This is a genomic window from Stutzerimonas kunmingensis (assembly GCF_014764705.1).
GTDB lineage: Bacteria > Pseudomonadota > Gammaproteobacteria > Pseudomonadales > Pseudomonadaceae > Stutzerimonas.
In genome coordinates, this window is sequence record NZ_JACXXG010000002.1 from 1 (window position 1) to 110,170 (window position 110,170).

The 110,170-nt window shown below is 64.8% G+C and carries 113 protein-coding genes and 1 pseudogene (1 of these 114 cut by a window edge); 60 read left to right on the top strand and 54 right to left on the bottom strand.

The genetic code is table 11. The features are described 5' to 3' along the window. Positions 1–343: hypothetical protein (locus tag IEG05_RS23185; protein ID WP_224742646.1), on the top strand; the 343-nt coding region annotated here is incomplete at its 5' end. A 286-nt stretch (positions 344–629) separates the two neighbouring features. On the opposite strand, the gene IEG05_RS01755 is transcribed toward IEG05_RS23185, so the two are convergent. From IEG05_RS01755 to IEG05_RS01790, 8 genes are all read right to left on the bottom strand, one after another. Further along, positions 630–842 carry a cold-shock protein gene (locus tag IEG05_RS01755; protein WP_014821949.1) on the bottom strand — a complete coding sequence of 71 codons (213 nt, stop codon included), beginning with the start codon at positions 840–842 and terminating at the stop codon, positions 630–632. 685 nt (positions 843–1,527) lie between these two features. Next, entirely contained in the window at positions 1,528–3,477 is a 1,950-nt protein-coding gene (locus IEG05_RS01760; RefSeq protein WP_046618580.1) for a response regulator, read from the bottom strand. Further along, positions 3,467–4,339 carry a sensor histidine kinase gene (locus tag IEG05_RS01765; protein ID WP_014821947.1) on the bottom strand — a complete coding sequence of 291 codons (873 nt, stop codon included), beginning with the start codon at positions 4,337–4,339 and terminating at the stop codon, positions 3,467–3,469. Before IEG05_RS01765 ends, IEG05_RS01760 begins: the two co-directional genes overlap by 11 nt. Beyond that, positions 4,332–5,342 (bottom strand): ATP-binding protein, encoded by a 1,011-nt coding sequence (locus IEG05_RS01770; RefSeq protein WP_046618578.1) that lies wholly within the window; start codon positions 5,340–5,342, stop codon positions 4,332–4,334. Before IEG05_RS01770 ends, IEG05_RS01765 begins: the two co-directional genes overlap by 8 nt. Then, positions 5,339–5,743 (bottom strand): ATP-binding protein, encoded by a 405-nt coding sequence (locus IEG05_RS01775; RefSeq protein ID WP_003281109.1) that lies wholly within the window; start codon positions 5,741–5,743, stop codon positions 5,339–5,341. The genes IEG05_RS01770 and IEG05_RS01775 overlap by 4 nt, the downstream gene beginning before the upstream one ends. Next, positions 5,740–6,102, bottom strand: coding sequence for an STAS domain-containing protein (locus IEG05_RS01780; protein ID WP_014821944.1), 363 nt, complete (start codon positions 6,100–6,102; stop codon positions 5,740–5,742). Before IEG05_RS01780 ends, IEG05_RS01775 begins: the two co-directional genes overlap by 4 nt. After that, on the bottom strand, positions 6,102–6,950 hold the full coding sequence (locus tag IEG05_RS01785; protein ID WP_014821943.1) for an STAS domain-containing protein: 849 nt from the start codon (positions 6,948–6,950) through the stop codon (positions 6,102–6,104). Before IEG05_RS01785 ends, IEG05_RS01780 begins: the two co-directional genes overlap by 1 nt. Positions 6,951–7,146: 196 nt before the next feature. Beyond that, positions 7,147–8,046, bottom strand: a complete 900-nt coding sequence (locus tag IEG05_RS01790) for a LysR family transcriptional regulator (RefSeq protein ID WP_046618576.1) — start codon at positions 8,044–8,046, stop codon at positions 7,147–7,149. A gap of 102 nt (positions 8,047–8,148) precedes the next feature. Between IEG05_RS01790 and IEG05_RS01795 the strand changes: the two genes are divergently transcribed. The 4 genes from IEG05_RS01795 (at position 8,149) to IEG05_RS01810 (ending at position 13,016) form a co-directional block, all read left to right on the top strand. Further along, entirely contained in the window at positions 8,149–9,387 is a 1,239-nt protein-coding gene (locus IEG05_RS01795) for a 3-hydroxyacyl-CoA dehydrogenase (RefSeq protein ID WP_046618575.1), read from the top strand. Positions 9,388–9,389: 2 nt separating this feature from the next. Then, positions 9,390–11,180, top strand: coding sequence for an acyl-CoA dehydrogenase C-terminal domain-containing protein (locus tag IEG05_RS01800; protein WP_046618572.1), 1,791 nt, complete (start codon positions 9,390–9,392; stop codon positions 11,178–11,180). Between the two features lie 207 nt (positions 11,181–11,387). Beyond that, positions 11,388–12,551: an iron-containing alcohol dehydrogenase gene (locus IEG05_RS01805; RefSeq protein ID WP_046618570.1), complete on the top strand. Its 1,164-nt coding sequence runs from the start codon at positions 11,388–11,390 to the stop codon at positions 12,549–12,551. A gap of 33 nt (positions 12,552–12,584) precedes the next feature. Then, a complete protein-coding gene (locus IEG05_RS01810; protein ID WP_044316037.1) occupies positions 12,585–13,016 on the top strand; it encodes an acyl-CoA thioesterase in 432 nt (143 codons plus the stop codon). 112 nt (positions 13,017–13,128) lie between these two features. On the opposite strand, the gene IEG05_RS01815 is transcribed toward IEG05_RS01810, so the two are convergent. The 4 genes from IEG05_RS01815 to yrfG form a co-directional block, all read right to left on the bottom strand. Beyond that, positions 13,129–13,590: a glycine zipper domain-containing protein gene (locus IEG05_RS01815; protein ID WP_003303059.1), complete on the bottom strand. Its 462-nt coding sequence runs from the start codon at positions 13,588–13,590 to the stop codon at positions 13,129–13,131. A gap of 197 nt (positions 13,591–13,787) precedes the next feature. After that, on the bottom strand, positions 13,788–14,636 hold the full coding sequence (gene fdhD, locus IEG05_RS01820) for a formate dehydrogenase accessory sulfurtransferase FdhD (RefSeq protein ID WP_046618568.1): 849 nt from the start codon (positions 14,634–14,636) through the stop codon (positions 13,788–13,790). Between the two features lie 270 nt (positions 14,637–14,906). Continuing rightward, the gene (locus IEG05_RS01825) at positions 14,907–17,468 is read right to left on the bottom strand and encodes a PAS domain-containing hybrid sensor histidine kinase/response regulator (protein ID WP_046618566.1); all 2,562 of its coding nucleotides are present in this window, start codon (positions 17,466–17,468) and stop codon (positions 14,907–14,909) included. A 169-nt stretch (positions 17,469–17,637) separates the two neighbouring features. Continuing rightward, a complete protein-coding gene (gene yrfG, locus IEG05_RS01830) occupies positions 17,638–18,318 on the bottom strand; it encodes a GMP/IMP nucleotidase (RefSeq protein WP_046618565.1) in 681 nt (226 codons plus the stop codon). A 119-nt stretch (positions 18,319–18,437) separates the two neighbouring features. Here yrfG and nudE point away from each other — a divergent pair, with 119 nt between their 5' ends. Together nudE and cysQ are read left to right on the top strand one after the other, a co-directional pair. Beyond that, complete coding sequence (gene nudE, locus IEG05_RS01835) at positions 18,438–19,004, top strand: ADP compounds hydrolase NudE (protein WP_041015291.1); 567 nt, start codon at positions 18,438–18,440, stop codon at positions 19,002–19,004. Continuing rightward, positions 19,001–19,819: a 3'(2'),5'-bisphosphate nucleotidase CysQ gene (gene cysQ, locus IEG05_RS01840; RefSeq protein WP_046618563.1), complete on the top strand. Its 819-nt coding sequence runs from the start codon at positions 19,001–19,003 to the stop codon at positions 19,817–19,819. The genes nudE and cysQ overlap by 4 nt, the downstream gene beginning before the upstream one ends. 76 nt (positions 19,820–19,895) lie before the next feature. Here the strand turns inward: cysQ and IEG05_RS01845 are convergent, their stop codons facing one another. Beyond that, positions 19,896–20,348 carry a thioesterase domain-containing protein gene (locus IEG05_RS01845; RefSeq protein ID WP_003303048.1) on the bottom strand — a complete coding sequence of 151 codons (453 nt, stop codon included), beginning with the start codon at positions 20,346–20,348 and terminating at the stop codon, positions 19,896–19,898. Between the two features lie 182 nt (positions 20,349–20,530). Then, a complete protein-coding gene (locus IEG05_RS01850) occupies positions 20,531–20,938 on the bottom strand; it encodes a YkgJ family cysteine cluster protein (protein WP_218857984.1) in 408 nt (135 codons plus the stop codon). A 197-nt stretch (positions 20,939–21,135) separates the two neighbouring features. On the opposite strand from IEG05_RS01850, the gene IEG05_RS01855 reads away from it, so the two are divergent. The 5 genes from IEG05_RS01855 to IEG05_RS01875 all read left to right on the top strand — a co-directional run bounded on the left by IEG05_RS01855 (position 21,136) and on the right by IEG05_RS01875 (position 26,286). Next, on the top strand, positions 21,136–23,586 hold the full coding sequence (locus IEG05_RS01855) for a glycogen/starch/alpha-glucan phosphorylase (protein WP_014821931.1): 2,451 nt from the start codon (positions 21,136–21,138) through the stop codon (positions 23,584–23,586). 183 nt (positions 23,587–23,769) lie between these two features. Beyond that, the gene (locus IEG05_RS01860; protein ID WP_014821930.1) at positions 23,770–24,780 is read left to right on the top strand and encodes a class 1 fructose-bisphosphatase; all 1,011 of its coding nucleotides are present in this window, start codon (positions 23,770–23,772) and stop codon (positions 24,778–24,780) included. A gap of 3 nt (positions 24,781–24,783) precedes the next feature. Further along, complete coding sequence (locus tag IEG05_RS01865) at positions 24,784–25,386, top strand: DUF924 family protein (RefSeq protein WP_046618560.1); 603 nt, start codon at positions 24,784–24,786, stop codon at positions 25,384–25,386. Between the two features lie 81 nt (positions 25,387–25,467). Beyond that, positions 25,468–25,722 (top strand): outer membrane protein assembly factor BamE domain-containing protein, encoded by a 255-nt coding sequence (bamE, locus tag IEG05_RS01870; RefSeq protein ID WP_023447075.1) that lies wholly within the window; start codon positions 25,468–25,470, stop codon positions 25,720–25,722. A gap of 27 nt (positions 25,723–25,749) precedes the next feature. Next, positions 25,750–26,286, top strand: coding sequence for a lipocalin family protein (locus tag IEG05_RS01875; protein WP_046618558.1), 537 nt, complete (start codon positions 25,750–25,752; stop codon positions 26,284–26,286). A 13-nt stretch (positions 26,287–26,299) separates the two neighbouring features. Here the strand turns inward: IEG05_RS01875 and IEG05_RS01880 are convergent, their stop codons facing one another. Next, positions 26,300–26,725: a hypothetical protein gene (locus IEG05_RS01880; protein ID WP_041754610.1), complete on the bottom strand. Its 426-nt coding sequence runs from the start codon at positions 26,723–26,725 to the stop codon at positions 26,300–26,302. Between the two features lie 78 nt (positions 26,726–26,803). On the opposite strand from IEG05_RS01880, the gene pip reads away from it, so the two are divergent. Together pip and dtd are read left to right on the top strand one after the other, a co-directional pair. Beyond that, a complete protein-coding gene (gene pip / locus IEG05_RS01885; RefSeq protein ID WP_046618556.1) occupies positions 26,804–27,775 on the top strand; it encodes a prolyl aminopeptidase in 972 nt (323 codons plus the stop codon). A gap of 15 nt (positions 27,776–27,790) precedes the next feature. Further along, on the top strand, positions 27,791–28,228 hold the full coding sequence (dtd, locus tag IEG05_RS01890; protein WP_046618553.1) for a D-aminoacyl-tRNA deacylase: 438 nt from the start codon (positions 27,791–27,793) through the stop codon (positions 28,226–28,228). A gap of 10 nt (positions 28,229–28,238) precedes the next feature. Here the strand turns inward: dtd and IEG05_RS01895 are convergent, their stop codons facing one another. From IEG05_RS01895 to ubiE, 10 genes are all read right to left on the bottom strand, one after another. Then, on the bottom strand, positions 28,239–28,658 hold the full coding sequence (locus tag IEG05_RS01895; protein WP_014821923.1) for a UPF0158 family protein: 420 nt from the start codon (positions 28,656–28,658) through the stop codon (positions 28,239–28,241). A gap of 173 nt (positions 28,659–28,831) precedes the next feature. Next, the gene (locus tag IEG05_RS01900; RefSeq protein ID WP_191121563.1) at positions 28,832–29,539 is read right to left on the bottom strand and encodes a 16S rRNA (uracil(1498)-N(3))-methyltransferase; all 708 of its coding nucleotides are present in this window, start codon (positions 29,537–29,539) and stop codon (positions 28,832–28,834) included. Continuing rightward, positions 29,536–30,339 carry a twin-arginine translocase subunit TatC gene (gene tatC, locus IEG05_RS01905; RefSeq protein ID WP_191121564.1) on the bottom strand — a complete coding sequence of 268 codons (804 nt, stop codon included), beginning with the start codon at positions 30,337–30,339 and terminating at the stop codon, positions 29,536–29,538. Before tatC ends, IEG05_RS01900 begins: the two co-directional genes overlap by 4 nt. Then, entirely contained in the window at positions 30,336–30,758 is a 423-nt protein-coding gene (gene tatB, locus IEG05_RS01910) for a Sec-independent protein translocase protein TatB (protein ID WP_191121565.1), read from the bottom strand. The genes tatC and tatB overlap by 4 nt, the downstream gene beginning before the upstream one ends. Positions 30,759–30,829: 71 nt before the next feature. After that, positions 30,830–31,063: a twin-arginine translocase TatA/TatE family subunit gene (tatA, locus tag IEG05_RS01915; RefSeq protein WP_014821919.1), complete on the bottom strand. Its 234-nt coding sequence runs from the start codon at positions 31,061–31,063 to the stop codon at positions 30,830–30,832. 20 nt (positions 31,064–31,083) lie between these two features. Further along, positions 31,084–31,416 (bottom strand): phosphoribosyl-ATP diphosphatase, encoded by a 333-nt coding sequence (locus tag IEG05_RS01920; RefSeq protein WP_011911574.1) that lies wholly within the window; start codon positions 31,414–31,416, stop codon positions 31,084–31,086. Next, the gene (hisI, locus tag IEG05_RS01925) at positions 31,409–31,804 is read right to left on the bottom strand and encodes a phosphoribosyl-AMP cyclohydrolase (protein ID WP_023447081.1); all 396 of its coding nucleotides are present in this window, start codon (positions 31,802–31,804) and stop codon (positions 31,409–31,411) included. The genes IEG05_RS01920 and hisI overlap by 8 nt, the downstream gene beginning before the upstream one ends. 49 nt (positions 31,805–31,853) lie before the next feature. Further along, positions 31,854–33,464, bottom strand: a complete 1,611-nt coding sequence (gene ubiB / locus IEG05_RS01930) for a ubiquinone biosynthesis regulatory protein kinase UbiB (RefSeq protein ID WP_191121566.1) — start codon at positions 33,462–33,464, stop codon at positions 31,854–31,856. Then, positions 33,461–34,084 carry a ubiquinone biosynthesis accessory factor UbiJ gene (locus tag IEG05_RS01935; protein WP_003280971.1) on the bottom strand — a complete coding sequence of 208 codons (624 nt, stop codon included), beginning with the start codon at positions 34,082–34,084 and terminating at the stop codon, positions 33,461–33,463. Before IEG05_RS01935 ends, ubiB begins: the two co-directional genes overlap by 4 nt. Further along, positions 34,084–34,854, bottom strand: a complete 771-nt coding sequence (ubiE, locus tag IEG05_RS01940) for a bifunctional demethylmenaquinone methyltransferase/2-methoxy-6-polyprenyl-1,4-benzoquinol methylase UbiE (RefSeq protein ID WP_014821916.1) — start codon at positions 34,852–34,854, stop codon at positions 34,084–34,086. The genes IEG05_RS01935 and ubiE overlap by 1 nt, the downstream gene beginning before the upstream one ends. Before the next feature lie 232 nt (positions 34,855–35,086). Here ubiE and IEG05_RS01945 point away from each other — a divergent pair, with 232 nt between their 5' ends. Next, entirely contained in the window at positions 35,087–35,362 is a 276-nt protein-coding gene (locus tag IEG05_RS01945; protein WP_014821915.1) for a polyhydroxyalkanoic acid system family protein, read from the top strand. Between the two features lie 154 nt (positions 35,363–35,516). On the opposite strand, the gene IEG05_RS01950 is transcribed toward IEG05_RS01945, so the two are convergent. The 5 genes from IEG05_RS01950 to IEG05_RS01970 all read right to left on the bottom strand — a co-directional run bounded on the left by IEG05_RS01950 (position 35,517) and on the right by IEG05_RS01970 (position 40,975). After that, positions 35,517–35,891: a gamma-butyrobetaine hydroxylase family protein gene (locus IEG05_RS01950; protein ID WP_046618537.1), complete on the bottom strand. Its 375-nt coding sequence runs from the start codon at positions 35,889–35,891 to the stop codon at positions 35,517–35,519. 48 nt (positions 35,892–35,939) lie between these two features. Beyond that, positions 35,940–37,283: an ATP-dependent protease ATPase subunit HslU gene (hslU, locus tag IEG05_RS01955; RefSeq protein ID WP_191121567.1), complete on the bottom strand. Its 1,344-nt coding sequence runs from the start codon at positions 37,281–37,283 to the stop codon at positions 35,940–35,942. 89 nt (positions 37,284–37,372) lie between these two features. Further along, positions 37,373–37,909 carry an ATP-dependent protease subunit HslV gene (gene hslV, locus IEG05_RS01960; protein WP_046618533.1) on the bottom strand — a complete coding sequence of 179 codons (537 nt, stop codon included), beginning with the start codon at positions 37,907–37,909 and terminating at the stop codon, positions 37,373–37,375. Between the two features lie 120 nt (positions 37,910–38,029). Then, the gene (locus IEG05_RS01965) at positions 38,030–40,402 is read right to left on the bottom strand and encodes an FdhF/YdeP family oxidoreductase (protein ID WP_046618531.1); all 2,373 of its coding nucleotides are present in this window, start codon (positions 40,400–40,402) and stop codon (positions 38,030–38,032) included. A gap of 90 nt (positions 40,403–40,492) precedes the next feature. Continuing rightward, a complete protein-coding gene (locus IEG05_RS01970) occupies positions 40,493–40,975 on the bottom strand; it encodes a tRNA (cytidine(34)-2'-O)-methyltransferase (RefSeq protein WP_023447088.1) in 483 nt (160 codons plus the stop codon). Here IEG05_RS01970 and IEG05_RS01975 point away from each other — a divergent pair. Next, positions 40,974–41,423, top strand: coding sequence for a hypothetical protein (locus tag IEG05_RS01975; protein ID WP_041015280.1), 450 nt, complete (start codon positions 40,974–40,976; stop codon positions 41,421–41,423). The two genes, IEG05_RS01970 and IEG05_RS01975, sit on opposite strands and share 2 nt — an antisense overlap. 90 nt (positions 41,424–41,513) lie before the next feature. On the opposite strand, the gene ntrC is transcribed toward IEG05_RS01975, so the two are convergent. The 5 genes from ntrC to glnA all read right to left on the bottom strand — a co-directional run bounded on the left by ntrC (position 41,514) and on the right by glnA (position 46,944). After that, a complete protein-coding gene (gene ntrC / locus IEG05_RS01980; protein WP_014821908.1) occupies positions 41,514–42,950 on the bottom strand; it encodes a nitrogen regulation protein NR(I) in 1,437 nt (478 codons plus the stop codon). Continuing rightward, positions 42,947–44,029 (bottom strand): nitrogen regulation protein NR(II), encoded by a 1,083-nt coding sequence (gene glnL / locus IEG05_RS01985; protein WP_046618528.1) that lies wholly within the window; start codon positions 44,027–44,029, stop codon positions 42,947–42,949. Before glnL ends, ntrC begins: the two co-directional genes overlap by 4 nt. A gap of 169 nt (positions 44,030–44,198) precedes the next feature. After that, positions 44,199–44,828 (bottom strand): DUF4124 domain-containing protein, encoded by a 630-nt coding sequence (locus IEG05_RS01990; RefSeq protein ID WP_046618525.1) that lies wholly within the window; start codon positions 44,826–44,828, stop codon positions 44,199–44,201. Continuing rightward, positions 44,825–45,373 carry a DUF4124 domain-containing protein gene (locus IEG05_RS01995; RefSeq protein WP_046618523.1) on the bottom strand — a complete coding sequence of 183 codons (549 nt, stop codon included), beginning with the start codon at positions 45,371–45,373 and terminating at the stop codon, positions 44,825–44,827. The genes IEG05_RS01990 and IEG05_RS01995 overlap by 4 nt, the downstream gene beginning before the upstream one ends. A 164-nt stretch (positions 45,374–45,537) precedes the next feature. Next, positions 45,538–46,944, bottom strand: coding sequence for a glutamate--ammonia ligase (gene glnA / locus IEG05_RS02000; RefSeq protein ID WP_014821904.1), 1,407 nt, complete (start codon positions 46,942–46,944; stop codon positions 45,538–45,540). Positions 46,945–47,282: 338 nt separating this feature from the next. On the opposite strand from glnA, the gene thiI reads away from it, so the two are divergent. The 3 genes and pseudogenes from thiI (at position 47,283) to IEG05_RS02015 (ending at position 52,715) form a co-directional block, all read left to right on the top strand. Further along, positions 47,283–48,737 carry a tRNA uracil 4-sulfurtransferase ThiI gene (gene thiI / locus IEG05_RS02005; protein WP_046618520.1) on the top strand — a complete coding sequence of 485 codons (1,455 nt, stop codon included), beginning with the start codon at positions 47,283–47,285 and terminating at the stop codon, positions 48,735–48,737. 167 nt (positions 48,738–48,904) lie between these two features. After that, positions 48,905–50,725 carry a translational GTPase TypA gene (gene typA / locus IEG05_RS02010; protein ID WP_046618517.1) on the top strand — a complete coding sequence of 607 codons (1,821 nt, stop codon included), beginning with the start codon at positions 48,905–48,907 and terminating at the stop codon, positions 50,723–50,725. A gap of 353 nt (positions 50,726–51,078) precedes the next feature. Next, a pseudogene (locus IEG05_RS02015) lies at positions 51,079–52,715 on the top strand (methyl-accepting chemotaxis protein). Between the two features lie 72 nt (positions 52,716–52,787). Here the strand turns inward: IEG05_RS02015 and IEG05_RS02020 are convergent. Next, positions 52,788–54,101 carry a 2-hydroxycarboxylate transporter family protein gene (locus IEG05_RS02020; RefSeq protein WP_191121568.1) on the bottom strand — a complete coding sequence of 438 codons (1,314 nt, stop codon included), beginning with the start codon at positions 54,099–54,101 and terminating at the stop codon, positions 52,788–52,790. A gap of 249 nt (positions 54,102–54,350) precedes the next feature. On the opposite strand from IEG05_RS02020, the gene dcuS reads away from it, so the two are divergent. Then, on the top strand, positions 54,351–55,958 hold the full coding sequence (gene dcuS, locus IEG05_RS02025) for a DcuS/MalK family sensor histidine kinase (RefSeq protein ID WP_191121569.1): 1,608 nt from the start codon (positions 54,351–54,353) through the stop codon (positions 55,956–55,958). Then, on the top strand, positions 55,955–56,680 hold the full coding sequence (locus tag IEG05_RS02030) for a response regulator (protein WP_044315368.1): 726 nt from the start codon (positions 55,955–55,957) through the stop codon (positions 56,678–56,680). The genes dcuS and IEG05_RS02030 overlap by 4 nt, the downstream gene beginning before the upstream one ends. Here the strand turns inward: IEG05_RS02030 and IEG05_RS02035 are convergent. From IEG05_RS02035 to IEG05_RS02055, 5 genes are all read right to left on the bottom strand, one after another. After that, positions 56,677–57,732, bottom strand: a complete 1,056-nt coding sequence (locus IEG05_RS02035) for a serine hydrolase domain-containing protein (protein WP_224742648.1) — start codon at positions 57,730–57,732, stop codon at positions 56,677–56,679. The genes IEG05_RS02030 and IEG05_RS02035 overlap by 4 nt on opposite strands. 79 nt (positions 57,733–57,811) lie before the next feature. Then, entirely contained in the window at positions 57,812–58,258 is a 447-nt protein-coding gene (locus IEG05_RS02040) for a DUF2147 domain-containing protein (protein ID WP_125896633.1), read from the bottom strand. Positions 58,259–58,362: 104 nt separating this feature from the next. Further along, positions 58,363–59,313: an alpha/beta hydrolase gene (locus IEG05_RS02045; protein ID WP_191121570.1), complete on the bottom strand. Its 951-nt coding sequence runs from the start codon at positions 59,311–59,313 to the stop codon at positions 58,363–58,365. After that, a complete protein-coding gene (locus IEG05_RS02050; RefSeq protein WP_191121571.1) occupies positions 59,310–59,627 on the bottom strand; it encodes a DUF2218 domain-containing protein in 318 nt (105 codons plus the stop codon). Before IEG05_RS02050 ends, IEG05_RS02045 begins: the two co-directional genes overlap by 4 nt. A gap of 54 nt (positions 59,628–59,681) precedes the next feature. Beyond that, positions 59,682–61,820, bottom strand: coding sequence for a TonB-dependent siderophore receptor (locus IEG05_RS02055; protein WP_191121572.1), 2,139 nt, complete (start codon positions 61,818–61,820; stop codon positions 59,682–59,684). A gap of 172 nt (positions 61,821–61,992) precedes the next feature. Here IEG05_RS02055 and IEG05_RS02060 point away from each other — a divergent pair, with 172 nt between their 5' ends. From IEG05_RS02060 to IEG05_RS02090, 7 genes are all read left to right on the top strand, one after another. Beyond that, positions 61,993–62,961 (top strand): helix-turn-helix transcriptional regulator, encoded by a 969-nt coding sequence (locus tag IEG05_RS02060; RefSeq protein ID WP_191121573.1) that lies wholly within the window; start codon positions 61,993–61,995, stop codon positions 62,959–62,961. Positions 62,962–63,184: 223 nt separating this feature from the next. Further along, positions 63,185–63,949 carry a substrate-binding periplasmic protein gene (locus IEG05_RS02065; RefSeq protein ID WP_191121574.1) on the top strand — a complete coding sequence of 255 codons (765 nt, stop codon included), beginning with the start codon at positions 63,185–63,187 and terminating at the stop codon, positions 63,947–63,949. Then, positions 63,946–65,286 carry a GGDEF domain-containing protein gene (locus IEG05_RS02070; RefSeq protein WP_191121575.1) on the top strand — a complete coding sequence of 447 codons (1,341 nt, stop codon included), beginning with the start codon at positions 63,946–63,948 and terminating at the stop codon, positions 65,284–65,286. The genes IEG05_RS02065 and IEG05_RS02070 overlap by 4 nt, the downstream gene beginning before the upstream one ends. Positions 65,287–65,301: 15 nt before the next feature. Further along, complete coding sequence (locus tag IEG05_RS02075; protein ID WP_191121576.1) at positions 65,302–66,033, top strand: substrate-binding periplasmic protein; 732 nt, start codon at positions 65,302–65,304, stop codon at positions 66,031–66,033. A 241-nt stretch (positions 66,034–66,274) separates the two neighbouring features. After that, on the top strand, positions 66,275–67,171 hold the full coding sequence (locus IEG05_RS02080; protein WP_191121577.1) for an alpha/beta fold hydrolase: 897 nt from the start codon (positions 66,275–66,277) through the stop codon (positions 67,169–67,171). Between the two features lie 143 nt (positions 67,172–67,314). Next, entirely contained in the window at positions 67,315–67,677 is a 363-nt protein-coding gene (locus IEG05_RS02085) for a hypothetical protein (RefSeq protein WP_156245442.1), read from the top strand. A 61-nt stretch (positions 67,678–67,738) separates the two neighbouring features. After that, complete coding sequence (locus IEG05_RS02090) at positions 67,739–68,056, top strand: hypothetical protein (RefSeq protein ID WP_191121578.1); 318 nt, start codon at positions 67,739–67,741, stop codon at positions 68,054–68,056. Between the two features lie 168 nt (positions 68,057–68,224). On the opposite strand, the gene IEG05_RS02095 is transcribed toward IEG05_RS02090, so the two are convergent. Next, the gene (locus tag IEG05_RS02095) at positions 68,225–68,614 is read right to left on the bottom strand and encodes a DUF4168 domain-containing protein (RefSeq protein ID WP_191121579.1); all 390 of its coding nucleotides are present in this window, start codon (positions 68,612–68,614) and stop codon (positions 68,225–68,227) included. A gap of 149 nt (positions 68,615–68,763) precedes the next feature. On the opposite strand from IEG05_RS02095, the gene IEG05_RS02100 reads away from it, so the two are divergent. From IEG05_RS02100 to IEG05_RS02125, 6 genes are all read left to right on the top strand, one after another. Beyond that, positions 68,764–70,245, top strand: a complete 1,482-nt coding sequence (locus IEG05_RS02100) for an ATP-binding protein (RefSeq protein WP_191121580.1) — start codon at positions 68,764–68,766, stop codon at positions 70,243–70,245. Next, complete coding sequence (locus tag IEG05_RS02105) at positions 70,238–71,626, top strand: sigma-54-dependent transcriptional regulator (protein ID WP_191121581.1); 1,389 nt, start codon at positions 70,238–70,240, stop codon at positions 71,624–71,626. The genes IEG05_RS02100 and IEG05_RS02105 overlap by 8 nt, the downstream gene beginning before the upstream one ends. A 63-nt stretch (positions 71,627–71,689) precedes the next feature. Then, complete coding sequence (locus IEG05_RS02110; protein WP_125861078.1) at positions 71,690–72,148, top strand: YehS family protein; 459 nt, start codon at positions 71,690–71,692, stop codon at positions 72,146–72,148. A gap of 152 nt (positions 72,149–72,300) precedes the next feature. Next, positions 72,301–73,569 carry a PQQ-dependent sugar dehydrogenase gene (locus tag IEG05_RS02115; protein ID WP_102832978.1) on the top strand — a complete coding sequence of 423 codons (1,269 nt, stop codon included), beginning with the start codon at positions 72,301–72,303 and terminating at the stop codon, positions 73,567–73,569. Positions 73,570–73,624: 55 nt separating this feature from the next. Then, complete coding sequence (locus IEG05_RS02120) at positions 73,625–73,963, top strand: c-type cytochrome (protein WP_125896647.1); 339 nt, start codon at positions 73,625–73,627, stop codon at positions 73,961–73,963. Positions 73,964–74,030: 67 nt separating this feature from the next. Beyond that, positions 74,031–74,705: a DUF1028 domain-containing protein gene (locus IEG05_RS02125; RefSeq protein ID WP_041015262.1), complete on the top strand. Its 675-nt coding sequence runs from the start codon at positions 74,031–74,033 to the stop codon at positions 74,703–74,705. On the opposite strand, the gene IEG05_RS02130 is transcribed toward IEG05_RS02125, so the two are convergent. Next, complete coding sequence (locus tag IEG05_RS02130) at positions 74,702–77,098, bottom strand: putative bifunctional diguanylate cyclase/phosphodiesterase (protein ID WP_041015261.1); 2,397 nt, start codon at positions 77,096–77,098, stop codon at positions 74,702–74,704. The genes IEG05_RS02125 and IEG05_RS02130 overlap by 4 nt on opposite strands. After that, the gene (locus IEG05_RS02135) at positions 77,085–78,170 is read right to left on the bottom strand and encodes an ABC transporter substrate-binding protein (protein WP_041015260.1); all 1,086 of its coding nucleotides are present in this window, start codon (positions 78,168–78,170) and stop codon (positions 77,085–77,087) included. Before IEG05_RS02135 ends, IEG05_RS02130 begins: the two co-directional genes overlap by 14 nt. 261 nt (positions 78,171–78,431) lie before the next feature. Here IEG05_RS02135 and IEG05_RS23190 point away from each other — a divergent pair, with 261 nt between their 5' ends. The 10 genes from IEG05_RS23190 to IEG05_RS02180 all read left to right on the top strand — a co-directional run bounded on the left by IEG05_RS23190 (position 78,432) and on the right by IEG05_RS02180 (position 86,677). Further along, positions 78,432–79,100, top strand: a complete 669-nt coding sequence (locus IEG05_RS23190; RefSeq protein WP_224742649.1) for a phosphoribosyltransferase — start codon at positions 78,432–78,434, stop codon at positions 79,098–79,100. Further along, entirely contained in the window at positions 79,097–79,750 is a 654-nt protein-coding gene (locus tag IEG05_RS23195) for a dienelactone hydrolase family protein (protein WP_224742650.1), read from the top strand. Before IEG05_RS23190 ends, IEG05_RS23195 begins: the two co-directional genes overlap by 4 nt. A 159-nt stretch (positions 79,751–79,909) precedes the next feature. Further along, positions 79,910–80,401 (top strand): Na+/H+ antiporter subunit E, encoded by a 492-nt coding sequence (locus IEG05_RS02145; protein WP_191121582.1) that lies wholly within the window; start codon positions 79,910–79,912, stop codon positions 80,399–80,401. After that, positions 80,401–80,652 (top strand): monovalent cation/H+ antiporter complex subunit F, encoded by a 252-nt coding sequence (locus tag IEG05_RS02150; protein ID WP_044314691.1) that lies wholly within the window; start codon positions 80,401–80,403, stop codon positions 80,650–80,652. Before IEG05_RS02145 ends, IEG05_RS02150 begins: the two co-directional genes overlap by 1 nt. Continuing rightward, positions 80,645–80,938 carry a cation:proton antiporter gene (locus IEG05_RS02155; protein WP_014821872.1) on the top strand — a complete coding sequence of 98 codons (294 nt, stop codon included), beginning with the start codon at positions 80,645–80,647 and terminating at the stop codon, positions 80,936–80,938. Before IEG05_RS02150 ends, IEG05_RS02155 begins: the two co-directional genes overlap by 8 nt. Then, positions 80,931–81,839, top strand: a complete 909-nt coding sequence (locus tag IEG05_RS02160; protein ID WP_191121583.1) for a hydrogenase subunit MbhD domain-containing protein — start codon at positions 80,931–80,933, stop codon at positions 81,837–81,839. Before IEG05_RS02155 ends, IEG05_RS02160 begins: the two co-directional genes overlap by 8 nt. Beyond that, positions 81,836–82,117: an NADH-quinone oxidoreductase subunit K gene (locus tag IEG05_RS02165; protein WP_125896649.1), complete on the top strand. Its 282-nt coding sequence runs from the start codon at positions 81,836–81,838 to the stop codon at positions 82,115–82,117. Before IEG05_RS02160 ends, IEG05_RS02165 begins: the two co-directional genes overlap by 4 nt. Beyond that, entirely contained in the window at positions 82,114–83,538 is a 1,425-nt protein-coding gene (locus IEG05_RS02170) for a complex I subunit 5 family protein (RefSeq protein ID WP_125877144.1), read from the top strand. The genes IEG05_RS02165 and IEG05_RS02170 overlap by 4 nt, the downstream gene beginning before the upstream one ends. Continuing rightward, complete coding sequence (locus IEG05_RS02175) at positions 83,535–85,031, top strand: complex I subunit 5 family protein (protein ID WP_191121584.1); 1,497 nt, start codon at positions 83,535–83,537, stop codon at positions 85,029–85,031. The genes IEG05_RS02170 and IEG05_RS02175 overlap by 4 nt, the downstream gene beginning before the upstream one ends. Further along, positions 85,028–86,677, top strand: a complete 1,650-nt coding sequence (locus IEG05_RS02180) for a complex I subunit 5 family protein (protein WP_191121585.1) — start codon at positions 85,028–85,030, stop codon at positions 86,675–86,677. Before IEG05_RS02175 ends, IEG05_RS02180 begins: the two co-directional genes overlap by 4 nt. Positions 86,678–86,686: 9 nt before the next feature. Here IEG05_RS02180 and IEG05_RS02185 read toward each other — a convergent pair whose 3' ends face one another. The 5 genes from IEG05_RS02185 to IEG05_RS02205 form a co-directional block, all read right to left on the bottom strand. Beyond that, positions 86,687–87,130, bottom strand: a complete 444-nt coding sequence (locus tag IEG05_RS02185; RefSeq protein WP_044315835.1) for a ketosteroid isomerase-related protein — start codon at positions 87,128–87,130, stop codon at positions 86,687–86,689. Positions 87,131–87,281: 151 nt separating this feature from the next. Beyond that, entirely contained in the window at positions 87,282–87,677 is a 396-nt protein-coding gene (locus IEG05_RS02190; protein ID WP_041015250.1) for a hypothetical protein, read from the bottom strand. Positions 87,678–87,724: 47 nt separating this feature from the next. Further along, positions 87,725–88,606, bottom strand: a complete 882-nt coding sequence (locus tag IEG05_RS02195; protein ID WP_191121586.1) for a hypothetical protein — start codon at positions 88,604–88,606, stop codon at positions 87,725–87,727. Between the two features lie 15 nt (positions 88,607–88,621). Further along, on the bottom strand, positions 88,622–89,104 hold the full coding sequence (locus IEG05_RS02200) for a curli production assembly protein CsgB (protein ID WP_125896656.1): 483 nt from the start codon (positions 89,102–89,104) through the stop codon (positions 88,622–88,624). A 198-nt stretch (positions 89,105–89,302) separates the two neighbouring features. Further along, positions 89,303–89,887, bottom strand: coding sequence for a helix-turn-helix transcriptional regulator (locus IEG05_RS02205; RefSeq protein WP_041015247.1), 585 nt, complete (start codon positions 89,885–89,887; stop codon positions 89,303–89,305). Positions 89,888–90,149: 262 nt separating this feature from the next. Between IEG05_RS02205 and IEG05_RS02210 the strand changes: the two genes are divergently transcribed. From IEG05_RS02210 to IEG05_RS02225, 4 genes are all read left to right on the top strand, one after another. Further along, positions 90,150–91,865, top strand: coding sequence for an OPT family oligopeptide transporter (locus IEG05_RS02210; RefSeq protein ID WP_191121587.1), 1,716 nt, complete (start codon positions 90,150–90,152; stop codon positions 91,863–91,865). A 70-nt stretch (positions 91,866–91,935) separates the two neighbouring features. Then, a complete protein-coding gene (locus IEG05_RS02215) occupies positions 91,936–93,009 on the top strand; it encodes an AI-2E family transporter (protein ID WP_191121588.1) in 1,074 nt (357 codons plus the stop codon). A 116-nt stretch (positions 93,010–93,125) separates the two neighbouring features. Beyond that, entirely contained in the window at positions 93,126–93,452 is a 327-nt protein-coding gene (locus tag IEG05_RS02220; protein ID WP_014821858.1) for a hypothetical protein, read from the top strand. Positions 93,453–93,604: 152 nt separating this feature from the next. Further along, positions 93,605–93,898 carry a hypothetical protein gene (locus IEG05_RS02225; protein WP_191121589.1) on the top strand — a complete coding sequence of 98 codons (294 nt, stop codon included), beginning with the start codon at positions 93,605–93,607 and terminating at the stop codon, positions 93,896–93,898. Between the two features lie 82 nt (positions 93,899–93,980). Here IEG05_RS02225 and serA read toward each other — a convergent pair whose 3' ends face one another. Beyond that, complete coding sequence (serA, locus tag IEG05_RS02230) at positions 93,981–95,210, bottom strand: phosphoglycerate dehydrogenase (protein ID WP_191121590.1); 1,230 nt, start codon at positions 95,208–95,210, stop codon at positions 93,981–93,983. A 199-nt stretch (positions 95,211–95,409) separates the two neighbouring features. Between serA and IEG05_RS02235 the strand changes: the two genes are divergently transcribed. The 4 genes from IEG05_RS02235 to IEG05_RS02250 all read left to right on the top strand — a co-directional run bounded on the left by IEG05_RS02235 (position 95,410) and on the right by IEG05_RS02250 (position 99,469). Continuing rightward, the gene (locus IEG05_RS02235) at positions 95,410–96,804 is read left to right on the top strand and encodes an FAD-binding oxidoreductase (protein WP_046618466.1); all 1,395 of its coding nucleotides are present in this window, start codon (positions 95,410–95,412) and stop codon (positions 96,802–96,804) included. Positions 96,805–96,831: 27 nt separating this feature from the next. Next, positions 96,832–97,497, top strand: a complete 666-nt coding sequence (locus IEG05_RS02240) for a fumarylacetoacetate hydrolase family protein (RefSeq protein ID WP_011911636.1) — start codon at positions 96,832–96,834, stop codon at positions 97,495–97,497. Between the two features lie 95 nt (positions 97,498–97,592). Further along, positions 97,593–98,495: an SdiA-regulated domain-containing protein gene (locus IEG05_RS02245; protein ID WP_191121591.1), complete on the top strand. Its 903-nt coding sequence runs from the start codon at positions 97,593–97,595 to the stop codon at positions 98,493–98,495. A 77-nt stretch (positions 98,496–98,572) separates the two neighbouring features. Further along, positions 98,573–99,469 carry an SdiA-regulated domain-containing protein gene (locus IEG05_RS02250; RefSeq protein WP_046618458.1) on the top strand — a complete coding sequence of 299 codons (897 nt, stop codon included), beginning with the start codon at positions 98,573–98,575 and terminating at the stop codon, positions 99,467–99,469. Positions 99,470–99,502: 33 nt separating this feature from the next. On the opposite strand, the gene IEG05_RS02255 is transcribed toward IEG05_RS02250, so the two are convergent. Beyond that, positions 99,503–99,850, bottom strand: coding sequence for a YegP family protein (locus IEG05_RS02255; protein ID WP_046618457.1), 348 nt, complete (start codon positions 99,848–99,850; stop codon positions 99,503–99,505). Positions 99,851–99,949: 99 nt separating this feature from the next. After that, positions 99,950–100,621, bottom strand: a complete 672-nt coding sequence (rpiA, locus tag IEG05_RS02260) for a ribose-5-phosphate isomerase RpiA (protein WP_191121592.1) — start codon at positions 100,619–100,621, stop codon at positions 99,950–99,952. A 158-nt stretch (positions 100,622–100,779) separates the two neighbouring features. On the opposite strand from rpiA, the gene ilvA reads away from it, so the two are divergent. Further along, positions 100,780–102,294: a threonine ammonia-lyase, biosynthetic gene (gene ilvA / locus IEG05_RS02265; RefSeq protein ID WP_015278520.1), complete on the top strand. Its 1,515-nt coding sequence runs from the start codon at positions 100,780–100,782 to the stop codon at positions 102,292–102,294. Positions 102,295–102,314: 20 nt separating this feature from the next. After that, positions 102,315–102,743, top strand: coding sequence for a DUF2269 family protein (locus tag IEG05_RS02270; RefSeq protein WP_046618455.1), 429 nt, complete (start codon positions 102,315–102,317; stop codon positions 102,741–102,743). Between the two features lie 33 nt (positions 102,744–102,776). Here the strand turns inward: IEG05_RS02270 and IEG05_RS02275 are convergent, their stop codons facing one another. Next, the gene (locus IEG05_RS02275; protein ID WP_191121593.1) at positions 102,777–103,430 is read right to left on the bottom strand and encodes a histidinol-phosphatase; all 654 of its coding nucleotides are present in this window, start codon (positions 103,428–103,430) and stop codon (positions 102,777–102,779) included. Between the two features lie 183 nt (positions 103,431–103,613). On the opposite strand from IEG05_RS02275, the gene IEG05_RS02280 reads away from it, so the two are divergent. Together IEG05_RS02280 and ptsP are read left to right on the top strand one after the other, a co-directional pair. Beyond that, positions 103,614–104,093 (top strand): RNA pyrophosphohydrolase, encoded by a 480-nt coding sequence (locus tag IEG05_RS02280; protein WP_015278517.1) that lies wholly within the window; start codon positions 103,614–103,616, stop codon positions 104,091–104,093. A gap of 24 nt (positions 104,094–104,117) precedes the next feature. Beyond that, positions 104,118–106,388, top strand: coding sequence for a phosphoenolpyruvate--protein phosphotransferase (gene ptsP, locus IEG05_RS02285; RefSeq protein WP_191121594.1), 2,271 nt, complete (start codon positions 104,118–104,120; stop codon positions 106,386–106,388). A gap of 19 nt (positions 106,389–106,407) precedes the next feature. Here the strand turns inward: ptsP and IEG05_RS02290 are convergent, their stop codons facing one another. After that, positions 106,408–107,163 carry an NRDE family protein gene (locus IEG05_RS02290; protein ID WP_191121595.1) on the bottom strand — a complete coding sequence of 252 codons (756 nt, stop codon included), beginning with the start codon at positions 107,161–107,163 and terminating at the stop codon, positions 106,408–106,410. Between the two features lie 146 nt (positions 107,164–107,309). Between IEG05_RS02290 and IEG05_RS02295 the strand changes: the two genes are divergently transcribed. From IEG05_RS02295 to IEG05_RS02310, 4 genes are all read left to right on the top strand, one after another. After that, positions 107,310–108,092, top strand: a complete 783-nt coding sequence (locus tag IEG05_RS02295; protein WP_014821844.1) for a sulfite exporter TauE/SafE family protein — start codon at positions 107,310–107,312, stop codon at positions 108,090–108,092. Between the two features lie 10 nt (positions 108,093–108,102). Continuing rightward, positions 108,103–108,903: a prolipoprotein diacylglyceryl transferase gene (lgt, locus tag IEG05_RS02300; protein ID WP_042927847.1), complete on the top strand. Its 801-nt coding sequence runs from the start codon at positions 108,103–108,105 to the stop codon at positions 108,901–108,903. A gap of 105 nt (positions 108,904–109,008) precedes the next feature. Then, on the top strand, positions 109,009–109,803 hold the full coding sequence (locus IEG05_RS02305) for a thymidylate synthase (RefSeq protein ID WP_191121596.1): 795 nt from the start codon (positions 109,009–109,011) through the stop codon (positions 109,801–109,803). An 87-nt stretch (positions 109,804–109,890) separates the two neighbouring features. Further along, positions 109,891–110,170, top strand: partial view of a ParA family protein gene (locus IEG05_RS02310; RefSeq protein ID WP_046618450.1) — the 5' portion only. 494 nt of this gene lie beyond the right edge of the window; 280 of the gene's 774 nt are visible here — the first part of the coding sequence; it begins with the start codon at positions 109,891–109,893; its stop codon lies beyond the right edge, outside the window.

A 110,170-nucleotide genomic window follows, 5' to 3' on the forward strand; every position in this document is an offset into this window, starting at 1 on the left:
TATAACTGAACAGCTCGTTTTGTTTGAGGTCGAGTCCACGCATCGGCTTGGGCTGGCTTCGGCAGAAGAGGATGGCCGCCATTTTGCCAGAGCCACGCGGGCTCTGGCTTTTTTCAACGGCCTGCTAATACGTCTGCTGGACAGGTTTCGCGCGTTTTGGATCTCGTCGCAGCGATGCACCGTCGATACGGTGCCTCGCTTGCTCAGGATGGCTCTACGTCGGGCCTTTCAGGGCGACTGCGAGGCGTTCCTTGGGTCTGAAAGTTCCTTGGCCCCTGCAGCTATAGCAAAAGGCTTACAAGAGGCTGCGGCGTTCGACCCTTTTACCTACCAAGGCGTGTAATTAATCTACACCCACTCTGAAGCGCAGGACGCGCTCAGGATCAGGAAGATCGACCATCGCCAGGACGGCAATCGAAGGGAATTCGAAAAGGTCAGAAAAAACCCGCTTCGGCGGGTTTTTGCTTTTCTGACGTATTCATATGCCGCTGGCGCTGAACGTCGACCGCGCGTATTTGCGACATTCAGAATTCGCACCATTATTTCCCGATCATGGGAAAAGCCATTGCGTCAGATATTACGGACGAAAAAAAGCCCCGCCGAAGCGGGGCTTTTTTGTATCAGGCGTCTTAGGAGACTTGAACCTGATCAGCCTGCATCCCTTTCTGGCCTTTGGTAGCCATGAAAGAGACCGCTTGGCCTTCGCTCAGGCTTTTGAAGCCTGTGCTTTCGATTGAACGATAATGAACGAACAGATCTTCGCTGCCATCGGTCGGCGTAATAAAGCCGAAACCTTTTTCATCGTTGAACCATTTGACTGTGCCATTTTGACGAGTAGACATGAGTATCTCCCAAGGTGTTTTAAGGCTGCAGCACTGAAGCATTCGGTGCCGAGACTGAGAAGCGAGAAGCAAAACGAACCGAGGAGATGAAACAGAGAAACATCATGCCGGGTGTCGAAGTGTTAATTGCGAAGCAGTGGGGGCGAATATACGTAGATTTAAATATATGTACAGCTTTTATTTGCGATTTAAATAAATCGGCTCCTTTAAGTAAGCTCGCGAATTCAAATATTTAGGGTTTAACTAGTTGTTAATCATCAATATTGTATGAGCTATGGAGGCAAGAGAAATAATTCAACAAATGTTCCACGCTAATAATTCGTAGCGGGAGCATCGCTTGCCGACAAAGCAGCGGGGGTGCGTGGCCGCGCAAAGGCGCCTTCTGTCCCGCCAGGCTGGTAAGCGAGACAGTGAAACGACACGTTCGTTTTAGCGATAGCGAAAGGCTTACAAGAATTCCGGTTTTTGGCTCTTCATTGCCTGCGGCCTGATGATTAATCTAAGCCCACTCTGAAGCGCAGGACGTGCTTAGGATCAGGATGATCGACCACCGCCAGGAAGGCAGCCGGAAGGATTCGGATAGGTCAGAAAGAACCCGCTTCGGCGGGTTTTTTGTTGCCCGCGCCATGCGCATCAAGCGCAGATCGGTGATCTTTAAGCGGCGGTGGAGGGCCGGTCGGCAACGTCAGGCTTCGTCGAGCAGACCGCGGATCTTGATCAGCAGGTCTGCACCTTCGAACGGCTTGAGTACCAGCTCCATGCGCTCATCGACAAAGCCCTCGCGACTGGATGCGCTCTCCGCATAGCCGGTCATCAGCACCACCGGCAATGTCGGACGCTCGCGGCGTGCCCATTCGGCCAGCTGGCAACCGGAAAGACGGGGTAGCCCGACATCGCTCAGCAGCAGGTCAATCGACGGGTCGGCCTCGAGCAGAGACTGGGCGGTTTCCACGTCTCCCGCCTGGCTGCAGCGGTAGCCGGCTTCGATCAGCGTCTCGGCGATCAGCATGCGCACGCTGGGCATGTCTTCCACCACCAGCACGTGCTCGTGGCCGACCAGCCGCATCGAACTATCCGGCGCTGCGGCGGGCGTCGCTGCCTGTTCGCCGTTGGCGGCGGGCAGCAGGAGGGTGACTTCGGTTCCGGCGCCGAGCGTGCTGCGAATGCTCGCATCGCCACCCGACTGCAGGGCAAACCCGTAGATGCTCGACAGGCCCAGCCCTGTGCCGCGGCCCTGCGGCTTGGTGGTGAAGAAGGGGTCGAAGACCTTGTCCAGCACGCCGGGCTCGATACCCGTTCCGTCATCGCTCACGCACAGACCTATGTAGCGCCCTGGCGCGAGTTCCGCCTTCTGGCTGCCATCCGAGGGAAAGGTACTGATGCGGATATGCCCGCCTTCGGGCAACGCATCGCGGGCGTTGATCACCAGATTGAGCAGGGCGCTCTCGAACTGGCTGACGTCCACGCGCGCCACCGCGGGCTCGGCGGTGAAGTCGAAGGTCAGTGTGATGCGCTCGCCGATTGTGCGCCGCAGCAGGTCTTGCAGCGAGCGGATGCGTTCGTTGATATCCAGCGCCCGTGCATCCAGCGGCTGTTTGCGAGCGAATGCCAGCAGGCGATTGGTCAGCGACGCTGCACTGCGCGCCGAGCTGAGCGAGGCATCGGCAAAGCGCAGCACGCTGTCGGCGCGGCCTTCGATGATGCGCTGCTTCATCAGCTCGATGCCGGTGATGATGCCGGTGAGCAGGTTGTTGAAGTCGTGGGCGATACCGCCAGTGAGTTTGCCCAGGGCGTCCATCTTCTGCGCCTGCAGCAGCTGCTCTTCGGTGCGCGCTCGCTCGGCGACCTCGTGGGCGAGCTGACTGGTGGTAGTCGCGATTTCCTGGCGCTGTGCGCGTTCACGCAGACGCTGTTCGGTTACGTCCTCGACGAACACCAGGCCCAGGCCCTGTGCGCGGTACGGGGAAATCTGCCACTCGGTCTCGCGGGTCTCGCCGTTGACCTGCATTTGCAGCGGCGTATGCCAGCGCTCGCCGGCCTGAAGATGTGCGCTCAGCTCGGCGAGAATCGTCTCCTGCCCGGCGGCGACGCTTTGCGAAAGGGGCGAAGCCGGGCTGGCACCGCCAATCAGCAGTTCGAACGCGTGATTGCACTCGTGCAGCTGCAACTCGGCGTCGAGCACCGCGATGGGCGCGGCGACATGGAAGAAGATTTCCCGGAAGCGCGCCTCGCTGTCACGCAGTGCGCGCTCGGTATCGCGCACCCGCAGCAGGGTGCGCAGCGTCGCCAGCAGCACGTCGGGGTCGACCGGGTGGATCAGGTAGGCATCGCCGCCGGCATCGAGGCCGGTGATGATGTCGTTGGTCTCGATGGAGGCGGCGGACACGTGAATCAGCGGCAGCAGGGCGGTGTTCGCATCGGCGCGCAGCTGGCGGGCGATGTCGAAGCCGCTCATGTCCGGCAGGTTGACGTCGAGGATCAGCGCATCCGGCGCGGCGTTGGCCACCAGTTCCAGGCCTTCGCTGCCAGTGCCGGCTTCCAGCACCTGATAGCCATGGCGTTCCAGTACCCGGCGCATCGCATAGCGCGTCGGCGCGTTGTCGTCGACGATCAACAGACGGCTGTCACGCTCCATCGGAAGGCTCCGTATCAATCGCCAGAGGCAGAACTACATAGAACTCCGAGCCCTTGCCTGGTTCGCTTTCCACACCGACACGGCCGCCGAGCAGTTCGGCGAAACGCTTGCATAACGCCAGGCCGAGGCCGGTGCCGCGCAGGCGCTTCTGCAGCGGCGAGTCGACCTGGGCGAAATCTTCGAAAAGCCGGTCGTGCAGCTCGGGGGCAATGCCGATACCGGTGTCGCTGACGGCGAAGCGGACCTGCTGCGGGTTTTCCATCCGTGCCGACACGCGCACCACCCCCTGGGGCGTGAACTTCACCGCGTTGGAGATGAAGTTGCGCAGGATCTGCGCCAGCTTCTTGTCATCGGTATAGAGCCGCGGAATGCCTTCGGGCTCTTCGAAGATGAGGTCGATCGGCGAGCCCTCGACGATGGGGCGGAACATGCCGCGCAACGCCGAGAACAGGTCGAGCATGTCGAACCACGCCGGGGAAATGCTGACGCGGCCGGCTTCGATCTTGGCCAGGTCGAGCAGATCATCGACCATCTCGCTCAGCTCGCTGGCGGCCGAGCTGACGAAACGCACCTGCGTGTGCTGTTCCGGGCTCAACGGGCCGTCCAGTTCGTCGCTGAGCAGGCGGGTGATGCTGAGGATCGAGCCCAGCGGCGTACGGAACTCGTGGCTCATGTACGACAGGAAGCGGCTCTTCAGGTCCGAGGCCTGGCGCAGCTGCTCGGCCTGGGTGTCCAGCTCGGCATACAGCGCCAGTACACCCTGATTGGTTTCTTCCAGTTCGGCGCGCAGCGATTCATTCGCCCGGCGCAGCTGTTCGAGCTGGCCGGCGTCGCCGGTCTCGGGGGACGTCGGATCAGCCACGGGGAGCCTCCAGATTGAGTGCCAGCACGGTCACGTCGTCGCGACCGCGGCAGAAGTCGCGATGCAACAGTGCGGCGATGATGGCCGGGTGACGGTGAACGAGACCGGGGTAGTCGCGCAGATTCCAGCGTGTTTGCAGGCCATCACTGTAGAGCACCAGCAGCCGCGCCTCACCCAGCGGATAGTCGAAGACATGCGCCTTGCGAAAGCGCACGCCGACGATGCCAGGATGCGAGGCCAGGCCACGCGAGCCCTCGCTAGCGATCAAGCTGGCGCCGATATTGCCGATGCCGGCGAAATCCAGCGTCTGACGCTGGCCGTCGAAGTGCGCGATGGCTGCGGCGCCGCCACGAGTGCCGTTCATCGCCTGGTGCATATTGCTGAACAGGGCGAAGGGGGAATCCAGCGGGGATTCTGCAAACGCCACCGCACCTGCCAGTGCGGCCTGTTGGGCAAGCTCACCATGGCCGATGCCATCGATGACCAGGGCACTGCAGCGCTGCCCATCGAAGGCCAGCTGCCAGGCGTCGCCACAGGCTGTTTCGCCTGGATAGGGATGCTGACTGACGCCGTAGCGCCACGGCGGCGGCTGCACGCCGCGAGGAAACAGCTGCGCCAGCACCACCGAGCCGCGGGCATCGGAATAGGCGTCGAACACCTGGGCCTGACGCGCCAGCGCGCCGAGCCCGATGCCCTGGGTGCCGCGGGTGGAAAAGCCGTCGGTCAGGCATTGATCGAGGTCGAAGCCCGGACCGCGGTCGACCGCGATGATTTCGACGCCGCGCCCCTCTCGTCCAGGAATTAGGCGCAGGTGCAGTTCGCCGCGCCCGGCGTGCTTGAGCAGGTTACTGCCCAGCTCGGTGGCGAGCAGGGCGACGCGCCCGGCATCGGTGGTGTCGAAGTCGTGCTGTTCGGCCAGCCGCTGGGCGACCCGGCGGGCGTGGCCGATCTGGCTGTTGTCTTCGATCAGCTGGACTTGGGTGACGCTTCCCTGAACGTTCATGTCCACCGCGTGATGGTGATTCGGGTGCCCGCGCCGACCGTGCTGTCGAGTTCGAACTCGTCAACCAGCCGCTTGGCGCCGGTCAGCCCCAGGCCGAGGCCGCTACCGGACGTCCAGCCGTCGGTCATGGCCAGCTTGATGTCGGCGATGCCCGGGCCTTCGTCGCGGAAGGTCAGGCGCACGCCGACCCGCGTGCCATCCTCGATCAGCTGCCAATCCATGTCGCCACCGCCGCCGTAGACCACGGTGTTGCGCGCCAGCTCGCTGACCGCCGTGACCAGCTTGGTCTGGTCGATCAGGCGCATGGCGCATTCCTGGGTCAGCTTGCGCACGGTCTGCCGCGCCAGCACGACATCCTGTTCGAGGCGCACCGGCTGGCTGCCGCTGCTGCGCACGATCATTGCGCGGCCACGCGGGCGCGCAGCAGCTGCATGCCGCGCTCGACGTTCAATGCGGTGCTGACACCAGGGAGGTCGAGACCGAGTTCGACCAGGGTGATGGCCACGGCCGGCTGCATGCCGACCACTACGGTCTCGGCATCCATGATCCGCGACAGGCCGGAGATGGTGCCGATCATGCGGCCGATGAAGGAGTCGACCATGTCCAGTGCGGAGATATCGATCAGCACGGCCTTTGCCGACGTCGCGCTGATGCGTTCGGCCAGGTCGTCCTGCAGGGTCATCGCCAGTTGGTCGTGCATGTCGACCTGGATGGTGACGAGCAGAAACTCGCCCATCCGCAGAATGGGTATGCGATCCATTAGACGGCCTTCGTCACGGTGAGGCCGGAACGGCGCAGGGCCAGGGCCAGGGCGTCGGCCAGGCTGGCCTTGGTGACGATGCCTTGCAGGTCCAGGCCCAGGTGCACGATGGTCTGCGCGATCTGTGGACGCACGCCGCTGATGATGCAGTCGGCACCCATCAGGCGAATCGCGGTGACCGTCTTCAGCAGATGTTGGGCGACCAGGGTGTCGACCGTCGGCACACCGGTGATATCGATGATGGCGATTTCCGAACCGGTATCGACGATGCGCTGCAGCAGCGACTCCATCACCACCTGGGTGCGCTGCGAGTCGAGGGTGCCGATCATCGGCAGGGCGAGCACGCCGTCCCACAGCTTGACCACCGGGGTCGACAGCTCCAGCAACTCTTCCTGCTGACGCTTGATCACTTCTTCGCGGGACTTCTGGAAGGTGCGCACGGTGTACAGCCCGAGGCTGTCGATCAGCTCGGATACCGCCCACAGCTGCTCGGCGAATACTGCCGGTTCGTTGGCGTATTCGCTCTGCAGCAGGGTCATCAGCGGACGCTTGATGGCGAAGATGAAGCCCGCGGTCTGTTGCGAATCCATGCCAAGCAGGGCGCGGCTGCGCGAGAGTTTTTCCAGGTACAGGCGCATGCTGTCCCAGGCCGGACCGTTGATATCGGCCGAGCCGTCTGCCGTTCCGCTGATCAGCTGACGGATGAAGTCGACGGTCTGCTGGGCCAGTTCTTCGGGCTTGACGTTGTGATAGCCGCCCAGATTCTGCAGGTCGGACTTCCAGCTGCTGAGCAGTTCGGCCTGATTGCGAGTAATGGTGTCGGTGGTACGTTGCAGCAGGGCCGCCATAGGTCTAGCTCCGGATTTGATTTGATCGTCCATGTTCACCATGGCGCATTAGCAAGAGTAGATATCCACCTTGCTGCGATGTTCCGCGCAGCCGGCCGCAGTCGCCTGCTTTCGGGAAATTCCCGACGGAAAAGCTGGGAGATACTAGCAAATGGATATTAGCCAGGCGTGAGATTCGTTGCGCTCGATTCGCGCCTCAGCCAGGCGCCACGGCGTCGATCTGTTCGATCAGCCATTGCAGCGCCGAGTCGTTCTGTCGCTGTGCGACGCTGACGATATCCAGCGCGAAGGTGCCGAGATCGAACGGCAGATCGAAGGTTTGCAGGGGTAGCAGCGTGGCGAAATAGCGTGCCAACTGGGTCGGCAGTACGGCAGCGAGGTCGCTGCTGGCGACGATATGCGCGGCCTGCAGGTAGTTCGGCGTGGTGTAGACAACCTTGCGTTCAAGCCCTTGGGCTTCCAGCCACTGGTCGACCATGCCGCGGGTCTGGCCACCATGCACCCACAGGTGGCGCAGGCGCAGAAAGGCATCCAGATCCAGCCCCGCCATCAGCAGCGGGTGGTCGCGCCGCACCGCCACCTGCAGCGTCTCGCTGGCCCAGCGACGTACGTGAAAGCGTGACGGCACCTCGAGAAAGCGCCCGAGCACCAGGTCGACCTCGCCGTTGTCCAGCGCTTCGACCGGCAGCGTCGGCGTCAGGTGCTGGATCGCCAGCTGGATGCCGGGTGCGTGCTCGGCCAGCCGCCGCATCAGCGCGGGCATGCAGATCAGCTCGACATAGTCGGTCACGGCGATGCGGAAACGCTGGTGGCTGCGCGCCGGATCGAAGGCTTCGCCGGCAATCAGGCTGTGCTCGATCTGCTGCAGCGCATGGCGGATCGGTGCTTCCAGTGCCAGCGCCCTTGGTGTCGGCTGCATGGCTCGGCCGGCACGCACCAGCAACGGGTCGTCGAGTAGTTCGCGCAAGCGGGCCAGGGCATTGCTGACCGCCGGCTGGCTGAGCGACAGCCGCTCCGCCGCCCGCGAGACGTTGCGCTCGCGCAGCAGGGCGTCCAGCACACGGAGCAGGTTGAGGTCGAAGTTGTAGATATTCATTTGGTGAATCCGAAACATCACAAGACTAAATTTCAAAAATAGTAGCGTCTTCGTCTATGGTTGGTCTCCAGTTTTTCCAGCCTTGCAACGAGGACAGCTGCAATGAGCCAAGACCGCTTCGATATCCAGACCGCCGCCGTGATCGGGGCGGGCACCATGGGCCGCGGGATCGTCATGAGCCTGGCCAACGCCGGCGTGCAGGTGCGCTGGCTGGACAACAACCCCGAGATGCTGGAACAGGCGCTGGGCGTGGTGGCCGACACCTACGCGCACAACGTGCGCCAGGGGCGGATCGACGAGACTCAAGCGGCTGCGCGCTGGGCCTGCATCAGCAAGGCCGCGGATTACCAGGCGCTGGCCGATGTGGATCTGGTGATCGAGGCGGTCTACGAAAACCTCGAACTCAAGCAGCAGATCTTCCGCGAGCTGGACGGTATCGTGAAGCCGGCCGGCATCCTCGCCAGCAACACCTCGGCGCTGGATATCGACGCCATCGCTGCAGTCACCAATCGCCCCGAACAGGTCGTAGGCCTGCACTTCTTCAGCCCGGCGCACATCATGAAGCTGCTGGAAATCGTCCGCGGCGCGAAGACCTCCAAAGCCGTGCTCGACGCCTCCACCGCGCTCGGCAAACGCATGGGCAAGGTCAGTGTGGTCGCCGGCAACTGCCCGGGCTTCATCGGCAACCGCATGCTCGCCACCTATGTGCGCGAGGCGCGGATGATGCTGCTCGAAGGCGCCTATCCGCATCAGGTGGACGCCGCGCTGCAGGGCTTCGGTTTTGCCATGGGCCCGTTCCGCATGTATGACGTGGTCGGTATCGACCTGGAGTGGCGCGCCCGTGAACTGTCCGGCAAGGGCCAGGATGAGCCTGAGGTGCAGGTCGACAATCGTCTGTGCGAGCTGGGCCGCTTCGGCCAGAAATCGCGCATGGGCTACTACCGCTACGCCGAGGGCAGCCGCCAGGCCGAGCACGATCCTGAAGTGGACGCGCTGGTGCAGCGTGAGTCCGAGCGGCTCGGTTATGAGCGTCGCGAGATTGGCAGTGAGGAAATCCTCGAGCGCTGCCTGCTGGCGCTGGTCAATGAGGGCGCGAAGATTCTGCAGGAAGGCATGGCCGAGTCCAGTACCGACATCGACACCGTCTATCTCAATGGCTACGGCTTCCCGGCTGAAGTCGGCGGGCCGATGACCTGGGCCGATCGTCAGGGCCTGCCGGCCATTCGTGATCGCCTGAATGCTCTGGCCGAGCAGCACGGCGAGCACTGGAAGTCTGCCGAGCTGATCGACAGCCTGGCCACCCTTGGCGGCCGCTTCGCCGACCACAAGAAGGAGGCTTGAGCATGGAATACAAGGCCCCCCTGCGTGACATGCGCTTCGTGCTGCACGAGCTGTTCGACGCCACCGGCCATTGCGAGCTGCTCGGCAACGGTCTGGACCGCGAGCTGATCGACGGCGTGCTGGAAGAAGCGGCGCGCTACACCGGCGGCGAGATCGCGCCGCTCAATCGCAACAGCGACGAAGAGGGCGTGACCCTGGAAAACGGTGAGGTCCGCACGCCGCAGGGTTTCGTCGAGGCCTACAAACAGTACGTCGACAACGGCTGGGCGAGCATGACCGGGCCCACCGAATATGGTGGCCAGGGCTTCCCGCAGCTGGTCGCCAGCAACTTTCACGAGATGCTGATGGGCGCGTCGCTGTCCTTCCGCATCTACTCGGGCCTCACCGAGGGCGCGGTGCTGGCGCTGTACAAGCACGGCAGCGACGAGCTGAAAAATGCCTATCTGGAAAAGCTGGTCAGCGGCAGTTGGAGCGGCACCATGTGCCTCACCGAGCCGCAGGCGGGCACCGATCTCGCGCTGCTGCGCACCAAGGCCGAACCCCAGGCGGACGGCAGCTACAAGGTCAGCGGCAGCAAGATATTCATTTCCGGCGGCGAGCACGACATGAGCGAGAACATCGTGCATCTGGTGCTGGCGCGCCTGCCGGATGCACCGGCCGGTGTTAAAGGCATCAGCCTGCTGCTGGTGCCCAAGTTCATCGCAAATGCCGATGGCACGCCGGGCGTTCGCAACGCGCTGTCCTGCGGTGCCGTCGAGCACAAGATGGGCATCAAGGGCGCGGCCACCTGCGTGATGAACTTCGATGGCGCCACCGGCTGGGTCGTCGGCGAGCCCAACCAGGGCCTGGCGTGCATGTTCACCATGATGAATGACGCGCGCTTCCAGGTCGGGCTGCAGGGCCTCGGAATCGCCGAGCAGGCGTATCAGGGTTCGCTGGCCTATGCGCGTGAGCGTCTGCAATCGCGCGGACTGGCTGGCGCGCAGCATCCGGACAAAGTGGCTGACCCGATCATCGTGCATCCGGACGTGCGGCGCATGCTGCTCACCCAGAAGACGCTGGTCGAAGGCAGCCGCATGCTGGCGGCCTACTGCGCCCGCCAGCTGGACCTCGAACACGGCCATCCAGAGTCGAGTTACCGCAAGGCGGCGAGCAAGCGCGCGGCGCTGCTGATCCCCATCGTCAAGGCGTTCTTCACCGATATGGGCCAGGAAGTCGCCAGCCTCGGCGTGCAGGTCTACGGTGGCCACGGCTATATCCGCGAGTGGGGCATGGAGCAGTTGATGCGCGACAGCCGCATTACCCAGCTCTACGAGGGCACCAATGGCATCCAGGCGCTGGACTACATCCGCCGCAAGCTGCTCGGCGATGGCGGTGCAGAGCTGTCGGCGTTGCAGGCGGAGTTCAGTGAGGTCTGTGATCGGCAGATCGACCGGCCGGCACTGCACGACATGGCCAGCAAGGTGCAGGCACGTATCGGCGAATGGCGCGAGCTGAGTGCCGAGATCATTGCGGTGACCGGGCGCGATCCGCAGGAGATCGGCGCGGTTTCGGTGGATTTCCTCCAGTACTCCGCCTATGTCTTATTGTCCGGGCTGTGGCTGCAGGCCGCGGCGAGCGCACAGGATGCGCTGGAGCAGGGGACCGGTGAAGAGGCTTTCTATCAGGCCAAACTGGCCAGTGCGGATTTCTATCTGCGTCGTGTACTGCCGCGTGCTAGTGCGCATCGGGAAGCGATTCAGGGTGGGGCCGAATGTTTGATGGCGCTGCCGGAGACGGATTTTGCGTTTTGAGTGAGGTTGGAAGGGCGAGTGCGACAGCCCCTCACCCCAACCCTCTCCCCAAAGGGGAGAGGGGGTCGACCGAGTGAGGGCCGGGCCCCGCGGTTGGGCAACAACACAGAACTACCCCCTCTCCCTCCGGGAGAGGGCTGGGGTGAGGGCGCTTTTTTCACGTTGACTGCCTTTGCCAAAGCCGAATAAAAACAATCAGGAGGCAGCATGCATCCGTTCAGCTTTGCCACAACCGCGCAATTGATCTGTGAGCCCGGCTCTTCTCGCCGTTTGGCTAGCCTCTGCAAGGAGCGCGGGGCGCGTTCCGTATTGGTCGTCACCGATCCGGGTATTACCCGTTTCGGCTTGCTCAATGAGGTCTTGCCTGGCTTCGAAAGCGAGGGTCTGCCGGTTGCCGTCTACGACCAGGTAATCGCCGACCCGCCTGAACACATCGTCATGACGGCGGTGGAGCAGGCCCGGGCAGTGGGAGCCGATCTCATCATCGGCTTTGGGGGCGGCAGCTCCATGGACGTCGCCAAGCTGGTGGCGTTGCTAGCGCATCCGGCCAGTGCGCAATCGCTGCAGGACATCTACGGCGTCGGCAATGCCAAGGGCCAGCGCCTGCCGCTGATTCAGGTGCCGACCACCGCCGGCACCGGCTCGGAAGTCACGCAGATTTCCATCATCACCACTGGCGAAACCACCAAGATGGGTGTGGTATCGCCACTGCTGCTGCCAGACCTGGCGCTGCTCGATGCCGACCTCACCCTCGGCCTGCCTCCAGCGGTGACCGCGGCCACCGGTATCGACGCCATGGTGCACGCCATCGAGGCCTACACCAGCGCACTCAAGAAAAACCCCATGTCCGACCTGCTGGCCCGCGAGGCGCTGCGCCTCTTGGCGGCCAACCTCGACGAGGCGGTGCACAACGGCAGCAACCGCGAGGCGCGCCAGGCCATGCTGCTCGGCGCCTGCCTGGCCGGGCAGGCGTTCGCCAATGCGCCAGTAGCGGCGGTGCATGCCTTGGCCTATCCGCTGGGTGGCCATTTCCATATCCCGCACGGGCTGTCGAACGCGCTGGTGTTGCCGCAGGTGCTGCGCTTCAACGTCAGCGCGGCGACCACGCATTACGGCGAGCTGGCGCCGATCATCCTCGGCGACCGGCTGCGCACGGACGACCCATCGACCTACGCCGAACAACTGATCGAGGAATTCGAGCAGATGAGCGCGCGCGTTGGCCTGCCGACGCGGCTGCGCGATGCCGGCGTGCCGGAGGAGATGCTGCCGCAGCTGGCCAAGGAGGCCATGCTGCAGCAGCGCCTGCTGGTCAACAACCCGCGCGAAGTCACCGAAGCCGATGCGCTGGCGATCTATCAGGCGGCGTATTGAGCGCCTTTTTACCACTGCACGCGGAAACCACCCATGCCTGAGCAACCCAAGCACCTGCGCCACGATTACCGGCATTTTCAGCCGATCACCACGCGCTGGCACGACAACGATATCTATGGCCACGTGAACAACGTCGTCTATTACGGTTTCTTCGACACCGCGGTGAACAACTATCTGATCCAGCAGGGCGGGCTGGATATCCAGGGCGGTGAGATCGTCGGTTTCGTGGTCAGCTCCGCCTGCGACTACTTTGCGTCGATCGCTTATCCGGACGTCATCGAGGTCGGGCTGCGGGTGGCCAGGCTGGGCAACTCGTCGGTGCAATACGAGCTGGCAATCTTCCGCGAGGGTGAGCAGGAGGCGTGCGCCGCGGGTCGCTTCGTGCATGTCTTCGTTGAACGCGCAAGCAACCGTCCCACCGCCATTCCCGGGCGCTTGCGCGCCGCGCTGGAAGCCTTGAGTTAACCCGCTCGGCGCATACAGCAGAAGCCATAAAAACGAGATCGCCCGGAACGGCTGAGCCGGTCCGGGCGATGCGGTGGTGCTGCGAGACGGCAATGCCTGCCGTCTGCGGCCCTCAGTGATGCTTGTGTTTGTGCTTGTAATGACCTTTGGCTTTGCCTGGATGGCCGTAGTAGCGGCGATCATCCCGGTAGCGACGGTCACGCCGGTAGTCATCATCATCGTCGCCGTAGGCATTGCCGATCGCGCCGCCAGCGCCGCCGCCCACGGCTGCGCCGATCAGCCCACCCGTGCTGCCACCGACCTGCTGGCCGATGACATTACCGCCAGCGGCGCCGAGGCCACCACCAATGGCCGCTTCGGTACGGCTGCGTTTGTCCGCACCGACCATGCCACCAGCCGCGCCGCCAACGCCGGCACCGATGGTGGCGCCGGTCGAGCCCCCCAGATGCTCTCCCACCACTGAACCCAGTGCACCGCCAAGCGCGCCGCCGACGGCGGCTTCGGTGTTGCTGCCGGCGAAGGCTGCCGCGCTGAGCAGACTGGTGGATAACAGGAAAATCGAGGCGTACTTCATGGAGTGATCCCGTATGTGGATTGCGCCGCGATCCTCACGCGCCGCTGCGCTTGCGGCAAGAGCGTTCCGATGAAATGCGTGATCCGGTTGGCGTTTGCTAACTATTTGATTTCGCTAAGGAACAAGAGGATGTTTCGAATGGTCTCAAGTCGCTTGTGGGGCCTGAGCGCAGCGCCTTTACCCCCTCGGAATCAGCATCAGCCTTGCGCGCGCACCGCTGCGGCAGGGCTGTAGATCCGCGGCGGGCTGTGCTGTGGCAGGTGGATGAGGTTGAGGTTATGCCGCTGCGCCCACTGGGCGGCCAGGCCGGTGGGTGAAGACAGGCTTACCAGCGCTGGAATCCCGGCCCGCTGAACTTTCTGCACCAGCTCCAGGCTGCAGCGGCTGGTGACGATCGCCAGGCCGCCGGCCGCTGCACAGCCGGAGCGGGCCATGGCGCCGATCAGCTTGTCCAGCGCGTTATGCCGTCCGATATCCTCGCGGCCCAGGCGGATCTCGCCGTTGGCGTCCATGAGCAATGCGGCGTGCACCGCCCCGCAGTCGCGCCCCAGCGGTTGAAACGCTTCGATTCGTTGACGCAGGTCCTGCAACCAGTGCGAGGGCGGCAGTGGTGCTGCCGGCATGATCGGCAGGCGCGGCAGTGCCTGCTCCAGCGCTTCGACCCCGCAGAGCCCGCAGCTGCTGTTGCCGGGTAGCTGGCGGCGTTGCAGCTTGAGGCGCCAGAATGCGCGGCTGGCGATGTCCAATTCGGCGCGCCGCGCACTGCCGCTGCCGTGCAGGCGAATGTCGTAGATATCATCCAGCGACTCGACGAAGCCATTGGCCAGGCTGAAGCCAACCACGAAATCTTCCAGATCGGCCGGCGAGATCATCATCACCGCCTGGCTCAGCCCGTTGTAGGCGATCGCCAGCGCGCACTCCTCGGCAAGATCGACTGCGCATTGCGCGACATCGTCGATCGGCTGGTAGCAGTAACGCTGGCTGGCACCGGCAGGTGGTTGCGCGGCAGCGGCGACGCCGGCATTCAGGCGAGACGGGGCGTTCATCGGCGATTCGGTCCAGTTAGTCGCCTGTTTGGCAGGTTCGGTTGGTCAATTTCGGCGTCCATGGCCCCGATACTGGGTTGCTGCTCCTCGCCATAACCCCCTATGACTCGTCGCAGCGCTTTGTCTCGGCCATTTACATCCGAACCTGCCTCAACCCACTCACCGCACAGGTCACGAGGTCTGATGAGACCGGCGTTCTGCATCGCTGCAACTGCAGTGCATGCTCGCGGCCGGCGGATAGAGTTATGACCCCAGCCGGCCGCGGACGATTCACCGCTGGTCGCTATCCGCCAGCATGTCGCGTACGCGCTTGGCCAGCGCATCGAGGTTGAACGGCTTGCTGATCATGTCCATGCCCGGTTCGAGGAAGTCCGCGCTGGCGGCCTGCTTGGCATAGCCGGTCATGAACAGCACCGGCAGATCGGGACGATGCTGGCGCGCGACATCCGCCAGTTGCCGGCCGTTCATGCCGGGCAGTCCGACGTCGGTGACCAGCATGTCGATGGTGGGCGTGCTCTCAAGCAGGCGGATCGCCGCATTGCCCTCGGCGGCTTCCAGCGTCTGATAGCCGAGCATCTGTAGCACGTCGATGACTAGCAGGCGCACCGCCGGATCATCCTCGACCACCAGGACGGTTTCGCCTTGCTGGGCCTGAAGCGGGCCGTCGTCTTCGCCGGCTGGCGCGACGCTGACGCCTTGGTCCTCGAATACGGGAAGGTACAGGCTGACCTGGGTGCCTTCGCCCGGTTCGCTGGCGATCTGGATATGGCCGCCGGCCTGCCGGGTGAAGCCGTAGACCATGGAAAGGCCGAGCCCGGTGCCCTGGCCGATGGGTTTGGTGGTGAAGAACGGTTCGAAGACGCTGGCCAGCACCTTGGGGCTCATGCCGCAGCCGCTGTCTGTCAGGCAGAGGATGACGTAGCGCCCGGCGGCCAGATCGCCCACATCGCCCTGCCTGTACAGTTCGACATTGCGAGTTTCCAGCAGCAGGGTGCCGCCGTCAGCCATGGCGTCGCGGGCGTTGATGACCAGGTTGAGCAGCGCGCTTTCCAGCTGGTTTTCGTCGCTGGAAACCGGCCACAGACCTTGCTGCAACTGATTGCGGATCTGGATATGGCGGCCCAGCGTGCGGCTGAGCAGGTCGTGCATCGATTCGATCAGCTGATTGAGTTCGACGCGCTTGAGGTTCAGTGGCTGACGCCGGGCGAAGGCGAGCAGGCGGTGGGTCAATGCCGCGGCGCGATTGGCCGAGGTGACCGCGGCATCGATGAAGCGCTGGGTTTCGCCGTGGCGGCCGGACTGGATGTAGCGCTGGATCAGGTCCAGGCCGCCGATGATGCCGGTCAGCATGTTGTTGAAGTCGTGGGCGATGCCGCCGGTCAGCTGGCCGACTGCTTCCATCTTCTGCGCCTGACGCAGCGCTTCCTGTGCCTGCTCGCGGCTGGCCATTTCCTTGAGCAGGCGTTCGTAGACTTCCGCCAGGGCCTGAGTGCGCTCCTGAATACGGCTTTCCAGTGTCTCGTTGAGTTCGCGCAGCGCCTGTTCGGCGCGCCAGCGCTCGGTGACATCCAGCGCCATGACGAAGAAGCCGAGCACGTTGCCCTGGCCGTCACGGCGCGGCAGGTAGTGCACCAGCATGCGTCGGGGCTGGCCGTCACGGTGCGGGCTATGGGCCTCGAAGGTCACGTCGCGGCCGGCGAGGGCATCACGGATGCTTGTCTGGCGCTCGGCATAGCCACGTTCACCGAGCACTTCGCGGGCAGTCTTGCCCAGCAGCCATTCGGTCGAGTGGCCGAACCAGTCGGAGTAGTAGCGGTTGTTGAAGCGAAAACGTTCCTCGGCGTCGACGTAGCCGATGAGCACCGGCAGTGCGTCGGTGACCATCTTCAACTCGGCTTCGCTCTGGCGCAGGGCATCTTCGCTGGCCTGCTGTCCGGTGATGTTCATCACTGCGCCGGGGAAGCGCTGTGGCCAGCCCTGCTCGTCGCAATGGCAGCGCCCGCGCGCCAGCGCCCAACGGGTGACGCCGTCGTCGCTGCGCAGCCTGTAGCGCTCGTCGAGCGTACCGCGCTCGACGATGCAGCGCTCCAGCGCGGCGCGCAGGCGTGGCACGTCGTCGGGATGGACATGATCGAAAAAGGCTTCGCTGCTCAGGCCGTTCGGCCCGGACTGGGCCACCGGCAGGATGCGGGAAAGCTCAGCTCCCGCCGGAATCTCGCTGGCCTGGATGGCCCAGTCCCAGATGCCGATCAGATCGCTGGCCTCGAGCGCCAGTTGCAGGCGCTGTTCGCTGGCGCGGTGCACCTCGGCGCTGAGTTTGTAGTGCAGGGCGGTCTGCGACAGGCGGGTTTCGGTGCGCACGCGTTCGCTGGTCTCGCTGAGGCACAGCAGCAGACCGCCGATGCCGTGCGAGGCGTTGCGAATGGGGCTCAGGGCGAGGTCGAACCAGGCTTCCACCGGAGCGCCATCGCGTTCGATGACCAGTTGCTGATTGCGCAGTACCCGTGGCTCACCGCGGCGGGCGGTGTCGCAGGCCGGCTCCAGCAGGGCCCAGGTCGCGCCCCAGCGGTGGCAAGCGGGCTGGCCGAGTTCGGCCGGGTGGCGATCGCCGATCAGTGCGGCGTGGGCGTCGTTGTACAACTGCAGCGCCTGGTCGCCCCAAAGGATGCACATCGGCAGGGGCGCTTCGAGAATGGTGTCCAGCAGCAGCCGTAGCGAAGCCGGCCAGGCGTCAGGAGTTCCGAGCGCAGTCGCACCCCAGTCATGCCGGCGGATTCGCTCACTCATCTCGCTGTGACTATGGGGCCAGAATTCGGCGCCTACTGCTGCCATGTTGCTTCCTATCGATCATCCGTGGGCGAACTACGAGCGGCAGGGCATGTGCTTCGCACCGCTGCGCTGTTTCGATGCGTGCCGGCCCGGGCTCGTCCTGAGCCGGTTCCCGCCGACGGCAACTGTTGCGTAGTGTAAAGCTTCCGGCTGCCGAAGGCAGCGCCAGCCGTCACGCTGGACCGCCGTGCAGGCTGCGGATCAGGTCGAGGTAATCGTCAACCGCGGCGAATTCCTCGGTGTCCTTCGGTGCGCTGCGACTGTCCGGCTCGCGCACCGCCAGCAGATGCGCGATGCCGAAGCGCTGCGCACTACGCAGGATCGGCAGGCTATCGTCGATGAACAGTGCACGTGCGGGCTCGAACTCCAGATCCTGGCGCAGTGCGTGCCAGAACTGCGGCTCCTCCTTCGGATAGCCGTAGTCGTGGGAGCTGATCAGGCGGTCGAACCAGGGCGCCAGTTCGATCTTCTCCAGCTTCAGCGACAACGAGTCGCGGTGCGCATTGGTGATCAGCACCACGCGCTTGCCGGTCTGGCGCAACGCGGCGAGAAATTCGTCGGCATTTGGTCGAAGGGCGATCAGCTCGGCGATCTCGCGTTTCATGTCGCGGATCGGCAGGTTGAGTTCGCGGGTCCAGTAGTCCAGGCAATACCAGGTGAGTTTGCCGACGTGCTCGTTGAACAGTGGTGCCAGTTCCAGCTCGGCCATGGCGCGGCTGATGCCGTGCAGCTCGGCGTAGCGTTGCGGCAGCAGTTCGAGCCAGAAATGATTGTCGAAATGGAGATCCAGCAGCGTGCCGTCCATGTCGAGCAGGACGGTATCGATGTCGGACCAGGGCAGGTTGGCGGTCATGTGCGGGCTCGCGTCAGCGGTGTATGGACGGGACGGCGTCGGTCAGCTGGTCGCAAAGCACTCACGGCCAGCGCAAAAAGCCGGGTTATGATAGCCGCTCGCGTTTCCAGGAGTTTCCCATGCGCCAGAAACCCACCGTGCTAGCCCGTGAGATCGTCGCCAGCAGCCGACTGTTCCGTGTCGAGGAGCTGCAGCTGCGTTTTTCCAATGGTGTCGAGCGCACCTATGAACGCCTGGTCGGCAAGGGCAGCGGTTACGGCGCGGTGATGATCGTGGCGCTGGCCGATGCGGAGAACGCACTGCTGGTCGAGGAATATTGCGGCGGCACCGACACCTATGAGCTGTCGCTGCCCAAGGGCCTGATCGAGCCGGGTGAAGACGTACTCGAAGCGGCCAACCGCGAACTCAAGGAGGAGGCTGGCTTCGGCGCGCGCCGCCTGGAGCTGCTCACCGAGCTGTCGTTGTCGCCCGGTTACATGAGCCAGAAGATTCAGGTGGTGCTGGCGCGCGATCTGTATCCGGAGCAGCTGCCCGGCGACGAGCCGGAGCCGATGCGGCTCGACAAGGTCAACCTGCACGAACTGTCCAGTCTGGTGCAGCATCCGCAGTTCAGCGAGGGGCGCGCATTGGCCGCGTTGTACCTGGCCAAGGATCTGTTGACCCAGCGCGGAGAGTTCGGCCAATGAGTCATCCCTATCTGTCGTCGGTCATCGATCTGGTGCGTCAGGCGGGCGAGGCGATCCTGCCGCACTGGCGCAGCGAGCTGGATGTCCAGAACAAGACCGACGAATCGCCGGTGACCGTCGCCGATATGGCTGCGCATCAGGTGTTGCTGGACGGCCTGCTGGCGCTGGATAGCGCCATCCCGGTGCTGTCCGAGGAGGATTGCGAGGTGCCGCTGAGCGAGCGCGCCGGCTGGACGCGCTGGTGGCTGGTTGACCCGCTGGATGGCACCAAGGAATTCATCGCCGGCAGCGAGGAGTTCACGGTCAACGTCGCGCTGATCGAGGCGGGCAAGGTGCGCTTCGGCGTGGTCGGCCTTCCGGCATCCGGACGCTGTTACTACGGCGGCGAGGATTTCGGCGCCTGGCGCAGCGAAGTGTCCGGCGCGACTCAGCCGCTGCGCGTGCGCCAGGAGCCGGAGGAAGCGTTTACCGTGGTCGCCAGCCGGCGCCACAGCAGTCCGGCGCAGGAGCAGCTGTTGAGTCGTCTGGGCGAACGTTTCGGTGAGCTGGCGCTGGCGAATGTCGGCAGTTCGCTGAAATTCTGCCTGCTGGCCGAAGGTGCTGCGGATTGCTACCCGCGCCTGGCGCCGACCTCGCAGTGGGATACCGCTGCCGCGCAGGGGGTGCTGGAAGGTGCCGGTGGCGAGGTGCTGGATGTCAGTGGTGCGGCGCTGCGCTATGACGCGCGGGAAAGCTATCTGAACCCATCTTTCCTGGCCCTGCCCAGAGGCGTCGACTGGCGCGACTGGCTGATCGAACTGGCCAATCGCGAGTAACCCGGCGCGCCTGCCTGGAGCGGGCATTGCGCCGATTGAGCAAGCCGTCGCAGATGCGTGCAATGTAATCCTTCGCTTATTTGTGCAGCACGAACTGCCCGGTGAAGCGCACCGCGTCACGGCCGTCGGCCGCCAGGATGCGGCTTTTCAGCTCCAGCCGCGAACGGCCACGGCGACGATAGATCGATTCGAAGCGCTCCCAGGCCTCGGGGCTCGGCGCTGAACAGATGGCGATTGCATCGTCCACCACCGGCAGCGGGTACTCGATCTGCCCTTCGTGGATGACGATGTGCCCATCCTCGATGCCCGCCTCGCGCAGCCGCAGATGCAGCCAGCCCCAGCCTGCCAGCACCGAAGCGCAATACAGACTGCCGCCGAACATACTGCTCTTGTGGTTGATGTTCGGCTGCAGCGGTACCTGCAGGCGCAACTCGTGGTTTTCCCACTGCTCGACGCGCAGCCCGAGCGAGCGGGTCAGCGGAATGTCGTGATGGAGGATGGCTTCCAGGTAGCGGCTATCGCGGCTCATGCCGGGGAGGTTCCTAAACGTTACGAAGATACAGACAGACGCCAAGCATGACTCCTGAGTCACGCTTTGGCCAGTCCGTTCAGGCTATCCGTGGCGACGAATCCGGGCACGCCGCGCTGCTGTCTGCGGTGTTCCGCATCGGTGCTGGCGGGTGCAGCGGCGATGTTCGATGGTGCGCCGCGTCAGCCGGCGGTTTTGCTTCGGTAGGCGCAATAACCTGGGCGCGGGCCGATACGCGGGTGGTTGCGGCAGGTGTCCGGGCGCTTGGCATAGACCGTGCAGAGCCGGGTCTTGCGGTCCAGATAGAGACAGTCGCCATTGGCCAGGCGGGTCAGCGTGAAGATCTCGTGCTTGTGATTGAAGTGCTCGACGATGCCCGCCTTGCTCAGGCGCTTGGCGATGTTCTTCGCCGGCTCGTCGCGCTCGAAGGCATCGACCAGCTCCAGCCGGATCAGGTCGTCGATGCGTACCTCCACCGGCAGGGTGCAGCAGGTCGCATGGCAGTCGCGGCACAGGCCGGCGCTGTAGCGTACCCAGGTTTCCAGGCGTTCCGGGTCGGCGGAGGCGATCAATCTTGTCTTCACGGGCAGTCTTCGGTGCGTTCGGGCGCGCGGATCATAACGAGTCGCGCGGCGATTACCAGCGTCTTCCGACGGCGGCGACCGGACGGGCGGTAGCGCAGATGTAAAGGAAACCTGCAACGCTTTTTCTGGAATGTCGAATGGAGGTGAACGGGCATGGCTGCCGCGAGTCCCTCTTGTGTGTCTTCGCTAACCGAGGTCTGTCCATGACGCAGGAAACAGCCATTGCCACCGCTGAAGAAATTGCCGCTTTCCGTGAGCGAGTGTTGCGCAAGCTCACCTACTCGGTTGGCAAGGATCCGGAGAACGCCTCCGATTACGACTGGTTCCATGCGGTAGCCTTGGCTACTCGCGACAGCACCATCGACCGCTGGATGGATTGCACGCGCGAGGCTTACACCAGCGGGCAGAAGCGGGTTTATTACCTCTCTCTGGAGTTTCTCATCGGCCGCCTGCTGGTCGACAGCCTGAGCAACCTCGGCCTGTTCGACGTGGCGCGTGAAGCGCTCGCCGGGCTCGACGTGGATATCGAACGCATCCGCCTGCTGGAGCCTGACGCGGCGCTCGGCAATGGCGGCCTCGGCCGGCTCGCGGCCTGCTTCATGGAGAGCATGGCGACCCTCGGCGTGGTCTCCCATGGTTACGGCATCCGTTATGACCACGGCCTGTTCCGCCAGGCCATCGTCGATGGCTGGCAACACGAGCAGACCGAGACCTGGCTGGATTTCGGCAACCCCTGGGAGTTCGAGCGCTCCGAGGTGAAGTATCTGATCGGCTTCGGCGGCAGCGTCACGGCGGCCACCAACGAGAAAGGCGAGGTCCAGCACTTCTGGCACTGGGCCGAAGGGGTACGGGCGATCGCCTATGACACCCCCATCGTCGGTTGGCGCGGCGCCGGGGTGAACACGCTGCGCCTCTGGCGTGCGCGACCCGAGGCGGATTTCCATCTGGCGCGCTTCAACGCCGGTGACCATATCGGTGCAGCGGCCGAAGAGGCCCGCGCCGAAAGCATTTCACGGGTGCTCTATCCGGCCGATAGCACCGAGGCCGGGCAGGAGTTGCGCCTGCGCCAAGAGTATTTCTTCGTCGCCGCCTCGCTGCAGGACCTGCTGCGTCGCCACATCAAGCAGCGCGGTTCGCTGGACAGCCTGCCCGACTACACCGCCATCCAGCTCAACGACACCCACCCGGCGATTGCCGTGGCCGAGCTGATGCGCCTGCTGGTCGACGTGCACAGCTACGAGTGGCAGCACGCCTGGCGGCTGACGACGGCCACGCTGTCCTACACCAACCACACGCTGCTGCCCGAAGCGCTGGAAACCTGGCCGGTGGGCCTGATGGAGCGCCTGCTGCCGCGGCACATGCAGATCATCTACCTGATCAACGCCTACCATCTCGACCAGCTGCGCGAGCGCGGCGTCCACGATGCCGAGCTGCTGCGCTCGGTATCGCTGATCGAGGAAGATCACGGTCGCCGGGTGCGCATGGGCAATCTGGCCTTCCTCGGTTCGCACAGCACCAATGGCGTATCCGGGCTGCACACCCAGCTGATGCGCAAGACCGTGTTCACCGATCTGCACAGCCTTTACCCGCAGCGGATCAACAGCAAGACCAACGGTATTACCTTCCGCCGCTGGCTCTACCAGGCCAATCCGCAGCTGACCCAGTTGCTGGTGGAGCATGTCGGCGAGGAGGTGCTCGATGAGCCGGAAACCCGCCTGCGCGAGCTCGAACCCTTTGCCGAACAGGCCGCGTTCCGCCAGCGCTTCGCCGAACAGCGGCTGGCCAACAAGCGTCATCTGGCTAATGTGATCCAGGAGCGGCTGGGCATCAGCGTCGACCCGACCGCGCTATTCGACGTGCACGTCAAACGCATCCACGAGTACAAGCGCCAGTTGCTCAACCTGCTGCACACCGTCGCGTTGTACCAGGCGATTCGCTCCGATCCGGGCGGCAACTGGGTGCCGCGGGTGAAGATCTTCGCCGGCAAGGCGGCGGCGAGCTATCACCAGGCCAAGCTGATCATCAAGCTGACCAACGACATCGCCAATACCATCAATGCCGACCCCACCGTGCGCGGCCTGCTCAAGGTGGTGTTCCTGCCCAACTACAACGTCAGTCTGGCCGAGGACATCATCCCGGCGGCGGACCTGTCGGAGCAGATTTCCACCGCCGGCCTGGAGGCTTCGGGTACCAGCAACATGAAGTTCGCCCTCAACGGGGCGCTGACCATCGGCACCCTGGACGGCGCCAATGTGGAGATGAGCGAGCAGATCGGCCTTGAACACATGTTCATCTTCGGCCTTACCGCGCAGCAGGTGAATGTGCGCAAGCAGGCCAACGAGTACAACGCCGAAGCCATCATCGGCGCTTCGCCGCGGCTCAGCGAAGTGCTCTCGGCGATTCGTGGCGGTGCCTTCTCGCCGGGTGATCCGGGCCGCTACACCGGGCTGGTGGATGGCATCAGCTGGCACGACACCTTCATGGTCTGCGCCGATTTCGAGGCTTACTGGCAGGCGCAGCTGGATGTCGAGGAGTGCTGGCGTGATCCGGCACGCTGGTGGCGTTCCTCTGTGCTGAACACCGCCCGCACCGGCTGGTTCTCGTCGGACCGCACCATTCGCGAGTACGCCCGGGAGATCTGGAAAGTGCTGTGATGGCCGGCGCGCCGGAGGGTCATCCGCTGGCGCGCAGCCACAAATGGCGAGGGTTGCCGACCGTGCTGGCAATCTGGTCGCCGCTTCGCTGAACTCTGTAGGGGGCGGACCTGTCTGAGGGAAGTTAGTTTTCCTACGGCCTGCTAAACTGCGCGGGTTTATCCTTCCTCCGGAGTCATTTCCATGTCACGCGTAACCCTCAGTCGCTACCTCATCGAGCAGACTCGCAGTAACAACACGCCTGCTGATCTGCGCTTTCTCATCGAGGTCGTGGCACGAGCGTGCAAGGAAATCAGCCACGCGGTATCCAAGGGCGCCCTCGGTGGCGTACTGGGTAGCGCCGACAGCGAGAACATCCAGGGCGAAGTGCAGAAGAAGCTCGACGTGCTCTCCAACGAAATCCTGCTGGAGGCAAACGAGTGGGGCGGCCACCTGGCCGGCATGGCGTCCGAGGAAATGGACAACGCCTACCAGATTCCCGGCAAGTACCCGAAGGGTGCCTATCTGCTGGTCTTCGACCCGCTGGACGGCTCGAGCAATATCGACGTCAACGTCTCGGTCGGCACTATCTTCTCCGTGCTGCGCTGCCCGGATGCCTGTTTCAGTCAGAACGACGCACTCGGCGAGGAAGCCTTCCTGCAGCCGGGGACCAAGCAGGTTGCCGCCGGCTACGCCATCTACGGCCCGCAGACCATGTTGATTCTGACTCTCGGCCACGGCGTGATGGGCTTCACCCTGGATCGTGAGCTGGGCAGCTTCGTGCTTACCCACGAGAACCTCAGCGTTCCGCAGAGCACCGCCGAATTCGCCATCAACATGTCCAACCAGCGCCACTGGGAAGAGCCGGTGCAGCGCTATGTCGGCGAGCTGCTGGCCGGCAAGGACGGCCCGCTGGGCAAGAACTACAACATGCGCTGGATCGCCTCGATGGTGGCCGACGTGCATCGCATCCTCACCCGCGGCGGCCTGTTCATGTACCCGCGTGACAACCGCGACCCTTCCATGGCCGGCAAGCTGCGCCTGATGTACGAGGCCAACCCGATGGCGATGATCGTCGAGCAGGCCGGTGGCGCCGCCACCAACGGTACGCAGCGCATCCTGGAAATTCAGCCGGAGTCCCTGCACCAGCGCGTGCCGGTGTTCCTCGGTTCGAAGGAAGAAGTCGAGCGCGTCACCGGCTACCACCAGGGCTGACCGATGCAGGCGCCCTGGCAGGACTTGCTCCACTGGTGGTTCGGCCAGGGCACCAGCGCCAGCGAGATCGCGGCTGAAAAGCAACGACTCTGGTTTGGCTACCGCGCAGAACAGGACGACGAGGCGCGCCAGCGCTTCGGCGCACTGGTCGAACAGGCTCTGAACGGCGAGCTGCAGGACTGGGCCGAATTGCCCGAGGGCTGGCTCGCGCTGGTGCTGCTGCTCGATCAGCTGCCGCGCATGATCCATCGCAACACGCCGAAGGCTTTCGCCGGCGACGAGCGCGCCCAGCACCTGGTTCGCGATGGCCTGGCCCACGGCGGCGACATGCTGTTGGCGCCGATCCAGCGCGTGTTCATCTACCTGGTGCTGGAGCACGCGGAGAACCTAGCAACCCAGGATCTGGCCGTCGCGCAGTTCACGGCCTTGCGCGACATTGCCGACGAGTCGGAACAGCCGCTGTTCGTCGACTTTCTCGACTATGCCGAGCGCCACCGCGAGGTGGTCTCCCGCTTCGGCCGCTTCCCGCATCGCAATGCAACTCTCGGCCGCGAGGCCAGCGACGCCGAGCGACTATTTCTGGAGCAGCCGGGCTCGTCCTTCTGAGCGCGGATGCCATTTCCGGCCAAGGCTCCGCGGCACCGCTTCCGCGGGGCATTGAACCTTAGAACAAGCAAGGAGCTCGATATGCCATTGCGTACCCCATTGCTGATTGCCTGCGTCGTCCTGCTGGCTGGCTGCAGTCCGATCACCCAGGAAAACTTCGCCAAGCTCAAGCCCGGCATGGAACGGGTGGAAGTCGAGCAGTTGCTCGGCAAACCCTCCGAATGCGCCGGTGCGCTGGGGATGTCGAGCTGCACCTGGGGCGAGAAGAATCGCTTCATCAGCGTCCAGTTCGCGGGCGACAAGGTGATGATGTTTTCCGGCAAGGGGCTGAAATAACTGCTGATGTAACTCAGGAGAGATCCCATGCGTGCGAGTGTCGTTGCCCTGCTGTGCCTGATGCTGTTGAGCGGCTGCGCAGGAGGCGGGCGCGAACAGCCCCCTGAAACGGTCGGCGAGGTCGACCTTCAACGCTATCAGGGGACTTGGTACGAGCTGGCGCGCTTGCCGATGTTCTTTCAGCGCAATTGCATACGCTCCGAAGCGAAGTACCAGTTGCAGGCCGATGGCAGCGTGGCGGTGACCAACCGTTGCGAAACAGAAGACGGCGACTGGCAGGAGGCCAAAGGCGAAGCGGTGCCGCAGGAAGCCGGTATTACCGATCGGCTGTGGGTGCGCTTCGACAACTGGTTCAGCCGGCTCTTTCCCGGTCTGACCAAGGGCCACTACTGGGTGCTCTATCTGGACGAGGGCTACAGCACTGCGCTGGTCGGCAGCCCGGATCGCAAGTATCTCTGGCTGCTTGCGCGGGACACCGAGATCGACCAGGCGACCCGCGATCGCCTGCTCTCCGAGGCCGAGCGGCGCGGTTACGACACCAGCGAACTGATCTGGCGCCAGTAATCGTTTGGCCTGCTCAGTCCCATTCCAGACGCGCCAGCTGCCATTCGCCTCGGTCCTGGCGCCACTCGAGTCTGACCTGATAATGCCCCGCCTGCTGCGGCAGGAGTGATTCGGCGCCGGCGAGCGTCACCTGTGCCTCGGTATGGCCGCGATCGGGATAGGTCGGATCGACCCAGCTGCGCTGGCTGAGGGCGATTACCCGGACATTGCGATGGCGCAGGAACATCAGCGTTGCCGTGCGCCGCGCCCATTCCTGATCGTACTGCCGCTGCGCCTGGAAATCTGCGTGCAGCAGTTCCATCAGGTCGCCGACCTGCTTGTTCTCCAGGGTCGTCTGCAACTGCTCGGCGGCCTGCTGCAGCGCCGCTTCCGGGTCGTCCCGGCCGCAGCCGGCCAGAGTCATTAATAGCGCCAGTGCCGCTATTTTCCATGCTGACATGCTCAACTCCGTGAACCTCGTTATGATGCCGCTAACGTCATGGGGGCCAGCCGGCCCGCCGCAGATCAGGAGTGTGCCATGCAGACCTTGTATCCGGAGATCAAACCCTACGCCCGACACGAGCTGGCGGTGGAAGAACCGCATGTGCTCTATGTCGACGAGAGTGGGTCGCCGGATGGTCTGCCCGTATTGTTCGTCCATGGTGGTCCCGGCGGCGGCTGCGATGCCCTCAGCCGCCGCTTCTTCGATCCGACCCTGTACCGCATCATCACCTTCGATCAGCGTGGCTGCGGACGTTCGACGCCCCATGCCAGCCTGGAGAACAACACCACCGCACATCTGATCGCCGACATGCAGCGCATCCGCGAGCATCTGGGCATCGACAAGTGGGTGCTGTTTGGTGGTTCCTGGGGCTCGACGCTCTCCCTGGCCTACGCGCAGAGCTATCCCGAGCATGTGCATGCGTTGATCCTGCGAGGCATCTTCCTCTGCCGTCCGCAGGACCTCGCCTGGTTCTATCAGGAAGGCGCCAGTCGGCTATTCCCGGACTACTGGCAGGACTTCCTCTCGCCGATTCCGCTGGAGGAACGCGACGACCTGATGCAAGCGTTCTACCGCCGTCTCACCGGCAACGACCAGATCGCTCAGATGCACGCCGCCAAGGCGTGGTCCTGCTGGGAAGGTCGCACCGCCACGCTGCGGCCGAATCACAACGTGGTCGAGCGGTTTGCCGATGCGCACCGGGCGCTGTCGATGGCGCGGATCGAATGCCACTACTTCGTCAATCAGGCCTTTCTCGAGCCGGATCAGCTCTTGCGCGACATGCCGAATATCGCCCACCTGCCGGGCATTATCGTGCACGGCCGTTACGATGCCATCTGCCCGCTGGACAATGCCTGGGCGCTGCATCAGGCGTGGCCGAACAGCGAGTTGCAGATCATTCGCGACGCCGGGCATTCGGCGGCGGAGCTAGGTATTACCGATGCGCTGATACGGGCGACCGGTGAGATCGCCCACCGCTTGCTCGATCTGCCTCCGACAGACGCCTGACGGAGCCGCCCAGCGATGAAAGCATTGATCCAGCGTGTCCGTCAGGCACGGGTCGAGGTCGCAGGCGACGTGGTCGGTGCCATCGATCAGGGCTTGCTGGTGCTGGTGGGCGTCGAGCGCGAGGACGATCATGCCCGTGCCGACAAGCTGTTGCACAAGCTGCTCAACTACCGCGTCTTCAGCGACGAGCAGGGCAAGATGAATCGCTCGCTGAAGGATATCGATGGTGGCCTGTTGCTGGTATCGCAGTTCACCCTGGCGGCCGATACTCGCAGCGGGCTGCGGCCGAGTTTCTCCAGCGCCGCGCCACCAGTGCACGGCGAAGCGCTCTACGACTACCTGCTGGCCCAGGCGCGCCAGCAGCATCCACAGGTGGCCTGCGGGCGTTTCGGCGCCGAGATGCAGGTGCATCTGGTCAACGACGGTCCGGTGACCTTTCTCCTCGAAAGCTGACGCGCGTGAATCAGTGCCGGACCGGTTCCAGGTCGTTCTCGCGCAGCCAGGTGATCGCGTACTCGCGCAGCTGCACGGTCTGGTAGTCCAGCCAGGCCTCTCTCACCGCAGGGAAATCCTCCAGCTTGAAGTCGAAGGTGCGCAGCGGCTTGCGGCCGTTCAGCGCACTGCTCAGCACCGCGTGGGCGATCGGGTCGTGTTGGGTGAAGAGGAAGGCCTCACGCATCGCCATGGATTGCGCGAGCTCCAGCGGTTCGATGTGCAGATAGCGATCCTGCTGTACGTCGTATTTCTCCATGACGCCGGGGGCTGGCTCGCTGGGAAAAACGGCGCGGATGGCACCGCTTTCCAGGTCCAGGTAGTACTCGGCGCTGTCGCGTCCATCCAGAGCGTACTCCAGACGGTGCATGTCGATGGTCAATGGTCGCATGGCAAGAACGGCTCTTTTAGGGATTCGTTGGAGTGTCGAGGCCGCAGCGCAGACGCACTGAAGCGTGAGCAGTCCTAATCTGTGACTCCCTTGCACCGGGTGGGTGCGTTACGTTCATCGGGGCGCATCGGTCAGGTGGCGAACGGTGACGGTGGTGAGTCAGCCGTTCAGGCTTAGAACAGTCTGGCCAGCAGCGCGCTGACCGCCGTTTCCACGCGCAGAATGCGCTCGCCCAACTGAACCGGCCGCAGGCCGGCGGCAGCCAGTTTGTCTACCTCGTAGGGGATCCAGCCGCCTTCCGGGCCGATCGCCAGGGTGACAGGCTGCGTTACGGCACGGGGGCAATGGGGAAAATCGCCGGGATGGCCGACCAGCCCCAGGGTGTCTGCGGCAAGCTGAGGCAGGCGATCCTCGACGAAGGGCTTGAAGCGCTTCTCGATAATGACCTTCGGCAGGACGGTGTCACGCGCCTGTTCCAGGCCGAGGATCAGCTGCTCGCGGATGGCGGCGGGCTCGAGGAATGGCGTTTGCCAGAAGCTTTTCTCGACGCGATAGCTGTTGAGCAATACCAGCCGCGGCACGCCCATGGCGGCCACGGTCTGCAGCACGCGGCGCAGCATCTTAGGTCGTGGCAGCGCCAGTAGCAGGGTCACCGGCAGCTTCGCCGGCGGTGGTTGGTCGAAGCTGACCTGCAGCTCTGCCTCGTGAGCATCCAGGCGCAGGAGCTGTCCGCTGCCCATGTTGCCGCCCACGCGGCCAACTCTGAGCTGCTCGCCCGCCTCGGCGCGATGGACCTGCTGCAGATGAGTCAGGCGCCGGTCACGCAGCAGCACGCGGTTATCGGCGACGAAATCGGCCGCGTCGAGCAGCAGCAGGTTCACGGGCGCGGCGCGGGCGGCTGGTCGCCGGGTTCTGCCGCGTCCTGCTCGGCATCGCCACGGAAATCTTCGTCGCGCTTGTTGATCATGCTGCCGCAGATCACCCCGGCTTCAAACAGCAGCCACATGGGAACGGCCAGCAGCGTCTGCGAGAACACATCCGGTGGCGTCAGCACCATGCCGACGGCGAAGCAGCCAACGATCACATAGGGACGGCTCTTGCGTAGGGTGGCGACATCGACGATGCCCACCCAGATCAGCAGGAAGGTCGCTACCGGAATCTCGAATGCCACGCCGAAGGCGAAGAACAGCGTGAGCACGAAGTCCAGGTACTGGCCGATGTCCGTCATCATCGCCACGCCTTCCGGCGTCACGCTGGCGAAGAAGCCGAACATGATCGGGAACACGACGAAGTAGGCGAAGGCCATGCCGGCGTAAAACAGGAAGATGCTCGACACCAGCAGCGGCACGGCGATGCGTTTTTCGTGCTTGTACAGGCCGGGGGCGATGAAGCCCCAGATCTGGTGCAGGATGATCGGCATCGACAGGAACAGCGCGACCATCAGGGTCAGCTTGAACGGCGTCAGGAAGGGTGAGGCGACGCCGGTGGCGATCATGGTCGCGCCTTCCGGCAGATAGGCGCGCAGCGGTGCGGCGACCAGCGAGTAGATCTGCTGGGAGAAGTAGAACAGCCCGCCGAACAGCAGGCCGATGGCCACGACGCAGCGCAGCAGGCGCTTGCGCAGTTCGGTCAGATGAGCGATCAGGGGCATTTCCTGATCATCGATGGAAGACTGGCTCATGGTTCTGGCGATCTGTCGGGGCGAGGGGTAGGTGCGGGTTCAGCAACAGGTGCAGCTGGCGGCACTTCCGGGCTGGGGCTGGGCGTAACGGCGGCGCCGGTACTGTCCGCAGTTTCGCTCGCCGTGTTTTCGGTCGGCGATGGCGTGGCGGTGCCCGAGCTGGTGGTCGAAGTCGGCGGCATGATGCTTTGCTTCATTTCCCGCTCCAGGTCGAGGATGCGCTCGTTATGCAGCTGCCGACGGATCTCGTCGGCACCGATCTCGCGCTCCACCTCGGCCTTGATGTTGCTGAAGCTGCGTTTCAGCCGGCCAACCCACAGTCCCGTGGTGCGAACCGCACCGGGCAGGCGTTCCGGCCCGAGCACCATCAATGCCACCAGGCCGACCAGTAGCAGTTCGGTGAAACCGATATCGAACATCAGGACGTGCTCACATCAATAGGGAGAGCGGCCGGGCAGCGAGGGTCGCCGCTCGGCCGCATGGAACGTTATCACTGGTCTTTCTTGGTCGGTTCTTCGACCTTGCGCGCCTGCGCGTCAATGGTCTGGTTCTGCTTGTCTTCGACGCCGGGCTTTTCCTCGTCGGTGCCCATGGATTTGCGGAAGCCCTTGATCGCATCACCGAGGTCGGAGCCCAGGCCCTTGAGGCGCTTGGTGCCGAACAACATGATGACGATGAGCAGAATGATCAGGAGTTGCCAGATGCTGATGCCGCCAAAACCCATGGTGATATCTCCGATGTGAATCAGGTTTGCGGACGCGCGGCTTTTTCCGCGTGTCCGGAGAGACCGAAGCGTCGATCCAGTTCATCCAGCACGGCCTGCGGGTGCTGGCCGAGCGCGGCGAGCATGACCAGGCTGTGGAACCAGAGGTCAGCGGTTTCGTAGATCAGGTCGCTGGAGTCGCCACTGACGGCGGCGTCCTTGGCGGCGAGAATGGTTTCCACCGATTCCTCACCGACCTTCTCAAGAATCTTGTTCAGGCCCTTGTGGTACAGGCTGGCAACGTAGGAGCTGTCCGGCGCCGCGCCTTTGCGGGCTTCCAGCACCTCGGCCAGACGGGTCAGGGTGTCACTCATGCTTGTGCTCCGCATAGATGGCGTGCGGGTCCTTGAGGACCGGCTCGACGACCTTCCAGGCGCCGTTTTCGAAAACGCGGTAGAAGCAGCTTTCCCGACCGGTGTGACAGGCGATGCCGCCGATCTGCTCGACCATCAGGATAATCACGTCGGCGTCACAGTCCAGGCGCAGCTCGTGCAGCTGCTGCACATGTCCGGACTCCTCGCCCTTGCGCCACAGCCGGTTGCGCGAACGCGACCAGTAGATGGCGCGGTTTTCCTGCGCAGTCAACGCCAGGGCTTCGCGATTCATCCAGGCCATCATCAGCACGCGGCCGGTCTTGTGGTCCTGGGCGATCGCCGGCACCAGACCGTCGGCGTTCCAGTTGATTTCGTCCAGCCAGTTCATCGGATTCTCCGCTCAATGGGCCAAGTGTGCCAGCCTGCACCAGGGATGGCTATCGGCGCACCACGATGAAGATGCCGGCTACCAGCATCACCCACGCCGGCCAGGCGGTTACGGCGGTCAGGCTGTCGGCGCTGGCCGCCAGGGTCGCGCCGCTGCCGAGCAGTACGGCGCCGATCAGACGCAGCGGCCAGCCGTGGTGACGCTCGCGCCAGGGCGGCGGTGGGTTGTTCGCGTGCGGGTGCGCCATGCGCTCGAGCAGCTCGCGGGTCATGTTGGCCAGGTGCGGCAGTTGTTCAATCTGCGCGTGCACGTTCTTGATCAGCTGCTTGGGGCTCATGCGCTCGCGCATCCAGCGCTCGAGGTACGGCTGGCCGGTGCTCCAGAGGTCGAGATCCGGGTACAGCTCACGGCCGAGACCTTCGATGTTGAGCAGGGTCTTCTGCAGCAATACCAGCTGTGGCTGCACTTCCATGTTGAAGCGCCGCGCCACCTGGAACAGGCGCACCAGCAACTGGCCGAAGGAGATGTCCTTCAGCGGCTTCTCGAAGATCGGCTCGCAGACGGTGCGGATCGCGGCCTCGAATTCGTTGACCTTGGTTTCCGCCGGCACCCAGCCCGAATCGATGTGCAGCTGCGCGACCTTGCGGTAGTCGCGCTTGAAGAAGGCCATCAGGTTGCGCGCCAGATAATCCTGGTCCTCCGGCGTCAGGCTGCCGACGATGCCGAAGTCCACCGCGATGTACTGCGGGCTCCAGGGCTGGTGGGTGCTGACGAAGATGTTGCCGGGGTGCATGTCGGCGTGGAAGAAGCTGTCGCGGAACACCTGGGTGAAGAAAATCTCCACCCCGCGCTCGGCCAGCTGGCGCATGTCGGTGTTCTGTCGTGCCAGCCCAGCCATGTCGGTCACCGGTACGCCGTAGATGCGTTCCATCACCAGCACCTGCGGGCGGCAGTAGTCCCAGTACACCTGCGGCACGTAAAGCAGCGCCGAGCCCTCGAAGTTGCGCTTGAGTTGGCTGGCGTTGGCCGCTTCGCGCAGCAGGTCGAGCTCGTCGTAGATGGTCTTGGCGTAGTCGTCGACCACTTCCACCAGGTGCAGGCGGCGCGCGTCGATGGAAATGCGCTCGGCACTGTTGGCCAGCATGAACAGCCAGGCGAGATCCTGGCTGATGATCGGCCGGAGATTCGGACGCACCACCTTGACCACCACTTCCTCGCCGGAACGCAGCTTTGCCGCGTGCACCTGTGCCACCGAGGCGGAAGCCAGTGGCTTGCTGTCGAAACGGGCGAAGATTTCCCCTACCGGAGCGCCCAGCTGGCGCTCGATGAGTGCCGTGGCGACGGCTGAATCGAAGGGCGGCACGCGGTCCTGCAGCCTCGCCAGCTCTTCGGCGATATCTGGAGGCAGCAGGTCGCGGCGGGTGGAGAGAATCTGCCCGAACTTGATGAAGATCGGCCCCAGGCCCTCCAGTGCCAGACGCAGGCGTGCGCCGCGCGACAGCTCGCTGTGGCGTCGTGGAATCCAGCGCCAGGGCAGCAGGTAGCTGGTAGCGCGCAACCACCACGGCATCGGCAGGTCGAGGATGATGTCATCGAGGCGGTAGCGGATCACCACCAGCAGGATGCGAAACAGGCGGCGTGCGGCGGCGAACAGCTTCATTCGGGGCGATCTGGATTCAGGTTGAGGGCGAGGCGCTCGATGCGGGCTTCGAGTCGGTCGAGGGCAAGTTTCATGTCATCCAGCTCGTCGAAACGCGCCTGTGCTTCGGCCTGGCCGACCAGCATCCGCGATTCCTCGCTGAGGTAGTCGGCAAGGTCCTGACGCAGCGAGTCGGCGCTGTCGCGCACCCAGTCCACTGGGCTGCGCAGGCTGGAGCCGAGCAGCTGTGCGCCGACCGGGCCGAGCCAGCGGGAAATTTCGTATTCCCAGTCCAGCTCCAGATCCTGCAGCACCTCAGCGAGGTTCATCAGCAGCCCACTGTCGCCGTCGATCTCGACCTCGGGGCCATGCAGCACGGCGGTCTTGTTGCGGCTGACGGCCAGGCGCAAGAGGCTGCTCGCAGGCGCGCGCAGGCGGCAATCGGCATCCGCGCCCCAGTTGCTGGCTAGGCGCAGGCCTTCGTCGTCGGCAAGGATGAACAGCCGCCAGGCCGGCGCCGTGCAGTCGATTTCGATGATCCGGCCGCTCAGGCGTGCCAGTCGCGGCAATGCCGTGGGGTCCAGGCGCAGGACACGATTGATGCCACGCTCGGCACCGGCCAGCAGGGCAGCGCGCAACATCAGGGTTTGATGCCGCGGTGCAGGGCGACGATGCCGCCGGTCATGTTGTGATAGCTGACGCGCTCGAAACCGGCGGTCTCCATCATGCCTTTGAGCGTTTCCTGATCCGGGTGCATGCGGATCGACTCGGCCAGGTAGCGATAGCTCTCGGCGTCGTTGGTGATCAGCTTGCCCATCATCGGCAGCAGGCTGAACGAGTAGGCGTCGTAGGCCTTGGAAAAAAGCTGGTTGGTCGGCTTGGAGAATTCCAGTACCAGTAGGCGGCCGCCCGGCTTGAGCACGCGCAGCATCGACGCGATTGCGTCTTCCTTGTGCGTCACGTTGCGCAGGCCGAAGGCGATGGTGACCACGTCGAAGTGATTGTCCGGGAAGGGCAGCTTCTCGGCATCGGCCTGAACGAACCTGACGTTGCCGGCCACGCCCTTGTCCAGCAGCTTGTCGCGGCCGACCTTGAGCATCGAAGCATTGATGTCGGCCAGTACCACCTCGCCGGTGGGGCCGACGATGCGCGAGAACTGGCGGGTCAGGTCACCGGTGCCGCCGGCGATGTCCAGGATGCGATTGCCGTGGCGGGCGCCGGACAGCTCGATGGTGAAGCGCTTCCACAGGCGATGCACGCCACCGGACATCAGGTCGTTCATCAGGTCGTACTTGGCGGCCACGGAGTGGAACACCTCGGCCACCTTCTGCGCCTTCTGGCTTTCCGGCACGTTCTTGTAGCCGAAATGGGTGGTCGGTTCTGCGTCATGCGCTTTGCGAGGGTCGGTCATGTCACTTTCGCCGGAAAGAATGTGCCCGGCATTCTAAACCTAAATAGGCGGCTGATAAGCGTCGAGCTGGCGGTCGCGGGCAAAAGGGCTAGCGGCGACATGTCGCAGGATGGCGCTGGCGTCAGGCCTGGGGGACAGGGGGTTCACTGGCATTAGCAGGCGGGGCGGCCAGGCGATCGACGGCGCCGCTTTGTTATAGTGCGCGCCTTTTCGGGCGCAGCCAGGAGTCCTCATGGCCCAGATCATCGTCGAACGTACCCACAATCTTGGCCGCGAGGCCGCACGCGAGAAGGCCGATGAACTGGCCGCACGCCTGGCTCGCGAGTTCGGTGTGAGCTGTCAGTGGCAGGGCGATGTGCTGGCGGTCAAGCGCAGCGGCGCGGATGGGCGTATCGAAGTCTACGAGGACAGCGTGAAGGTCCTGCTCAACCTCGGCCTGCTGCTCTCGGCCATGGGCAGCAGCATTCAGGGTCAGATCGAGCGGGCGCTGGACAAGGCGCTGGCCTAAGCTGGCGGTCAGCCTGGCGGGCGCCTCGATAAGGTGCCGGGCGTAGGGTGGATGTCGCTTTTTACATCCGCCGCGACTCCAATCGGTGGGCCGCCACCCGGTGGATCGTCACCCGGTGGATCGGTGAAGCGTGATCCACCCTACGGCTTCGCCCTCACAACATCAGCTTGACGACCGATTCATTTGGGTCGCGTGACTTGCCGGCGGCCGCCAGTGCCGCGAGATATTCCTCCCACAACGTCTGCTGATTCAGCGCGAGGCGCTCCAGGTAATCCCAGGTGAACAGGCCGCTGTCATGGCCGTCGCTGAAGGTCAGCTTCAGCGCGTACTGGCCGGCCGGTTCGATCTGCTCCAGGCCTACGTTCAGCTTGCCGGTCTGCAGCACCGGATTACCGTGGCCCTGCACCTCGGCCGAGGGTGAATGCACGCGCAGGAATTCGGCGGACAGCACATGGCGCTCGTCGCTGCCATATTCCAGCTCCAGGGTTTTCGACGCCTTGTGCAGCTTGATTGCGGTGGGGATGCGCATGCAACGCTCCGGAAGAACCGGCCGTGGCGATTGCCACGGCCGCGACGGTTAGAGGATGTAGCGCGACAGGTCTTCGTCCTGCGCCAGCTCGCCGAGATGCTCGTTGACGTAGGCAGCGTCGATGCGGATCGCCTCGCCGTCCTGCTTGGCGGCGATATCGGCAGCGCTGAAGGAAACCTCCTCCAGCAGGCGCTCGAGCAGCGTGTGCAGGCGACGCGCACCGATGTTCTCGGTCTTTTCGTTGACCTGCCAGGCGATCTCGGCGATGCGTTTGATGCCATCTTCGAGGAATTCGACGTGCAGGCCTTCGGTCTTCAGCAGCTCGCGGTACTGCTCGGTGAGCGCCGCGTGCGGCTCGGTGAGGATGCGCTCGAAGTCTTCCGGTGACAGCGCCTTGAGCTCGACACGGATCGGCAGGCGACCCTGCAGTTCCGGCACCAGGTCGCTGGGCTTGGACAGGTGGAAGGCGCCGGAGGCGATGAAGAGGATATGGTCGGTCTTGACCATGCCGAGCTTGGTGTTGACCGTGCTGCCTTCGATCAGCGGTAGCAGATCGCGCTGTACGCCTTCGCGGGAGACGTCGGCGCCGCTGGTGTTGCCACGCTTGGCGACCTTGTCGATCTCGTCGATAAAGACGATACCGTTCTGTTCCACCGCTTCCAGGGCACGGGCCTTGAGGTCTTCCTCGTTGACCAGACGCGCGGCTTCTTCGTCGCGGATCAGCTTGAAGGCTTCCTTGATCTTCAGCTTGCGGCTCTTCTTCTTGCCCTTGCCCATATTGGCGAAGAGGTTCTGCAGCTGGTTGGTCATCTCCTCCATGCCGGGCGGGGCCATGATTTCCACCCCGGCCGGGCTCTCGGCTACTTCGATTTCGATTTCCTTGTCGTCCAGCTGGCCTTCGCGCAGGCGTTTGCGGAACAGCTGGCGGGTGTTGGAATCGCTCGCCTGCATGGGCTCTTCGGAGAAGCCCACCGGACGTGCTGGCGGCAGCAGGGCGTCGAGAATACGTTCCTCGGCGGCGTCCTCGGCGCGGTGGCGCATCTTGTGCACCTCCTGTTCACGCAGCATTTTCAGCGCCGCGTCCGCCAGGTCGCGGATGATCGACTCGACGTCGCGGCCGACATAGCCGACCTCGGTGAACTTGGTCGCTTCCACTTTCAGGAATGGCGCATTGGCCAGCTTGGCCAGGCGGCGGGCGATCTCGGTCTTGCCGACGCCGGTCGGGCCGATCATCAGGATGTTCTTCGGGGTGACTTCCTGGCGCAGCTCGGCCGGCAGCTGCATGCGCCGCCAGCGATTGCGCAGGGCGATGGCGACGGCACGCTTGGCGTCGTCCTGGCCGATGATATGGCGGTTGAGTTCGTGGACGATCTCGCGGGGCGTCATGGACATTATTTCGTTACTCCGGAAGGCTGGACGGGGTACAACAGGCGGCTTGAAAAACCTAGGCGAGGCAACGCAGCTAGGTTTTCATCGACCTGTCAGATCGCGCTGTCCAGCTCCTCTATGGTCAGGTTCTGATTGGTGAATACGCAGATGCTGCCGGCGATGTTCAGCGCCGTCTCGGCGATTTCCTGGGCCGACATGTCGGGGCCGGCCTTGAGCAGCAGTGCCTTGGCCGCGGCCTGGGCGAAACCGCCGCCAGAGCCCATGGCGATCAGGTCGTCCTCGGGCTGCACCACGTCGCCATTGCCGGTGATGATCAGCGAGGCGTCCTTGTTGGCCACCGCGAGCATGGCCTCTAGGCGGCTCAGGGAGCGGTCGGTACGCCAGTCCTTGGCCAGCTCGACGGCGGCGCGGACCAGGTGACCCTGATGTTTCTCCAGCTGCCCTTCGAAGCGTTCAAAGAGGGTGAAGGCGTCGGCGGTGGCGCCGGCGAAGCCCGCCAGAACCTGGCCGTGATAGAGGCGGCGGACCTTCTTGGCGTTGCCTTTCATGACGGTGTTGCCCAGGGAAACCTGGCCGTCGCCGCCCATTACGACTTTGCCGTTGCGGCGTACTGAAACGATGGTGGTCAAAGGAAAGTCTCCACACTGCGGGGCGATGAATGCCCGAATGCGGTTGATATGGGGGACTGCTGCCGGCTTTTCAACGGCTGTCGGCGAGGTTCATCGACAGCCGTGGTTCTGCACGAGGCGCTAGGCAGGCCCGGGTTGTTCGCTGCGCTGCGGGCGACTGGGCTGGCGCGGCACGTCGCCGGCAACCGACGCGGCAATCAGCTTGCGCAGGCGCACCGGAATCGACTTGGCCGCCGGCACCTTGCTGCGTTCGGCATGGTGCCAGACCGGCAGCAGGGCATTGCATTCCGGGTAATAACCGGCGCAGCAGCCTTCGGGGATATCGTACGGCGTGACCCGCAACGGGCTGACCGCGCGGTGCACGCCATCGTCGACCACGGTGATCGCCTCGATGCGGTCGCCTTCGGCCAGGCCGAGGCGGACGATGTCGTTGCGGTTCATCAGGATCACCGCGCGGGTGCCATGGATGCCGCGGAAGCGGTCGTCGTAGCCGTAGACGGTGGTGTTGAACTGGTCGTTGCTGCGCAGCGTCATCATCTGCAGCACGTCGTGCTGCTCGTGGCCGTCTTCCTCGGTGTCGGGGTCGGCAACCAGCGATGGCGGGTTGATGAAATTGGCTTTGCCGGACTCGGTATCCCAGCGTCGTTCGCTGGCGCCAAGCGGGCGATGGAAGCCGCCGGGCTCCATCATGCGCACGTTGAAGTCGTGGAAGATCTTCGGGTAGCTCTCGGCAATGGCGTCGCGTATCAGGCTGTAGTCCGCCACCCAGGCGTCCCAGTCCAGCATCGGGTTGGGTGTCAGTGTGGCCTTGGCCAGCCGCGCGATGATTGCCGGCTCCGACAGCAACAGTTCGCCGGCCGGCTCGGCGGCCCCGCGCCAGGCGCGGATACAACCGGTGCTGTCCTCGGTGGTGTGACGCTGCTCGCCGGTGGCCTGACGGTCGATCTCGGTGCGCCCCAGGCAGGGCAGGATGTAGGACACCTCGCCGGTGATCAGGTGGTTGCGATTGAGCTTGGTCGACACCTGCACCGACAGCCGCAGCCTACGCCAGGCCGGCTCCATCTGCAGGGTGTCGGGAATGGCGCGGACGAAGTTGCCACCCAGGCCGATGAAGCCACGGACGCTGCCATCGAGAATGCCCTCGCAAGCCTCCACGGTGTTCACGCCGTCATCGCTTGGCGGCTCGAAGCCGAACTGCCGGCGCAGATTGTCCGCCGGCACCTTTGCCGCCTTTTCGGTGATGCCGACGGTGCGCTGGCCCTGCACGTTGGAATGACCGCGCACCGGCAGGATGCCTGCGCCTTCCTTGCCGATGTTGCCGCGCAACAGCAGCAGGTTGACCAGCATCTGGATGGTCTGCACGCCGTAGCGGTGCTGGGTCAGGCCCATGCCATAAGGGGCGATCACCCGTTCGCAGCGCGCATAGACGGTCGCTGCCGCTTCCAGCGCGGCGCGGCTGAGCCCCGAACGGCGTTCCAGCTGCGCCCAGCTGTAGCTGCGGATGCGCTGTTCGAAATCCTCGAAGCCATGGGTGTGCTGCTCGATGAAGTCCACGTCGAGCATGCGCTTGCGACCCTCGGCGACGGCCTGGTCGTCCATTTCGAACAGCGCCTTGCACATCCCGGCGATGGCCGCCATGTCGCCGCCGATGGCGAGCTGGTGATACTGGGTGCTGATCACCGTGCTGTCTGGGGTGAGCATCTCGCGCGGCGACTGTGGGTTGACGAAGCGCTCCAGTCCGCGCTCGCGCAACGGGTTGAAGGTGACGATCTGCGCACCGCGTTCACGGGCTTCCTGTAGCTGATGCAGCATCCGCGGGCTGGAGGTGCCGGTGTTGTGGCCGAAGAAGAACAACCCGTCGGTGTGTTCGAAATCGTTCAGGGTGACGGTCGCCACCGGCACGCCGATGCTTTCCGGCAGCGCCACCGAGGTGCTCTCGTGGCACATGTTGGAGCTGTCCGGCAGGTTGTTGGTGCCGTACAGCCGCGCCAGCAGGCCATACATGTAGGCCGTCTCCAGCGCCGCGCGACCGGACATGTAGAACACCACCTGATCGGGGTCGGCCATGGCCTTGAGTTCGGCACCGATCTCGGCGAAGGCCTCATCCCAGCTGACCGGCCGGTAATGATCGCTGGCGGCGTCGTAGCGCAGCGGATGGGTCAGCCGGCCCTGCTGCTCGAGATCGTAGTCGCTCCAGTTGAGCAGCTCGCTAACGCTGTGCCTGGCAAAGAATTCCGGGCCGCAGCGCAGCGACGTGGTTTCCCACGCAGTCGCCTTGGCGCCGTTCTCGCAGAAGGACAGTGGCCGTGACGGATGCGGCTTGGCCCACGCGCAACTGACACAGGCGAAACCGTCGATAGGTTTGTTCTGCTTGAGCAGCAGACCGATACCGGCCGGCGAAACGCGCTCACGCAGCAGGATGTTGGCGACGGAGTAGGCTGATCCCCAGCCGCCCGCGGGCGCGTGGTAGGGCCTGAACTTGGTCTGGGACACGTCGTTTCTCCTGCTGCCAAGGGAGCTTGTCTGTTTACGACGGGGACCACGGCGGATCGTTCAGGACCCTTTGTCACAAGGTTGTACCGCTCACTCCATGGCGAAGCCGTGCTGGCGCCAGGCCTCGTACACCGCGACGGCCACGGTGTTGGACAGGTTCAGGCTGCGGCTGTCGGGGCGCATCGGCAGGCGCAGGCGTTGCTCGTTGGGCAGCGCGTCGCGGATCTCCGGCGGCAGGCCGCGGCTCTCCGGGCCGAACAGCAGCGCATCGCCGCGCCGATAGCTGACTTCGTGAAAGGGCTGCGAACCCTTTGTGGTGAATGCGAACAGCCGCGGGCCGTCCGCGTTTGCGGCGTCGATGCCGATCCGCGCGAGGCAGCTCGGCAGGTCGGCGTGGCGCTCCAGCGTGGCGTACTCGTGGTAGTCGAGGCCGGCGCGGCGCAGGCGCTTGTCGTCCAGCTCGTAACCCAGCGGCTCGATCAGGTGCAGGTGGCAACCGGTATTGGCGCAGAGCCTGATAATGTTGCCGGTATTGGGTGGAATTTCCGGTTGGAACAGGATCACGTGAAACATGCGCAGCACCGAGGTTGAAGACCGGCGGCATTCTACCGGGGCGCAGGACCCGATGCGCCGCATACGCCGGACCTTTTTCGGTTCGCTGGTGCTGATCGGGCTGCTGGTGGGGCTGATGATCGGCCGGCTCACCGCGCCGGGGCCGGTGCAACTGGAACTGGTGGAGGTGCAGCCGCAAGGCCTTTCGTTGCAGTTCGACCGCGAGCCCGAGGTATATGACGAGCACCTCGAAGGGGCGTTCGCCCTGCTGTTCCAGGCCGAGGGCGAGCCGCAATCCGGACAGCTGCAGATCGACGGCATGCCAGTGGCCTGGCGCGTGCAGCAGACCGGGAAGGGCCTGTTGCTGCATCTGGTGGCCGCGCGGCGGCTGCAGGGGCAATGGCACGGCGAACGCCACGATGGTGGCTGGCGTATCGCCGTGCAGGTGGCGGCCGACAAGCAGCCATGATCCAGGTGACGCCCTTGGCAGGGCGCTAAAAACGATGAACCCCGCCAGGTGCGGGGTTCATCGTTACGCTCGATGCAGTGTCAGCCGCGCTCAGCTGTCGTCGCCGTCATCGTCATCGCTGCCATCGACGCGCATGCCCAACTCCTTGATCTTGCGCGTCAGGGTGTTGCGTCCCCAGCCGAGCAGCAGCGCGGCGTCGCGACGGCGACCAGCGGTGTGCTTGAGCGCGGTCTCGATCATGATGCGTTCGAAGGCTGGCACCGCCTCGTCGAGCAGGTTGCTCTGGCCGCGCGCCAGGGCCTGATCGGACCAGTTGCGCAGCGCCTGTTCCCAGTTGTGCGCCGGCTGCGCCTCGGCCTGCTGGTTGAGCAGCTCCGGCGGCAGGTCGTCGACATGCACTTCACGGCCGGATGCCATCACTGTGATCCAGCGGCAGGTGTTCTCCAGCTGGCGCACGTTGCCCGGCCAGGGCAGGTGCTGCAGGTATTCCTTGGTTTCCGGCTTGAGCACCTTGGTTTCCACCGAGAGCTCCTGCGCGGCGCTGGCGAGGAAGTGCTCGGCGAGTGCCGGGATGTCCTCGCGGCGATCGGACAGCCTGGGAATATGAATGCGGATGACGTTCAGGCGGTGGAACAGGTCCTCGCGGAACTTGCCCGCCTGCACCAGGGTTTCCAGGTCCTGGTGGGTTGCGGCGATGATGCGCACGTCGACCCGCACCGGCGTGTGGCCGCCGACCCGGTAGAATTCGCCATCGGCCAGCACGCGCAGCAGACGGGTCTGCGTATCGGCCGGCATGTCGCCGATCTCGTCGAGGAACAGCGTGCCACCGTCGGCCTGCTCGAAGCGGCCGCGGCGCTGATTGGCCGCACCGGTGAAGGCGCCTTTCTCGTGGCCGAACAGCTCCGACTCCATCAGGTCCTTGGGGATAGCCGCCATGTTCAGCGCGATGAATGGCGACGCCGAACGCGGGCTGTGGCGGTGCAGGGCATGGGCCACCAGCTCCTTGCCGGTGCCGGACTCGCCGTTGATCAGTACGGTGATGTTGGAATGGCTGAGCCGGCCGATGGCGCGGAACACCTCCTGCATCGCCGGCGCCTCGCCGATGATCTCCGGGGTGTGGTGGCGGTTGGCCGGTTCCTGCTGGTTCTGCTGCTCCTGGGCGTGCTGATTGGCGCGCTTGACCAGCGAGACGGCGTCGTCGACGTCGAACGGTTTGGGCAGGTATTCGAAGGCGCCGCCCTGGTAGGAGGCCACCGCGCTGTCCAGATCCGAATGCGCGGTCATGATGATCACCGGCAGGCGAGGGTACTGCTCGCGGATCTGCGAGAGCATGTCCAGACCGCTGAGGCCGGGCATGCGGATGTCGGAGATGATCACATCCGGCTGCTGGCGGGCGAGGCGGGCCAGCACACCGTCGGCGCTGTCGAAGCTCTGCGTGGCCATGCCTTCCTGTTGCAGGGCCTTTTCCAGGACCCAGCGGATGGAGCGGTCGTCGTCGACGATCCAGACGTTTTCGCTTCGGCTCATGCTGATGTGGCTCCTTGTTCCAGCGGTAGGAAGATCGAGAACACGGTGTGGCCAGGATGGCTCTCGCATTCGATCAGACCCTGGTGCTGACTGATGATGTTCTGGGTGATGGCAAGGCCCAGGCCGGTTCCGTCCGGGCGGCCGCTGACCATCGGGTAGAAGAGCGTGTTCTGCAGTTCGGCGGGAATCCCCGGGCCGTTGTCGATGATCTCGATGCGTGTCACCAGGCGATGACGAATATGGCCGATGGTGAACTGCCGCAGTGTGCGTGTGCGCAGGGTGAGACGGCCGAGGCCCAGCTCGTTCTGCCCGGCCAGTGCCTGCATGGCGTTGCGCATGATATTGAGCACGGCCTGGATCATCTGTTCGCGGTCCATCAGGACTTCGGGAATGCTTGGGTCGTAATCGCGCACCAAAATGATGCTTCCCTGGCATTCCGCCTCGATCAGGCTGGCGACATGTTCGAGCACTTCGTGAATGTTGGTCATCGACAGTGACGGCAGCTTGTTAGAGCCGAGCATGCGGTCGACCAGATTACGCAGGCGGTCGGCCTCCTCGATGATGACTTCGGTGTAGTCCTTCAGGTGTTCTTCGGGTAGCTCGCGGGCCAGCAGTTGTGCCGCACCGCGAATGCCGCCCAGCGGATTCTTGATCTCGTGGGCCAGGCCGCGCACCAGCATTTTGGTGGTTTCCTGCTTGGACAGCTGGGCCTCTTCCTTGGTGATGCGCAGCAGGCGGTCGCGCGGCAGCACTTCCAGCAACAGCATGGTTTCCTGCCGGGTCAGTACCGGGGTCACCGCGTAGTCCACGGTCAGTGTCTGGCCGGTGGCGGAGGTCAGGGTGGCTTCGCGCTTGGTGAACGGATGGGCTTCTTCAACCGCCTGGCGCAGGGCCGCCAGGGCTTCCGGCGACTCGGTGAACAGCTCGCTGATGAACTGTCCGTGGCTGCGTTGGCCGCTGACGGCCAGCAGCATTTCGGCAGCCGGGTTCATGTACTCCAGGCGCAGGCGCGAGTTGAGCAACAGCGTCGCGGTAGTCAGATTGTCGATCAGCAGGCGTTGCAGGGCTTCGTTGATCATGGCTGGTCTGCGTCCGGAAGTTCAGGCAGGAAATGCAAGAACCAAACCAAACGCGCCATTGCGGCGCGGATCGGCGTGATGCTGCAGCCCTACGGGCTGTCCGGTGACCCAAATTGGTGACGAGCGATCCGCTCACCTGATGGGCGCACCAAACAGGTGCACCCCATGATCATAGAAAGGGCACGAAGGGAATGTCGCGTTTTTCTACCGGCTTGTCCTTTAGCGGGCATTCCGGGCGAACGCCGTAATCGGCCTTCTGGCAAGGATTGACCATGCGCCGCTGGGCCAGCGAGGTGCGGATCAGGTGAAAGGGCTGGTTCGCGGTGCGTTGCAGGATGCGCTCCTGTTCATCCACGACAGCCACCGCCAGCTGATGGGTGCCACGATCGACGTTACTCAAGGCGAAGGAAGTCTGTTCGCCGGGTGCGCCGAACGGCTGGTCATCGAGCAGTACCTGATAGGCGTGGCCGGGGTGTAGCGTCGGTTCGGCCTGCACTGTGACGCTGACATTGCCGGCGTTGTTGCGGATCGCTTCGTCCGCCGTCGGGCTGAGGATGTGCAACTGATAGATGATGCTCGCGGCTTTCGGTGCTGCCGGCTCCGTAGGGCGTGCGGCCGGCATCGGCGGCGCAGGCATGCTGTTGGACGGCTTGAGGTGTACTTCTTCGGCCGCCTCGCCGGCCGGACGATCGGTGAAGACCCGATTGCCCTCGGCGTCGACATAGGAGTAGACACCGGCGAGGCAGGGCAGAGCGGCCGCCAGCAGTGCGATGGCCAGGGTCTGCCGCAGGATGATCAAGGAGCAGGCCTCGGAGGCTTTGGACGCAATGCCGGGCTGGAGGTATTCACCCGTTGCACGGTGAACAGCTCCGGCTGGCTGCGCTGGATGACCTTCTCGCCGCTCAGCACCTCGACGTGCAGGCGATGCTCGCCACGCTCGACATTGTTCAGTTGCAGGGAGGCGGCGGCGCTGGCGGCCGCCTGAGGAATGCCGTCCAGCACGAAGCGCAAGCTGTGGCCGGGTCGTAGCGGCGGCTCCAGCAGCGCGCTGACGACGAAGGTGCCGTTGTTGGCGCGCAGGGCTTCTTCATCGGGAATCCCGCTCAGCATCAGTGTCTGGTAAGGGGCCGACTGCGTCTGCTGGCTGTCCGGCAGTGGTGGCGGCGGTTCGGGCGTGCGGATATTTACCGTATTGGCTGGCGGCAGGTCGACGGTATCGGCCTGGACACCCTCCGGTGGCTGATTGGTGAACACCGTATTGCCTTGTGCATCGGTGTACTTGTAGATCTCGGCGAAGGCCGGAAGGCTGAGAATGAACAGCAGGCTGAACAGTGCGCTACGCATGGGAGGCTCCGCGGAGTTGGACTGCCGAAGCCTTGCACTGCGCCGAGTTGCAGGCAAGTGCGATCGGTGGGATTTGCGAGGCGTGACAAGCTGCACGAACCACCGCCGGACTGCAGAAACGAAGAAGGCCACCCGAGGGTGGCCTTCCTGTCACGCGAGCTGGATCAGACGCTGTAGTACAGGTCGTATTCCAGCGGGTGCACGAAGGTGCGCACCTTGATCTCTTCCTCGGACTTCAGCTCGATGTAGGCATCGATGAACTCGTCGGAGAACACGCCGCCCTTGGTCAGGAACGCGCGGCCCTTGTCCAGCTCTTCCAGGGCTTCCTTCAGGCTGCCGCACACCTGCGGGATCAGCTTGCCTTCTTCCGGCGGCAGGTCGTACAGGTTCTTGTCGGCTGCATCGCCAGGGTGGATCTTGTTCTGGATGCCGTCCAGGCCAGCCATCAGCAGTGCAGCGAAGCACAGGTACGGGTTGGCAGCCGGGTCCGGGAAGCGCGCTTCGATACGACGGGCTTTCGGGCTGGAAACGTACGGAATACGGATCGAGGCGGAACGGTTGCGGGCCGAGTAGGCCAGCATGACCGGTGCTTCGAAGCCCGGGACCAGACGCTTGTAGGAGTTGGTCGACGGGTTGGTGAAACCGTTCAGCGCCTTGCCGTGCTTGATGATGCCGCCGATGAAGTACAGGGCGGTCTCGGACAGGCCGGCATAGCCTTCGCCAGCGAAGGTGTTCTTGCCATCCTTGGAGATGGACATGTGTACGTGCATACCCGAACCGTTGTCGCCATACAGCGGCTTCGGCATGAAGGTCGCGGTCTTGCCATAGGCGTCGGCGACGTTGTGTACGCAGTACTTCAGGGTCTGAACTTCATCAGCCTTGGCAACCAGGGTGTTGAACTTCACGCCGATCTCGTTCTGACCGGCAGTCGCCACTTCGTGGTGGTGAACCTCAACGACCAGGCCCATTTCTTCCATGGCGTTGCACATAGCGGTACGGATTTCGTGGTCGTGATCGCACGGCGGAACCGGGAAGTAGCCGCCCTTGACGGCCGGGCGGTGGCCCTTGTTGCCGCCTTCGACATCCTGGTCGGTCATCCAGGAGCCCTGCTCGGAGTAGATCTTGAACATCGAGCCGGAGATGTCCGACTTGAACTTGACCTGGTCGAAGATGAAGAACTCCGGCTCCGGGCCGACGAATACGGTGTCACCGATGCCGGTGCCTTTCAGGAACTCTTCGGCGCGCTTGGCGATGGAGCGCGGATCGCGGTCGTAGCCCTGCATGGTGCTCGGCTCGACGATGTCGCAGACCAGGATCAGGGTCGGCTCTTCGGTGAACGGATCCAGCACGGCGGTTTCGTCGACCGGCATCAGGATCATGTCGGAGGCTTCGATGCCTTTCCAGCCATGGATGGAGGAGCCGTCGAACATCTTGCCGTGCTCGAAGAAGTCTTCATCCTGGGCATCACGAGCCGGAACGGTGACGTGGTGCTGCTTGCCTTTGGTATCGGTGAAGCGCAGATCAATCCACTTCACATCGTAATCTTTGATCAGTTGAAGCGACTTCGACATGGTGTTCTCCAAGTGGTGGAAGCGTGACAGTGAGCTTCCGAATCAGGGTGAAGCCGGGCGGCGATGTTCCGCCAAGGCGACCTGCCTCACAAGGGAGCAAATTGCATGCCAGTGCTCTTTCTTGGGACTGCAGGCCGCTTGCAGCGCTGCTGCAGCGTTTGCGCGTCTCAAAGCGTAGCTGCTGCACTGGATTGATGCGCGGCATTGGTGCGGCTTGCCGGTAATGTGCATTCTTTTGGTGCGTTCTGCTGCGTTTGAAGAAAGCGGTTAAATGTTGAGCAGTTTCCGCTATACTCCGCGCCCCTCTTTTCCTGCCACATCGGCGCCGCGCTGTTTCCATGAAGCTGATCGTCAAGGTTTTCCCCGAAATCACCATCAAGAGCCCGCCGGTGCGCAAGGGCTTCATTCGCCAATTGGCGAAGAACATCCGCACCGTGCTGCGCGAGCTCGATCCCGACCTGCGGGTCGAGGGCGTGTGGGACAACATCGAGGTGGAAACCGTGCGCAGCGAGCCGAAGCTGCTGCGCGAGATGATCGAGCGCCTGCGCTGCACGCCCGGCATCGCCCATTGCCTGGAAGTGCACGAGTACCCGCTGGGCGATCTCGACGACATCGTCGCCAGATGCAAGGCGCACTACGCCGAGCGCCTGCCGGGCAAGATCTTCGCCGTGCGCTGCAAGCGTGCCGGCAAGCATCCGTTCAGCTCCATGGACGTCGAGCGCCACGTTGGCAGCCAGCTGCGCCAGCAGTGCGGCGCCGCCGGTATTTCGCTGAAAACACCGGAAGTCGAAGTGCGCATGGAGATCCGCGACCAGCGCCTGTTCGTCGTGCACGAGCAGCATGACGGCATCGGCGGCTACCCGCTGGGTGCGCTGGAGCAGACCCTGGTATTGATGTCCGGTGGCTTCGATTCCACCGTGGCCGCCTATCAGATGATGCGCCGCGGGCTGATGACGCATTTCTGCTTCTTCAATCTCGGCGGGCGTGCCCACGAGCTGGGCGTGATGGAAGTCGCTCATTATCTGTGGAAGAAGTACGGCAGCTCGCACCGCGTGCTGTTCATCAGCGTGCCGTTCGAGGAAGTGGTCGGTGAAATCCTGCAGAAGGTCGACAACAGCCAGATGGGCGTCGTCCTCAAGCGCATGATGCTGCGCGTCTCGACGCAGATCGCCGAGCGCCTGCACATCGACGCGCTGGTCACCGGCGAGGCGATCTCGCAGGTCTCCAGCCAGACCCTGCCGAATCTCTCGGTAATCGACTCGGCCACCGACATGCTGGTGCTGCGTCCGCTGGTCGCCAGCCACAAGCAGGACATCATCGACACCGCGTTCGAGATCGGCACCGCCGAGTTCGCCAAGAACATGCCCGAGTACTGCGGCGTGATCTCGAAGAACCCGACCACCAAGGCCAAGCGCTATCGTATAGAGCACGAAGAAAAGCAGTTCGACATGGCTATCCTGGAACGTGCGCTGGCGAATGCCCGCCAGGTCGCCATCGACCGCGTGATCGACGAGCTGGGCCAGGATTTGCAGGTGGAAGAAGTCGTCGAGCCGAGCGCCGGCCAGGTGATCATCGACATTCGTCACCCCGATGCCGCCGAGGACGAACCGCTCGAGCTGGCGGGCATCGAAGTACAAACGCTGCCGTTCTACGCGCTGAACAACCGCTTCAAGGAGCTGGATGAAAACCGCCAGTACCTGCTGTATTGCGACAAAGGTGTCATGAGCCGCCTGCATGCTCACCATCTGCTGAGCGAGGGGCATGTCAATGTACGCGTCTATCGTCCGGCCTGACTCATCGGTGAAACAGCCGGGGCTGCTTGGCGGCAGCATCCGCCACCGCCCTCCCGACCGGCACTGATCGCAAGGCCAGGCCGTACAACCCTCGGACAGACTGTCTTCGTCCGGACTACTTCCAGCTTCCAGCCTCAGCTCGAAGCTATCTACAGAGAAAAGAATCAGTGATCGAGAATCTACGCAACATCGCCATCATCGCCCACGTCGACCATGGCAAGACCACCCTCGTCGACAAGCTGCTGCGTCTGTCCGGTACCCTGGACCGCAAGGAGCTGGAAAACGAGCGCGTGATGGACTCCAACGACCAGGAAAAGGAACGCGGCATCACCATCCTGGCGAAGAACACCGCGCTGAAGTGGAACGGCTACAACATCAACATCGTCGACACCCCCGGCCACGCCGACTTCGGCGGTGAAGTCGAGCGCGTGATGAGCATGGTTGACTCCGTACTGCTGGTGGTCGACGCCCAGGACGGCCCCATGCCGCAGACCCGCTTCGTGACCCAGAAGGCGTTCAAGGCCGGCCTGCGTCCGATCGTCGTGGTGAACAAGATCGACCGTCCGGGCGCGCGTCCTGACTGGGTTATCGACCAGATCTTCGACCTGTTCGACAACCTCGGCGCCACCGACGAGCAGCTGGACTTCCCGATCGTCTACGCCAGTGCCCTGAACGGCATTGCCGGCATGGACCACGAGAAGATGGACGACAACATGGATGCCCTGTTCCAGGCCATCATCGACCACGTTCCGTCGCCGAAAGTAGACCTCGACGGTCCTTTCCAGATGCAGATCTCGCAGCTGGACTACAACAGCTTCCTCGGCGTGATCGGCATCGGCCGCATCGCTCGCGGCACCATCAAGGCCAACAGCCCGGTTACCGCCATCGGTGCCGACGGCAAGAAGCGCAACGGCCGCATCCTCAAAATCATGGGCCACTCCGGTTTGCAGCGCGTCGAAGTCCAGGAAGCCGAAGCTGGCGACATCGTCTGCGTATCCGGCATGGACGAGCTGTACATCTCCGACACCCTGTGCGACCAGAACGCCGTCGAGGCCCTGCCGCCGCTGACCGTCGACCAGCCGACCGTGAGCATGACCTTCCAGGTCAACGACTCGCCGTTCGCCGGCAAGGAAGGCAAGTTCGTCACCAGCCGCAACATCAAGGACCGTCTGGAGAAGGAACTGCTGCACAACGTCGCCCTGCGCGTCGAGCCGGGCGACAGCCCTGAGAAGTTCAAGGTTTCCGGCCGTGGCGAGCTGCACCTGTCGGTGCTGATCGAAACCATGCGTCGTGAAGGCTTCGAGTTGGCCGTTGGCCGTCCGGAAGTGGTGATCATCGAGAACGAGGCCGGCGACAAGCAGGAGCCGTACGAGAACGTCACCATCGACATCGAAGAGCAGCATCAGGGTCCGGTAATGGAGCAGATGGGTCTGCGCAAGGGCGACCTGAGCAACATGGTTCCGGATGGCAAGGGCCGTGTCCGCCTGGAATACACCATCCCGGCGCGTGGCCTGATCGGCTTCCGTAACAACTTCCTGACCCTGACTTCGGGCTCGGGCATCCTGACCTCGACCTTCAGCCACTACGGCGCGATCAAGGCCGGCGAAGTAACCAACCGCCAGAACGGCGTGCTGGTCTCGATGGCCACCGGTACCGCGCTGACCTACTCGCTGGAAACCCTGCAGGCGCGCGGCAAGCTGTTCCTGGCGCCGGGCGACGAGATCTACGAAGGCCAGCTGTGCGGCATCAACAGCCGTGACAACGACCTGGTGCTCAACCCCACCAAGGGCAAGAAGCTCGACAACATGCGTGCTTCCGGCAAGGACGAAGTCATCGCCCTGGTTCCGCCGATCAAGTTCACCCTCGAGCAGGCGCTGGAATTCATCGCCGACGACGAGCTGGTGGAAGTGACGCCGAAGTCGATCCGCCTGCGCAAGAAGTACCTCAACGAGAACGACCGCAAGCGCTTCGAGCGCAGCAAGGTCTGACACCGTTGCGAGACAACAGAAAGGCGCCTTCGGGCGCCTTTTTGCTGTCTGGCGATTGCCGGGACCGGTGCTCCGGTGTGGTGATCGGGACAGTTGTCACACTGGCCGGTGGGCGATTTCAGAAAAATTGTACAAGACCTCTGCAAGCAGCGTATTTGAGCCTGCGATATTTCACTGCGAACACTGGAGCGCTCTTATTCCGCCGCTTTCGGCCGGCAGTTCGTCGATAAAACTTGTACAAGTAATGTCGCGGCGACATTATGTTGTACAAGTTTTGCCCCGCTCTGAGTATCGCTCGGAGCATCAACGACTGACTGAATGGCTGCCTCGCAGTCTGGCTAGAGGAGTGTTCGATGAACAAGCAGATGTCGGTATCCATGCGCCTGGGCCTGGGGTTTCTGGTGATCCTGGCGCTGATGGTGGCGGTCGCCGTGGTCAGTGCGCTCAAAGTCGACGTCATCGACCGCAGCATGAGCCAGATCAGCTCGCAGGCCGGCCTGAAGCAACGCTATGCGATCAACTTCCGCGGCAGCGTGCACGATCGTGCGATTGCCGTGCGGGACGCCGTCAGTGCGGCCGATCCGGCGTTCGCCCGTGAGCAGGTGGCGGAGATCGAGCGGCTAGCGCAGCTGTACACCGATTCGGCGCAGCCGATGAAGGCGATGCTTGCGCAGCCCTCCGCCGATGCCGTGGAAAAGCAGCTGATGCTGCAGATCGAAACCATCGAGACGAAGACAACGCGCTGACCCAGCAGGTGGTCGAACTGCGCTTCAGCGAGGGCTCGGGGCGCGCCTACGAATTCCTCCTGGAAAACGTCGCCGGGGCCTATAGCGAATGGCTGCGGCTGATCAACGCGTTCATCGATCACCAGGAATCGAGCATCAATCAGGACGTGACCGTGGTCCGCGAGACCGCCAGCGGCTTCCTTGCGCTTATCGTCACGGTGACCGGTGTGGCGGTCCTGCTGGGTGTGGCCATCGCCGTGGTGATCATTCGCAAGCTGCGTTCGACCCTCGGTGCCGAGCCCGACGAGGTGGCGCGCGTGATCGGCAACCTGGCCAATGGCGATCTGGGTCAGCTGATCGTCACGCCATACCCAGACAGCGTCATGGGTGCGACGGCGAAGATGGCCAGCCGGCTGACCTCGATCATCGCCGAGGTGCGCGCGGCCGCCGATGGCGTCGGCGTCGCCTCGGGTGAATTGCGTACCTCATCGGCGAACAGCAATCAGCAGATCCAGCACCAGTCGGCCGAGGCTGAGCAGGTCGCCACGGCGATCAACCAGATGGCCACGACGGTGAACGAGGTCGCGAGCTTCGCCGCCCGTGCCGCGGCTGCGGCGAAGAGCGCCGACGAGCAGGTCGAGACCGGTACGCGGATCGTCGGCGAGACGGCCATCTCCATCCATAACCTGGCCAAGGTGCTGGAGAGCGCGACCGAAACCGTCAATCAGGTCTCGGCGCAAAGCGGCGACATCGAGAAGATCCTGCAGGTCATCACCGCCATCGCCGAGCAGACCAACCTGCTCGCGCTCAACGCCGCAATCGAGGCGGCCCGTGCCGGCGAGCATGGCCGTGGTTTCGCGGTGGTGGCCGACGAGGTGCGCTCGCTGGCCAACCGCACGCAGCTGTCGTCCAGCGAGATCAGCGAGATGATCGCCTCGCTGCAGGCTGGCGCTGGCAGGGCGGTGGAGGTAATGCAGTCGAGCAAGCTGCTGGCGCAGCAGACCGTCGAACAGACGCTGCAGGCGGAAAATGCGCTGACCAAGATTCGTCAGGAAGTGGGCTCGATCAACGAGATGAACGCGCAGATCGCGACGGCTTCCGAGGAGCAGAGCGCGGTGGCGGAAGAGGTCAACCAGAGCGTCACGCGCATCCACGACTCGACTGTCGCCAGTTCCGCTGCATCGAATCAGGTGGCGTCCTCCAGCCAGGACCTGACCATGCTGGCCGAGGAGCTGAATCGGCGGGTCAACTACTTCCGCGGTTGACGCAGCCCGTTCGCCGAACAAAAAAGCCCCGACCGCAAGGCCGGGGCTTTTTCATTCCAGGATCACCGTCGCTCAGGTAAAGAACAGTGGCACCACCACGCTGGAGATCAGCAGGATCAGCGCGCCGCCCAGGCGCGAGGATATCTGTGCGAAGGGCATCAGCGACATGCGACGCGCGGCGGACAATACCGCGACATCACCGGTGCCGCCCATGTTGGCCATGCACAGCCCGGCGGTGATCGCCGATTCAATCGGGTAGAAGCCCATCAATTTGCCCACCAAGCCCGCGCCGAAGGCGGCACCGGCGACCACGGCGAAAACGATCAGCACATAGGTCAGCGAGATGGCGTCGATCACCTGGCCGAGGTCGGTGAAGGCCACGCCGATGCCGAACAGCAGGGCGAAGGTCCAGTTGCGCGCGACGAAGCGGAACCACTGGGAGGCGGCGTCGTTGATCGATTCGGGCACCAGGTTGCTCACCTTGAGCAGCGCCACCAGCACGATCATCAGGGCGTAGGGATGCAGCGGCACGAACTCGCCGAGAATCTGCCCGGCGACGAAGAAGCTCAGCGCCGCGACCAGACCGACGCCCAGCGCCGGCAGGGTAATAGGCCCTTCCTTCTCGTTGCCGTCCACGCCGGGCATCATCTGGCCGTTGCCGGTCAGCGATGGATAGCGGTTGCCGAGGCCATTGAGCAGCCCGGCGATGATGATCGCGAAGACGTTGCCCAGCGCCAGGGCGGGCACCAGGATCGAGATGTAGTAGCTGGCCGGCTGGCCGAGCAGCTGCTCGTAGATCTGGCTCATCGGTACCGCGCCGGCGCCCATGCCGCCGCCCATGATGGGCATGGCGATGACCACCACCGCATCCTGCGGCGAGAAACCCAGCAGCGCGCCCACGGCCATGGCGAACAGCGCGGCGAACAACACCGAGCAGAGCAGCGGCAACGCGTAGCGCGAGCCGACCTTGACCAGCACCTTGGCGTCCATGCCGAGGATGCTGCCGGTGATCAGCGCGGCGATATAGAAGTCTAGAAAGCCGCCGCCCTTCATGAAGCTGGCGACGTCATCGGCCACGGCTGCCGGCAGCCAGCCGGAATAGACCATCGCCGCGGCGCCGAACAGCGCCAGGATCGCGCCGCCGCCGAGGTAGGTCTTGATGATCGGTAGTCGGTCACCGGCGAAGCCAAGCAGCTCGCCGAGCAGCATCATCACCAGCAGCGCGCCGATCATGCCGCTGGGCAGCGTGTCGGTAGCGATGGCGGCGGCCATGACGAGCAACGCGATGGCGAACAGAGGCAACGGCAGGTTGAAGATGCGTTGGGACAGCAGGGGAATGTTCGGGCTGCCTTCAGGCACGGCAGCGCTCAGCGTGGTCCGATTCATTGTTGTACTCCTTCGAACGTGGCGGCCAGGCGGCGCACGTACGGGTGATGTTTGCGAATGCGCGGTCGGACAACCACGCCGGGGCTACCTTAAGCAGAGATTCTTCGCGGCCAATGTTTGGCGAAGTTAAAAAACCATTACGAAACTAAAAAAAGTGGAGCCGAGCTTGACCCTGGAGCACAGGGCTGGCTCGATCCGGCCCTCTAGCGCGGCGCGTCGAGCGTCCGCTCATGCACTGGAGTGATGGCTGTGCGCTTGCGCCTGAATACGCTGATCTCGCTGCTGGTCGCCGTCATGGTGGTGCTGGCGCTGGCGCTCGCCCTCTGGCTGTTCAACGTGCAGCTGCAGGACACCCTCGAAGAGGGGCAGGCTTCGCGGGTGACCAACCTGGCGCAGAGCGTCGCCGCACGCACCGATGTGCAGCGAGCGCTGGCCAACCCGGATGCCGAATTCAGTCCCGATAATCCGCTGCAACGGGACATCGATGGCCTGCGCCAGCGCCTGGGCGTGGACTTCATCGTGGTGATGAACCCGCGTGCCCAGCGCCTGACGCACCCGGAGCCTGCCCGCATCGGCCAGGCCTTTCGCGGTGACGACGAAGGCCCGGCGCTGACCGGCGAGACCTATGCCTCGCGTGCCGATGGCAGTCTGGGGCGCAGTATTCGCGGTTTCGCTCCGGTGCTGAACGACGAGGGAGCGGTGCTCGGTGCCGTCTCGGTGGGGGTCACCCTGGCTTCGCTCGGCGAGCTGCTCAAGGCTCATCAGCGCGGCGTGGTGCTCGGTGTACTGGCGTTGATGCTGGTCACCGCCCTCGGTGCGCACCTGCTGGCACGCTATATCAAGCGCGTGCTGCTGGGGCTGGAACCCTATGAGATCACCTGGCTGGTGGAGGAGCGTCAGGCGATGCTGGCCTCGGTGCGCGAAGGCGTTCTGGCGGTCGACGACCAGGCGCGCATCACCCTGGTCAACCCCGCCGCCGAGCGCCTGCTGGCCAGCACCGGCCTCGGCAAACCACCGCTGGGCCGGCCGATCGCCGAATACCTGCCCAACAGTGGCCTGCCCGAGGTGCTGGCCAGCGCAACCGAGCAGCGGGATCGTGAGTTCAGCCTCAACGGTCGGGCGATCCTCGCCAATCGTGCGCCGATCCGTCATCAGGGCCGGGTGATCGGCGCCATCGCGACCTTCCGCGACAAGAGCGAAGTCAACGCCCTGGCCGAGCAGCTGACCGGTGTCAGCCGCTATGCCGAAGCGCTGCGGGCGGCGACCCACGAATTCAAGAACAAGCTGCACGTGCTGCTCGGGCTGGCACAGATGGGTGATCTGGATGCCCTGCGCGCCTATCTGCGCGACCTCGCCGATCACCAGCTGGCGCCGGCGACATCACTGGTCGAGGGGATCGGTGAACCGGTGCTGGCGGGCTTTCTGCTCGGCAAGCAGAGCGAGGCCCGCGAGCGCGGCATCCTCTTTCAGACGGATGTCGAACACCCGGTGCCGGCCGCCGTGCCCGAGCAGATCCATGGCCTGGTGACCATCCTCGGCAACCTGCTGGAGAACGCCTTCGAAGCGGTGGCCGACGAGGACGAGCGACGGGTCAACCTGACGCTGGACTACGACGAAGCGCTGCTCTCGCTGCACGTGCAGGACAGCGGTGGCGGAATCGAAGCCGCAGTGCGCGAGCAGATCTTCCAGCGCGGCGTATCCACCAAGGGCGAGCGGCGTGGCATCGGCCTGGCCGCGGTGCAGGAACAGGTCGAGGCCTGGGGCGGCAGCCTGGCGGTGTATTCCGAGGCCGGTCGTGGCAGCCTGTTCGAGGTTGAATTGCCCTATCGGAGCGCCGCGGGAGACGTCGAATCATGAAAGCAGTCATGCGCGTGCTGATCGTCGAGGACGACCCGATGGTCATGCGCCTGAACGTCGATTACCTGGCCCGGCTCGAGGGCGTCGAGCTGGTCGGCCAGTGCGAGAGCGTGCCGGCCGCGCTCGAGTTGCTGGAGCGCGAGGCGGTGGACCTGCTGCTGCTCGACGTCTACCTGCGCAATCGCTCCGGGCTGGAGGTGCTGCGCCATCTGCGCGCGCAGGACCGCAACACCGATGCCGTGCTGATCACCGCCGCTTCGGAGATCGAGACCGTGCGCGCGGCGCAACGCCTCGGCGCGCGGGATTACCTGGTCAAACCGTTCAGTTTCGAGCGCTTCCGCGATGCGGTCGAGGCCTGCCGCCGTGCCCGCGATGCGCTGTCCCGCCTGCCGGATCAGCTCGGCCAGGGCGATATCGACCGGCTGTTCAGCCAGGCGCCCGCCACCGACCTGCGCCGCCCCGGCGACCTGCCCAAGGGGCTGACACCGGCATCGCTGGCGCAGGTGGCGCAGGCGATCCTGGCGCTGGACGAGGACGGTTTCACCAGCGAAACGCTGCTGTCTGCCACCGGCATGTCACGGGTATCGGTACGCAAGTACCTCAAGCATCTGAGCGATGCACAGCTGCTGGAAGAATCCTTTCACTACGGGCAGATCGGCCGGCCCTCGTTTCGCTATCGCTGCCTGGACCGCGCTGCGTTGCAGCGGCTGGTGCAGGGCTAGGGTTCTGCTGCAGAGGACGGCTCATGCAGCGCGCCGATGATCCCGCCGAGCAGTCGGTGCAGCGCGTCGCGATGCCCCATGGCGCCGCTGGAGGGCTGCTGGGTGTTGGAGGTCATCACCACCGTCATCTCGAGGCCCGGCACCACGTAGACCATCTGTCCGCCATAACCCCAGCCATAGCGGACCGTTTCTCCGCCCAGCTCGGTGATGAACCAGCCATAGCCGTAGCCGTGCCCGGTGTAGCGCGAGCGGGTGCGCGGTGTCCAGGACGCTTCTATCCAGTCCTGCGACAGCAATCGCTCGCCGGATGCGCTGAGCCCGCCGCGGCGGTAGAGCTCGCCGAAGGCCAGCAGCGAGCGTGGCGTCATCGCCATCTCGTTGCCGCCCAGGTAGATGCCCTGCGGGTCGCGCGTCCAGGCGCTGATGGTGAAGCCGTCGAGTGGCGCCAGCCACTGTCGCGCCAGCTGCAATGTGGATTTGCCGGTGCGCCGCGTAAGGATTGCCGAGAGCAGATGGCTGGAGCCCGTCGAATAGATCATCGCCGTGCCGGGGTCGGCCTCGAACGGTCGTGCCAGTGCCGCACGAACCCAGTTGCGACTCGCCACCCAGGCGCCGTAATTGCGCCCGGAGGTCGATCCGAGCCCGGCCTGCATGCTCAGCAGGTTGCCAACCGTCACCTGCTGCAGACGTGGATCGGGCTTGCCGGGCAGGTCGGCTGGCAGCAGCTCCGCAATGGGCTGCTCGACGCTCTCGATGACGCCCTTGTCGATGGCGATGCCGACCAGTGCGGAAATCACCGCTTTGGACGCGGATTTGATGTTGCTCGGCGTGGTCGTGCGATGGCCGTGGTAACCGCGCTCGGCAAGGATCTCGCCACGCTGGGCGATGATCAGGGTTTGCAGCTGCTCCAGGCGCTCGGCCTGCGCGAGTACGGCGGTCAGCCGGGTATCGGCGACTGCCAGCGGGCAGAGAAGGAACAGCATCGCCAGGCAGAGTGCGCGGCGAGGGCGGGGACTCGATGGGTGCAGGAGGCGCAGGGCAAGTGAGTGCATGCAGGGTTCGACCCTGGCCTGGCGCCACCGTGCAATCCGGGAGCCGGGCGGCGGTCCGGCTCTCGGATGCCGAGCGAGGTTACTGGCGAATCCAGGTCTGCGTACGGCCCAGCGCCTCGATGCCGATGTAGCCGCGGACCTCCAGCTTGTCGCCGCCTTCGACCAGCCTGGCCTTGGCGCGGTAGGTCTTGCCCTTGGCCGGGTCAAGGATGGTACCGTCGCTCCAGGCCTGCTCGCCGTCCGGCTTGAGGTCCCAGAGAATGGTCATGCCGGTGATGGGCTGATCCTTGCGCTCGCCGTCGCATTCGCTGCAAACCGGGTTCGGTCCGTGATCCGATTTCAGGATTTCGGCGACCTTGCCGCTCAGCGTGCCGTCAGCGGCCTGCTGGATTTCGACGATGGACTTGGGCTTGCCGGTTTCGTCGTCGATGGTCTGCCAGCGGCCGGCAGGCGATTCGGCGGCAAAAGCCAGTGAAGAGAGCGAGAGTGGCAGGGCCAGCAGCAGGGCATTGAAAAGAGGACGCATGGTGTCTCCAGTGATGGAAAAGGCAGCGCCGACTCTAGCACCGGGCATTTGCCTGCACTTGCCCTGGCCGGCTGACCGGTCGGTTCTCGTCGCTTTCGTCATCCTCAGTCGTCCTGATCGCGGGATGGCTGGCGCCCGATCGCGGCCGCCAACGCCAGTGCCACGACCGAGCTGTGTGCGGCGTTGGTGCCGTGGTTGGCTCCCGGAAACAGCTGGAATTCGCTGTGCAGGCCGCGCCCGGACAGCCGCTGCAGGCGGTCGATCAGGTCCCGGGCATTGCCGACCATGCGCCGCTCGGCCATATGGCGCTGGCGCGGGTCGTCCATGGCGGCACCCGCCGCGGGCTGTTCGGCACCGCCAGCCGTGACCAGCAGGCGCGCGGCGACAGGCTGGTCCGCGAGCTGCCGTTCGAACGCTTCGAGCGTGCGTTCGACATAGCCCTGGTACCACCAGATCGACGGGCTGGCGGCCACATAGCCCTGAAATGCCTGCGGCTTGGTGAACAGTGTGTAGAGGGTGAACAGGCCGCCGTAGGAATGACCGAACAGGGTCTGCCGTCGGGCGTCGACCGGGTAGCGCTGGGCGATCTGCGGTTTGAGTTCGTCCTCGATAAAGGCCAGAAAGTCATCGGCACCGCCCGATGGCGGCGGTTCGCGGCCCGGCAGGCGCTGGCGATCGTCAGCTTTGGGCGTGTAATCCTCGGCGCGCGCTTTGAAGTCGTACAGGGCCTCGCCGGGGTAGCCGATGCCAACCACCAGTACCGAATCGCGAAGATTAGGGTCAGGCCGATCCTCCAGCGCCTGGGCCTGGATCGCCAGCCCCGGAAACAGGGCATTGCCATCCAGCACATAGAGCACCGGATAGCCACCCGGCGGTGGCGCGTGTCGCGGCTCCGAGACGAAGATGCGGTAGTCCTTGCCAGTGCGTTGCGAATGCAGGTCACGCTGGCTGCTGTGCGGTAGCTGAATTGGCTGCCAGCCGGCTGCTTCCCCGGCGTGTGCCTGTACGGCGGCAAGCCCCAGACTGGCGAGCACGGCGAGCAGGGCGCCTTTCATGGCTCGACCTGCCTGTGGCCTGGCGGTAGCGGTCCGTCCAGCCAGTTCACCTTCAGTGCTTCCTCACCCGAGAAGCGATGGAGGTGGTCGTCGATGACGAAGCGCAGGCGCTTTTCCGCCTCGCCGGCCGCGGCCTGGCAGTCGATCAGCAGTCGCTCGTCATCGGCGAGCATCCGGCACTGGCCGAAGGCGAATTCGACCTGCGCCTGACGTTCGTCCAGCTGGACTTCGGCCTTGTGCGCGAAGTGTTTGCACAGCCGCATCATGTTGCGTGACGCGCGGGGTGTCGCCACCTGGGCGTGAAACTGGGGCATGGTGATCTCCGGAAGTCAGCCGCCGACGCCTACGGGCGCAAGCGGCCAGGTGGATCAGAACTCGTAACGGGCGCCCACCGTGAAGCTGCGCGACGGGCCGTAGAAGTTGAAGGTGCCGACGCTGCCAACCCGCGAAACGTATTTGCGGTCGAGCAGGTTGTTCACGTCGAAGGTGCCGGTCAGCTTGTCGGTGATCGGGTAGGACAGCTTGGCATCCACCACTGCATATCCCGGTGCGCTGAGGCGCGGGCTGCCGGCGCGTTCGATGTAGTAGTCGCTCATCGCGGTCACACCACCACCGATCCCCAGGCCGCGCAGGGCACCGCCGGGCAGGGTGTACTTGGTCCACAGCGAGGCCTGGTGCTGGGGCATCAGCGCAAAGAGCGCGTTGTCGTCACCGGCCAGGTTCTCGGTCTTCATGTAGGTGTAGCCGGCCAGCACTTCCCAGTCGGGGGTCAGGTAGCCGCTGACTTCCAATTCGCCACCGCGGATGCGGGTCTTGCCGGTGGCCTCGTAGACGCCGCTGATCGGCGCGCCGCTGTCATCAATGGCGCCGGCCGCGCGGTTCTCGTCGGTGAGCTGGAAGGCGGTGATGCGCGCGTTCAGGTCGCCGCCGAAATAGCTGCCCTTGATGCCGACCTCGTACTGTTCGCCTTCGCGCGGGTCGATGATGCGGCCGTCGGCACCGGCCTCGCTCTGCGGCTTGAATACCTGCGAGTAGCTGGCGTAGAGGGAGTGCTGGTCATCCAGATCGAACACCAGGCCGCCGTAGGGCGTGACATAGCCGGACTCGCGCACATCCTGCGTGGCGCTGCTGTTCTCGCCTTCGAAGCTGCTGACCCGCGCGCCACCGATCAGCGCCAGGCGCTGGATCGGGCGGAAGGTCAGCTTGGCGTAGAGGCCGGCTTCGCGCTCGTCGGTTTCGGTCGGTGTGCCGAAGGTGACGTTCGGCTTGCTGGTGTCGCCCGGCTGGTAGCTGGCGACGTCGATGGCGCCGAGATTGCCGCGGGCGTCCGCGTACTCGGTCTCGTAGCGTTTGAAATCGCTGCCGATGACGAACTCGCTGACCTGCCCGAGCAGCTCGAACGGCTGGCTGTAGTTGGCATCGACGGCGAGGGTGTCCTGCTCCAGATCGCGGGCGGTGTAGGCCAGGCTGGTCGCGCCGCTGTTGACGTTGCGCGCGGTGAAGGCATAGAGGTAATCGGTCGCGCGCCTGGAGCCGCGCACCGCCACGCGACCGTAGCCGCCATTGTCGAAGCGATGGGTCAGCTCGGCGACGACGTCGGTGCCGCGACTGTCGAAATCACCCCAGTCGGCGCCCAGGTAGGTCGAGCGGCTGAAGTCTTCCAGGCTGCCGTCGATGGCGGCCGGATAGCCGTTGTGCGGGAGGATGTCCTTGGTCTGGTGAATCAGCCCGAAAGACATGACGGTGGCGTCGGACAGGTCGATGTCCAGTGCGCCATAGAAGCTCTCGCTGGTGTTGGCGTTGTAGTCGACCTCGCCGTTAGTGTCGGCGCGGGAGATCACCGTACGGCCGCGCACGCGCCCCTGCTCGTCGAGCGGGCCGGACAGGTCGGCTTCCAGGTAATGGGTGTCCCAGCTGCCGTAGCGCCCGGTCAGGCTGCCCTGGAATTCGCGGGTCGGGCGCTTGCGCACCATGTTGACGATGCCGCCCATCTCGCTGGTGCTGTTGAACAGCCCGGACGGCCCGCGCATGACCTCGACCCGATCGAACGGCGACAGCGACGGCAGCGTGCCGTTGATGCTGGCCATCGGCGCGGGCAGGCCATCGATGTTGAATTCGTCGTACTCGTAGCCGCGCGCATAGATCGACGAGCGCCCGCTGTCGTTGCTCAGGGTGCGCAGGCCGGTGGAGTACTTGGCCAGGTCATCCAGGTTCACGAACTGGCGGTCGCGGATGTAATCGCTGGTGTACACGCTGATCGACTGCGGGATGTCGCGCAGTTCGGCCGGCGTCTTGGTGCCGACGGTGGCGGCCGGCACGGTGTAGCCGCCGCTTTGCTCCGAAGACGGCATGTCGTACAGGCGGTTGCCTTCTACGGTGATGCTCTCCAGCTGCACCGGTTCGGCCTGGGCGGCGACGCTCTGCGCCAGGGCGCTCAACGGAAATGGGGCGAGCAGGCCGGCGAGCAGCAATGGCCTGAGGCTTGAGGTGCGGAGAATTCTGTCCATGGGCGGCTCCTGTCGCAGCGGCGGCGACGTGTTGGCAAACGTTCGCGCTACTTAATGATAATGATTTGCATCAAAAGATGTCGGCGCGTAGTCTGCCACCCAGCCGCTTCGCGAACCTTTGCGGGGCCGAACATTTGCTTTGCAATCCCGTCAGTTCGAGGCGCAGCGCCGCATGAATCAAGCCGATCACATCATTCGTGGCGATGAGTTGCCGGCCATGAGCAGGCCGGGGCTGCGCCTGCCCAACGAGGATGACGACCGCCTGCTCTACGGCCGGGTGAAGTGGGCGCAGCTGCGGGATGGCCTGTCGCTGCACTGGTCCGATTGCGAAGAGCTGCAGGATTTCGTCACCGAAAATGTGGTTGGTCCGCGGGTATCGTTCGTGCTCTTTCTGCAGGGCCAGAGCCGGGTCAGCTATGGCGATCTGTCGCTGACGCTCGGTCAGTCGGCGTCGCAGCGAGCTCCCGAGGGCGTGGCGGTTTCGATGAACGAGCCCGTGCTGTTCCGCCGCCAGGCGCGCCGCGGCAGTCATATCCGCAAGCTGGTGGTGAGCCTGACGCCGGACTGGTTCGAAGGGCGCGGGGAGGGCGTCGACTCGAGCGATGGCGCGATCCGCCGCTTCATGGATAGCCACCTGGCGCCGCGCATCTGGAAACCTTCGGCGCGGCTGCTGACCCTGGCCGAGCAGATGCTCAACCCGCCCGGCTATGACCCGCTGCTTCAGGGCCTGTACCTGGAAAGCCGCGCACTGGACATCGCCTGCGAGGCACTGATCAGCCTGGGTGATGGCTCGGCGTCGGCGGAACAGGGCCTGCGCCCGCAGGAGTACCGCCGCCTGCAACGCCTCCTCGCGCTCCTCGACAGCGGTGAGGCCGACGACTGGACGCTGGAGCGCATCGCCCGGGAGGTGGGCGTCAATGCCACCACGCTGCAGCGGCAGTTTCGCCTGTTCAAGGGCATGACCGTGTTCGAGTACCAGCGTGCCCGCCGGCTGCAACTGGCGCGGGATGCGTTGGAGCGTGAAGGTGCCAGCGTCAATGAGGCCGCCTGGCGCGCCGGCTACAACAGTCCGGCCAACTTCGCCACGGCGTTCAAACGCCAGTTCGGCATCAGCCCGCGGCAGGTGCGGGCGAGGGTTTGAACTGGCTGGGGCTGAGTCGGGCAGGATTCGTTGCCGCGTCCCTTGCCTGATCGGCTCCGGCCATTCGTCGGTTTGCCGCACCGTTAGCCTGTCGCTGCGGATCAGTGGTTGAAGTTTCCCGGCCGAGCGCCGAAAAAGAAGCATCGCTCGACGAGCAACTGCTGCTCTTCGACGTCACGCTTCGATTCGTTGCCCGGTGCCATGCGCCGTGGGGGACTGCCTCATGAAAACGTCGCTGGCTCGCCTTTGCAGGCTGTTGCCCGCCCTGGTGCTGTGCTGGGCGCCCGGTGCGATGGCGGGGCACGTCATAACCGCGGTCACCGAAGAGCTGCCGCCCTACAACATGACCGTCGATGGCGAGCTGACCGGCATGGGCACCGAGGTGGTGAAGGCGGTACTGGAGGAGGCCGGCGAGGACGTGCGCATCCGTTCCATGCCCTGGGCCCGTGCCTATGACATCGCCTTGAACAACGAGAACGTGCTGATCTATTCCATCGCCCGCACGCCGCAGCGCGAGCCCTTGTTCAAGTGGGTCGGGGTGATCGCGCCGACCCGCTGGTTCCTGTTCTCGCTGCCCGGCACCGAGTTCGACCTGAAAACCCTGGACGATGCCCGGCAATACCAGATCGCCACGGTCAAGGCGGATGTCGGCGAGCAGTATCTGATCGACAAGGGCTTCGCCGTCGGCCGCAACCTGCAGTCGAGCAACAAGTACGAGCACAACTACCAGAAGCTCAAGGCGGGGCGGGTGGATCTGTGGATATCCAACGAACTCAATGCCCATTACCTGGTGCGCCAGGCCAGTGGCGATCCGAACGAGGCGGCGGTGCCGCAGCTGAGCCTGGACGACCTTGGCGGTGCGAATGGCCTGTGCATGGCGTTCAGTCGCGACACGCCGGATGAAGTCGTCGAGCGCTTCCGCCAGGCGCTGGCTCGCGTGCGGGCCGATGGGCGCTACGACGCGATTGTCGCGAAATGGCTGAAATGAACGACGACTCAACCACCACGATCAGCGAGTCGGTGCCGCGGCCGGTGGGTTCGCTCGGCCGCCGGCTGGTGCTGGCCACCCTCGGTTTCTGCCTGCTGTTCACCCTCGCCACCGTCGGGCTGCGGACCTGGACCGCCTGGCAGAACAACCTGGCGGAGATGAACGCCGAGTTGGCGCTGATCGATCAGGTGTTCCGCAGCACCCTGTCCAAGGCGATCTGGGAAATGGACAGTGATTCCCTGCATTCGCAGCTCGACAGCGTGGTGCAGGCCGCGCCCATCGGCCGCGTCGAGCTGCGGATCATCCGCGGTGGCCGCGAGCCGGAACTGGTTCAGCGGCAACGGGGTGAGCAGCCGGCCGAGCACCGCGCGCCGCGCCTGCAGCATCAGTTGAGCTACGAACCCTACGCCGGCGCCAGTGAGACGGTGGGCGAGCTGGTGCTCGAAGGCAATGAAGAACTGCTCTGGGAGCGCATGCTTGCCGAGGTCTACGACATCGTCATCACCCAGATCATCCAGTCGCTGTTGCTGGCCGGGCTGATCATGTGGATGTTCAACCGCACGGTCACCCTGCATGTGCGGCGCATTGCCCGTCACCTGACGCGGCTGACGCCGGACAATCTCGATCGCAGCCTGCGCCTTGATCGTTCGCCGAAGCGGCACGACGAGCTGAGCCTGCTGGAAGGCGGCGTCAACAGCCTGCAGGCGAAACTCTCGGCCTATCTCGAGCGCCAGCACCAGGATGAGCTGGCCCTGGTCGCGCACCGGGACCGCCTTGCCGAGCTGGTCGAGGAGCGCACTGCCGAACTGCGCGCCGCCAATGTGCAACTGGAAGAGCTGTCGCGCAGCGATCCGCTTACCGGACTGGCCAACCGGCGCCAGTTCGACGAGATCAAGGTAGTCGAATTCCGCCGTGCCCTGCGTCAGGACCAGCCGCTGGCGGTGCTGATGTGCGACGTGGATTTCTTCAAGCGCTACAACGACCACTACGGCCATGCCCAGGGCGACCAGTGCCTGCGAATGGTCGCCGACACGTTGCAGTCCGTATTCGCCCGCGCCGGCGAGGTGGTCGCGCGGCTTGGCGGCGAGGAATTCGTCGTGCTGCTGCCCGGCGTCGATGCCGAGGCTGCGCGGCGGGCGGCGGTGCGCCTGCAGCAACGCCTGGCTGAGCGCGAGTTGCCCCACGAGGCTTCCGCCGTTTCACCCTACGTGACCTTCAGCATCGGCCTGGCCGTGCTCGATCCGGACACCATGGACCAATTCGACCAACTGTTGCACCGCGCGGACGAGGCCCTCTACCGGGCCAAGACCCACGGGCGCAACTGCATTTCCGACTGATCGCATGAGGACTGCATGATGCATCCGTTTGCCTGGACCGCTTTCTTCCTCGCGTTGCTCGGCACCACCACGGCCAACGCCGGTCCGCTGCGCGTGGTGACCGAAGACACCGCCTACAGCTACCTGGAGAACGGCAAGGTAGCCGGCACGGCGAGCCGGGTCGTCGAGGCCACGCTGCAGCGCGCCGGCCTCAACGACTACCAGGTCAGCCTCTACCCGTGGGCGCGGGCGTATGACATGGCCCTGCGCGAGCCCGGCGTACTGATCTACCTGATCGCACGCACCTCCGAACGCGAAGCGCTGTTCCGCTGGGTCGGCGAGATCATGCGCATCGACTACCACTTCTACAAACTCAGCGAGCGGGACGATATCCGGGTGCCGGACCTGGAGGCGGCCAAGGCCTACCGGATCGGCGTCATGCGCGACGACGTCCGGCACCAGTACCTGCAGGCCAACGGCTTCAGCAAGATCGTGGTGAGTGCGCACAACAGCGACAACTTCAAACGCCTGGTCAACGGCCAGGTCGACCTGGTGCCGATGCCCGAGCACGACATGCTCGCCCTGTGCGCCGAGGCCGGCGTCGACCCGGTCACGGTCGAGAAGATCTTCAGCCCGCACACCTCGACGCAGCTCTACATGGCCTACAGCCGCCAGACCGACGACGACACCGTGCTGCGCACCCAGGCCGCCTTCGAGCACCTGCAGGCCGAAGGCGAGGTGGCGCGGATCATGGCGGGGCAGCCGTGAACTGACCTGGTGGCGCGGTCGGGCGGTAACTGTTCCAGGCGTCCGCGAGGGGCTGGGCGAACCTTGGTTCCGTCGCAGTAACGGTGTTTTCCGTGTATGCAGAACCATTGATTCGCCCCCCTTTTTCCTCCCAGCAGCGCCCAGCTGACTCGCCGGGCCACCAAGCTGGCCGGCACGGCAAGTCGTCGTTCCACGCCACCCCGCTAGACTGGCTTCGTCTCCACGAAAACAAGAAAAACGAATGAGTAGCACCGACGGCATGGCACTAGATAGCTGGCGCGCCAGCGCTCGCGAGTTCGATTTTGGCGGCAAGCGCATCCGCTACTGGACGGCTGGCGAAGGTGAGCCGCTGCTGTTGATCCATGGCTTTCCCACCGCCAGCTGGGACTGGCACAAGGTCTGGCAGCCACTTGCGGCGCGCTATCGGCTGGTTGCCTGTGACATGCTCGGCTTCGGCTATTCGGCCAAGCCGCGCGGGCACGCTTACAGCCTGATCGAGCAGGCCGATCTGCAGCAGGCACTACTGGCGGAGCTGGGTATCGACGGCGCGATTCATGTGCTGGCGCATGACTATGGCGACAGCGTCGCTCAGGAGCTGCTGGCGCGGCATTGCGAAGGGCGCATCGCGCTGACCAGCTGCGTGTTCCTTAATGGCGGGCTGTTCCCGGAAACCCATCATCCGGTACGGGTGCAGAAACTGCTGCTCGGGCCCTTCGGCTTCCTGCTGGGCAGGCTGTTCTCGCGGCGTACGCTCGGGGCGACCTTCGGCCGGGTGTTCGGTGCGCAGACGCAGCCGAGCGACGCCGAGCTGGACGATTACTGGCGCCTGATCGCCGAGAGCGGCGGACCGGCGGTGATGCACCGGCTGATCCGCTACATGCCCGAGCGGGTCAGACAACGCGAGCGCTGGGTCACGGCCATGCAGCGCTGCGATGTGCCGTTGCGGGTGGTCGACGGTGCGGCCGATCCCATCTCTGGTGCGCACATGGTGGCGCGCTACCGCGAGCTGATTCCGACGCCCGACACCGTGCTGCTGGAGGGCATCGGTCACTACCCGCAGGTCGAGGCGCCGGAGCGGGTGCTCGAACACTACTTCGACTTTCGTGCGCGTCTTGCTGCTGTAGAGGGTGGCAGTTGAAAAGACGACATCGTGCCCGAGCATCTGCAAGCCGAGGGGGAGAGGTGGCGCGGATTATTGCAGGCCCCCCGGTGACCTGACGGGCCAGCGAACTCCTTGGTGCCTGACCGTTCTCACATGGTAAGACTCAATGGAGAACCCGGATGAAAAGACCAATTTTGGCGTTCGCTGCCCTCGCGTCTGCTCTCCCAGCTCTAGCCGACGACCCGATGGTCGTGACTCGTCTGAATGGCATGAATATGGAGATCGAGGAGCTTGGCGTGCCTTCGGCATCCTCTGAACAGGTCGATCTGCGTGGTGTACCGGCGATCAAGGTGACCAACCGTAGCGCGGAGACCGCTTCCTGCCAATTCCATGCTCTGCCTGAGGAAACGGCCATGACGGCTACACCCGCTGCTTCGATCAGCCCGAACGAAGAGGTCGTCATGCAAGTGCCGGGTAAATATTCCGCGGGCGGCCCGATTGCCATGCTCGTCTGCAAGCCAGTAGGCGCGGCGAGTAATTGATTGGGCAGAAGATTCCACCGCCCTGAGCTGGGCTCACCGCCCAAGGGAAGAGGAGAACACCATGAACAGATACTTGCTTGCTTCCATCTCAATGGCCACGCTTTTTCTATCCGTACCGCATGCGGCCGCACAATGGCCGGCAGGCACCCCTCGTGATGACACTGGCTCGCGGGCAAGTCAGATGGGTATTCCGACCCCTCAGGAGAAGCTCGAAACACATCGAAACGAGCAGGGGCAGATCGTCACGGAGGACGGTCGGCCGGTCGAAGGTTTGTCGGACAGCGAATCGGTACCTAATCGAAATCTGCATCGGACCGAACAGGATACGGTGACCGCAGACCCACCTCACCAGTCAGCTACACCAGGCGAGCTTGAGTAACCGTTCGTCAAAGGGGGCTGCGTTGTATGCCACCGCTACCCGTTGCATGCCGAGCGCGAAGTTGGGACTCGCGCTCGGGCCGCATGAAGCGAAACGACCCCGCCGGCATTGCCTAAGCGGGGCATTTCCCGTCGCGTAACGTGCCTAACGCAGCGCTACAGCAACGCTTCACTTCATCATCGCGATCACACGGTTACGCAGTTCCGGGTCGGTCTGCACGGCTTCGTTGATGGCGTTGTACTCGTCGATGCTGATGTCGTTTTCCTCGATCACGCCGAGCATTTTCTCGTTGGCCTGCTGCTGAAGCTCACGGGCCTTGTCGGCGTCTTCGGTCTTTTGCAGCTTGCCGGTGAATTCCTCGCGGATCTCCATGATCTCGCCAAGTGATTCGGCGAAGTTCTCCAGTTTCTTTTCACTGAACTGCTGCGCCTGTGCGCCGGCGGCTGGCTGCGCGGTAGGTGCCGGGTTGGCTGATTGCGCCGATGCAAGGGGGGCGGCCAGGCCGAGGAACAGCGAGAGGATTCCGGCGAAGGCGAGACGAGCGTTGTGCTGGGTCATGTTCATTCCTGCTTCGGTTAAAGACGTATTCGTCATTGCAGCAGCTGTGCCAGCTCTGGTTGGTGTGTCTAATTGCTTGTTATTTAAAGGGTTTATCGTTTCGTCGGGGCAGGGTGGACCGGCAAAAAGGGCGTCTGTAGTGTGCCCATATGACACATGTATCAATTTGGCAGCGCCCGGCGAGCCTTCGTGGCGCGCTTCTGCTCAAGGTCATCGTGCCGCTCATGGCGATCATGTTCGGCTTCAGTTCGGTGGTGCTCTGGACGGTCGAGCGCAGCAGCGAACGGCGCCTGCAGGCCGAGGTCGAGCTGGTCGCGCGAGCGGTGCGCCTGCCGCTCAGCGCCAGCCTGGAGAAGAACCACGAGCGCACCCTGCAGCAGGTGCTGGAATCGGTGCTCGGCGTCGGTCGCGTGTATGGCGCCTATGTTTACGACCGCGATGGCAAGCTCGCGGCCTACGCCGGTGCGGTGGAACCGGATCAGGACGAGTCGGCGATCCAGCAGCTCACCGCCGGCGGCGAGCTGACTGGCACCTATCAGCGCATCAATGGCCGCCCGGTTTATTCCTACTTCGTTCCGCTGGAGGAAAGTGGCGGGCAGATCAATGGCCTGCTGCAGGTGACCCGGCGCTGGGGCGATTTCGAGCAGGACATCCGCCGCCTGCGCCTGATCGCCGCGGGCCTGGGCGGCTTGCTCGCCGGGGTGGCGCTGGTGGTGATCCTGCTCGGTCACCGCTCCGCGGTGGGCAAGCATCTGCAGCAGCTGGCGCGCAGCATGGAGCGCGTCGCGGCCGGCGAGCGCGAGCATCGTGCACCGCGCAGCGGGCCGCAGGAGATCGTCGTGCTCTCCGGCGCCTTGAATCAGATGCTCGACAGCATCGCCACCGCCGAGCGCCAGGTGGCCGAGCAGCAGGCCCGCGAAGAGCAGTTGCAGGCACGCCTGCGCCAGAGTCAGCAACTGGCGGCAGTGGGACGGCTGGCGGCTGGCGTCGCGCATGAGCTGGGAAGCCCGCTCAGTGTGATCGACGGCAAGGCGCAGCGCGTGTTGCGCGACGACGAGCTGGGCGAAACCCATCGCCGCGCGCTGTTGCAGATTCGCCAGCAGGTGGCGCGGCTCAGTGCCATCGTCCGCCAGTTGCTGGATTTCGGCCGCGCCGCAGGCTCGCCGCTGCGCAAGGTGCCCGCCGAGGTGCTGGCGCATTCGGCAGCCGCGGCGGTGGCCGATGAGCTGGCTGCGCTGCAGGTTCGTCTGGAGCTGCAGGCACCGGCGCAAACCCTGTACTGCCGGGTCGACCCGCCGCGTTTCGAGCAGGCGCTGACCAATCTGCTGCGCAATGCCGCCCAGGCCAGCCCTGGCGGATTGGTGCGCCTGCGCTGGTGGCGCGATGGTGCCGAGCTGATGTTGCAGGTCGAGGACGACGGTCCCGGCATTGCCGAGTCGAACCGAGCCGCGCTGTTCGAGCCGTTTTTCACCACCAAAGCGGTGGGCGAGGGCAGTGGGCTGGGGCTGGCGGTTGCCCATGGCGTGGTCAGTGAGTGCGGTGGACGAATCGAACTGGTCGACGGCAGCCTGCCGGGCGCGGCCTTCCGTATCGCATTGCCATTGATCGACGAGGGGGTCGAGCATGACTGAAGTGACGCAGGAGCGAGTGCTGCTGGTCGAGGACGACAACAGCCTGCGCCAGCTACTGGTCGAGGAGCTGGAAGATCGCGGCCTGCAGGTGCGTGCGCTGGCCAGTGCGGAGGAGGCGGTCGGCTCGCTGGAAAGCTGGGAGCCGGCGCTGGTGGTCAGCGATCTGCGCCTGCCCGGTGCCGATGGCATGGCGCTGTTGCGACGGGTCAGGACGATGCAGGCGGCGCCGGCATTCCTGGTGATCACCGCGTTCGGCAGCATTCAGCAGGCGGTAGCGGCGCTCAAGGAAGGCGCCGACGAGTTCCTTACCAAGCCGCTGGACCTCGAGCACTTCGCCCTGGCGGTGGCCCGCGCGCTGGAGACGCGACGCCTGCGCGACGAGGTGCGGCGCTTCCAGCAGCTGCTCAGCGACGACCGCTTCCACGGCATGCTCGGCCGTAGCCGGGTTATGCGCGGTTTGTTCGATCAGATCCGCCAGCTTGCCCGCGCCGAGGGGCCGGTGCTGGTGATCGGCGAGAGCGGCACCGGCAAGGAGCTGGTCGCCCGCGCCGTGCATGCGGAAAGCGAACGTGCCAGAGGGCCATTCCTGGCGATCAACTGCGCCGGGCTGCCGGCCGAATTGCTGGAAAGCGAATTCTTCGGCCATGTCTCTGGCGCCTTCACCGGCGCCAACCGCGCGCACAAGGGACTTTTCCAGCAGGCCGACGGCGGCACGCTGTTTCTCGACGAGATCGGCGAGATGCCGTTGCCGCTGCAGGCCAAGCTCCTGCGCGTGCTGCAGGAGGGCACGATCCGCCCGGTGGGTGCCGAGCGCGAGCTGACCGTTGATGTACGCATCATCGCGGCGAGCAACCGCCCGCTGGAAACCGAGGCCGGCCGTGAGGCCTTCCGCGAGGACCTGTTCTTCCGCCTGGAAACCTTCATCCTGCAGGTGCCGCCGCTGCGTGATCGCGAGGAGGACCTCGAACTGCTGGCCGCCGGCTTCGTCGCCCACTTTGCCGCGCGCAGCGGGCGGCCGGTGCGCGGCATCGCGCCGGCGGCACTGGCGCAGCTGCGACGCTATCCGTTCCCGGGCAACGTGCGCGAACTGCAGAACGCCATCGAGCGTGCGGTGACCTTCTGCCACGGGCGCAGCATCGAGCTGGAGCACCTGCCCAGCCGCATCGCCGACTATCGTGATGACAAGGCGCGCAGTGCCGGCGCCGAACTGCTCGCTCAGCTCAGCGATGGCCCGCTGCTACCGACTCTGGAGGAGCTGGAGCTGCGTTATATCGAGCATGTGCTAAAGCTGGTGGACGGCAACAAGCGCCGCGCCGCGGCCCTGCTCGGCATCGGCCGGCGCACGTTGTACCGTCGCCTCGGCGAGCGTGAAGACGGTTGATCGGACTCGCCGCAGGGCGCCCGAAAGCGCACACTGCCGGCCTTTTCTCAGTGAGGAGCGAACATGCTCAATAACGACGTCCTGCGCAGCCTGCGCTACACCCTCAAGGCCAGTGATGCACAGATGGCCGAAATTGCCGCCCTGGGTGGCTGCACGGTGGACGATGCCGAGGTTCGCGCCTGGCTCAGTCGCGAGGACGAGGACGGCTATCAGGAATGCCCGGACGAAGCGATGGCGCGTTTTCTCGACGGGCTGATCTACTTCAAGCGCGGCAAGGACGAAAGCCGTCCGGCACCGCCGCTGGAGCTGCCGGTCAGCAACAACCAGATCCTGAAAAAACTGCGAGTGGCCTTCGAGCTGCGCGACGAAGACCTGCAGGCGATCCTGCATGCCGCCGACCTGCAGCTGTCGAAATCCGAACTCGGCGCGCTGTTCCGCAAGCCCGGCCACAGCAACTACCGCGCCTGCGGCGATCAGCTGCTGCGCAATTTCCTCAAGGGCCTTTCGCTGCGCCAGGGTTGATCCACACCGCACGGCACCTCAAGTGGTAAATGGCCAGGCGGCCGCTACGCTGAAGCAGGCAGCTAGCCGCATGCCCGGTGCGCAGCTCGTCGCCGGGAACGCCATAACAACAAGATGACCGCCCCACGCGGCGGTGCCCTGAGGTGCGTGCCATGAAGATTCCCTGCCTGACCCTGAGCGCCCTGCTCGCGATGAGCTGTGCCGTTGCGATTGCGGCACCGACCAGTGATGAAGCACTGGAGCGCATGCGCTCGATGAAGACCACCGGCCAGTCGCTGGACATGAAAACCATCCCCCAGGATGGACCCACCGCCGACGCCATCCGCGACAACCTCAAGCGCATCAAGCTGCCGGAGGGTTTTCGCATCGATCTCTACGCCATAGTCCCGGATGCCCGTCACATGGCGGTTGGGCCTTCCAGCGGGGTGGTGTTCGTCGGCACCCGCAAGACCGATCTGTGGACGGTCACCGACCGCACCAAGAACCGCACGGCCGATGAAGTGAAGCGCTTCGCTCCGGCGATTTCCTTCACCCAGCCCGGCCCCTGCTTCAGCCCGGACGGCTTTCTGTTCGTCGCCGAGCACAACCGCGTGCTGGTGTTCCCGGCGGCGGAGTTCTTCTACGAGGGGCCGGACGTGGCAGCGGACATCGTGGTCCCGACCGGCGAGCTGATCCCAAAGGACGAGGAGAGCTACAACCACGGGGCGCGGGTCTGTGCCATCAGCCCGGACAACAAACTGACCATCTCCCTCGGCCAGCCACACAACGTGCCGCCCAAGGACAAGCTCGACCTGTACGCTGAGCACGGCATCGGCGGCATCGTGCGCATGGAGCGCGACGGCAGCAAACGCGAGGTCTACGCCACCGGTGTGCGCAACTCCGTGGGCATCACCTATAACCCGACCAGCAAGGAGCTGTGGTTTACCGACAATCAGGTCGACGGCATGGGCGACGATACGCCACCGGGCGAAATCAATCATGCGCCCAAGGCAGGAATGAAGTTCGGCATGCCCTGGTACGGCGGTGGTCAGGTGCGCACCAACGAATATGCCGACGAGACTCCGCCGGAGGGCCTGACTTCGCCGGTAGTGGAAACCACCGCTCATGCCGCCGACATGGGCCTGATGTTCTATACCGGCAAGCAGTTTCCCGAGCAGTACCGCGGCGGCCTGTTCAGCGCTCAGCGCGGCAGCTGGAACCGCACCGTGCCGGCTGGTGCGCGGGTGATGTTCACGCCGTTCGAGGCCGATGGCAGCGGTCCGTCCGGCGAGACGGTGCCCTTCGCCGAAGGCTGGCTGGATGAGGAAACCGGCGAGTACTACGGCCGCATCGTCGATGTCGCGCAGCTCAAGGACGGCTCGTTGCTGGTCAGCGACGACACCGCTGGCGCCATCTATCGCATCTCCTACCAGGGCAAGTGAGCCGCCGCGCCGGCCTGCCGTTCATGGCGGGCTGGCGCCATTCGAGGATTCCTGCATGTCGATGGTTTTCAAGCGGCGGCTGTCCCTGGCGCTGGCACTGCTGCTGGGCAGCGCCTGCCTTCCGGCCCTGGCGGCGGATCTGACCGCCGCCAAGGCCAAGGCGAAGATGTGCGCCGCGTGCCACGGCATCGATGGCATCGCCACGGTCGCCGATGCGCCGAACCTGGCCGGCAACGGCGAGCTGTACCTGGCGCGTCAGCTGCAGGCCTTCCGCTCCGGTGAACGCAAGCATCCGCAGATGAGCGTCATCGCCTCGGGACTGAGCGACGAGGATATCGCCGCGGTCACGGCCTGGTATTCGGCGATCAAGGTCAGTGTCGAATTGCCCGAGTGAGCCGCCCGCTCTGAACGTTTGCCGCTCGGCCCGGGCCTAAGCCCTGACAAATCCAGAGAGCACGCCCATGACCTTTTCCATCATCGCCCGCTGCCCGCGCACCGGTCAGTTCGGCGTGGCCGCGGCCACGGCGATGCCCGCGGTGGGCAAGTTGCTGACCCACGCGGCGGCCCATGTCGGGGCGGTGGCGACCCAGGCGCAGATCAATCCGTACCTCGGTATCGACGGCCTGCGTTTCCTGCGCCAGTTCAGCCCGGCGGCCGAGGTGCTGGAGCGGCTGCGGCGCACCGATCCCTGTATGAGCCAGCGCCAGTGCGCGGTGATCGACAGCAAGGGCCGCACGGCCTGCTGGACCGGGGAGAAGTGCCTGCCCTGGGCCGGCTCGATCGCCGGCGAACAGTTCTGCGTGCAGGGCAACCGGCTCAAGGGCCGCGAGGTGCTGGAGGCCGCCTGCGAAGCCTATGAGCGCAGCGCACACCTGCCGCTGGTGGAGCGTTTGATGGAGGCGATCGCCGCCGGCGATGCCCAGGGCGGCGATCGCCATGGCGAGTCATCGGCAACGGTGTATGTGGTCGATAACGAGGAATACCCGCTGTGGGATATCCGCGTCGACCATCATCCCGACCCGTTCGCCGAGCTGCGCCGGCTGCACGATGTGTTCGCGCGCGACGTGGTGCCGGAAATCCTCGCCATGTCGACGCGCGCCAATCCCGCCGGCGCTGCCGAGGAGGATTCCATCTAGTAGTCGCTGCTGACTGCTGCCGGGTTGGCTAGCGGGCTAGCCGATGGCGGCAGCGGCTCCAGACGCAGCGCGCCGTGGGCGCGGTTGCGTACCGCCATCCAGTCCTCCAGTGCTGCCAGCGAGCGCGGCGGCGAGATCAGGTAGCCCTGGAACAGGTCGCAGCCGGCCTGCAGCAGTGCCGACTGTTTTTCCATGTTGTCGACGCCCTCGGCATTCACGCGCTTGCCCTGGGCGTGGCAGAAGGCGATGAGGGCGCTCAGGCTCTGCTGCATCTCCGGGCGGGTCAGCCGGGTGATAATCGCCATGTCCAGCTTTATGGTGTCGGCGGGGTACTCGAGCAGCTGCTGGATCGAGGTATAGCCGACGCCGAAGTCGTCGATGGCGACGCGGAAGCCCGCGCGGCGAATCGCCTGGACCACTTCCATGGTGTTCTTGCACAGCTCGGCGGCGTAGGTTTCGGTCAGCTCGATCTCGATCCTGCCCGGCTCGACGCCGTGATGGGCGGCGCGCTCGACCAGATAGCGGCAGATGCGGTCGTCGTTGAGCTGCGCGGAGGACACGTTGATCGCCAGCAGCACCCCTTCGCCGAACAGCTGCACCAGTTTCGGGTACTCCGCCAGGGCATGATCAATGACCCAGCTGTCGATCTTCGGGAACAGCCCGGCACGCTCGGCGATGGGAATGAATTCGCCGGGCGAAACCGTCCCGAGGATCGGTGAATGCCAGCGCAGCAGCACTTCGCAACTGACCACTGCGCCTTCGCGATCGAGCGCCGGCATGTAGACCAGCCGCAGCTGGTCGTCGCCGTCGAGCTCGCGCAGCTGGTCTTCGATCAGGCGGATTCGCTCGTTGCGTCGCTCCAGCTCGCCGCTGAAGGCCACCGCGGTGTTCTTGCCCTCGGCCTTGGCCTGGTACATGGCAGTGTCGGCACGGGTGAGCAACTGGGTGATCGAGTCCGCATCTTCCGGGTAGCAGGCGGTGCCGATGCTGACGCTGACCGGATACAGGCGATCCTCCAGACGAAACCCGCCGCGGCAGAGGCCGAGCAGCGCGTCGCACAGTTGCTGCAGGCCGCCGTCGCCGGTTTCGCTCAGCAGCAGGATGGCGAACTCGTCGCCGGACAGGCGCGCCAGGGCCGTTTCCGTCTGCGGGTAGTCGGTGCGATGCCGTTCGAGCACGCCGCGGGCACGCTGGGCGAAGATTCGCAGTAGAGCGTCGCCGGCCTCGTGGCCGTATTGATCGTTGACTTGCTTGAAGTTGTCCAGATCGAGAAACAGCAGTGCCAGCCGCTTGTGCGTGCGCATGCACTGCTCGTACATGGTATTGGCCAGCACGCCGAAGTGCGCCCGATTGCTGACCTGGGTCAGGCTGTCCTCCCAGGATATTTCGCGGATGCGTTGCAGCGCTTCGGTGTTGCGGTCGTGCAGGGTCTTCATGTTCACCGTCAGCCGGCCGATCTCGCCGCCATCGGTCGGCTCGTCGAGCGCGTCGCGCTTGCACAGCAGCAGGTCGGTGAGCTGGTCGTCCAGCTGGCTGATGGGGCCGGTAATGGAACGGCGGATCAGCCACAGCAGCAGGCCGATGGAGATCAGACAGATCAGCGCACCGCCGGCGATGAAGGCGAGCCCGAGGGTCTGCAGGCGCTCGGCGGTGTAGTGTGGCGCCGGTGTCAGCCGTGCATGCAGCGAGCGCGATAGCGAAACCCCGGCGGACAACCCGGCGACCGCCGGCAACGGCTCGTCGGAGATTTCGACAGGCGCACCGTATTCGCTTTCCAGGCTGCGCTTGAGCTTGAGGAAGCGCTCCGGGCGCACCGCCAGCTGAATGGCGAAGGCCTCAGCGCGCTGGCTCGGCAGTGGTCGGCTGCTGGAGGCCGGCAGGATGAAGTCGGTGTTCATCAGCAGCGGGTCGTCATCGGCCTGCTCCACATAGAGGGTGTTGCCGGATGCCGATGACCGTCTGGCTTCGCTGACGATACGCTGCTGGCTCGCATTCATCGAGGCGAATGGCGACAAGCTGCTTTCGAAGTAGTAGGCCGGCCTGCCATCGGGCTGCACGACGGCGAGGGAAACGAAGGTCAGCTCGGTGTTGGAGAGCGAGCGGATGCTCTGCTGGATGCGCAGCCCGAGGGTGTCGTTGCGAAAGTCGGTGTCCGACTCGCGCAGGAACAGCAGCAGCGCCTCGCTATCCATGATCGAGTAGAGCACGCTGCGATTGAACGCCTCGTAGTCCAGGTAGGCGGATGTCAGCGCCGAGAGCTGCTGCTCCAGGCGCGCCTGCTCCAGCCCCAGCAGCGAGGCGCGCTGGGTCAGGTAGGCGGTGGTCGAGGCAACCAGCTGGATGATCAGAATGACCGGAAAGATCACCAGCAGCGTGCGTTTACCTAGCGTCATGGGCGTTGATCAGTGCACTGATGATGCGCCGCCGCGTCTGCGTGCCCTCCAGCGGTCGCGTCTCGTAGACCTGGCTTCTCTCCAGTACCGCTTCCGGCGGGTAGATGGTCGAATCCGCGCGGATATCCGCCGGTAGCAGGGCCTGCGCCGCAGCGTTCGGTGTGGCGACGCCCAGATCGGCGGCATTCAGGGCGGCGATTTCCGGCTGCTGGAGGAAGTCGAGGAAGCGCCGCGCCAGCGCCTTCTTCGCGGTGCCGGTCGGTATCGACAGGCAATCGACCCAGAGCAGCGTGCCCTCTTCGGGCACCACGTAGCGCCAGGGCTCGCCGTCGACCCCTTCCACTTCGTTGAGCACCTGCTGGTCGCCGCTGTAGGCCAGGGCCATGTCGGCCTGGTCGAGGTAGCGCTGGCTGCGCAGTGAGGTGATCACGTACTCGTAGGTCAGCACGGCGCTGGACTGGGTCATGAGCAGGTCGAAGGCGGCCTTGAGTTCGTCGTTGTTCGAGGTGTTGATCGAATGGTTCTGCAGGATCAGCGGACTGGCGAGGATGTCCTCGTGATCCTCCATCATGATGATGTGTGGCTCGTCGGCGCGAGCCGGTTGCAGCAGGTCCTTCCAGGATAGTGGCGCGCTTTCCAGGCGGTCGCTGCGATAGGCGATGCCGAGCGTGCCCCACAGGTAGGGCACGCCGTAGCGCCCGCAGCTGTTGCGCCAGCGTTGCGGGACATGACGCAGCGTCGGCAGCTGCTTGTCGTCGATCGGGTCCAGCAGGCCGCGGGCGCCAAAGCGCGAGGCGCTGATCAGCTCCGTCAGGGCGATATCGATCCGATGCTCGGGCTTGGCGAGGACTTCGTCGCGCTTGTCGCCGCTATCGAAGTAGATCTGCCTGATCTCGACCCCGGTTTCGGCTTGCCAGCGTTCGATCACCGCTTCGCTGAGGTATTCCTCCCAGGTCAGCAGCGTCAGGTGTTCGGCCGCGTGCACGGGAGTCGAGGGAAACAGCAGGCTGACCGTCATCAGCAGGGTGCTGCGCATACGCCATGGCGCTGGTTTGTTGTTCTTCTCGGTCATTGATCATCCATCCCAGGCATTGGCCGCCGTGCAGTGGCAGCGCATTCGACGGGTCTACCCAAGTTATCGGCAATCGGTGATGGCACTTTAATGGCGTCAGAGAGTCGGCGGCAATGAATTTGTAACCTTGTCCACGTCCGTTCCGATCGGTGGCCTTCGAAGCCGGTCAGCCAGACGGGTTGTTCGTCGCAGATGGCGTACCGGCACTCGATTCTTGAGCCAGACTCCAATACAGCCCGTGCCGGAACCAAGGAGCCTGCCATGACCTTCAAGATCCCCTTTTTCGATCGAGTCCAGGCAGGGTCGGCGCTGGCCGAGCGCCTGGCAGAGGAAGCCGACTGGCACGACGCGCTGGTCCTGGCGCTGCCGCGTGGCGGTGTACCGGTGGCGTTCGAGGTGGCGCAGCGGCTGGGCCTGGAGCTGGACATTCTGGTGGTGCGTAAGCTTGGCACGCCGGGCAATCGCGAACTGGCCATGGGCGCCATCGCCAGCGGCGGCGTGCGTGTGATGAACGACGACATCGTGCAGTACATCCACGTCTCCAGGGCCGAGATCGACGGCACCATCGCCCAGGAAACCCACGAGCTGCAGCGGCGCGAACAGGCCTATCGCGGTGAACGACCGCCGCCGCTCATCGCCGGACGTGGCGTGATCCTGGTGGACGACGGGCTGGCGACCGGCGCGACCATGCGCGCCGCGGTGCAGGCGGTGCGCCACCTGGGCGCGACGTGCATCACCGTTGCGGTGCCGGTGGCGGCTGCGCAGAGCATCGCGCAGCTGGAAAAATTGGCAGATCGCGTCGTCTGCCTGCATGTACCGCATGACCTGTATGCCATCGGCCGCTGGTACGAGCATTTCGAGCAGACCCCCGACCGTCAGATGGTGGAGCTGCTAGAGCGCGCGTGGACCCAGGGAGGGCAGGCGGCATGACCGCGCTTGCGGCGACACCCATGCGCTTCACGCTCGGCAAGGCACGCCTGCACGGCGAGCTGTGCTTGCCGCCCGCGGCCACCGGCCTGGTGGTGTTCGTCCACGGCAGCGGCAGCAGCCGGCACAGCCCGCGCAACCGCAGCGTGGCGCATTGCTTCAACGAAATGGGGCTGGCGACCCTGCTCTTCGATCTGCTCACCAAGCACGAGCAGCCCATTGACGAGATCACCCGGCAGCTGCGCTTCGACATCCCGCTGCTCAGCCAGCGCCTCAGCGGCGTGGTCGACCAGCTGAGCAGCGATGCGCGCTTGCACGATCTGCGCATCGGCCTGTTCGGCAGCAGCACCGGCGCCGCCGCGGCACTGACCACCGCCGCCTCGCGGCCGGCGGACATCGCCGCGGTGGTTTCGCGTGGCGGCCGGGTCGACCTGGCGGATCTATCGCTGGGGCGGGTCAAGGCGGCTTCGCTGTTCCTTGTCGGCAGCGGCGACCTCGAGGTGCTGGAACTCAACCGTGCCGCTGCTGCCCGTCTGCAGTGCGTGCATCAGCTGGTGGTGGTACCGGGGGCGACGCACCTGTTCGAGGAGCACGGCACGCTGGAGGAGGTGGCGCGGCTGGCCGGCGACTGGTTCCTGAGACACCTGTGCTGATCCTGCCGCGGGCCGCAGCTGGGAGAAACAGGCGGTGCAGCGCCGCTGGCCAGGCCGAACGGCAATCTGCTGATACAAGGCTCTTCGCGGTGTTTGGTGGACAGCGTCGAACTCTTGGCCTCGACTTGTAACAAAGATCGGAATGCCAAGGAGGTTGTGATGACACAGGCCGCATGGCGTCGCGGAGCCACCGACGCACTCTTCTGGTCACTGCTCTATACCGCACTCTGGGCGCTGTTCGCTGCCGGACAGGGCTGGGTGCTGGGTGTGCCGACGGTCACCCTGGCCGTGGCGCTGAGCCTCTGGCTCAGCCTGCACCCGATGGCCATGCGCCTGGCGGCGCTGCCGGCGTTTCTCGGCTTCTTTCTCAAGCACATGCTGCTCGGTGGCTGGGATGTGGCGCGGCGTGCGCTGCAGCCACGCTGTCCGCTGCAGCCGGCGTGGCATCCCTATCCGCTCACCAGCCAGTCGCCGCGGGTGCGCCTGTTGCTCTCGGCGATGGTCGGGCTGTTGCCCGGGACCTTGGCGTCGCGAGTCGATGCCGACGAGATGCGTGTGCACGTACTGGATGAACGCCTGCCCTGGCAAGCCACCGTGGCCGAACTGGAACTGCGCCTGGAGCGGCTGCTGGGCGCGGAGGGGCGGCCTTGATGGCAGTGTTCTGTGCACTTCTGCTGCTGACCCTGATCATCGGCCTGTGGCGCGTACTGCTCGGCCCGCGGCGGGTCGACCGGCTGCTTGCCGTGCAGCTGTTCGGCACCACCGGCGCGGCGCTGCTGCTGGTGCTGGCGCAGTGGCAGGGCGCGCCGGCACTGCGCGATGCGGCGCTGGTGCTGGCGCTGCTGGCGGCGATGATCAGCGCCGCGCTGGTACAGCTGCTGCGACGTAGCCGCCATGAGTGAACTGCTCGACTTCTTCAGCTGGCTGCTGCTGGCCGGTGGGCTGGGGTTCTTCGCCGCCGGGAGCATCGGTCTGCTGCGCTTTCCCGATACCCTGAGTCGCCTGCACGCGCTGACTAAGGCCGACACCCTCGGCCTCGGCCTGGTGGTCGCCGGCCTTTCGCTGCGCGCCGGCGGCGTGCTGGAAGTCGCGCAGATGCTGCTGATCTGGCTGCTGGTGCTGGCCTCCGGCGCCACCGCCTGTCAGCTGCTGGCACGTCAATCCGACGAGGAGGACGGCGATGACTGACTGGCTGCTGGATGCGGTCCTCGGCCTGTTGCTGCTCGGTCTGGCCGGTGGCGCGCTGCATGTGCGCCAGCTGTATGCCGGCGTGTTGCTGTTCATCGCCTTCGGCCTGGTGCTGGCGCTGGTCTGGGCGCGACTGGGCGCGGCCGACCTGGCGCTGGCCGAGGCCGCCATCGGCGCCGGACTGACCGGTGTGCTGCTGTTCGCCGCGCTGGCGCGCCAGCCACGGGCCGGCAGCGAGCCGCAGCTGTCGCGCCGCCGGCGTCTGGCCGCGGTGGCGGTGCTGCTGCCGCTCTTGCTGATGGTTTTGCCGCAGCTCGCGCCGCTGGCCGAACTACAACCGAGCGTGCCGACGCAGATCGATGCCGCGCTGGCGCAGAGCGGCGTCGAGCATCCGGTCACGGCGGTGCTGCTCAATTTCCGCGCCTGGGACACCTTGCTCGAGCTGGCCGTCCTGCTCCTGGCCCTGCTCGGTGCTCGGCAGCTCGGATCGCTGCAGCCGCAGCTGAGCGAGCCCTGGCCTATGCTGCGCGCCTGGGGCCGAACCCTCGCGCCGCTGCTGGTGCTGGCCGGCGGCTATGTGCTCTGGCGTGGTGCCGCCTCGCCCGGCGGTGCCTTCCAGGCCGGCGCGCTGCTGGCCTCCGGCATCGTCCTGCTGCGTCTGGCCGGTGCGTTGCCGGCGTTGCGCTGGGGCTTCTGGCCGCTGCGTCTGCTGGTGCTGGTCGGCCTGCTGTTGTTCGTCGCGGTGGCGGCAGCCTGCGCCTGGTTTGGCGATGGCTGGCTGCAGTACCCGACCGGCTGGGCCAAGCCGCTGATCGTCGTCATCGAGGCCGCGGCGACGCTGTCCATCGCCGCGAGCCTGAGCCTGCTGGTGATCGGCGACGACCCGGAGCCGCAGTCATGAGCGTCACGCTGTTCTGGATCGCCGTCGGCTTCGCCCTCTGGCTGCTCGGCCTGCACGGGTTGCTCACATTGCGCCATGCGCTGCGGCGGATCATCGCCATCAATCTGATGGGCAGCGGCGTGTTTCTGGTGATGATCGCCCTGGCGGCGCGTCACGCCCCGAGCGATCCGCTGCTGGTGGCGCTGGTGGTCACCGGGCTGGTGGTGGCGGTGAGTGCGACCGCCCTGGCGTTGCGCCTGAGCAGTGCGCTGGCCACCTCGAAGGGGCAAGAGCGATGAACGCCGCCCTGGTCAGCCTGCTGCTGCCGCTGGCCGGTGCCTTGCTGCTGATCCTGCTGCGCCCGGCGCGCAGCGGCCGCTGGGTGATCGCGCTTAGCCTGGGCGCGCTCCTGGCGGCGATCATGGCGCTGCAGGTGGTGCTCGATCATGGCGAGCGAAGCCTGCTGGTCGGTGGCTGGGAGGCGGGGCTGGCGATCCGTTTCCGCCTGACTCCGCTGGCCGCGCTGCTGCTGGTGTTCACTGCCGGATTGCACCTGCTGGTGGCGCTGTATGCAGCGCGCATCGCCCATGCCGCCGGGAATCAGGATTACTGGCCATTGTCCTGCCTGTTGCACGCGGCACTGGCCGCGCTGTGGCTGTCGGCGGACCTGTTCAACCTCTACGTGACGCTGGAGTTGCTCAGCCTGGTCGCGGTGGCGCTGGTGTCGCTGGCGGGGCGCAAGGCCTGGAAGCCGGCGCTGAACTACCTGCTGCTGTCGCTGGCCGGCTCGCTGGCCTATTTGCTCGGTGTGGCACTGATCTACGGACGCTACGGCGTGCTCGATCTGGCCATGCTGGCGCAACTGACCGCAGCCGATGGCGTGACCCATCTGGCGCTGCTGCTGATGAGCCTCGGGCTGATGCTCAAGGCCGCGCTGTGGCCGCTGCACCTGTGGTTGCCGCCGGCCCACGCCGCGGCGCCGACCGCGGTCAGCGCGCTGCTCTCGGCGCTGGTGGTCAAGGGGCCGCTGTACATCCTCTGGCTGATCTGGAGCGAGATCGCCCCGGCTGAATTCGGCCGCGACGCCGGCCTGCTGTTCGGCGCCGCCGGTGTGCTGGCGCTGATCGCTGGCGGCTGGTCGGCACTGCGTGCGCCGCGGTTGAAGACCCTGGTGGCTTACTCGACGGTCGCCCAGCTGGGCTACGCGCTGCTGGCGCTGGGGCTGCTACTGCATCTGGACGAACCGCGCCTGCATGCGGCCCTGTGGCTGTTCGTGTTGGCTCACGGGCTGGCCAAGGTTTCGATGTTCCTCGCGGCCGGCGAGTTGCAGAGCATCCTCGGCAGCAAGCGGGTGTCGGGCATGAAAGGCGCCAGCCAGAACGTGCCGATCGCCCTGGCGGCGTTCGCCGTGGCCGGCGGCAGCCTGATCGGTCTGCCACCCAGTGGCGGGTTCCTGGCCAAGTGGCTGTTGTTGCAGCCGCTGTTCGAACGGCCGCAGCACTGGCCATGGGCGCTGGGCGTACTGCTCGGCACGCTGATGTCGGCGGCCTACGTGTTCCGCGTCGTCGCCCACGGCTTCGACCGCGCCCGGCCGAATCCGCCGAGCATTCATGCCGACCGCCTGGCGCAGTGGCTGGCGTTGCTGCCGGCGCTGCTGGTCTGGGGCCTGGCGCTGATCAGCGAGCCGCTGCTGCTCTGGCTGGGAGGGCTCGGGCGATGAGCTGGCATGCGTTTCTGCCACTGGGCATCGTGCTCAGCTCGCTGCTGCCGGGCCTGGTGATCTTCGGCCTGCGCGAGGACCGGCAGCGCCTGCGCGTGACCCTCAACCTGCTCGGCGTGACGCTCAAGCTGGTGCTGGTCGGCAGCATGCTCTATGGCGTCAGCCAGGGCAGCGAGTACCGTTTCAGCGTGCCGCTGTTGCCGGGCGTGCCGTTGGTACTGCAAGCCGATGCGCTGGCCCTGCTGTTCGTCGCGCTGTCGTCGCTGCTGTGGGCGGTGACGACGATCTATGCCATCGGCTACCTGGAAAACTCGCCGCTGCGCTCGCGCTTCTTCGGCTACTTCAGCCTCTGCGTCAGCGCCACGGTGGGCCTGGCGCTGGCGGGCAATCTGGTCAGCTTCCTGCTGTTCTACGAACTGTTGACCCTGGCCACCTTTCCGTTGGTGGTGCATCGCGGCACGCCGGAGTCGCTCGCCGCGGGGCGCGTCTATCTGGCCTACACCGTCGGTGGAGGGTCGCTGGTGCTGATGGGCGTGGCCTTGCTGCACAGCCTGGCCGGCACGCCGGATTTCCAGGCGGCCGGCTATCTGCTGGAGCAGGTCGATGAACATGACATGGCGCTGCGGGTGGCCTTTGCACTGCTGATCCTCGGCCTTGGCGTGAAGGCCGCGCTGATCCCGCTGCATGGCTGGCTGCCCCAGGCGATGGTCGCCCCGGCACCAGTCAGTGCGCTGCTGCACGCGGTGGCGGTAGTGAAGGCCGGGGCCTTCGGCATCGTGCGGGTGGTCTACGACGTCTTCGGCGCCGAGGCGCTGACGCAACTGGATCTCACCACGCCGCTGCTCTGGTTGGCGGCGGCGACCATCCTCTACGGCTCGCTGCGCGCCTTGCAGCAGCAGGAGCTGAAGAAGCGCTTGGCCTACTCGACCATCAGCCAGGTGTCCTACGTGACGCTTGGCGTCGCGCTGCTCGGGCCGGTCGCGGCGGTGGGCGGCCTGGTGCATCTGGTCCATCAGGGGCTGATGAAGGTCACGCTGTTCTATTGCGCGGGCAATTTCGCCGAGACCTTGGGCATTCACCGCATCCGCGAGATGGACGGCGTCGGCCGGCGCATGCCCTGGACCATGACGGCGTTTTCCATCGGGGCGCTGGGCATGATCGGCATTCCGCCGATTGCCGGCTTCATCAGCAAATGGACGCTCGGCCTCGGCGCTCTGGAGGTCGGTCAGGACTGGGTGCTGCTGGTGCTGCTCGGTTCGGCGTTGCTGAACGCCGCCTACTTCCTGCCGCTGCTGTGGCGGGGCTGGTTCGCTGAGCCGGCGGACTGGCACGAGAACCGCTGGGCCGATGAGCGTTTCGAAACCCATTGGATGCTGTTGCTGCCGCCGCTGATCACGGCGCTGCTGTCGCTGCTGGTCGGCCTGCTGGCGGCCACCGCGCTCAGCCCGCTGGGCTGGAGCCAATTGATCGTCGAGCGGGAGTTCGCCATATGAACGCCTGGCTCTGGTTGCTGGTGCCTTTCGCACCGTTGCTCGGCGGCGTCCTGCTGTTGTGGCTGCGCGAACGCAGCCTGCCGTGGCTGTGGCTAGCCTGTGCGCCGGCGTTGCTGGCAGCGCTGCAACCGCCGCCAGCGTTGGAGTTGCCGTGGCTCTGGGAGGGTGTGCGCTGGGGCGCCAGCGATACGCTGACCCGCACCTGGCTGGGCTTTACTGCCGTGCTCTGGAGTTGCGCGGCGACCTTTGCCAACAGCAGCCTGGCCACCGATCGGAAGCGGCTGCGCTTCTGGGCGTTCTGGCAACTGGCGCTGGCCGGCAATCTGCTGCTGATCATCGCCACCGACGCATTGAGCTTCTACCTTGGCTTCAGCGCCATGAGCCTCGCGGCCTATGGGTTGATCGTGCAGCGCGGTGGACCGGGCCCGCGGCGTGCCGGACGCCTCTATCTGCAACTGGCGATCTGCGGCGAGATGCTGCTGCTCGCCGGGCTGTTGCTGCGCAGTCACAGCACCGAACAGGCCTTCGACTTCGCCACCTGGCAGGCGCAGCCGATCGACCACCTGACCTTGGCCCTGCTGGTGCTCGGGCTCGGCCTGAAGGCTGGGTTCTGGCCGCTGCACGTCTGGCTGCCGCTGGCCCATCCGCAGGCCCCGGCACCCGCCAGCGCGATCCTCTCCGGGGCGATGCTCAAGGCCGGCATTCTCGGCATCTGGCGCTGCCTGCCGGAGAGCGATCCGACGCTGGCGGCCTGGAGCACGCCGCTGCTGATCGCCGGCCTGTTCGGCGCGCTCTATGCGGCTGCGCTGGGGCTATGCGCGGCCAAGTCCAAGGCAGTGCTGGCCTGGTCCTCGGTGAGCCAGATGGGCTGGATGCTGATGATCCTGGCGCTGGCCTGGAGCCTGGAGGCGCCCTCTGCGGCGCTGCTGACGGTGCTGGTGCTGTTCGGCGTGCATCACGGGCTGGCCAAGGGCGCGCTGTTCCTCGCCGCCGGGATGGTCCACGAAGGGCGGCTGTCGCGTCTGGGCTGGGTGCTGCTGATGCTGCCGGCGCTGGCGATCATGGGCGCGCCGTTCACCAGCGGCGCGGCAGTGAAGTACCTGCTGAAGGAGGCTTGGCATGAAAGCGCCTTCGTCGCCTGGTTGCCCTGGCTGACCCTGGCCAGCATCGCCACCGCGTTGCTGCTCTGGCGCGCGCTCTGGCTGATGTGGCGCGATCAGCAGCACGTCCGCGCCCGCGCGCCACTCGGCCAGTGGTTGCCGTGGGCGCTGCTCAGCATCGCGTCGCTATCCGTGCCCTGGTTCTGGCCGACCATACGCGAAGCGCTGCTGGCTGGGGTGTATCCCGCGGGCCTGTGGGCGGCACTCTGGCCGCTGCTGGCAGCTCTGGGTCTGACGCTGCTGGCGCTGCGCCGTGGCTGGAGGGTGCCGTCGCGGCTGGCGCAGTTGCCCAATCCGGCAATGTGGGCGTCGCTGTACCTCACCCGCCTGCTGCGCCAGCCGCCACTGCCCGTACCCGGAATGCAGCTCGAGCGGAACCGCTGGCGGGCGCGCGAACGGCGCTGGAATCGGCAGTGGGAACGCGGCGCCCTGACCCTAAGCGCCTGGCTGCTGGTGGCGCTGTTGTGGCTGGGCTGGCTGTGGTGAGCGATCGGATCAGGGCAGGGCTTTCTCGGCGTAGGGCCGGGTATCCAGGCCCAGCTGGGCGCGAAAGCTTTCCATGTCGAACATCGTGCAGATCTCCTGCACCTGCTGCGTCGGGGTGATGCTCCAGAAGGCCATGGCGGAAATGCTGAGCACCTTGTCGCTAGGCGGATAGCCGAACGCCGGCTGCTCGATGGTGCCGATCAGCGTGCTCCAGGTGACCACCCGGTTGCCTTCGGCGATGCACTCCTCGACCACCACTTCCAGTTCCGGCATGGCGTGGCGGATCTGCCGGACCATGTCGAGAAACTCGGCGCTGGCGAGCGGCCGGCCGATGAAGGAGCTCTTGTAGAGAAAATCCTTGCTGTGCAGGTGCTCGGCCAGCGCCAGGCGCCCGCGGTTCCAGGTCAGGTCGATGTGCTGACGGACGAGTTTCTTGCGGTCATCCAGTGACATGCGCCCTCCAATGGGCTGCAGATAGCTCGGCAGCGAACTCTAGCAGCGGCCAGGGCCGTGCGGGAGTGCCGTTCGGTCAGTCGGCCTGAACCCCAGCTGAACCTGCGCTGAACGAGCGCCACCTGGTGCGCCGTCGGTCCGCTTTCGGCCTTCACGCGATCTGTTCCGGCTCGCTTTCGTCGCCCACATCGGCGTCGTCGTCCGGGTAGCTGCGCAGGATCGGCGGCTGCTCGGCATCGTCGATCCACCACTGCAGCTCGGCCTCGACACGGGTGTCGTCAGCGATGCCGAGGCGGTTGTTCAGCGGGCATTGCTGCGTCGGGGTGGCGATCAGCGTGCCGCTCTGCGCGGTCTGGGCATTGCCGGCCCTGCCACTGGAGCGCACCTTCAGACGAAAACGGACCTGCTGCCCGCTGCCCTTGAAGCACAGGGCGAGCGAAAGCCGGCTTTGCTCGGCCGGTTGCAGCTCGAAACTGACGGCTACCGGTGCATCGGCAGGGGCGGGGGTGGCTGCGAGCAGCCAGGTGGTGAGGGTCATGGTCAGCATCCGTTCTGTTTCCGTTGAAGCCGGTCCGTGGCTGGAGGGTGGTTGCGCTACTGCTGGACTATGGTGGCGCTGTTGCCGGTGCCGCTCTGGTGGATCGTCGCGACGCCGGGCAGGCGGGTGAAGTCATTGGCCGGCAGGCTCTGGCGGATCATCGCCTCGTTGGCGCTGCCCAGTTGGGTGATGGTGGCCTGATGACCGTAGTTGCCCTGTTCGATGCTCGCCAGGTTGTCGTTGCCGTTCTGGATCACCGTGGCCTGGTTGGACATGAAGCTCTGGGCGATGTCGACGCTGTTACCGCTGCCGGTCGACGAGCCACTGATGCGGCCGCCGAAGCCGTTCTGGTCGACCGTCAGCCGGTTGCTGTCGCCGCTCTGGGTGAAGTCGAGTTCGTTGTGGTAGTCGTTCTGCTGAATCTCGGCGATGTTGTAGGTGCCGGCCTGGGCGATGTTCATGCGATTGCCGTCGCCCTGGTAGATGTCGGCCAGGTTGCCTAGGCCGTCCTGGGACACGATCATCCGCGACCCTTCGAAGTAGCCCTGCTGGTCGAAGGTCAGCACGTTGTCGTCGCCGCGCTGCTCGATCTGTGCGGTGACGAAGGCGGTCTGGCTGCCGGTGATCTGGTTGCCGTTGCCGATGCTGCTGGCATCGACCGTGCTGGTACGTCCGGTCTGTTCGATGGTGGCGACGTTGGCGTTACCGATCTGCTGCAGGTTGGCGACCTTGAAGTAGGCCTCGCCGATCTGCATAATGCTGGCGGTGTTGAGGTTGCCGATCTGGCTGACATCCATGGTGCTGGACTCGACCAGGCCGGTCTGTTGCAGCTCGGCGACGTTGTTCGTGCCGACCTGCTCCAGTTCGATGCTGTTCTGCGCCACGGCCTGAGTGGCGGCGAGGGTGAGCAGGGTGGCAATTGCCGTAGGCTTGAACATGAACTCTCCTGATCGCTAGCGACCCTGCACGATATTGATCTGCTGGCCGACGCCGTATTGCGTCACCGCGCTGCGCAGGCCCTGGCCGGTCTGCTCGATGCGCGCATCGTTATAGGCACCGTACTGGCTAATGCTGGCCTGGTTGTCGCTGCCGGTCTGGCGGATTTCGGCGTAGTTGCCCTGGCCGACCTGCTCGATGACCGCCATCAGGTTATCGCCGTGCTGCAGGATAAAGGCTTCCTGATCGCCGCCCTGCTGCAGCATCTGCGCGCTCAACGCCTGGCCGTTCTGAGTCAGCTCGGCGAGATTGCCCTGGCCCAGCTGCTGGATGTAGGCGGCCTTGGCGTCGGTCAGCTGAACCGCAAGCTGGGTGGCGGTGGTGCCAAGGGGTGAAAGATCGCCGTTGTCCATCAGGTCGGCGGCCATCAGCGGCGCGCAGGCCAGGCAGGCAACCAGGGCAGACAGTGATGTGGCGCGGGGCAGGGCGTAACGGGCCATTGGCGTGTACCGGATGACAGTGGTCGCGATTCTTGAACGCGGCGGACACCCTTGAACATCCATCGGATGATGTAAAAGGCGTAGCGCAAGCAATTCGCTCGGGATTAATGCCTGGCACGGCGTGACGCTTTCGCACCGTGCCAGAGCGTCTCGGTGACGTCCCGTTCCGCTAGGCCGCCCGTCGCTGCGGGACGCTACTCAAGCGCTACAGGACTTGTCCCAGTCGAGATGACTGCGCAGCAGGTACGCCGCCTCGGCCCGGTTGGAGGCGCCGATCTTGCGCAACAGATTGTGGATATGACTCTTGATCGTGTGCGGGCTGAGGCACAGCTGCTCGGCGATTTCCGCATTCGACAGCCCCTTGCCGGCGAGGCTCAGGATCTCGCGCTCGCGCAGCGTCAGGCTGGACTTGGTTTCAGCGAGCTGGCGCATGCGCCGCCACTGGCCCAGCAGCCTCTCGGTGAGGACCCGTGGCAGCCAGTCGCCACCCTTGAGCAGCACGCGGATGCCCTCGAGCAGATGCTCGCGGGTGGCGTGGCTGTAGAACACCCCGCGAATCACCGGGTGTCTTTCGACCAGCTGCTCGGCCTGCTCGGGGACGATATTCACCAGCGCCACCGGTGTGTGCTCGTCGAGCTGGTCGATAAGGCTGGATATCTGTTCGGCTTCGCTATGGCCGGCGTCGACCAGAAACAGGTCGGCTCCGCGATTGTCCGGTGATTGCAGTCCGGTCAGCGCAACTTCGACTTGCGCCTGTTCGCCTAGAAAGTGGCGAAAGAACAACCCAAGCAGTTCATTGCCGGTTAACAGCGTGACAGTTGGGGAGGATGTGTCCCGTGTAAGCTCCGCGTCCATGTTCGGTACCTAGTCAGTCGGGCGTGATTGATTAAAAAGTTACTAAACGACCAGCACCTTGCAGCGAAGTTCAGCCGAGAGATGGCGAACGGGCATTATCCAGCCAGCACGTGCACAACTCTGCCAGGTCGAACGCGAGGCATCGGAAAGAGCGCGCGTTTTTGCACCGGGCGGCTGCTAAGGTAAGGGAATGATCGCGACCACCTTTGCCGTTTCGTCTCGTGAACTGACCCTGCGTGCCTTGCTCACCGGTCTGCTGCTGGGTGCGCTGCTGGCACCGTCGAATGTCTACTCGGGCCTCAAGATCGGCTGGTCGTTCAATATGTCGATCATCGCGCTGCTGATCGGCTTCGCGTTCTGGCAGAGCATTGCCGTCGCGTTCGGCCGCCCGCGCTGGTCGCTGCTGGAAAGCAACATCAACCAGACCACCGCCTCGTCCTGCGCCTCGATCATCTCCGGCGGGCTGGTGGCACCGATTCCCGCCTATACCCTGCTCACCGGTCAGCAGCTGGACAGCCTGCCGCTGATGGCCTGGGTGTTCTCGGTGAGCTTTCTCGGGGTCTGGGTGGCCTGGTACCTGCGACCTTCGCTGATCGTCGAGTCGGGGCTGCGCTTTCCCGAGGGCATGGCGACCCTGGCGACGTTGCAGCAGATCTACAGTCATGGCGCCGAGGCCGGGCGCCGGCTCTGGGTACTGGGCGGTGCCGCCGTGCTGGCCGCGGGGAGCAAACTGGTCGATACCTTTTTCTGGACGCTGCCGCGCTGGGCACCTTCGGCGCAGCTTGAGCGCCTGACGTTCAGCTTCGAACCCGCGCTGCTGTTGCTCGGCTTCGGCGGCATCATCGGGTTGCGCGTCGGCCTGTCGCTGCTGCTCGGCGCCGTACTGGCCTGGGGCCTGATCGCGCCCTGGCTGCTGGCCGAGGGACTGGTGCGGTTGCCGGCCGCAGCCCAGGGGCCGCAGTTCGCCGCGCTGATCGAATGGCTGTTGTGGCCGGGCGTGAGCCTGATGGTCTGCGCGACGCTGACCTCGCTGGGCCTGCGCCTGCTGCGCTCACGCTCGCCAACGACACGCCGGCGGCCGGTGCTGCGGCGCCCGTACGGCTGGCCAGCGGCCGGTTTTGCGCTGTCGGTAGGACTGGTGCTGGCGCTGCAGGTCAGCCTGTTCGGCATCGACCCATGGCTGGCGGCGCTGTCGATTCCGCTGGCGCTGCTACTGGCGATGGTTGCCGCGCGGGTGGTCGGCGCGACCGGGATTCCACCGATCGGCGCCATCGGCCAGCTGTCGCAGCTGAGCTTCGGCGTGTTCGCCCCGGGCCAGGTGCCGGTCAATCTGATGAGCGCCAACACCGCCGGTGGCGCGGCGGGGCAGTGCACCGATCTGCTCAACGACTTCAAGGTCGGGCATGCCATCGGCGCTGCGCCGGGGCGTCAGGCGCTGGCGCAGTGCTTCGGCATTCTGCTCGGCAGCGTGGTCGGCGTACTGGCCTATCAGCTGCTGATTCCCGATCCACAGAGCATGCTGATCACACCCGAATGGCCGGCTCCGGCGGTTGCCACCTGGAAAGCAGTGGCCGAAGCCTTGACCGGAGGCCTGGGCGCGCTCGCTGCCGACATTCGCTGGGCGATGCTCGCTGGTGCGCTCTGTGGGGTGCTGCTCGGGACGCTGGAAGGGCTGCTGCCCGAACGCCGGCTGCGCTGGTTGCCGAGCTCCGCGGCGCTCGGCCTGGCATTCATCATTCCGGCGTCGATTTCGCTGATGATGACCTTCGGTGCCGTGCTCGCCTGGGCCTTCGCGTCACGCTGGCGCAGCTTCGGCGAGCGCTTCGTGATCGTCGCCGCGGCCGGCTTGGTGGCCGGCGAGAGCATGGCTGGCGTCGGCGCCTCGCTCTGGCAGCTGCTGCGCTGATTGGCGGCAACAGCTGAATTAATGCGCGGCGCGGTCTGTCGTACCTCTTGTACTCACGAGGGGGAGCATCATGTCCACGTCGACACCGCAGAACGATGCCAAGACGGTCGCCAATCGCACGATTGTGCAGGCCGCAGTGCTGGCCTTCGTGGTGCTGCTGAGCATCGTCGCCTGGTTGGCGTTCGATTTCATTCTGCTGCTGTTCGCCTCGATTCTCTTCGGTGTGCTGATCCATGGCGTGAGCCGCTGGCTCTGCAGCAAGACGGCGCTGTCCTACAAGCTGTCCATGGGGGTGTTCTTCGTGCTCTTGCTGCTCGGTCTGGGCGGCGGCGGCTTGCTGGTCGCGCCGAGTGTCGCGGAGCAGGCCGATGCGCTCTCCGATTCGCTGCCCGAGGCCGTGGAGCGCCTGCGTGAGCGTGCCGAGCAGTTGCCCTGGGCGAATGAGCTGCTGCAGCAGCGCGAACGCCTGGAGGACTCGCTGCCCGACGGCTCTAGCGCGTTCAGCGTGGTCACCAAGGTGATGGGCTCGATCGTCGGTGCGCTGAGCAGCTTCGCCATCGCCTTCGCCATCGGCATCTGCCTCGCCATCAACCCGCAGATATACGTGCGCGGGCTGCTGAAGCTGATTCCGCTGGGCTATCGACCGCGCGCAGCGGAGGTGCTCGACGAAAGCGGCTCGACATTGCGCGTCTGGCTGCTGGCCAAGCTGCTGGAAATGCTGCTGATCGGCGTGCTGACTACGCTCGGTCTGTGGTTGCTGGGCATCGAGCTGGCGCTGGTGCTCGGCCTGATCGCCGGGTTGCTGTCGTTCATTCCCAATATCGGTCCGGTGCTGGCGGTGATACCGGCGCTCCTGCTGGCATCGCTGGAGGGCGGGCGCACGGTGCTCTACGTCGCCGCGCTCTATCTGTTCATCCAGGCCTTGGAAAGTTATGTGTTCACGCCGTGGATGCAGCAGCGCATCGTCTCGGTTCCGCCGGCGCTGACCATCGCCGTGCAACTTCTGTTCGGCCTGCTGGCCGGTACCCTGGGTCTGCTGCTGGCGACGCCACTGGCAGCTGTCGGCATGGTGCTGGTGCGCATGCTCTACGTTGAGGATCTGCTCGGCGACCGGCCGCAGGCGACCGACGGTCCTAGTGCCTAGCCGCTCTGGCCGGGCGTTCTACAGGGCTGTCACGTTTTGTAAATGCTGACGACGAAACCCCTGACCCGTCCCGCTGCCGGATTACATGAACCCCCTGAAAATATGCAGGAGTCATCATGAACATGCACAAGATTGCAGCACTCACCCTGGCGGGACTGCTTTCCAGCGCGGCATTCGCTGCCGGCAATACCGGCACCGGCGCCGATACCGGCCACCGTGATTCGAAGGGACACAGTACCGAGCAGCCTGGAACCATGGGCGGCACGGGCAACGGAATGGATTCGACCTCCGATACCGGCAAGATGCCGGACGAGACTGAGCGCCCGGCGACCACACACGGTAGCGATCACGGTACCGGCGTCGATGCTGGCGGCGATGGTGCGGCTGGTAAGCAGGGTACGACCGGTACGGGCGGCGAGGGCGGTGAACGCGGCGCCTACTGATCCATCGGTTGCACCTGAACGGCCCGGCAGGCTCAGCTTGCCGGGCCGTTCTGCATTCAGCCTGACCGCTTGGCCGTTGCCGGCAGTTGTGCGGAAACCTTTGTCGGTGCCGGCGTGCCGAACCTGCAAGAGCAAAGATCGGGAGGTGCACGATGGACCTGCTGCGTATGAGCATTCTGCTGGTGCCACTGCTGGGCGCAACGAGCGCCCTGGCCGAGCCTACCGGGCCGACCAATCCGGAAAAGGCGCGTCAACATCCGCTGGAAAACCGCGAGCCGCGGCCGCAGTCGGATCAGCAATCGGACGAGATGGAACAGATCGAAGCACCGGTGCTGCAGCCGCGCCAGGCGCCAATCGAGACCGATGTGCCGCCGACGCCCGAGCCGCGTGACGAGCAGCCAGGGGCGGATGTCGATGCTGCGGGTAATCGGGTGCTGCGCAGCTAGCGGAGAGCGCTCGGGTTGAGTCAGTGCGCATGAACGAAAAAGGGAGGCCGAAGCCTCCCTTTCAATGCACCGCGTCAGCGAATCAGAACAGCACGCGGCTGCGGATGGTGCCGTTGACGTGCTGCAGCTTCTCCAGCGCCAGGTCGGAGTACTCCTTGTCCACGTCGATGACGACGTAACCGACCTTCTCGTTGGTCTGCAGGAACTGGCCGCAGATGTTGATGCCGTTGTCGGCGAAGACCTTGTTGATCTCGCTCATCACACCCGGAATGTTCTGGTGGATGTGCAGCAGGCGGTGCTTGCCCGGGTGCGACGGCAGGGCGACTTCCGGGAAGTTGACCGAGGACACCGAGGTGCCGTTGTCGCTGTACTTGACCAGCTTCTCGGCGACTTCCAGGCCGATGTTGGCCTGCGCTTCGGCGGTCGAACCGCCGATGTGCGGGGTCAGGATCACGCGATCCAGGCCACGCAGCGGGCTTTCGAATTCCTCGTCGTTGGACTTCGGCTCGACCGGGAACACGTCGATGGCGGCGCCGATCAGGTGCTCGTCCTTGATCGCGGCGGCCAGGTGATCCAGCTCGACCACGGTACCGCGCGCTGCGTTGATCAGGATGGCGCCCTTCTTCATGGCGCGAATTTCCTTCTCGCCAATCATCCACTGGGTGGACGGCAGCTCAGGTACGTGCAGGGAAACGATGTCGCACATGCCAAGCAGCTCGTACAGCGAGCCGATCTGGTTGGCGTTGCCCAGCGGCAGCTTGGTCACTACGTCGTAGAAATAGACCTGCATGCCCAGCGCTTCGGCCAGCACGGAGAGCTGGGTGCCGATGGAGCCGTAGCCGATGATGCCGAGTTTCTTGCCGCGGATTTCGAAGGAGTTGGCCGCCGACTTGATCCAGCCGCCGCGGTGGCAAGAGGCGTTTTTCTCCGGAATGCCGCGTAGCAGCAGAATGGCTTCGGCCAGCACCAGTTCAGCCACCGAACGGGTGTTCGAGTAGGGCGCGTTGAACACCGCGATGCCGCGCTCGCGGGCGGCATTCAGGTTGACCTGGTTGGTACCGATGCAGAAGCAGCCGACGGCGATCAGTTTCTTGGCCGCGTCGAAGACCTCTTCGGTGAGTTGGGTGCGCGAGCGGATGCCGATGAAATGGGCGTCGGCGATCTTCTCCTTCAGCTCCTCGGTGGACAGCGCGCCCTTGAGGTACTCGATGTTGGTGTAGCCGGCCGCCTTGAGGGTGTCGACGGCGTTCTGGTGCACGCCTTCGAGAAGAAGAAACTTGATCTTGCTCTTGTCGAGAGAGGTCTGGCTCATCTGCATTAAAACCTTAAGGCCGAAGGATAGGACTGAAGTGTCCAGCGAAGGCTGGCCGACCCGTCATTAGCGGTGTCGGGAGTCTGCCGAGGCACGTTTCAAAGGGGTGCGTATGCTAGCATACGAGCCCCGCGAAACACCCCCACCCCTGTGCTGAAGCGTGTTCAGGGTGACCATGAATCGTATGAGAGTTCCCGTGATGACCGACCCCGCCCTGATCGATGAGCTGAAAACCCTGGTCGAGCCCGGCAAAGTGCTGACCGACGCCGAATCGCTGAATGCCTACGGCAAGGACTGGACCAAGCATTTCGCTCCTGCGCCCTCGGCCATCGTCTTTCCCAAGAGCATCGAGCAGGTTCAGGCCATCGTGCGCTGGGCCAACGAGCGCAAGGTCGCGCTGGTGCCCTCGGGCGGTCGCACCGGGCTTTCCGCAGCGGCCGTGGCGGCCAATGGCGAGGTGGTGGTGTCGTTCGACTACATGAACCAGATTCTCGAATTCAATGAGATGGACCGCACCGCCGTCTGCCAGCCGGGCGTGGTCACTGCGCAGCTGCAGCAGTTCGCCGAGGACAAGGGTCTGTACTACCCGGTGGACTTCGCCTCCGCCGGCTCCAGCCAGATTGGCGGCAACATCGGCACCAACGCCGGTGGCATCAAGGTGATTCGCTACGGCATGACCCGCAACTGGGTCGCCGGCATGAAAGTGGTGACCGGCAAGGGCGACCTGCTCGAACTGAACAAGGACCTGATCAAGAACGCCACCGGCTACGACCTTCGCCAGCTGTTCATCGGCGCCGAGGGCACCCTGGGTTTCGTCGTCGAGGCCACCATGCGTCTGGAGCGCCAGCCGACCAACCTCACTGCGTTGGTGCTGGGCACCCCGGATTTCGATTCGATCATGCCGGTGCTGCACGCCTTCCAGGACAAGCTTGACCTCACTGCCTTCGAGTTCTTCTCCGACAAGGCGCTGGCCAAGGTGCTCGGCCGTGGTGACGTGCCGGCGCCGTTCGAAACCGACTGCCCGTTCTATGCGCTGCTGGAATTCGAGGCCACCACCGAGGAGCGCGCCGATCAGGCGCTGGCGACCTTCGAGCATTGCGTCGAGCAGGGCTGGGTGCTCGATGGCGTGATGAGCCAGAGCGAGCAGCAGCTGCAGAACCTGTGGAAGCTGCGCGAGTACATCTCCGAGACCATCAGTCACTGGACGCCGTACAAGAACGACATCTCGGTGACCATCGCCAAGGTGCCGGCCTTCCTCAAGGAGATCGACGCCATCGTCGGCGAGCACTACCCGGACTTCGAGATCGTCTGGTTCGGCCACATCGGCGACGGCAACCTGCACCTGAACATCCTCAAGCCCGATGCGATGGACAAGGACGAGTTCTTCGGCAAGTGCGCCACGGTGAACAAGTGGGTGTTCGAAACCGTACAGAAGTACAACGGCTCGATCTCCGCCGAACACGGCGTCGGCATGACCAAGCGCGACTATCTCGAATACAGCCGTTCGCCGGCGGAAATCGAGTACATGAAGGCAGTCAAGGCGGTGTTCGATCCGAACGGCATCATGAACCCCGGCAAGATCTTCGCGGCCTGAGTCGCCCACCGACCCAAGGAGTCATCGATGAGCTACCAGCACCACTACACCGACGGCACGCCGATCCACTACCCGCTGGGCAAGGTGGTCTGCATCGGCCGCAACTACGCCGAGCACGCCAAGGAACTGAACAACCCGGTGCCCACCGAGCCGCTGCTGTTCATCAAGGCCGGCAGCTGCACCGTGCCGCTGGAAGGCGGCTTCAGCATCCCGAGCGATCGTGGTGCGGTGCACTACGAAGCGGAAATCGCCGTGCTGATCGGCAAGCCGCTGTCGCGCAAGCCCAACGAGGAAGAGGTGCGCGATGCCATCTCCGGCTTCGCCCCGGCGCTGGATCTGACCCTGCGCGACGTGCAGGCCAGGCTCAAGGAAAAGGGTCACCCGTGGGAAATCGCCAAGAGCTTCGACGGCGCCTGCGTGCTGGCACCGTTCGTGCCGGGCGACGCGGTGGAGGATCTGGGCGACATCGGCATCCGCCTGAGCATCAACGGCGAAGTCCGCCAGGACGGCAACAGCAGCCAGATGCTCAACGCCATCCTGCCGCTGCTGCAGCACATCGCCGGGCATTTCAGCCTGCAGCCGGGCGACGTGGTACTGACCGGCACGCCGGCCGGTGTCGGCCCGCTCAACCAAGGCGATGAGCTGGTGCTGGAGCTGGTCGGCCTGTCCCGCTTCGAGAGCCGCGTGCTCTGATCCATCGACGCGGCGGGATTCACCCGTCGCGTTTGCCGCTTCTTTGCGAACCGTTCTCGTGTTGTAATCCGGCACCCTCCGCTGGAACGCTTTTCATGCCCGTTCGTTATTCCCGTTGGCGCCTGCTCGTCGCTGTCGTCCTGTTGCTGCTGTTCGTTGCGCTGCTCGTCGCCGGTCGGCTGCTGCATTGGGATGACCAGCTGCGGCTGTACTGGAGCGAGCGCTCGGTCACTGCCGAACAGCGTGCCGCCGGCATCTGGCTGCCGGACTATGAGCTGGCGCTGGAGACCACGCTGGCCGGGCTCGAGGACGACGAAACCTCCGGGCTGACCTGGAACCCGCTGACCGGCACGCTGTTCACCGTTACCGGCAAACATCCGCAGCTGATCGAGTTCACCCCGGCCGGTGTCGTATTGCGGCGCATCGCACTGACCGGCTTCTCCGATCCGGAAGCGGTGGAGGCGCTGGATAATGGCCGCCTGGCGATCGTCGACGAGCGCCGCCGGCTGGTCGCGGTATTCCGCCTGATGCCGGGCGTGGAAAGCCTGGAGCTGGACGACCTCGCCAGCTATGACCTCGGGTTCGCCGAGGCCGGCAACAAGGGCTTCGAGGGGCTGGCGTGGAATCCGCATTCGCAACGCCTGCTGCTGGCCAAGGAGCGCGACCCGCAGGGGCTGTTCGAGCTGCCATTCCCCGGCGAGGACGGTGCCGTCGGCGCGCTGAAGGCATTGCCCAGCCAGCCGCTGTTGGTGCGCGACCTGTCATCGGTGACGATCGATCCGCGCAGCGGTCATACGCTGCTGCTCTCGGACGAGTCCCGGCTGCTGGTGGAGCTGGACCTGCAAGGCAAGCCACGCAGCTTCATCGCCTTGTTCGGTGGTCTGAATGGCCTGGTGCAGGGCATCGAGCAGGCCGAGGGCGTCGCCATGGACGGCGAAGGCAGCATCTATGTGGTAGGCGAGCCGAACCGCTTCTACGTGTTCAGCCGCAAGCGCTGAGACGTTGCGCCCGTTAAGCCTGGTGTAAGCCGGGCCCGACACAATCGCGATTTCAGAATTAGAAGAAAGTGGGTGTCATGCGTGCGTTGAAAATCCTTCTGGCTGCGCTGCTCGGCGTTGCCCTGTTACTGGCCGTGGCGGTCGGTGTTCACTACCGTCTGTTCGAGCGCGGCTGGTTCCACTTCACCCAGTGGCAGCAGGGCGAGCAGAGCGGCAGCGCCTCGTTGTGGCTGCCGGACTACCGGGTCGCGATCCAGGGCAAGGTCGTTGCCGGTATCGACGATGACCTGTCGGCGCTGACCTTCGATCCGGATCGCAACAGCCTGATCGCCCTCACCAACGGCGATCCGCACTGGCTGGAACTCAGCCTGGAAGGCGATCTGCTGCGCGCCATTCCGCTGGTCGGCTTCGGCGATCCGGAGGCCATCGAGTACATCTCCGAAGGCGTCTACGTGATCAGCGATGAACGCCTGCAGCGGTTGCTGCGCGTCGAGGTCAATGAGCAGACGAGCGTCATCGATGCCGAGCAGGCGCAACAGCTGTCGCTGGGGATCGACCTCAACGGCAACAAGGGCTTCGAGGGGCTCGCCTACGATACGGCGGGCCAGCGCCTGTACGTCGCGAAGGAGCGCAACCCGGTGCGCATCTACGAGATATCCGGCTTTCCGTTTGCCGAGCCGACGCCTTCGGTGCATATCAGTGAGCACCAGGCGCGACTGTTCGTGCGCGACCTTTCCAGCCTGCAGTTCGACGAGCAGACCGGCCACTTGCTGGCGCTTTCCGACGAGTCGCGCCTGGTGGTCGAGCTGGACGCCGATGGCCAGCCGCTCAGCAGCCTGTCGCTGAGCGCGGGCCGGCACGGGTTGGAGCGGGACGTGCCGCAGGCGGAGGGGATGGCGATGGGACCGGACGGCACGCTCTATCTGGTCAGCGAGCCGAACCTGTTCTACGTGTTTCGCAAACCGGCCAGGTGATCGGACGACCAGCCGATCACCTGGCACCAGCGATCAGGCGACCGGCGAGGCGCTTTCGTCCTGCAGGGCGGCATTCGGTGCGTGGCGTAGTACCGAGTCGCAACCCTGCTCGGCACTGTGCAGGCTGGCGTACATCTGACTCTGGCCGATGACCTGCCCGTTGGTTGCCTTGAGCACGAAAAAGTACTTGCCGTTGCTCGACTCCTTGACCTCGAACGCACCTTCGCGCACCGCGTTCTTGCGCACCGAATCGATGCCGTTGAGCGCCGAGGCATGGGCCTTGTACTGCTCGCTGGACAGGATGACCTGACCGTTGCCGGCCAGAAGATTGAAATGGAACTGGCCGTTGCTGGATTTCTTCAACTGGAATTTGCCGGACATGGCGACACCTCCTGTGATGAGCTGCGGCGGACTCGTCGCAGCGCACCTAAAGCGTAGTCGCCAGTTCGGCGTCGCGCCGTTGCGCTTCGCCGCGGCGGATCAGCGCTTGAGTGTCTGCACGCCGTCCTTGGTGCCGAGCAGTAGCAAATCCGCCGGGCGCATGGCGAACAGGCCGTTACAGACCACGCCGACGATGTCGTTGATCTTGCCTTCCAGTTCCGGCGCGAAGCCGATCATCAGGTTGTGCACGTCGAGGATGACGTTGCCGTTGTCGGTGACCACGCCGTCGCGGTAGACCGGGTCGCCGCCGAGCTTGACCAGCTCGCGGGCAACATGACTGCGCGCCATCGGGATGACTTCCACCGGCAGCGGGAAGGCGCCCAGCTGCCCGACCAGCTTGCTGCCGTCGGCGATGCAGATGAAGGTCTTGGCTACCGCGGCGACGATCTTCTCGCGGGTGAGTGCCGCGCCGCCGCCCTTGATCAGCTCCAGGTGCTTGTTCGCCTCGTCGGCGCCGTCGACGTAGAACTCCAGTTCGCTCACCGAGTTCAGGTTGTAGACCGGGATGCCGTGCTGCTTCAGGCGCTCGGCGGTGGCTTCGGAGCTGGCCACGGCGCCGTCGAAGAAGCCCTTGTGCTTGGCCAGCAGGTCGATGAAGAAGTTGGCGGTGGAGCCAGTGCCGACGCCAATGATGCTGCGATCGCTGAGGTGCGGGACGATATGGTCGACGGCGGCCTGGGCGACGGCCTGCTTGAGCTGATCCTGGGTCATGGCGGGAATCCGGGCGGGAAAGACGAAGGCTCGGATTATAGCCCTCTGCCGGCGGCGGGTCTTGTCATGCCGAAGCCGTGGTGGATTGCCGGTGGTCGCCGGGGGCGTGCGGGGGGTAGACTCCTCGTTCCCTCGCAATGCCTGCCAAGACAGCCAGAATGCTCGAACATTACGTCAAGAAGATCCTCACTTCCCGCGTCTACGACGTCGCCATCGAAACCCCGCTGCAGCCAGCCCGCCAGCTTTCCGAGCGAATCGGCAACCAGATTCTGCTCAAGCGCGAGGATCTGCAGCCGGTGTTCTCCTTCAAGGTCCGCGGCGCCTACAACAAGCTGGCGCAGCTGTCCGCCGAGGAGCTGGCACGTGGCGTGGTCACGGCATCGGCTGGCAATCACGCCCAAGGTGTTGCGCTGGCGGCCAAGCAGCTGGGGATCAAGGCCACCATCGTCATGCCGCGCACCACGCCGGAGCTGAAGGTGCAGGGCGTACGCGCCCGCGGCGGCAAGGTGGTGCTGCACGGTGATGCCTTCCCCGAGGCGCTGGCCTATTCGCTGAAGCTGGTGGAAGAGAAGGGCTACGTTTATATCCACCCTTACGACGATCCCGATGTGATCGCCGGACAGGGCACCGTGGCAATGGAAATCCTTCGTCAGCACCAGGGGCCGATCGACGCGATCTTCGTCCCGGTCGGCGGTGGTGGTCTGGTGGCCGGTATCGCCGCCTACGTGAAATACCTCTATCCGCAGACCAAGGTGATCGGCGTCGAGCCGGACGACTCCAACTGCCTGCAGGCGGCGATGGCGGCGGGTGAGCGGGTGGTGCTGGAGCAGGTCGGACTGTTCGCCGACGGCGTGGCGGTGGCGCAGATCGGTCAGCACACCTTCGAGATCTGCCGGCACTATGTCGATGAGGTCATCACCGTCAGCACCGACGAGATCTGCGCGGCGATCAAGGATATCTACGACGACACCCGCTCGATCACCGAACCGGCCGGTGCGTTGTCCGTCGCGGGGATCAAGAAGTACGTCGAGCGCGAGGGTGTCAGTGGCCAGGTGCTGGTCGGCATCGATTCCGGCGCCAACGTCAATTTCGACCGCCTGCGCCACGTCGCCGAGCGCGCCGAGCTGGGCGAGAAGCGCGAGGCGATCATCGCCGTCACCATTCCCGAGCAGCCGGGCAGCTTCAAGGCTTTCTGCGAGGCGATCGGCAAGCGCCAGATCACCGAATTCAACTATCGCTACCACACCGACCGCGAGGCGCACATCTTCGTCGGTGTGCAAACGCATCCGGAAAACGACCCGCGCGCCGCGTTGGTGCAGGGGCTGCGCGACAAGGGCTTCCCGGTGCTCGATCTGACCGATAACGAACTGGCCAAGCTACACACGCGGCACATGGTCGGCGGCCATGCGGTCGGGGTCAGCAACGAGATGGTGCTGCGCTTCGAATTTCCCGAGCGGCCGGGTGCACTGTTCAACTTTCTCAACAAGCTCGGCGGGCGCTGGAACATCTCGATGTTCCATTACCGCAACCATGGTGCCGCCGACGGCCGGGTAGTTGCGGGGCTGCAGGTGCCGGCCGACGAGCGCCATCTGGTACCGGCCGCGCTGGACAAGATCGGCTACCGCTACTGGGACGAAAGCGAGAATCCGGCTTACAAGCTGTTTCTCGGCTGAACTGACTTAAAGGATCGCGAATGGAACACTATCTGACCCTACGAATCGTGCATGGCGCCACCGCGGTGCTGTTGCTACTGGGTGTGATCGTGCACCTGATCATGCTGTGGAAAGCCGGCCGCGGCGGCGACGAGGCCGTGCTGCAACGCAAGCTGCAGCGCACCCGCCGACTGTCCTTGCCGCTGCTGGCCGTGATCGGCCTGTCGCTGCCGGTGACCGGCTGGTGGCTGACACATTTGGCCGGGTGGCCGCTGGGCCAGTTCTGGTTGCTGGCCAGCTCCGTGCTGTTCCTCGTGCTGATCCCGCTGGTTCTGCTGCTGGCCGGGCGTCTTGCCGCCTGGCAGGCGCCGGGCAACGCCACTGCGGCGCGTAACGCCGGCATCTATGCTGTGCTGGTGCTGGTCGTGCTGATTGCCATCACCGCCCTGATGGGCGCCAAGCCGGTCTGATTCGACCGGCTCGGGCATGACTGCTGCGCTGGCTCAGCGCAGCGAGATGATCTGCCAGCCACGTTCGGTGGCGAAGTCGCGCAGCACCGGGTCCGGATCCACCGCCACTGGGTGAGGGACGCGCTGCAGCAGCGGCAGGTCGTTGCGTGAGTCGCTGTAGAAATAGGCGTCTTCGAGAGTCTGCTCGGTTTCCGCCAGCCAGCGCTCGATGCGCTGGACCTTGCCTTCCTGGAAGCAGGGGATGTCGGTTAGACGACCGGTGTAGCGCCCGTCACGCATCTCGCATTCGGTCGCCAGCAGGGTATCGACGCCCAGGCGTGCAGCGATCGGCCCGGTGATGAAGCGATTGGTGGCGGTGATGATCACCACCTTGTCGCCCGCCTCCAGATGCTGGCGTAGCAGGGCCTCGCCCTTGCTCAGCACGATGGGCTCGATGAAATCCTGCATGAATTCGTCGTGCCACTGCTGCAGCTGCACCATCTCGCTGCGGCCGAGCAGTTCCTGGCAGAAATTCTGATAGGCGTGCACGTCGAGATTGCCGGCCAGGTAATCCTGATAGAAGGCGTCGTTGCGCGCCTTGTACTGGGTCGGATCGACGATGCCGCGCTGGCAGAGGTATTCGCCCCAGGCGTGGTCGCTGTCACCGGCCAGCAGGGTGTTGTCGAGATCGAATAGAGCCAGGCGCACGGATGTTTTCCTCGATGATGGTCAGGGCAGCCCCAAGCATACCGGTTGCAGCGCCTTGCGCGCAGCCTCGGGCGGCCCCTCGCCGAGCGCGCGGGTACGTGCCGAACGGCGGCTTGCCGTGCTTTCGGCTTATCGCGGTTTTGTGGAACAATGCCGCGACATGCGTCTGCGAGGTTGTATGCCGTGATCGACTCCGATGGTTTTCGCCCGAACGTCGGCATCATCCTGACCAACGATGTCGGTCAGGTGCTGTGGGCCAGGCGGATCAATCAGGATGCCTGGCAGTTCCCGCAAGGCGGGATCAATGCCCGTGAAACGCCGGAAGAAGCCCTGTTTCGCGAACTCAACGAAGAAGTCGGCCTGGAAGAGCAGGATGTGAAGATCCTCGCCTGCACCCGTGGCTGGTTGCGCTATCGTCTGCCGCAACGCCTGGTGCGTACCCATAGCCAGCCGCTGTGCATCGGACAGAAACAGAAGTGGTTCCTGCTGCGCCTGACCAGTGCCGAAGAGCGTGTACGCATGGACCTGACCGGCAAACCGGAGTTCGATGGCTGGCGCTGGGTCAGCTACTGGTATCCGCTGGGACAGGTGGTCACCTTCAAGCGCGAGGTCTATCGTCGCGCACTTAAAGAGCTCGCACCGCGTCTACCGGTGCGGGACTGATATTCGGGGAGAAAGCCTCTGAGCATGCTCGGCACGCTGCGCAAGATTGTCCAGGAAGTGAATGCCGCCAAGGACCTCAAGGCGGCGTTGGGCATCATCGTGCTGAGAGTCAGGGAGGCCATGGGTAGCCAGGTCTGCTCGGTCTATCTGCTCGATCCGGAAACCGAACGCTTCGTCCTGATGGCCACCGAAGGCCTCAACAAGCGCGCCATCGGCAAGGTCAGCATGGCGCCCAACGAAGGCCTGGTCGGCCTGGTCGGCACCCGCGAAGAGCCGCTCAACCTCGAACACGCCTCCGAACACCCACGCTATCGCTACTTCGCCGAAACCGGCGAGGAACGCTATGCCTCCTTTCTCGGTGCGCCGATCATCCACCACCGTCGGGTGATGGGCGTACTGGTCATCCAGCAGAAGGAACGCCGCCAGTTCGACGAGGGTGAAGAAGCCTTCCTCGTCACCATGAGCGCGCAGCTTGCCGGTGTTATCGCCCATGCCGAGGCGACCGGTTCGATCCGCGGGCTTGGCCGGCAAGGCAAGGGCATCCAGGAAACCCGCTTCATCGGCATTCCGGGTGCGCCAGGCGCCGGCGTCGGCACCGCCGTGGTGGTGCTGCCGCCGGCTGATCTGGATGTGGTGCCGGACAAGAACATCGACAACATCGATGCCGAGCTGACGCTCTTCGAAGCTGCGCTGGAGGCTGTGCGCGCCGACATGCGCACTCTCTCGGAAAAGCTCGCCACGCAGATGCGTAAGGAAGAGCGCGCGCTGTTCGACGTATACCTGATGATGCTCGACGACTCCGCCTTGGGCGGCGAAGTGACCAAGGTCATCCGTACCGGCCAGTGGGCGCAGGGCGCGCTGCGCCAGGTGGTCAGCGAGCACGTGCGGCGCTTCGAGATGATGGACGACGCCTACCTCCGCGAGCGCGCATCGGACGTCAAGGACATCGGCCGGCGCCTGCTTTCCTACCTGCAGGAGGCGCGTCAGCAGACGCTGACCTATCCCGACAAGACCATTCTGGTCAGTGAGGAGCTCTCGCCGGCGATGCTCGGCGAGGTGCCAGAGGGCAAGCTGGTGGGCATGGTTTCGGTGCTCGGCTCGAGCAACTCCCACGTCGCCATTCTCGCCCGTGCCATGGGCATTCCGACGGTGATGGGCGCGGTCGACCTGCCGTATTCCAAGGTCGACGGCATCGAGCTGATCATCGACGGCTATCGCGGCGAGATCATCACCAACCCGGGCAAGGTCCTGCGCGAGCAGTATGAAGTGCTGGCCGAGCAGGAGCGCCAGCTCTCCGCCGGGCTCGACGTGCTGCGCGAGCTGCCGTGCGAGACCACCGACGGTCATCGCATTCCGCTGTGGGTGAATACCGGCCTGCTCGCCGATGTGGTGCGCGCGCAGGAGCGCGGCGCCGAGGGCGTCGGCCTGTATCGCACCGAAGTGCCGTTCATGATCAAGGAGCGCTTCCCAAGCGAGAAGGAGCAGATGGCGATCTACCGCGAGCAGCTGGAAGCCTTCCATCCGCTGCCGGTAACCATGCGCAGCCTCGACATCGGCGGCGACAAGTGCCTGCCGTACTTCCCGATCAAGGAAGAAAACCCGTTCCTCGGCTGGCGCGGTATCCGCGTCACCCTCGACCACCCCGAGATCTTCCTGCTGCAGACCCGCGCCATGCTCAAGGCCAGCGCCGGGCTGAACAACCTGCGCATCCTCTTGCCGATGATTTCCGGCATCCGCGAACTGGAAGAGGCGCTGCATCTGATTCACCGTGCCTGGTGCGAGGTGCGCGACGAGGGGCTGGACGTGATCATGCCGCCGGTCGGCGTCATGATCGAAGTGCCGGCGGCGGTCTACCTGACGCGCGAGCTGGCGCGCATGGTGGACTTCATCTCGGTCGGCTCGAACGACCTCACGCAGTACCTGCTGGCGGTGGATCGCAACAATCCGCGGGTCGCCGATCTCTACGACTATCTGCATCCGGCCGTGCTCGAAGCGCTGCAGCGTGTGGTCAAGGAAGCCCATGGCGAGGGCAAGCCGGTGAGCATCTGCGGCGAGATGGCGGGCGACCCGGCGGCGGCCATGCTGTTGCTGGCGATGGGCTTCGACAGCCTGTCGATGAACGCCACCAACCTGCCCAAGGTGAAATGGCTGCTGCGTCAGATCAGCATGGATACTGCTCAGCAGCTGCTGGCGCGGGTCATGCTGCTGGACAGCCCGCAGGTCATTCACAGCACGGTCCAGCTGACCTTGCGCAACCTCGGCCTGAGCAAGCTGATCAACCCGTCCGCCGTCTGAGCAGCCCGCCGCTCTCCAATCAGCTCGTTGGCGGGTGGCGGTAGCGCACCTCGCCCACTGGGCCGTCCGGGCCGAAACTACGCTCCAGGATGTCCAACGCTCCGTCGGCATGACGGATCAGCGCTGTGCTGGCGCGCGTGCCGTACTCCGGGCTGGCGATGAAGATGCTCGACAGCCGCCTTTCCCATTCCAGCGGCACGCCGGTCTGCGGCAGTTCATGCTCGGCCGCTGGCCTTGGGTCCGCCAGCAGGGCGAGCAGGTTCTCAGGAGTCGCCGGGTCGAGGTTGGTCGCCAGTGCTGCGCGGGCTTTTCTCAGCTTGGGCCAGGGCGTGTCGAGGCCGGCGTTGGACAGACCGTAGATGCCAGGCTGCAACTCCGTCGCCTCACCGCGGTGTGAGTTCAGATGCCAGAGTGCCTGCCGATCGCCGACCAGCAGGTTGAAGCCGGCGTAGTCGGCGCAGCGACCGGTCAGCTCGGCGAGGTAGTCGGCCGGCGGCAAGTTTCCGCGCAGGTACTGTTCCGGCAGCTCGCCGCGCGAACGTGGGCCGATCACCTGGCCGGGTGCGCGAATGTTGGTCAGTGCGGCGAAGCGTCCGCCGGTGGTGACGCCCATCCAGGTGCCGCCTGCCTGCAGGTCGCGACCGCCGACGATCCAGGGTGCATCCTCCCAGTGCCCCAGCGGCAGGCTCGGGCGGGCGTGGAACTCGTCGCGGTTGGCGGCTACCACCAGCGGTTGGGTGTGGCCGGGGCGCCAGGCGAAAACGATCAGGCACATGGGAAAGCCAAACTATGTCCGGACCGCCAAGAGTACAGGCGCGGCCGGCGTATGAGCCACCGCCGGGTTTTTCACGCTCAACGTCGGCGCGCGGGGCGGGCGCATTTTCCGCTAACATGCCGCTTTGTTTCGCCGGGACGGGGCGCATGGAGTTTCTGCTGTATCTGCTGCTGGGCGGCTTCGCTGGTGTGCTGGCCGGGCTGTTCGGCGTGGGCGGCGGGCTGATCATCGTGCCGGTGCTGGTATTCAGTTTCAGCGCCCAGGGATTTTCTCAGGAAATCCTCACCCATCTGGCCGTCGGTACGTCCCTGGCTACCATCGTCTTCACCTCGGTCAATTCCATTCTCACCCATCACCGCAAAGGTGCGGTGCGCTGGCCGATGGTGCTGTGGATGACCTTTGGCATTCTCCTTGGCGCCGCCCTGGGCAGCCTGACCGCCGCGGCGATCCAGGGGCCGATGCTGCAGAAGATCATCGGTGTGTTCGCCCTGGCAATGGCGGTGCAAATGGGGTTCGACCTGCGGCCCAAGGCCACCGGCCAGGCGCCGGGACGGCCCGAGCTGTCGCTGGTGGGCGTGGTGATCGGCTGGGCGTCGGCGATTTTCGGCATTGGCGGCGGGTCGCTGTCGGTACCCTACCTGACCTGGCGCAGCGTGCCGATGCAGCAGGCGGTGGCAACTTCCGCGGCGTGCGGCCTGCCGATCGCGATCGCCGGGGCGCTGAGTTTCATGGTGGTCGGCTGGCACGAAACGCAACTGCCCGACTGGAGTCTGGGCTTCGTCTATCTGCCGGCCATGCTCGGCATCGCGGCAACCAGCATGTTTTTCGCCAGACTGGGTGCGAAACTGGCGCATCGTTTGTCGGCCAAGGTTCTGAAACGGCTGTTCGCTCTACTGCTGCTGAGCGTCGGCATCAATTTTCTGGTTTGAGGAGTAACGGATGCTGCCCTATCCGCAGATCGATCCGGTGGCCATCGCCATCGGCCCCTTGCAGATTCACTGGTACGGCCTGATGTACCTGATCGGCATCGGCGGCGCCTGGTGGCTGGCTTCGCTGCGGGTGCAGCGCTTCGCGCCCGAGTGGCCGAAGGACAAACTCTCCGATCTTGTGTTCTGGGTGGCCATGGGCGTTATCGTCGGTGGCCGTCTGGGTTATGTGCTGTTCTACGATCTGGCTGCCTACATCAATGACCCAAGCCTGATTTTGCAGGTCTGGAAGGGCGGCATGTCCTTCCACGGAGGACTGATCGGCGTACTGCTGTGCAGCTGGATCTTCGCCCGGCGCAACGGCAAGAGCTTCTTCGAGCTGATGGACTTCATCGCGCCGTTCGTGCCGATCGGTCTGGGCGCCGGACGAATCGGCAACTTCATCAACGCCGAGCTGTGGGGCAAGGCCACCGATGTGCCCTGGGCGATGGTCTTCCCGACCGACCCGCAGCAACTGGCGCGGCACCCGTCGCAGCTCTATCAGTTCGCCCTGGAGGGCGTCGCGCTGTTCCTGATCCTCTGGTTCTATTCGCGCAAACCGCGGCCGACCATGGCGGTCTCCGGACTGTTCGCGGTGTGCTACGGCATCTTCCGCTTCATCGTCGAATTCGTCCGTGTGCCGGATGCACAGCTGGGCTACCTGGCGTTCGGCTGGCTGACCATGGGCCAGCTGCTCTGCGTGCCAATGGTGCTGCTCGGCGCCGGGATGATCGCCTGGGCCTATCGCCGCGACGCCGGCCGGGCTCCGGCCTGATTCCGTTGCCCTGCCTGTCGCCATAAGGGCGACAAGCGGGGCGCAGGCCTTTTACTATTCGCGCAGCCTTTTCACCGCGCTTCGGCGCCTGCTTCGAGTCAATCGATGAAACAGTACCTCGACCTGATGCGCCACGTGCGCGAACACGGCACCTTCAAGACCGATCGTACCGGCACCGGCACCTACAGCGTGTTTGGCCATCAGATGCGCTTCGACCTGGCCGAAGGCTTTCCGCTGGTCACCACCAAGAAGTGCCACCTCAAATCCATCATCCACGAGCTGCTGTGGTTTCTTCAGGGCGACACCAACATCAAGTACCTGAAGGAAAACGGCGTGCGCATCTGGGACGAGTGGGCCGACGAGAACGGCGAGCTGGGCCCGGTCTATGGCTACCAGTGGCGCTCCTGGCCGGCGCCGAACGGTGAATCCATCGACCAGATCGCCAACCTGCTGGCGATGATCAGGAAGAACCCGGATTCGCGCCGCCTGATCGTTTCGGCCTGGAACCCGGCGCTGGTCGAGCAGATGGCGTTGCCGCCGTGCCACGCGCTGTTCCAGTTCTACGTCGCCGACGGCAAGCTCAGCTGCCAGCTGTACCAGCGCTCGGCGGATATCTTCCTCGGCGTGCCGTTCAACATCGCAAGCTATGCGCTGCTGACGCTGATGGTGGCGCAGGTCTGCGACCTGCAACCGGGCGAGTTCATCTGGAGCGGCGGCGACTGTCATCTGTACGCCAATCACCTGGAGCAGGCCGACCTGCAACTGACCCGCGAGCCGCTGCCGCTGCCGACCATGAAGCTCAATCCGGACGTGAAGGACCTGTTCGCCTTCCGCTTCGAGGACTTCGAACTGGTTGGCTACGAAGCGCATCCGCACATCAAGGCACCCGTAGCCGTCTGACTTTGGTCGGTTTTGCCGTCGTGGATAACCCGATTGTCACATTTGCCGTATAGACTCGACCGCTCAGGGACTGTCGGGAGGCGAATCATGCGCAGGGTCGTGTTCAATCAGAAGGGCGGTGTCGGCAAGTCGAGCATCGCCTGCAACCTGGCAGCGGTCAGTGCATCGCAGGGCTACCGCACGCTGCTGGTAGATCTGGACGCCCAGGCCAACTCCACGCATTACCTGACCGGGCTGACCGGCGATGACATTCCCACCGGCATCGCCGATTTCTTCAAGCAGATTCTCGCCGGCGGTACCGCTGGCAAGAAGGCGCGCCCGCCCATTCTAGAAACGGCCTTCGACAATTTGCATTTGATCAGCGCGA

Excerpts from the sequence above, each read along its gene's own strand:
- IEG05_RS01755 (WP_014821949.1), bottom strand. The coding sequence starts at position 842 with ATGTCTACTCGTCAAAATGGCACAGTCAAATGGTTCAACGATGAAAAA.
- IEG05_RS01760 (WP_046618580.1), bottom strand. The coding sequence starts at position 3,477 with ATGGAGCGTGACAGCCGTCTGTTGATCGTCGACGACAACGCGCCGACG.
- IEG05_RS01770 (WP_046618578.1), bottom strand. The coding sequence starts at position 5,342 with ATGAACGTTCAGGGAAGCGTCACCCAAGTCCAGCTGATCGAAGACAAC.
- IEG05_RS01775 (WP_003281109.1), bottom strand. The coding sequence starts at position 5,743 with ATGATCGTGCGCAGCAGCGGCAGCCAGCCGGTGCGCCTCGAACAGGAT.
- IEG05_RS01780 (WP_014821944.1), bottom strand. The coding sequence starts at position 6,102 with ATGGATCGCATACCCATTCTGCGGATGGGCGAGTTTCTGCTCGTCACC.
- IEG05_RS01785 (WP_014821943.1), bottom strand. The coding sequence starts at position 6,950 with ATGGCGGCCCTGCTGCAACGTACCACCGACACCATTACTCGCAATCAG.
- IEG05_RS01790 (WP_046618576.1), bottom strand. The coding sequence starts at position 8,046 with ATGAATATCTACAACTTCGACCTCAACCTGCTCCGTGTGCTGGACGCC.
- IEG05_RS01795 (WP_046618575.1), top strand. The coding sequence starts at position 8,149 with ATGAGCCAAGACCGCTTCGATATCCAGACCGCCGCCGTGATCGGGGCG.
- IEG05_RS01800 (WP_046618572.1), top strand. The coding sequence starts at position 9,390 with ATGGAATACAAGGCCCCCCTGCGTGACATGCGCTTCGTGCTGCACGAG.
- IEG05_RS01805 (WP_046618570.1), top strand. The coding sequence starts at position 11,388 with ATGCATCCGTTCAGCTTTGCCACAACCGCGCAATTGATCTGTGAGCCC.
- IEG05_RS01810 (WP_044316037.1), top strand. The coding sequence starts at position 12,585 with ATGCCTGAGCAACCCAAGCACCTGCGCCACGATTACCGGCATTTTCAG.
- IEG05_RS01815 (WP_003303059.1), bottom strand. The coding sequence starts at position 13,590 with ATGAAGTACGCCTCGATTTTCCTGTTATCCACCAGTCTGCTCAGCGCG.
- fdhD (WP_046618568.1), bottom strand. The coding sequence starts at position 14,636 with ATGAACGCCCCGTCTCGCCTGAATGCCGGCGTCGCCGCTGCCGCGCAA.
- IEG05_RS01825 (WP_046618566.1), bottom strand. The coding sequence starts at position 17,468 with ATGGCAGCAGTAGGCGCCGAATTCTGGCCCCATAGTCACAGCGAGATG.
- yrfG (WP_046618565.1), bottom strand. The coding sequence starts at position 18,318 with ATGACCGCCAACCTGCCCTGGTCCGACATCGATACCGTCCTGCTCGAC.
- nudE (WP_041015291.1), top strand. The coding sequence starts at position 18,438 with ATGCGCCAGAAACCCACCGTGCTAGCCCGTGAGATCGTCGCCAGCAGC.
- cysQ (WP_046618563.1), top strand. The coding sequence starts at position 19,001 with ATGAGTCATCCCTATCTGTCGTCGGTCATCGATCTGGTGCGTCAGGCG.
- IEG05_RS01845 (WP_003303048.1), bottom strand. The coding sequence starts at position 20,348 with ATGAGCCGCGATAGCCGCTACCTGGAAGCCATCCTCCATCACGACATT.
- IEG05_RS01855 (WP_014821931.1), top strand. The coding sequence starts at position 21,136 with ATGACGCAGGAAACAGCCATTGCCACCGCTGAAGAAATTGCCGCTTTC.
- IEG05_RS01860 (WP_014821930.1), top strand. The coding sequence starts at position 23,770 with ATGTCACGCGTAACCCTCAGTCGCTACCTCATCGAGCAGACTCGCAGT.
- IEG05_RS01865 (WP_046618560.1), top strand. The coding sequence starts at position 24,784 with ATGCAGGCGCCCTGGCAGGACTTGCTCCACTGGTGGTTCGGCCAGGGC.
- bamE (WP_023447075.1), top strand. The coding sequence starts at position 25,468 with ATGCCATTGCGTACCCCATTGCTGATTGCCTGCGTCGTCCTGCTGGCT.
- IEG05_RS01875 (WP_046618558.1), top strand. The coding sequence starts at position 25,750 with ATGCGTGCGAGTGTCGTTGCCCTGCTGTGCCTGATGCTGTTGAGCGGC.
- IEG05_RS01880 (WP_041754610.1), bottom strand. The coding sequence starts at position 26,725 with ATGTCAGCATGGAAAATAGCGGCACTGGCGCTATTAATGACTCTGGCC.
- pip (WP_046618556.1), top strand. The coding sequence starts at position 26,804 with ATGCAGACCTTGTATCCGGAGATCAAACCCTACGCCCGACACGAGCTG.
- dtd (WP_046618553.1), top strand. The coding sequence starts at position 27,791 with ATGAAAGCATTGATCCAGCGTGTCCGTCAGGCACGGGTCGAGGTCGCA.
- IEG05_RS01895 (WP_014821923.1), bottom strand. The coding sequence starts at position 28,658 with ATGCGACCATTGACCATCGACATGCACCGTCTGGAGTACGCTCTGGAT.
- tatC (WP_191121564.1), bottom strand. The coding sequence starts at position 30,339 with ATGAGCCAGTCTTCCATCGATGATCAGGAAATGCCCCTGATCGCTCAT.
- tatB (WP_191121565.1), bottom strand. The coding sequence starts at position 30,758 with ATGTTCGATATCGGTTTCACCGAACTGCTACTGGTCGGCCTGGTGGCA.
- tatA (WP_014821919.1), bottom strand. The coding sequence starts at position 31,063 with ATGGGTTTTGGCGGCATCAGCATCTGGCAACTCCTGATCATTCTGCTC.
- IEG05_RS01920 (WP_011911574.1), bottom strand. The coding sequence starts at position 31,416 with ATGAGTGACACCCTGACCCGTCTGGCCGAGGTGCTGGAAGCCCGCAAA.
- hisI (WP_023447081.1), bottom strand. The coding sequence starts at position 31,804 with ATGAACTGGCTGGACGAAATCAACTGGAACGCCGACGGTCTGGTGCCG.
- ubiB (WP_191121566.1), bottom strand. The coding sequence starts at position 33,464 with ATGAAGCTGTTCGCCGCCGCACGCCGCCTGTTTCGCATCCTGCTGGTG.
- IEG05_RS01935 (WP_003280971.1), bottom strand. The coding sequence starts at position 34,084 with ATGTTGCGCGCTGCCCTGCTGGCCGGTGCCGAGCGTGGCATCAATCGT.
- ubiE (WP_014821916.1), bottom strand. The coding sequence starts at position 34,854 with ATGACCGACCCTCGCAAAGCGCATGACGCAGAACCGACCACCCATTTC.
- IEG05_RS01945 (WP_014821915.1), top strand. The coding sequence starts at position 35,087 with ATGGCCCAGATCATCGTCGAACGTACCCACAATCTTGGCCGCGAGGCC.
- IEG05_RS01950 (WP_046618537.1), bottom strand. The coding sequence starts at position 35,891 with ATGCGCATCCCCACCGCAATCAAGCTGCACAAGGCGTCGAAAACCCTG.
- hslU (WP_191121567.1), bottom strand. The coding sequence starts at position 37,283 with ATGTCCATGACGCCCCGCGAGATCGTCCACGAACTCAACCGCCATATC.
- IEG05_RS01975 (WP_041015280.1), top strand. The coding sequence starts at position 40,974 with ATGCGCAGCACCGAGGTTGAAGACCGGCGGCATTCTACCGGGGCGCAG.
- IEG05_RS01970 (WP_023447088.1), bottom strand. The coding sequence starts at position 40,975 with ATGTTTCACGTGATCCTGTTCCAACCGGAAATTCCACCCAATACCGGC.
- ntrC (WP_014821908.1), bottom strand. The coding sequence starts at position 42,950 with ATGAGCCGAAGCGAAAACGTCTGGATCGTCGACGACGACCGCTCCATC.
- glnL (WP_046618528.1), bottom strand. The coding sequence starts at position 44,029 with ATGATCAACGAAGCCCTGCAACGCCTGCTGATCGACAATCTGACTACC.
- IEG05_RS01995 (WP_046618523.1), bottom strand. The coding sequence starts at position 45,373 with ATGCGTAGCGCACTGTTCAGCCTGCTGTTCATTCTCAGCCTTCCGGCC.
- glnA (WP_014821904.1), bottom strand. The coding sequence starts at position 46,944 with ATGTCGAAGTCGCTTCAACTGATCAAAGATTACGATGTGAAGTGGATT.
- thiI (WP_046618520.1), top strand. The coding sequence starts at position 47,283 with ATGAAGCTGATCGTCAAGGTTTTCCCCGAAATCACCATCAAGAGCCCG.
- IEG05_RS02020 (WP_191121568.1), bottom strand. The coding sequence starts at position 54,101 with ATGAATCGGACCACGCTGAGCGCTGCCGTGCCTGAAGGCAGCCCGAAC.
- IEG05_RS02030 (WP_044315368.1), top strand. The coding sequence starts at position 55,955 with ATGAAAGCAGTCATGCGCGTGCTGATCGTCGAGGACGACCCGATGGTC.
- IEG05_RS02035 (WP_224742648.1), bottom strand. The coding sequence starts at position 57,732 with ATGCACTCACTTGCCCTGCGCCTCCTGCACCCATCGAGTCCCCGCCCT.
- IEG05_RS02040 (WP_125896633.1), bottom strand. The coding sequence starts at position 58,258 with ATGCGTCCTCTTTTCAATGCCCTGCTGCTGGCCCTGCCACTCTCGCTC.
- IEG05_RS02045 (WP_191121570.1), bottom strand. The coding sequence starts at position 59,313 with ATGAAAGGCGCCCTGCTCGCCGTGCTCGCCAGTCTGGGGCTTGCCGCC.
- IEG05_RS02050 (WP_191121571.1), bottom strand. The coding sequence starts at position 59,627 with ATGCCCCAGTTTCACGCCCAGGTGGCGACACCCCGCGCGTCACGCAAC.
- IEG05_RS02055 (WP_191121572.1), bottom strand. The coding sequence starts at position 61,820 with ATGGACAGAATTCTCCGCACCTCAAGCCTCAGGCCATTGCTGCTCGCC.
- IEG05_RS02060 (WP_191121573.1), top strand. The coding sequence starts at position 61,993 with ATGAATCAAGCCGATCACATCATTCGTGGCGATGAGTTGCCGGCCATG.
- IEG05_RS02065 (WP_191121574.1), top strand. The coding sequence starts at position 63,185 with ATGAAAACGTCGCTGGCTCGCCTTTGCAGGCTGTTGCCCGCCCTGGTG.
- IEG05_RS02070 (WP_191121575.1), top strand. The coding sequence starts at position 63,946 with ATGAACGACGACTCAACCACCACGATCAGCGAGTCGGTGCCGCGGCCG.
- IEG05_RS02075 (WP_191121576.1), top strand. The coding sequence starts at position 65,302 with ATGATGCATCCGTTTGCCTGGACCGCTTTCTTCCTCGCGTTGCTCGGC.
- IEG05_RS02080 (WP_191121577.1), top strand. The coding sequence starts at position 66,275 with ATGAGTAGCACCGACGGCATGGCACTAGATAGCTGGCGCGCCAGCGCT.
- IEG05_RS02085 (WP_156245442.1), top strand. The coding sequence starts at position 67,315 with ATGAAAAGACCAATTTTGGCGTTCGCTGCCCTCGCGTCTGCTCTCCCA.
- IEG05_RS02090 (WP_191121578.1), top strand. The coding sequence starts at position 67,739 with ATGAACAGATACTTGCTTGCTTCCATCTCAATGGCCACGCTTTTTCTA.
- IEG05_RS02095 (WP_191121579.1), bottom strand. The coding sequence starts at position 68,614 with ATGACCCAGCACAACGCTCGTCTCGCCTTCGCCGGAATCCTCTCGCTG.
- IEG05_RS02100 (WP_191121580.1), top strand. The coding sequence starts at position 68,764 with ATGACACATGTATCAATTTGGCAGCGCCCGGCGAGCCTTCGTGGCGCG.
- IEG05_RS02105 (WP_191121581.1), top strand. The coding sequence starts at position 70,238 with ATGACTGAAGTGACGCAGGAGCGAGTGCTGCTGGTCGAGGACGACAAC.
- IEG05_RS02110 (WP_125861078.1), top strand. The coding sequence starts at position 71,690 with ATGCTCAATAACGACGTCCTGCGCAGCCTGCGCTACACCCTCAAGGCC.
- IEG05_RS02115 (WP_102832978.1), top strand. The coding sequence starts at position 72,301 with ATGAAGATTCCCTGCCTGACCCTGAGCGCCCTGCTCGCGATGAGCTGT.
- IEG05_RS02120 (WP_125896647.1), top strand. The coding sequence starts at position 73,625 with ATGTCGATGGTTTTCAAGCGGCGGCTGTCCCTGGCGCTGGCACTGCTG.
- IEG05_RS02125 (WP_041015262.1), top strand. The coding sequence starts at position 74,031 with ATGACCTTTTCCATCATCGCCCGCTGCCCGCGCACCGGTCAGTTCGGC.
- IEG05_RS02130 (WP_041015261.1), bottom strand. The coding sequence starts at position 77,098 with ATGACGCTAGGTAAACGCACGCTGCTGGTGATCTTTCCGGTCATTCTG.
- IEG05_RS02135 (WP_041015260.1), bottom strand. The coding sequence starts at position 78,170 with ATGACCGAGAAGAACAACAAACCAGCGCCATGGCGTATGCGCAGCACC.
- IEG05_RS23190 (WP_224742649.1), top strand. The coding sequence starts at position 78,432 with ATGACCTTCAAGATCCCCTTTTTCGATCGAGTCCAGGCAGGGTCGGCG.
- IEG05_RS23195 (WP_224742650.1), top strand. The coding sequence starts at position 79,097 with ATGACCGCGCTTGCGGCGACACCCATGCGCTTCACGCTCGGCAAGGCA.
- IEG05_RS02145 (WP_191121582.1), top strand. The coding sequence starts at position 79,910 with ATGACACAGGCCGCATGGCGTCGCGGAGCCACCGACGCACTCTTCTGG.
- IEG05_RS02150 (WP_044314691.1), top strand. The coding sequence starts at position 80,401 with ATGGCAGTGTTCTGTGCACTTCTGCTGCTGACCCTGATCATCGGCCTG.
- IEG05_RS02155 (WP_014821872.1), top strand. The coding sequence starts at position 80,645 with ATGAGTGAACTGCTCGACTTCTTCAGCTGGCTGCTGCTGGCCGGTGGG.
- IEG05_RS02160 (WP_191121583.1), top strand. The coding sequence starts at position 80,931 with ATGACTGACTGGCTGCTGGATGCGGTCCTCGGCCTGTTGCTGCTCGGT.
- IEG05_RS02165 (WP_125896649.1), top strand. The coding sequence starts at position 81,836 with ATGAGCGTCACGCTGTTCTGGATCGCCGTCGGCTTCGCCCTCTGGCTG.
- IEG05_RS02170 (WP_125877144.1), top strand. The coding sequence starts at position 82,114 with ATGAACGCCGCCCTGGTCAGCCTGCTGCTGCCGCTGGCCGGTGCCTTG.
- IEG05_RS02175 (WP_191121584.1), top strand. The coding sequence starts at position 83,535 with ATGAGCTGGCATGCGTTTCTGCCACTGGGCATCGTGCTCAGCTCGCTG.
- IEG05_RS02180 (WP_191121585.1), top strand. The coding sequence starts at position 85,028 with ATGAACGCCTGGCTCTGGTTGCTGGTGCCTTTCGCACCGTTGCTCGGC.
- IEG05_RS02185 (WP_044315835.1), bottom strand. The coding sequence starts at position 87,130 with ATGTCACTGGATGACCGCAAGAAACTCGTCCGTCAGCACATCGACCTG.
- IEG05_RS02190 (WP_041015250.1), bottom strand. The coding sequence starts at position 87,677 with ATGCTGACCATGACCCTCACCACCTGGCTGCTCGCAGCCACCCCCGCC.
- IEG05_RS02195 (WP_191121586.1), bottom strand. The coding sequence starts at position 88,606 with ATGTTCAAGCCTACGGCAATTGCCACCCTGCTCACCCTCGCCGCCACT.
- IEG05_RS02200 (WP_125896656.1), bottom strand. The coding sequence starts at position 89,104 with ATGGCCCGTTACGCCCTGCCCCGCGCCACATCACTGTCTGCCCTGGTT.
- IEG05_RS02210 (WP_191121587.1), top strand. The coding sequence starts at position 90,150 with ATGATCGCGACCACCTTTGCCGTTTCGTCTCGTGAACTGACCCTGCGT.
- IEG05_RS02215 (WP_191121588.1), top strand. The coding sequence starts at position 91,936 with ATGTCCACGTCGACACCGCAGAACGATGCCAAGACGGTCGCCAATCGC.
- IEG05_RS02220 (WP_014821858.1), top strand. The coding sequence starts at position 93,126 with ATGAACATGCACAAGATTGCAGCACTCACCCTGGCGGGACTGCTTTCC.
- IEG05_RS02225 (WP_191121589.1), top strand. The coding sequence starts at position 93,605 with ATGGACCTGCTGCGTATGAGCATTCTGCTGGTGCCACTGCTGGGCGCA.
- serA (WP_191121590.1), bottom strand. The coding sequence starts at position 95,210 with ATGAGCCAGACCTCTCTCGACAAGAGCAAGATCAAGTTTCTTCTTCTC.
- IEG05_RS02235 (WP_046618466.1), top strand. The coding sequence starts at position 95,410 with ATGACCGACCCCGCCCTGATCGATGAGCTGAAAACCCTGGTCGAGCCC.
- IEG05_RS02240 (WP_011911636.1), top strand. The coding sequence starts at position 96,832 with ATGAGCTACCAGCACCACTACACCGACGGCACGCCGATCCACTACCCG.
- IEG05_RS02245 (WP_191121591.1), top strand. The coding sequence starts at position 97,593 with ATGCCCGTTCGTTATTCCCGTTGGCGCCTGCTCGTCGCTGTCGTCCTG.
- IEG05_RS02250 (WP_046618458.1), top strand. The coding sequence starts at position 98,573 with ATGCGTGCGTTGAAAATCCTTCTGGCTGCGCTGCTCGGCGTTGCCCTG.
- IEG05_RS02255 (WP_046618457.1), bottom strand. The coding sequence starts at position 99,850 with ATGTCCGGCAAATTCCAGTTGAAGAAATCCAGCAACGGCCAGTTCCAT.
- rpiA (WP_191121592.1), bottom strand. The coding sequence starts at position 100,621 with ATGACCCAGGATCAGCTCAAGCAGGCCGTCGCCCAGGCCGCCGTCGAC.
- ilvA (WP_015278520.1), top strand. The coding sequence starts at position 100,780 with ATGCTCGAACATTACGTCAAGAAGATCCTCACTTCCCGCGTCTACGAC.
- IEG05_RS02270 (WP_046618455.1), top strand. The coding sequence starts at position 102,315 with ATGGAACACTATCTGACCCTACGAATCGTGCATGGCGCCACCGCGGTG.
- ptsP (WP_191121594.1), top strand. The coding sequence starts at position 104,118 with ATGCTCGGCACGCTGCGCAAGATTGTCCAGGAAGTGAATGCCGCCAAG.
- IEG05_RS02290 (WP_191121595.1), bottom strand. The coding sequence starts at position 107,163 with ATGTGCCTGATCGTTTTCGCCTGGCGCCCCGGCCACACCCAACCGCTG.
- IEG05_RS02295 (WP_014821844.1), top strand. The coding sequence starts at position 107,310 with ATGGAGTTTCTGCTGTATCTGCTGCTGGGCGGCTTCGCTGGTGTGCTG.
- lgt (WP_042927847.1), top strand. The coding sequence starts at position 108,103 with ATGCTGCCCTATCCGCAGATCGATCCGGTGGCCATCGCCATCGGCCCC.
- IEG05_RS02305 (WP_191121596.1), top strand. The coding sequence starts at position 109,009 with ATGAAACAGTACCTCGACCTGATGCGCCACGTGCGCGAACACGGCACC.